The sequence below is a fragment of the Streptomyces sp. BBFR102 genome (assembly GCF_051397025.1).
GTDB lineage: Bacteria > Actinomycetota > Actinomycetes > Streptomycetales > Streptomycetaceae > Streptomyces.
Genome location: NZ_CP195757.1, coordinates 5,322,065 through 5,436,353, shown reverse-complemented (window position 1 = coordinate 5,436,353; position 114,289 = coordinate 5,322,065). Strand labels below are relative to the sequence as shown.

The 114,289-nt window shown below is 74.0% G+C and carries 91 protein-coding genes, 1 tRNA gene and 1 pseudogene (1 of these 93 only partly in view); 32 read left to right on the top strand and 61 right to left on the bottom strand.

Translation table 11 applies throughout. The features are described from left to right. The 5 genes from ACSLIC_RS24005 to ACSLIC_RS23985 form a co-directional block, all read right to left on the bottom strand. A protein-coding gene (locus tag ACSLIC_RS24005) for a roadblock/LC7 domain-containing protein (protein WP_436739777.1) crosses the window boundary here: on the bottom strand, nt 1-386 show its 5' portion. Its footprint begins 49 nt before the window's first position; the window shows 386 of its 435 coding nt (coding positions 1-386); its start codon is at nt 384-386; its stop codon lies beyond the left edge, outside the window. Between the two features lie 82 nt (nt 387-468). Next, nucleotides 469-2,400 carry a sensor histidine kinase gene (locus tag ACSLIC_RS24000; RefSeq protein ID WP_436739776.1) on the bottom strand — a complete coding sequence of 644 codons (1,932 nt, stop codon included), beginning with the start codon at nt 2,398-2,400 and terminating at the stop codon, nt 469-471. A 916-nt stretch (nt 2,401-3,316) separates the two neighbouring features. Then, a complete protein-coding gene (locus ACSLIC_RS23995) occupies nt 3,317-4,609 on the bottom strand; it encodes an MFS transporter (RefSeq protein WP_436739775.1) in 1,293 nt (430 codons plus the stop codon). A gap of 455 nt (nt 4,610-5,064) precedes the next feature. Then, complete coding sequence (locus ACSLIC_RS23990; RefSeq protein WP_436739774.1) at nt 5,065-6,291, bottom strand: MBL fold metallo-hydrolase; 1,227 nt, start codon at nt 6,289-6,291, stop codon at nt 5,065-5,067. A 164-nt stretch (nt 6,292-6,455) separates the two neighbouring features. After that, nucleotides 6,456-7,244, bottom strand: a complete 789-nt coding sequence (locus tag ACSLIC_RS23985) for an SGNH/GDSL hydrolase family protein (RefSeq protein ID WP_436739773.1) — start codon at nt 7,242-7,244, stop codon at nt 6,456-6,458. Nucleotides 7,245-7,531: 287 nt separating this feature from the next. Here ACSLIC_RS23985 and ACSLIC_RS23980 point away from each other — a divergent pair, with 287 nt between their 5' ends. Beyond that, nucleotides 7,532-8,347, top strand: coding sequence for a tyrosine-protein phosphatase (locus ACSLIC_RS23980; RefSeq protein WP_436739772.1), 816 nt, complete (start codon nt 7,532-7,534; stop codon nt 8,345-8,347). Nucleotides 8,348-8,355: 8 nt separating this feature from the next. Here the strand turns inward: ACSLIC_RS23980 and ACSLIC_RS23975 are convergent, their stop codons facing one another. The 17 genes from ACSLIC_RS23975 to ACSLIC_RS23895 all read right to left on the bottom strand — a co-directional run bounded on the left by ACSLIC_RS23975 (nt 8,356) and on the right by ACSLIC_RS23895 (nt 26,439). Then, entirely contained in the window at nt 8,356-8,541 is a 186-nt protein-coding gene (locus ACSLIC_RS23975; RefSeq protein ID WP_436739771.1) for a DUF6126 family protein, read from the bottom strand. Beyond that, complete coding sequence (locus ACSLIC_RS23970; RefSeq protein WP_436739770.1) at nt 8,538-9,155, bottom strand: helix-turn-helix domain-containing protein; 618 nt, start codon at nt 9,153-9,155, stop codon at nt 8,538-8,540. The genes ACSLIC_RS23975 and ACSLIC_RS23970 overlap by 4 nt, the downstream gene beginning before the upstream one ends. A gap of 56 nt (nt 9,156-9,211) precedes the next feature. Further along, entirely contained in the window at nt 9,212-10,636 is a 1,425-nt protein-coding gene (locus ACSLIC_RS23965) for an aspartate aminotransferase family protein (RefSeq protein WP_436739769.1), read from the bottom strand. 68 nt (nt 10,637-10,704) lie between these two features. Then, entirely contained in the window at nt 10,705-11,727 is a 1,023-nt protein-coding gene (hpnH, locus tag ACSLIC_RS23960; protein ID WP_436739768.1) for an adenosyl-hopene transferase HpnH, read from the bottom strand. Between the two features lie 5 nt (nt 11,728-11,732). Beyond that, nucleotides 11,733-12,401, bottom strand: a complete 669-nt coding sequence (locus tag ACSLIC_RS23955; protein WP_436739767.1) for a phosphorylase family protein — start codon at nt 12,399-12,401, stop codon at nt 11,733-11,735. Then, a complete protein-coding gene (gene shc, locus ACSLIC_RS23950) occupies nt 12,401-14,380 on the bottom strand; it encodes a squalene--hopene cyclase (protein ID WP_436739766.1) in 1,980 nt (659 codons plus the stop codon). Before shc ends, ACSLIC_RS23955 begins: the two co-directional genes overlap by 1 nt. 197 nt (nt 14,381-14,577) lie before the next feature. Next, nucleotides 14,578-15,636 (bottom strand): polyprenyl synthetase family protein, encoded by a 1,059-nt coding sequence (locus ACSLIC_RS23945; protein ID WP_436740466.1) that lies wholly within the window; start codon nt 15,634-15,636, stop codon nt 14,578-14,580. An 81-nt stretch (nt 15,637-15,717) separates the two neighbouring features. Next, entirely contained in the window at nt 15,718-17,097 is a 1,380-nt protein-coding gene (hpnE, locus tag ACSLIC_RS23940) for a hydroxysqualene dehydroxylase HpnE (RefSeq protein WP_436739765.1), read from the bottom strand. After that, nucleotides 17,094-18,044, bottom strand: coding sequence for a presqualene diphosphate synthase HpnD (hpnD, locus tag ACSLIC_RS23935; protein WP_436739764.1), 951 nt, complete (start codon nt 18,042-18,044; stop codon nt 17,094-17,096). Before hpnD ends, hpnE begins: the two co-directional genes overlap by 4 nt. Further along, nucleotides 18,041-18,952 carry a squalene synthase HpnC gene (hpnC, locus tag ACSLIC_RS23930; protein ID WP_436739763.1) on the bottom strand — a complete coding sequence of 304 codons (912 nt, stop codon included), beginning with the start codon at nt 18,950-18,952 and terminating at the stop codon, nt 18,041-18,043. The genes hpnD and hpnC overlap by 4 nt, the downstream gene beginning before the upstream one ends. Before the next feature lie 397 nt (nt 18,953-19,349). After that, on the bottom strand, nt 19,350-20,147 hold the full coding sequence (locus ACSLIC_RS23925; RefSeq protein WP_436739762.1) for an ABC transporter ATP-binding protein: 798 nt from the start codon (nt 20,145-20,147) through the stop codon (nt 19,350-19,352). Further along, complete coding sequence (locus ACSLIC_RS23920; protein ID WP_436739761.1) at nt 20,134-21,072, bottom strand: ABC transporter permease; 939 nt, start codon at nt 21,070-21,072, stop codon at nt 20,134-20,136. Before ACSLIC_RS23920 ends, ACSLIC_RS23925 begins: the two co-directional genes overlap by 14 nt. A 116-nt stretch (nt 21,073-21,188) precedes the next feature. After that, nucleotides 21,189-22,034, bottom strand: a complete 846-nt coding sequence (locus ACSLIC_RS23915) for a glycosyltransferase family 2 protein (protein ID WP_436740465.1) — start codon at nt 22,032-22,034, stop codon at nt 21,189-21,191. A 47-nt stretch (nt 22,035-22,081) separates the two neighbouring features. Then, nucleotides 22,082-22,861: a CDP-alcohol phosphatidyltransferase family protein gene (locus tag ACSLIC_RS23910; protein ID WP_436739760.1), complete on the bottom strand. Its 780-nt coding sequence runs from the start codon at nt 22,859-22,861 to the stop codon at nt 22,082-22,084. After that, on the bottom strand, nt 22,839-23,900 hold the full coding sequence (locus ACSLIC_RS23905; RefSeq protein ID WP_436739759.1) for an iron-containing alcohol dehydrogenase family protein: 1,062 nt from the start codon (nt 23,898-23,900) through the stop codon (nt 22,839-22,841). The genes ACSLIC_RS23910 and ACSLIC_RS23905 overlap by 23 nt, the downstream gene beginning before the upstream one ends. After that, nucleotides 23,888-24,640 (bottom strand): sugar phosphate nucleotidyltransferase, encoded by a 753-nt coding sequence (locus ACSLIC_RS23900; protein ID WP_436739758.1) that lies wholly within the window; start codon nt 24,638-24,640, stop codon nt 23,888-23,890. The genes ACSLIC_RS23905 and ACSLIC_RS23900 overlap by 13 nt, the downstream gene beginning before the upstream one ends. Beyond that, nucleotides 24,637-26,439, bottom strand: coding sequence for a DUF5941 domain-containing protein (locus ACSLIC_RS23895; protein WP_436740464.1), 1,803 nt, complete (start codon nt 26,437-26,439; stop codon nt 24,637-24,639). The genes ACSLIC_RS23900 and ACSLIC_RS23895 overlap by 4 nt, the downstream gene beginning before the upstream one ends. Nucleotides 26,440-26,989: 550 nt before the next feature. Between ACSLIC_RS23895 and ACSLIC_RS23890 the strand changes: the two genes are divergently transcribed. Together ACSLIC_RS23890 and idi are read left to right on the top strand one after the other, a co-directional pair. Further along, entirely contained in the window at nt 26,990-27,928 is a 939-nt protein-coding gene (locus ACSLIC_RS23890) for a cation diffusion facilitator family transporter (protein WP_436739757.1), read from the top strand. A gap of 313 nt (nt 27,929-28,241) precedes the next feature. Then, nucleotides 28,242-28,838, top strand: coding sequence for an isopentenyl-diphosphate Delta-isomerase (gene idi, locus ACSLIC_RS23885; RefSeq protein WP_436739756.1), 597 nt, complete (start codon nt 28,242-28,244; stop codon nt 28,836-28,838). Between the two features lie 3 nt (nt 28,839-28,841). Here idi and ACSLIC_RS23880 read toward each other — a convergent pair whose 3' ends face one another. Then, nucleotides 28,842-29,381, bottom strand: coding sequence for an ATP-binding protein (locus ACSLIC_RS23880; protein ID WP_436740463.1), 540 nt, complete (start codon nt 29,379-29,381; stop codon nt 28,842-28,844). A gap of 517 nt (nt 29,382-29,898) precedes the next feature. On the opposite strand from ACSLIC_RS23880, the gene ACSLIC_RS23875 reads away from it, so the two are divergent. From ACSLIC_RS23875 to ACSLIC_RS23865, 3 genes are all read left to right on the top strand, one after another. After that, nucleotides 29,899-30,669 carry an enoyl-CoA hydratase/isomerase family protein gene (locus ACSLIC_RS23875; protein WP_436739755.1) on the top strand — a complete coding sequence of 257 codons (771 nt, stop codon included), beginning with the start codon at nt 29,899-29,901 and terminating at the stop codon, nt 30,667-30,669. Nucleotides 30,670-30,740: 71 nt separating this feature from the next. Continuing rightward, nucleotides 30,741-31,604, top strand: coding sequence for an SCO6745 family protein (locus ACSLIC_RS23870; RefSeq protein WP_436739754.1), 864 nt, complete (start codon nt 30,741-30,743; stop codon nt 31,602-31,604). 136 nt (nt 31,605-31,740) lie between these two features. Next, the gene (locus ACSLIC_RS23865) at nt 31,741-34,173 is read left to right on the top strand and encodes a Tex family protein (RefSeq protein WP_436739753.1); all 2,433 of its coding nucleotides are present in this window, start codon (nt 31,741-31,743) and stop codon (nt 34,171-34,173) included. 537 nt (nt 34,174-34,710) lie between these two features. Here the strand turns inward: ACSLIC_RS23865 and ACSLIC_RS23860 are convergent. Then, nucleotides 34,711-36,348, bottom strand: a complete 1,638-nt coding sequence (locus ACSLIC_RS23860) for an ABC-F family ATP-binding cassette domain-containing protein (protein WP_436739752.1) — start codon at nt 36,346-36,348, stop codon at nt 34,711-34,713. Nucleotides 36,349-36,474: 126 nt separating this feature from the next. Further along, a pseudogene (locus tag ACSLIC_RS23855) lies at nt 36,475-36,744 on the bottom strand (AAA family ATPase); the annotation flags it as partial. Nucleotides 36,745-36,840: 96 nt separating this feature from the next. On the opposite strand from ACSLIC_RS23855, the gene ACSLIC_RS23850 reads away from it, so the two are divergent. After that, nucleotides 36,841-37,788 carry an NAD(P)/FAD-dependent oxidoreductase gene (locus ACSLIC_RS23850; protein WP_436739751.1) on the top strand — a complete coding sequence of 316 codons (948 nt, stop codon included), beginning with the start codon at nt 36,841-36,843 and terminating at the stop codon, nt 37,786-37,788. Between the two features lie 406 nt (nt 37,789-38,194). Here the strand turns inward: ACSLIC_RS23850 and ACSLIC_RS23845 are convergent, their stop codons facing one another. Beyond that, a complete protein-coding gene (locus tag ACSLIC_RS23845; protein ID WP_436739750.1) occupies nt 38,195-39,970 on the bottom strand; it encodes a BCCT family transporter in 1,776 nt (591 codons plus the stop codon). Between the two features lie 398 nt (nt 39,971-40,368). Between ACSLIC_RS23845 and ACSLIC_RS23840 the strand changes: the two genes are divergently transcribed. Continuing rightward, nucleotides 40,369-41,106 (top strand): MerR family transcriptional regulator, encoded by a 738-nt coding sequence (locus ACSLIC_RS23840; RefSeq protein WP_436739749.1) that lies wholly within the window; start codon nt 40,369-40,371, stop codon nt 41,104-41,106. A gap of 72 nt (nt 41,107-41,178) precedes the next feature. Here the strand turns inward: ACSLIC_RS23840 and ACSLIC_RS23835 are convergent, their stop codons facing one another. From ACSLIC_RS23835 to ACSLIC_RS23820, 4 genes are read right to left on the bottom strand one after another with little or no spacing between them, the layout of a single operon-like run. Next, the gene (locus ACSLIC_RS23835; protein ID WP_436739748.1) at nt 41,179-43,359 is read right to left on the bottom strand and encodes a 3-hydroxyacyl-CoA dehydrogenase NAD-binding domain-containing protein; all 2,181 of its coding nucleotides are present in this window, start codon (nt 43,357-43,359) and stop codon (nt 41,179-41,181) included. A gap of 48 nt (nt 43,360-43,407) precedes the next feature. Continuing rightward, a complete protein-coding gene (locus tag ACSLIC_RS23830) occupies nt 43,408-44,622 on the bottom strand; it encodes an acetyl-CoA C-acetyltransferase (RefSeq protein ID WP_436739747.1) in 1,215 nt (404 codons plus the stop codon). Between the two features lie 38 nt (nt 44,623-44,660). Continuing rightward, nucleotides 44,661-45,803 (bottom strand): acyl-CoA dehydrogenase family protein, encoded by a 1,143-nt coding sequence (locus ACSLIC_RS23825; protein ID WP_436739746.1) that lies wholly within the window; start codon nt 45,801-45,803, stop codon nt 44,661-44,663. Nucleotides 45,804-45,841: 38 nt separating this feature from the next. After that, nucleotides 45,842-46,957: a CaiB/BaiF CoA transferase family protein gene (locus ACSLIC_RS23820; protein ID WP_436739745.1), complete on the bottom strand. Its 1,116-nt coding sequence runs from the start codon at nt 46,955-46,957 to the stop codon at nt 45,842-45,844. Nucleotides 46,958-47,415: 458 nt separating this feature from the next. Here ACSLIC_RS23820 and ACSLIC_RS23815 point away from each other — a divergent pair, with 458 nt between their 5' ends. Beyond that, on the top strand, nt 47,416-47,868 hold the full coding sequence (locus ACSLIC_RS23815) for a DUF523 domain-containing protein (protein WP_436740462.1): 453 nt from the start codon (nt 47,416-47,418) through the stop codon (nt 47,866-47,868). A gap of 48 nt (nt 47,869-47,916) precedes the next feature. On the opposite strand, the gene ACSLIC_RS23810 is transcribed toward ACSLIC_RS23815, so the two are convergent. Next, a complete protein-coding gene (locus tag ACSLIC_RS23810; protein ID WP_436739744.1) occupies nt 47,917-48,624 on the bottom strand; it encodes an endonuclease V in 708 nt (235 codons plus the stop codon). Between the two features lie 61 nt (nt 48,625-48,685). Here ACSLIC_RS23810 and ACSLIC_RS23805 point away from each other — a divergent pair, with 61 nt between their 5' ends. From ACSLIC_RS23805 to ACSLIC_RS23780, 6 genes are all read left to right on the top strand, one after another. Then, nucleotides 48,686-49,174, top strand: coding sequence for an NUDIX domain-containing protein (locus ACSLIC_RS23805; RefSeq protein ID WP_436739743.1), 489 nt, complete (start codon nt 48,686-48,688; stop codon nt 49,172-49,174). A 142-nt stretch (nt 49,175-49,316) separates the two neighbouring features. Beyond that, nucleotides 49,317-50,711, top strand: coding sequence for an NADP-dependent succinic semialdehyde dehydrogenase (locus tag ACSLIC_RS23800; protein ID WP_436739742.1), 1,395 nt, complete (start codon nt 49,317-49,319; stop codon nt 50,709-50,711). A gap of 583 nt (nt 50,712-51,294) precedes the next feature. Beyond that, a complete protein-coding gene (locus ACSLIC_RS23795) occupies nt 51,295-51,756 on the top strand; it encodes a hypothetical protein (protein ID WP_436739741.1) in 462 nt (153 codons plus the stop codon). Between the two features lie 96 nt (nt 51,757-51,852). Next, complete coding sequence (gene secD, locus ACSLIC_RS23790) at nt 51,853-54,153, top strand: protein translocase subunit SecD (RefSeq protein WP_436739740.1); 2,301 nt, start codon at nt 51,853-51,855, stop codon at nt 54,151-54,153. Nucleotides 54,154-54,317: 164 nt separating this feature from the next. Further along, nucleotides 54,318-54,734, top strand: coding sequence for an SsgA family sporulation/cell division regulator (locus ACSLIC_RS23785; RefSeq protein WP_436739739.1), 417 nt, complete (start codon nt 54,318-54,320; stop codon nt 54,732-54,734). A 587-nt stretch (nt 54,735-55,321) separates the two neighbouring features. Next, nucleotides 55,322-56,299 (top strand): acyl-ACP desaturase, encoded by a 978-nt coding sequence (locus ACSLIC_RS23780; RefSeq protein WP_436739738.1) that lies wholly within the window; start codon nt 55,322-55,324, stop codon nt 56,297-56,299. A 79-nt stretch (nt 56,300-56,378) separates the two neighbouring features. On the opposite strand, the gene ACSLIC_RS23775 is transcribed toward ACSLIC_RS23780, so the two are convergent. The 4 genes from ACSLIC_RS23775 to ACSLIC_RS23760 all read right to left on the bottom strand — a co-directional run bounded on the left by ACSLIC_RS23775 (nt 56,379) and on the right by ACSLIC_RS23760 (nt 59,588). After that, nucleotides 56,379-56,624: a WhiB family transcriptional regulator gene (locus tag ACSLIC_RS23775; RefSeq protein ID WP_436739737.1), complete on the bottom strand. Its 246-nt coding sequence runs from the start codon at nt 56,622-56,624 to the stop codon at nt 56,379-56,381. A 67-nt stretch (nt 56,625-56,691) separates the two neighbouring features. Next, nucleotides 56,692-57,495 (bottom strand): VOC family protein, encoded by an 804-nt coding sequence (locus ACSLIC_RS23770; RefSeq protein WP_436739736.1) that lies wholly within the window; start codon nt 57,493-57,495, stop codon nt 56,692-56,694. 123 nt (nt 57,496-57,618) lie between these two features. Continuing rightward, complete coding sequence (locus ACSLIC_RS23765) at nt 57,619-58,278, bottom strand: LuxR C-terminal-related transcriptional regulator (RefSeq protein WP_436739735.1); 660 nt, start codon at nt 58,276-58,278, stop codon at nt 57,619-57,621. Continuing rightward, on the bottom strand, nt 58,266-59,588 hold the full coding sequence (locus tag ACSLIC_RS23760; protein ID WP_436739734.1) for a sensor histidine kinase: 1,323 nt from the start codon (nt 59,586-59,588) through the stop codon (nt 58,266-58,268). The genes ACSLIC_RS23765 and ACSLIC_RS23760 overlap by 13 nt, the downstream gene beginning before the upstream one ends. A 268-nt stretch (nt 59,589-59,856) precedes the next feature. Here ACSLIC_RS23760 and ACSLIC_RS23755 point away from each other — a divergent pair, with 268 nt between their 5' ends. The 3 genes from ACSLIC_RS23755 (at nt 59,857) to ACSLIC_RS23745 (ending at nt 63,877) form a co-directional block, all read left to right on the top strand. Beyond that, complete coding sequence (locus ACSLIC_RS23755; protein WP_436739733.1) at nt 59,857-61,074, top strand: glycosyltransferase 87 family protein; 1,218 nt, start codon at nt 59,857-59,859, stop codon at nt 61,072-61,074. 62 nt (nt 61,075-61,136) lie between these two features. Further along, entirely contained in the window at nt 61,137-62,285 is a 1,149-nt protein-coding gene (locus ACSLIC_RS23750; protein WP_436740461.1) for a glycosyltransferase family 4 protein, read from the top strand. A 359-nt stretch (nt 62,286-62,644) separates the two neighbouring features. Beyond that, nucleotides 62,645-63,877, top strand: coding sequence for a glycoside hydrolase family 64 protein (locus ACSLIC_RS23745; RefSeq protein WP_436739732.1), 1,233 nt, complete (start codon nt 62,645-62,647; stop codon nt 63,875-63,877). A 28-nt stretch (nt 63,878-63,905) separates the two neighbouring features. On the opposite strand, the gene ACSLIC_RS23740 is transcribed toward ACSLIC_RS23745, so the two are convergent. Both ACSLIC_RS23740 and ACSLIC_RS23735 read right to left on the bottom strand, forming a co-directional pair. Then, the gene (locus ACSLIC_RS23740; protein WP_436739731.1) at nt 63,906-64,955 is read right to left on the bottom strand and encodes a LacI family DNA-binding transcriptional regulator; all 1,050 of its coding nucleotides are present in this window, start codon (nt 64,953-64,955) and stop codon (nt 63,906-63,908) included. A 78-nt stretch (nt 64,956-65,033) separates the two neighbouring features. After that, entirely contained in the window at nt 65,034-66,128 is a 1,095-nt protein-coding gene (locus ACSLIC_RS23735) for a multicopper oxidase domain-containing protein (RefSeq protein WP_436739730.1), read from the bottom strand. A gap of 349 nt (nt 66,129-66,477) precedes the next feature. Between ACSLIC_RS23735 and ACSLIC_RS23730 the strand changes: the two genes are divergently transcribed. The 3 genes from ACSLIC_RS23730 to ACSLIC_RS23720 all read left to right on the top strand — a co-directional run bounded on the left by ACSLIC_RS23730 (nt 66,478) and on the right by ACSLIC_RS23720 (nt 71,548). After that, nucleotides 66,478-68,877 carry a ThuA domain-containing protein gene (locus ACSLIC_RS23730; protein WP_436740460.1) on the top strand — a complete coding sequence of 800 codons (2,400 nt, stop codon included), beginning with the start codon at nt 66,478-66,480 and terminating at the stop codon, nt 68,875-68,877. Then, entirely contained in the window at nt 68,877-71,093 is a 2,217-nt protein-coding gene (locus ACSLIC_RS23725; protein ID WP_436739729.1) for an OmpL47-type beta-barrel domain-containing protein, read from the top strand. The genes ACSLIC_RS23730 and ACSLIC_RS23725 overlap by 1 nt, the downstream gene beginning before the upstream one ends. Nucleotides 71,094-71,272: 179 nt before the next feature. After that, nucleotides 71,273-71,548 (top strand): type B 50S ribosomal protein L31, encoded by a 276-nt coding sequence (locus ACSLIC_RS23720; protein WP_436739728.1) that lies wholly within the window; start codon nt 71,273-71,275, stop codon nt 71,546-71,548. A gap of 31 nt (nt 71,549-71,579) precedes the next feature. On the opposite strand, the gene ligD is transcribed toward ACSLIC_RS23720, so the two are convergent. Further along, nucleotides 71,580-72,617, bottom strand: a complete 1,038-nt coding sequence (ligD, locus tag ACSLIC_RS23715; protein ID WP_436739727.1) for a non-homologous end-joining DNA ligase — start codon at nt 72,615-72,617, stop codon at nt 71,580-71,582. Nucleotides 72,618-72,670: 53 nt separating this feature from the next. On the opposite strand from ligD, the gene ACSLIC_RS23710 reads away from it, so the two are divergent. Then, a complete protein-coding gene (locus ACSLIC_RS23710; RefSeq protein ID WP_436739726.1) occupies nt 72,671-73,738 on the top strand; it encodes an ATP-dependent DNA ligase in 1,068 nt (355 codons plus the stop codon). 23 nt (nt 73,739-73,761) lie between these two features. Here the strand turns inward: ACSLIC_RS23710 and ACSLIC_RS23705 are convergent, their stop codons facing one another. Both ACSLIC_RS23705 and ACSLIC_RS23700 read right to left on the bottom strand, forming a co-directional pair. After that, a complete protein-coding gene (locus ACSLIC_RS23705; RefSeq protein WP_436739725.1) occupies nt 73,762-74,817 on the bottom strand; it encodes an enoyl-CoA hydratase/isomerase family protein in 1,056 nt (351 codons plus the stop codon). A 194-nt stretch (nt 74,818-75,011) separates the two neighbouring features. Next, entirely contained in the window at nt 75,012-77,672 is a 2,661-nt protein-coding gene (locus tag ACSLIC_RS23700) for an ATP-binding protein (RefSeq protein ID WP_436739724.1), read from the bottom strand. A 265-nt stretch (nt 77,673-77,937) separates the two neighbouring features. Here ACSLIC_RS23700 and ACSLIC_RS23695 point away from each other — a divergent pair, with 265 nt between their 5' ends. Then, nucleotides 77,938-78,840 carry a DUF2510 domain-containing protein gene (locus ACSLIC_RS23695; protein ID WP_436739723.1) on the top strand — a complete coding sequence of 301 codons (903 nt, stop codon included), beginning with the start codon at nt 77,938-77,940 and terminating at the stop codon, nt 78,838-78,840. Between the two features lie 144 nt (nt 78,841-78,984). Here ACSLIC_RS23695 and ACSLIC_RS23690 read toward each other — a convergent pair whose 3' ends face one another. Further along, the gene (locus tag ACSLIC_RS23690; protein WP_436739722.1) at nt 78,985-79,653 is read right to left on the bottom strand and encodes a TetR/AcrR family transcriptional regulator; all 669 of its coding nucleotides are present in this window, start codon (nt 79,651-79,653) and stop codon (nt 78,985-78,987) included. Nucleotides 79,654-79,850: 197 nt separating this feature from the next. Between ACSLIC_RS23690 and ACSLIC_RS23685 the strand changes: the two genes are divergently transcribed. The 8 genes from ACSLIC_RS23685 (at nt 79,851) to ACSLIC_RS23650 (ending at nt 88,404) form a co-directional block, all read left to right on the top strand. Beyond that, a complete protein-coding gene (locus ACSLIC_RS23685) occupies nt 79,851-80,636 on the top strand; it encodes a phosphatase PAP2 family protein (RefSeq protein ID WP_436739721.1) in 786 nt (261 codons plus the stop codon). Beyond that, complete coding sequence (locus ACSLIC_RS23680; protein ID WP_436739720.1) at nt 80,633-81,577, top strand: DMT family transporter; 945 nt, start codon at nt 80,633-80,635, stop codon at nt 81,575-81,577. Before ACSLIC_RS23685 ends, ACSLIC_RS23680 begins: the two co-directional genes overlap by 4 nt. 260 nt (nt 81,578-81,837) lie before the next feature. Next, nucleotides 81,838-83,136: a VWA domain-containing protein gene (locus tag ACSLIC_RS23675; RefSeq protein WP_436739719.1), complete on the top strand. Its 1,299-nt coding sequence runs from the start codon at nt 81,838-81,840 to the stop codon at nt 83,134-83,136. After that, nucleotides 83,136-84,047, top strand: a complete 912-nt coding sequence (locus ACSLIC_RS23670) for a hypothetical protein (protein ID WP_436739718.1) — start codon at nt 83,136-83,138, stop codon at nt 84,045-84,047. The genes ACSLIC_RS23675 and ACSLIC_RS23670 overlap by 1 nt, the downstream gene beginning before the upstream one ends. Before the next feature lie 209 nt (nt 84,048-84,256). Beyond that, a complete protein-coding gene (locus ACSLIC_RS23665; protein ID WP_436739717.1) occupies nt 84,257-86,071 on the top strand; it encodes an AMP-dependent synthetase/ligase in 1,815 nt (604 codons plus the stop codon). A gap of 62 nt (nt 86,072-86,133) precedes the next feature. Beyond that, nucleotides 86,134-86,640, top strand: coding sequence for a GNAT family N-acetyltransferase (locus ACSLIC_RS23660; protein WP_436739716.1), 507 nt, complete (start codon nt 86,134-86,136; stop codon nt 86,638-86,640). Nucleotides 86,641-86,958: 318 nt separating this feature from the next. Beyond that, nucleotides 86,959-87,513 (top strand): DoxX family protein, encoded by a 555-nt coding sequence (locus tag ACSLIC_RS23655; RefSeq protein ID WP_436739715.1) that lies wholly within the window; start codon nt 86,959-86,961, stop codon nt 87,511-87,513. A 75-nt stretch (nt 87,514-87,588) separates the two neighbouring features. After that, nucleotides 87,589-88,404: an N-formylglutamate amidohydrolase gene (locus ACSLIC_RS23650; protein WP_436739714.1), complete on the top strand. Its 816-nt coding sequence runs from the start codon at nt 87,589-87,591 to the stop codon at nt 88,402-88,404. Between the two features lie 72 nt (nt 88,405-88,476). Here the strand turns inward: ACSLIC_RS23650 and rbsD are convergent, their stop codons facing one another. From rbsD to ACSLIC_RS23625, 5 genes are read right to left on the bottom strand one after another with little or no spacing between them, the layout of a single operon-like run. Continuing rightward, complete coding sequence (rbsD, locus tag ACSLIC_RS23645; protein WP_436739713.1) at nt 88,477-88,866, bottom strand: D-ribose pyranase; 390 nt, start codon at nt 88,864-88,866, stop codon at nt 88,477-88,479. After that, on the bottom strand, nt 88,863-89,780 hold the full coding sequence (locus ACSLIC_RS23640; RefSeq protein ID WP_436740459.1) for a ribokinase: 918 nt from the start codon (nt 89,778-89,780) through the stop codon (nt 88,863-88,865). Before ACSLIC_RS23640 ends, rbsD begins: the two co-directional genes overlap by 4 nt. A 32-nt stretch (nt 89,781-89,812) precedes the next feature. Further along, entirely contained in the window at nt 89,813-91,774 is a 1,962-nt protein-coding gene (locus ACSLIC_RS23635; RefSeq protein WP_436739712.1) for an ABC transporter permease/substrate-binding protein, read from the bottom strand. After that, nucleotides 91,764-93,302, bottom strand: coding sequence for a sugar ABC transporter ATP-binding protein (locus ACSLIC_RS23630; RefSeq protein WP_436739711.1), 1,539 nt, complete (start codon nt 93,300-93,302; stop codon nt 91,764-91,766). Before ACSLIC_RS23630 ends, ACSLIC_RS23635 begins: the two co-directional genes overlap by 11 nt. Continuing rightward, complete coding sequence (locus ACSLIC_RS23625; RefSeq protein ID WP_436739710.1) at nt 93,299-94,333, bottom strand: LacI family DNA-binding transcriptional regulator; 1,035 nt, start codon at nt 94,331-94,333, stop codon at nt 93,299-93,301. Before ACSLIC_RS23625 ends, ACSLIC_RS23630 begins: the two co-directional genes overlap by 4 nt. Nucleotides 94,334-94,562: 229 nt before the next feature. On the opposite strand from ACSLIC_RS23625, the gene ACSLIC_RS23620 reads away from it, so the two are divergent. Then, entirely contained in the window at nt 94,563-94,814 is a 252-nt protein-coding gene (locus ACSLIC_RS23620) for a hypothetical protein (protein WP_436739709.1), read from the top strand. A 388-nt stretch (nt 94,815-95,202) separates the two neighbouring features. Here the strand turns inward: ACSLIC_RS23620 and ACSLIC_RS23615 are convergent. The 15 genes from ACSLIC_RS23615 to ACSLIC_RS23545 form a co-directional block, all read right to left on the bottom strand. Beyond that, nucleotides 95,203-95,290, bottom strand: a tRNA-Leu gene (locus ACSLIC_RS23615). 196 nt (nt 95,291-95,486) lie between these two features. Continuing rightward, nucleotides 95,487-96,551, bottom strand: a complete 1,065-nt coding sequence (locus ACSLIC_RS23610; RefSeq protein WP_436739708.1) for a sugar phosphate isomerase/epimerase family protein — start codon at nt 96,549-96,551, stop codon at nt 95,487-95,489. Continuing rightward, nucleotides 96,548-97,981 carry a nucleotide pyrophosphatase/phosphodiesterase family protein gene (locus ACSLIC_RS23605; RefSeq protein ID WP_436739707.1) on the bottom strand — a complete coding sequence of 478 codons (1,434 nt, stop codon included), beginning with the start codon at nt 97,979-97,981 and terminating at the stop codon, nt 96,548-96,550. The genes ACSLIC_RS23610 and ACSLIC_RS23605 overlap by 4 nt, the downstream gene beginning before the upstream one ends. After that, nucleotides 97,978-99,153 (bottom strand): metabolite traffic protein EboE, encoded by a 1,176-nt coding sequence (gene eboE / locus ACSLIC_RS23600; RefSeq protein ID WP_436739706.1) that lies wholly within the window; start codon nt 99,151-99,153, stop codon nt 97,978-97,980. The genes ACSLIC_RS23605 and eboE overlap by 4 nt, the downstream gene beginning before the upstream one ends. Before the next feature lie 4 nt (nt 99,154-99,157). Further along, nucleotides 99,158-100,030, bottom strand: coding sequence for a TatD family hydrolase (locus ACSLIC_RS23595; RefSeq protein ID WP_436739705.1), 873 nt, complete (start codon nt 100,028-100,030; stop codon nt 99,158-99,160). Beyond that, nucleotides 100,030-100,707, bottom strand: coding sequence for an EboA domain-containing protein (locus ACSLIC_RS23590; protein WP_436739704.1), 678 nt, complete (start codon nt 100,705-100,707; stop codon nt 100,030-100,032). The genes ACSLIC_RS23595 and ACSLIC_RS23590 overlap by 1 nt, the downstream gene beginning before the upstream one ends. Further along, entirely contained in the window at nt 100,704-101,648 is a 945-nt protein-coding gene (locus tag ACSLIC_RS23585) for a sugar phosphate isomerase/epimerase family protein (protein ID WP_436739703.1), read from the bottom strand. Before ACSLIC_RS23585 ends, ACSLIC_RS23590 begins: the two co-directional genes overlap by 4 nt. Then, on the bottom strand, nt 101,645-102,601 hold the full coding sequence (locus ACSLIC_RS23580) for an SCO3242 family prenyltransferase (RefSeq protein ID WP_436739702.1): 957 nt from the start codon (nt 102,599-102,601) through the stop codon (nt 101,645-101,647). Before ACSLIC_RS23580 ends, ACSLIC_RS23585 begins: the two co-directional genes overlap by 4 nt. Next, nucleotides 102,598-103,806: an inositol-3-phosphate synthase gene (locus ACSLIC_RS23575; protein ID WP_436739701.1), complete on the bottom strand. Its 1,209-nt coding sequence runs from the start codon at nt 103,804-103,806 to the stop codon at nt 102,598-102,600. Before ACSLIC_RS23575 ends, ACSLIC_RS23580 begins: the two co-directional genes overlap by 4 nt. A 292-nt stretch (nt 103,807-104,098) precedes the next feature. Continuing rightward, complete coding sequence (locus ACSLIC_RS23570; protein ID WP_436739700.1) at nt 104,099-107,821, bottom strand: ThuA domain-containing protein; 3,723 nt, start codon at nt 107,819-107,821, stop codon at nt 104,099-104,101. Nucleotides 107,822-108,064: 243 nt separating this feature from the next. Beyond that, complete coding sequence (locus ACSLIC_RS23565) at nt 108,065-109,069, bottom strand: sugar phosphate isomerase/epimerase family protein (protein WP_436739699.1); 1,005 nt, start codon at nt 109,067-109,069, stop codon at nt 108,065-108,067. 1 nt (nt 109,070) lies between these two features. Next, nucleotides 109,071-110,300 carry a Gfo/Idh/MocA family protein gene (locus ACSLIC_RS23560; RefSeq protein ID WP_436739698.1) on the bottom strand — a complete coding sequence of 410 codons (1,230 nt, stop codon included), beginning with the start codon at nt 110,298-110,300 and terminating at the stop codon, nt 109,071-109,073. 106 nt (nt 110,301-110,406) lie between these two features. Beyond that, nucleotides 110,407-111,453, bottom strand: a complete 1,047-nt coding sequence (locus tag ACSLIC_RS23555) for a substrate-binding domain-containing protein (RefSeq protein WP_436739697.1) — start codon at nt 111,451-111,453, stop codon at nt 110,407-110,409. A gap of 63 nt (nt 111,454-111,516) precedes the next feature. Next, nucleotides 111,517-112,563, bottom strand: coding sequence for an ABC transporter permease (locus ACSLIC_RS23550; protein WP_436739696.1), 1,047 nt, complete (start codon nt 112,561-112,563; stop codon nt 111,517-111,519). Next, a complete protein-coding gene (locus tag ACSLIC_RS23545; protein ID WP_436739695.1) occupies nt 112,560-114,083 on the bottom strand; it encodes a sugar ABC transporter ATP-binding protein in 1,524 nt (507 codons plus the stop codon). Before ACSLIC_RS23545 ends, ACSLIC_RS23550 begins: the two co-directional genes overlap by 4 nt. Between the last annotated feature and the right edge of the window lie 206 nt (nt 114,084-114,289).

The window sequence follows — 114,289 nt, the reverse complement described above, 5'->3', positions numbered from 1 at the left end:
ATCAGGTACGGCCGGACGCTCTTGACCAGCATCGCCATCTCGTAGCCGAGGACGGCGGCGTCCGCCTCGCGTCCGGCCAGCACGGTCAGGCAGGTGCCGGAGCCGGCGGTGGAGACGAAGAGGAGGCTGGTGTCGAGTTCGACGACGACCTGCCGTACGTCGCCGCCGTCGCCGAAGCGCGCTCCGGCGCTGCGGCCGAGCGAGTAGAGCCCCGAGGCGAGGGCGGCGAGGTGGTCGGCGCTGTCCGGGTCGAGGCCGTGCAGGGACTTGACCAGACCGTCGGCGGAGAGCAGCACGGCACTGTGGGTGTGCGGGACCCGCTGGACCAGTCCGCTCAACAGCCAGTCGAGGTCGGAGGCATGGCCGGTCGGCGCATCGCTCGCCATGGTGGATCGACTCCTTGCATACATGGGGGTACCTGTGGGGCTACGGGAACGTGGGGACTCGGGTACGGGCCTCGGGGCCGCCTCACCCGGGCCGGTGGGCGGAGCCGGGGTCCGGCCCGGGGTGGGCGGGCCGCTCGTCCTGGGACTCGGCGAGGCCGGTGCCCCGCCGGAAGGCCGCCATCAGCCCGGGGTCGTGGCCGACGTGGGGCAGTTCGGCGGTGCGGGCTACGGGGCCCTCGCGCAGCTGCGGGGCGAGGTGCTCCTGGGCACGGCGGCGGGGCAGGGTGGGCCGCTCGGCCGGCTGGTCCTGGAGGGCGCCGCCGAGGACGAGGGGGGAGGCGGCGTTGGCCTCGACGGTGTCCCGGTGCTCGGGCCGGATGCCCGGGCGGGCCTCGGCCGGGGTCGCCCGCCGCTCCTGGGTGTCGCGGACCGGCAGGGCGCGGGGGCCGGGCACGGCGGCAGGCGCGGGCTGCCCGCTCTCCGGCGGCGCGGCGTGCTGCGCCCGGGAGGCCGCCCGCCGACGGGTGGTGCGGGTCGGCAGGGGCGGCGGGGCGCCGTCGGCGGGGGCCGGGCGCGGCGGGGGGGCCTCGTCCTGGGCGGCGGGGGAAAGCCGGCTGGGAGCATGGGACGCGGCGGCGGGCGCGGGCCCGGCGTCAGCGGCGGGCGGGAGCGGCGCCGGGGCGGGCGGCTGCTCGGCCACCGGTCCGGGTGCCGGTACGTCAGGGGCGGGCGCCTGGGCGGCCGTCGCCGTGCCGGTGAGGGCGGCCGGGGCGGTGGCGCCGGTGAGGGACTCGGGTTCGGGCTGGGCGTCGGGCACCGTGCCGAGCAGGGTGGCGGGCAGCACCAGGACGGCCTGGGTGCCGCCGTAGATGTTGGGCTGGAGGCGGACGGCGATGCCGTGGCGCCGGGCGAGGGTGGCGACCACGTACAGGCCGATGCGGCCGTCCTGGAGGAGGCTGGCGACGTTGACCTGGTCGGGGTCGGCGAGCAGGGCGTTCATCCGGCGCTGCTCGTCGCCGGGCATGCCCAGACCCCGGTCCTCGACCTCGACGGCGACACCGGCGGCGACCCGGCTGGCGCGCAGCAGGACCTGGGTGTGCGGGGCGGAGAACACCGTGGCGTTCTCGACCAGTTCGGCGAGGAGGTGGATGGTGTCGGCGACGGCGTGACCGCGGACGTCTCCGTCGATCGGCGGCACCAGCTTGACCCGGGAGTACTGCTCGACCTCGGCGATGGCGGAGCGCAGCACCTCGGTCATCGTGACGGGCCTGCTCCACTGGCGGCGGGACATCGCACCGCCGAGGACGGCGAGGTTCTCGGCGTGGCGGCGGATGCGGGTGGAGAGGTGGTCGACGTGGAAGAGGCCCTTGAGCAGGTCGGGGTCCTCGACCTGGTTCTCCAGTTCGTCCAGGAGCTGGATCTCGCGGTGGACGAGGGACTGGAGGCGCCGGGCGAGGTTGACGAAGACCTCGACCTTCTGTTCGCTGCCCGTCTGACTGGAGAGCTGGGCGGCCTGGACCACTGCCTGGACGGCCATCCGGTGGGAGCGGTGGAGTTCTTCGCCGAGCAGGTCGAAGCCGTCCCCGCGCGGGGCGAGGGGACGGTGTTCGGCGGCGGGCTGCTCGCCCCGGCGCAGGGCGTCGACGACGTCACGCAGTTCGGTCTGGTTGCGGGCGCTGGTGCGGCGGAGCTGCGCGGCCCGGTCCAGGATGTTCCGCGCGGTGCGGTCGGCTGCCACGGCGGCGACGGCGATCCCGGTGAGTGCCACGGCCGCCGCCCCGGCGAGGATCGCCCAGAGCAGGTGCGGAGCGGTTCCGGAGCTGCCGACGGAACGCAGCGCGAACAGCACCGCGGCGGCGCCGCTGAGGGAGACCGCGACGGCCGGCAGGACCGCGATCCGCAGCAGCTGACGCCGTATGTGCGCCTCGGGGAGCTGCTGGGCGGCCTTGCCGTGCCGGCCGCCGCCCTCACGGCGATCCGCCCGGGGGGCGGCCGGTGCGCGTAGTTGTGACATCGACGTCCTCGGAAGAAACCCCCCGGTCCGGCGTGGGGCGGGGGTGCGGTAGCGGGGCTCCTGGTGGGGCGCGGCCCCGGGGTGCGCGATGCGTGGCGGGCATGCGGCGCCGGTCCGCGAGGGCAGCGCGGACACCCTGGTGCGGGCTCCGCGCTACCTGACGGACACACACCGTAGTCATCAAAGCATCCCGCGCGCTGGGCAGTTGACCAGTTCGACGGCCATCACCCCACCCCCGGAGGACAGTTCGCACACCAGCCCGAAATCCACAGGGGCGCAGGGGTTCGAACGCGCGCGAGGGTCGGCGCGAAAGGACGGCACAGGCACCGGACGACGGACGCGGCCGCCCCCGGAGGGCTACGCCCCGAGCACATGCCCGATCACGGACGGCGGAGGCGCGGACGCCGCACGCGGGTGCCCCGCGCTGGAGCGGCGCACGCCACGACACGCACGCCTCCCGCACGCCAAGAGGGTCGACCGACAAGGGAATTCAGGCATGGCCGAGGTCGCCCGTCCTCCTACGGGCAGGAGCCCGACTCCCGGCGTCGTCGCCCGAGCCGCCGCACCGCGTGCGGTCGGCCACCCGGTCCAGACGCCCGGCCTCTTCGAGGGACACCTCGTCGGCTCGCCGACGGAGGACGGGCGGCGGAGGACGGGCGGCGGCTACGCCGGCTCGTCGGCCTCGGCGAGCACACCGAGCGCGGGGGCAGGCGGCGGCTCCTGGTCCACATCTGCACCCCTTACCGTGGAGTTCGGCGCATCTGGCCGCACGGCGTACCGGTCCAGGCCCGTGCGAGGGAATGGGAGCGAACTCCCGCAGGGCGAAGGACCGGTGGGCCGCACCCGGGTGCAGGCGGACGACCACGTCGCGGTGCCCCGCTCCGTGTCGGGCACCGGGCGAGCCTCGGCGAAGGGCTCACTCGTCGGCGACCCCGCCCTGCGACGACTCCGCAGCGCCTCCTTCCGTGCCGTTTCCGGCGGGCGGGTGCCAGGTGAGAATCCAGCCGGCGGTAAGCGTTGCCGCGACACCGGCCAGGGCGATGGCGCCGCCCGTTCCGACGCCCGCGGCCACCGCGCCGAAGCAGACCGGCCCGACGCCCTGCACCGTCATGGTGCCGGAGCCGAGCAGACCGAACGCCTGGCCCCGGCCCTCCTGCGGCAGGGCCTCCAGGAACGGCCGTTGGAGGCCGAGACCGTAGGCGAACCCGGAGCCGCAGAGCAGCAGCAGACAGGACGAGACGCCCACTCCGGGCTCGGCGGCGAAGCCGACCAGCGGCAGCCCCATCAGCGCGATCAACGGGGCCACCAGCCGCTCCCGGGTGGACGGCCGCAGGACTCGGCCCACCAGCAGGTCACCGACGAGCATGCCGACCGGCAGGCAGCCCATCAGCACCGCGTACCAGCCGGGCGCGAAGTGGCGTCCACCCGCGTAGGCGACGATCAGTCCTTCCGCGCCCGCGACGAACGCGCACGGCAGCCACTGGGCCAGCATCAGCCGTCGCACCGTCCCCACGCGCAGCAGCAGACCGGCACCTTGCAGGCTCGCCCGGACCGCCCCGCGATCGCCCCGGCCTCCAGGCGCGCCGCGGGACCCACCCGGCCGCAGCCGGGGCAGCCGGAAGCGGACAGCGAGCGCGCAGCAGAGGTAGAGGGCCGCACTGACCGCGAGCGCCCGTCGTGGGCCGAGTGCCGCGACGGCCGCACCTCCCAGCGCCAGGCCGGACAATTGCGCGCCGGCACCGGCGAGGTTGTTCAGTGACCGGCCCAGCACATAGGCGTCGCCCTCCAGCGCCTGGGCGACCAGCCGACTCGACGCGCCGTGGAACACCGGTGTGGCGAGAGAGACCAGCGCCACGACACCGAGACTCGCCGCGACCGGCATCCGCACCACGGCGATCAGCAGGGCGGCGGCACACGTCAAGGCGTAACCGCCGGTGATGAGCGCGCGGGGCGGCAGACGGTCGGCCAGGGAGCCCAGCAGCAGCGAGCCGAACAGCTGCGGGACGAAGCCGATGCCGAAGGCCACCGCGCTCAGCAGCGCGGAGCCGGTGGCCGAGAAGACCAGCACCGAGAACGTGGTGATCCTCAGCGCGTCCGCCGTGATCGCGACGGTACGGGTGGAGAAGAGCAGCCGGAATCGCGGCTCGGCCAGCACCTCCCGGTAGGTGGCACGGTGGTTGCCCTGCGCGGGCTCGGCGGTTGGGGTCATGACGCACGAGCCTCGCCGTGCGTCCACGCCACCCACCAATGATTCGCCGCTGGACGAATCGGAGCGGTCCCCGGCGATAGCACGGCCGGGTGCTGCGCTTCGAAGTCTGTGCCGCGGACCTGCTGCGCAGCCGCTTCGCGCTGTCGCCCGCCATGGACCTGTGCTTCCTGCTGGGCTCGCTCGCAGGCAGGGACAGGCACGTCGTCCAGGACAGACCGCACCCCGGCCGCCCTCTCGGGCCTGCACACGATGGCGAGCCCAAGCGGCCGGCGCATCACGGTGTTCAGAGGTCTGCCCAGACTTTCGCCGGAGTGCGGTCGCCCGTGGGTCTCGGGCCAGGGCGGCGGGGCCTGCCACGGTGGCGCGCGGCTCGGCCGCGCCAGGCGCGGCCGGTGGGCGGCGCCCCTCGTCACACGCCCGCGCCGAGCGGCTCGGTCACGCGCCTGGGCGCGGCCTCAGCTCTCGGGGGCCGCCAGGTCCAGCGCCTGGCGCTGCTCGCCGGCCGGCGGCCAGGTGGTCCAGCCGCCCCGGGGCGGCTTCGCCGCGACCGCGCGCCACCAGGGGGCGGCGGCGGGCGCCCGCGCGGGGACGACCGGCTCGCCCGGGAGCGGGGTGATGATCCGCTGGCCCTCGCGGTGGGCGGCCAGCAGGGTGCGCTCGGCCGGTTCCTCCCACGGGTGCAGGGCGAGGTTGAAGGTGCCCCAGTGGATCGGGAGCAGGACGCCGTGCGGCGAGCCGCCCTGGAGGTCGAGGTGGGCGCGCAGCCCCTCGTCGGGCGTCATGTGGATGTCAGGCCAGGGACCCGGGTCGCGCGCCCCGCCCCGGCTGTGCGGCAGGAACTCGCTGTACGCGCCGATCTGGATCATGGTCGCGTCGAACGGGCCGTGCTGGGCGCCGATGTCCTGGAAGCCGGGGAAGTAACCGGTGTCGCCGCTGTGGAAGACCCGGTGGTCGCTGCCCCGGACCGACCAGGAGGCCCACAGTGTGTGCTGCTGGTTGCGCAGGCCCCGCCCGCAGAAGTGCCGGGCCGGGGTGGCGGTCAGGGTGACCCCGGCGACCTGGGTGGCCTCGCCCCAGTCCAACTCGCGCAGCCGGTCGGCGGGCACGCCCCACCGCTCCAGGTGGGCGCCGACCCCCAGGGGCACCAGGAAGACGGTGCCGGTGCGGACCAGCGCCCGGATGGCGGGCATGTCCAGGTGGTCGTAGTGGTCGTGGGAGATGACCACGGCGTCGACCACCTCCAGGGCGCGCAGCGGCACCGGCGCCGGGTGGAGGCGGCGCGGTCCGGCGAAGGCGAACGGGGAGCAGCGCTCACCCCACACCGGGTCGAAGAGCAGCCGGGCCCCGTCGATCTCGACGAGGACGCCCGAGTGGCCCATCCAGGTGAGCCGCAGCCCTTCGTCGGACCGACGGGCGAGATCCGCCACGGTGGTCGGGTGCAGCGGGATCGGGGCCGCCGGGGCGCGGCGGGCCCGGGCCTCCTTGCTCAGGTAGGCGCGGAGCAGGTCGCGCGGGGTCGCGGCGGACTCGGTGGCCGGGCCGCCGTCAGGGTTGCGGAACGAGCCGTCCGCGAAGTTCGGCGAGCTGAGGATGCGCCGTCGGCGCTCCCCCGAGGGATCACCGCCGAACGAGGCCGGCCGCAGGGCGCGGACCACGGGGTTCGGCGTACGGATACCGGTCACGGTGCCTCCAGAGCTGCGGTCGGGTGCTCCATTGTCGGGCGGGAACGGCCGCCCCGGCGATTCGGCCCCGGTCGGGGCACCACGCCGGGAGGCGGCGACCATGACCGGGCGGAACGGTTTGAGGGCCGGCCGGGATCGTTCCCGTCCGGCCCTCAAACCGTGGCTCAGAGCGGCAGCAGGTCGGGCCGCTTGGCGCTGACGTGGTCCCCGGAGGAGACGCCCCGCAGCCGGCGGCCGATCCACGGCACCAGGTACTCGCGGGCCCACTGGATGTCGTCGCGGCGCCCGTCGAGCGAGGTGCGCGGCGGCTGGGCGGGCCACTCCTGCTCGGGGTCGGCGGGGACGTCGAGCCCGAGGATCTGCCCGGCGCGCAGCGCCACCCGGGTGTGCCCCTCGGCGGAGAGGTGCAGCCGGTCGGTGTCCCAGGCCCGCCGGTCCTGCACGGAGCGCAGCGACCAGAGGTCCAGGACGGGGCAGCCGTAGCGGTCGGCGATGGCGCGCACGTGGCCGTTGTACGTGGCGACCTTGCCGCGCAGGTGCTTGAGGACCGGCACCCCACGGGTGTCGAAGCCGGTGGTCAGCACGACCGTGCCGACGTCGGAGGTGAGGGCGGTGACCGCCTTCTCGAACCGCTCCGCGAGGTCGTCGGGGTCGGCGCCGGGGCGGATCACGTCGTTGCCGCCGGCGCAGAAGGTCACCAGGTCGGGCGCGAGTTCGCGGGCCCTGGGCACCTGGTCGGCGACGATCTGGTCGAGCAGCTTGCCGCGCACCGCGAGGTTGGCGTACCGGAAGGCGTGTTCGGGCTGCCGGTCGGCGAGTAGAACGGCCAGTCGGTCCGCCCAGCCCACGAACGCACCGTCGGGGCCAGGGTCCCCGACCCCTTCCGTGAAGCTGTCGCCGACCGCCGCGTACGAGGTGAAATCTGGAGGAAGGGAAGTCGTCTCTGCTGTCACGGGCACATCATTCACTTCGTGAAGTGAGTTACGCCACCGTAGGAAGGGGTTGACGCGGGTGACAAACGCCACCGGTCAAAGTTGTCCCAAGGCGGAATAGATGCAGGGGCCACTCACGTGGCTCGCACCCTGTCCCCCGAGTCCTCCCCGTGCGCCCCGTGGATGCCGCCCGGCGCCCCTCGTGCGCACGTACGCGCGCGCTCAGGCGTTCCCGAGTGCGAACACCTGTCGTATCGTCGAGGCGCGCCCGCCCGCACCCGAGCGGCGGCCGACCGGGAGGAGCCCACGTGACGCAGCAGTCCCCGTCGACGAGGTCGGAGTCGATGCCGGAGCCGGAGCTGACCGGGGTGCGCAACTTCCGTGACGTCGGCGGCCTGCCGACGGGCGACGGGCGCCGGGTGCGCACCGGGCAGCTCTTCCGCAGCGGCCATCTGGCCCACGCCACCGAGGCCGACACGGGTTTCCTCAGCGGACTCGGGCTGCACACCGTCTTCGACTTCCGCAACAGCGCGGACCAGGCCCTGGACGGCCTCGACGTCGAGCTGCCCGGGGTGCGCAACGTGAACATCCCGCTGAGCGACCCGGCCGACGGCGCGGGATTCTGGAAGATGGTCCGCGAGGGCGGCCTCCCGCAGCTCCGCTCGCTGCTCGGCGACGGCAAGGCCGAGCTGCGGATGACCACCTCGTACCGCGAGATGATCACCGGGCGCACCGCCGAGCACGGCCTGGTGCTGCGCGCCCTCGCCGAGGAGAGCGTCCCGGCGCTCATGCACTGCGCGGCGGGCAAGGACCGCGCCGGGCTGTCGGTGGCGGTGACCCTGCTGGCGCTCGGCGTGGACCGTGAGGCCATCGAGGCGGACTACCTGGAGTCCAACGCCCAGCACCGCCGCTACCGCATACGCCGGGCCTCCGACTCCCCCGACGCGCTCTCGCCCGAGGTGATGGGGCTGCTCAGCCCGCTCTTCGAGGCTCGCGCGGAGTACCTCGCGGCGGCCTTCGAGACCATCGACGCCACCTGGGGCGGCACCGAGCGGTACCTGACGGAGGGGCTGCGCCTCACCCCCGAGCTCCGCGACCGGCTGCGCGGCCGCCTGCTGGACTGAGCCGGGGCTCACTGCGCCTTGCTGCCCACCTCGAAGAGCAGGTAGATGAAGCCGGCCAGGAGGTGGCCGACCACCACGTAGACCAGGAGCCTGATCCACAGGCTCGGCGGCAGCCGCTCCTCCATGTCCCGGGGGCCCCGGGCGGGAGTCTCGTCGGCGGTGGCGGTGGTCTCGGGGTCGGGTCGCTCGCTCATGCGGCGCCTTTCGGGTTCGGGCGTCCCGGGCCGAGGCACGGGGCGCCCGGGCTCTGGAGCAGGGTGTGGACGAAGAGGAGCTCGGCGCCGTCGGCGTCGGCGGCGCCGATCCGGTGCGGGGTGAGCGAGTCGAAGTGGGCCCCGTCGCCGGGGTGCAGCAGGTGCTCGCTGTCGCCGAGCCGCAGTCGCAGCCGCCCGCACAGGACGTGCAGCCACTCCTCGCCGGGGTGGACCCGCACCATGTCGCTCTGCGTGCCGTACGGCACGCGCACGCGCAGCGCCTGCATGGCGCGGCCGGAGCCCCCGGCGGGCCAGTACGTCCAGCCGGCGGCGGGTGCGGGTTCGGCCTCGGCACCCCGGATGACGGCGTGCCGGTCACCCCCCGTCTCGCCGAGCAGCGCGGAGACGGTCGTACCGTAGACACGGGCCAGCGCGAGCAGCATCGGCAGCGAGGGCTGGCGCTGCCCGGTCTCCAGCCGGGAGAGGTGCGCGGCCGACAGTCCGGCGGCGCGGGCCGCCGTCTCCAGGGTGTGGCCGGCGCGGCGCCGCAGTTCACGCAGGTGGGGAGCGACGGCGGGGAGGTCGCCGGGGCCGTCCGGAGGGTCGGTGCTCATATCTCGATTGAGCCAGAAACATGCCCCAGGGGCAAGTTTCTTACCTAAGAGGCAAATCAGCGGTGGGTCACCGCCTGCCGGACCAGGGTCCGGCCGAACTCCCACAGCAGCCCGCCCTCGTGCGCCTCGTCCATGACCTGCGTGAACGCGTCGACGAAGCGGTCCACGTCGGCCTCGTCCACCACCAGCGGCGGGATCAGCTTGATGACCTCGAGGTGGTCGCCGGAGACCTGGGTCAGGATGCGGTGCCGGTGCAGCAGCGGAGCCACCACCATCTGCGCGAAGAGCCCCTTGCGGGCCGCCTGGAGCATCGCCCACCGGCTGCGCAGCCGCAGCGACTCGGGCCGCCCGAACTCGATGCCGATCATCAGCCCGCGCCCGCGCACCTCGTGGAGGAGCTCGTAGCGCGGGACGAGGGCGGCGAGGCGCGAGCGCAGCCGCTCCCCCACCCGCCGGACGTGGGCCACCGTGCCCTCGCGCTCCATGACGGCGAGGACGGCCAGCCCGGCGGCCATCGCCTGGGCGTTGGCGCCGAAGCTCGCCGAGTGGACGAGGACGCGGTCCATCGAGGAGTACACCTTGGCGAACACCTCGTCGGTGCCGAGCGTGGCGCCCACCGGCACGTACCCGCCGGACAGCGCCTTCGCCAGGCAGACCAGGTCGGGTTCGACCCCCGGCTCGTGCTGGTGCGCGTGGAAGTCGCCGGTGCGGCCGAGGCCGGTCTGCACCTCGTCGGCGATGAGCAGCGCCTTGTGCCGGTGGAGGAGCTCCTGGGCCGCGCGCAGGTAGCCGGGCGGGGCGGCGTGCACGCCCTTGCCCTGGATGGGCTCGACGATCAGGGCGGCCACGTCGCCGGCCCGCAGCTCGCGGCGGAGCGCGTCGAGGTCGCCGAGGGGGACGGCGGTGTCGGGGAGCAGCGGCCCGAAACCGTCGCGGAAGGAGCGCTCCCCGTTGACCGAGAGGGCCCCGGTGGTCAGACCGTGGAAGGAGTGCGCGCAGTGCAGGACGCGCGGCCGGCCGGTGGCGCGGCGGGCGAACTTCAGCGCGGTCTCCACGGCCTCGGTGCCGCTGCTGCAGAAGAAGGCCCGGTGCAGGTGCGGGGTGTGCGCGAGGAGTCGCTCGGCGAGCAGGCCGGGCAGGGGCGGGCAGTCGAAGCGGGTGAGGTCGGCCAGGGAGAGGTCGAGGACGTCGTGCAGAGCCTGGCGGACCACCGGGTGGTGGCGGCCCAGGCCCATCACGCCGAACCCGGCGAGCATGTCGAGGTGGTCGTTGCCCTCGGCGTCCCAGAAGTGGGCGCCCTCGGCCCGCTCGTAGACCTTGTCGAAGCCCAGGGTGCGGAGCATGCGGGGCAGCTGCGGGTTGAGGTGGCGGGCGTGCAGCGCGTACCGCTCGCCGCCACGCTCGGCGAGGAGCCGCCGCAGGTCGAAGCCGGGCACGGACTCGGCGCCGGTCGCCGGTGCGCCGCCGTCGACGGTGGTCATGGGTGGGTCCCCCTCTCGGTGGACGCGCGCGGGGCCGGGCGGCGGGTGCCGCCCGGCCCCGGCGGGCGTCAGGCGCGGTTGCTGGTGACGGTGTCGCGGGCGGCGCGCAGCGACTCCTTGAGGGAGCCCATGGTCGCGAGGACGGCCGTCGGTTCGTAGCCGCAGTGCGCCATGCAGTTGGCGCAGCGGGGGTCCTTGCCCCGGCCGTACTTGTCCCAGTCGGTCTCCTCGATGAGCTGGCGGTACGTGGGGACGTACCCGTCGCTCATCAGGTAGCAGGGCCGCTGCCAGCCGAAGAGGGAGTAGTTGGGGATGGCCCAGGCGGTGCAGGCGAAGTCCGCCTTGCCCTCCAGGAAGTCCAGGAAGAGCGGGGAGTGGTTGAGCCGCCAGCGGCGGCGGTTGCCGTCCGCGAACGCCTTGCGGAACAGCTCGCGGGTCTGCTCGACGCCGAGGAAGTGCTCCTGGTCGGGCGCCTTCTCGTAGGCGTAGGCGGGCGAGAGCATCATCTCGTCGACCTGGAGGTCGTCGTTGAGGTAGTCGAGCACCTCGATGATGGTCTGCGGGGTGTCGGTGTTGAAGAAGGTCGAGTTGGTGGTGACGCGGAAGCCGCGGCGCTTGGCCTCCTTGATCGCCGCCACGGCCTCGTCGAAGACGCCCTCCTTCGCCACGGACTCGTCGTGCCGCTCGCGCAGCCCGTCGATGTGCACGGCGAACGCGAAGTACGGGGAGGGGGTGAACTTGTCCATCTTCTTACGCATCAGCATGGCGTTGGTGCAGAGGAAGACGTACTTGCGTTTGGCGACGAGCTGGTTCACGATCTCGTCGATCTGCGGGTGCATCAGGGGCTCACCGCCGGCGATGGACACCATCGGGGCCCCTGACTCCAGGACCGCGCCGACGGCCTGGGCCACCGGCATGCGCTGCTTGAGCACTCCGGCGGGGTGCTGGATCTTTCCGCACCCCTCACAGGCGAGGTTGCAGGCGAACAGGGGCTCCAATTCGACGATCAGCGGGAACTTCTCCCGCCTGCGCAGCTTCTGTTCGGCGAGATACGTCGCCACCTTGATGGTCTGGCGGAGCGGCATGGCCATCTGGCTCACCTCCGGGGGAGCAGCGAGGAACGGTGCCATTCGTAGAAAGCGGGGATCACGGCACGGAGTACACGGAAAGCCGATATTCCACCGCGTACCGTTCCGATCCGGACCAGCTCGTGCTCTGGAGCGTCCACGACCACCCGGACGGCCGCAACCGGGCGCGGTCCGGCGCGCCGGGCGGCGTACAGGGTGGCGGCGGACTCCATGTCGACGGCGACGGCCCCCTGCGACCGGAGCCGGGCCCGCTCAGGACCGCGCACCACATGGTCGCAGCCGGTGAGCGGGCCGGTGTGGACGGTACGTCCGGGGACCGCGCGGGCCACGGCGGCGGCCAGTACGCCGGCCTCGGCGCAACGGGTGACACCGCGCGGGTCGCGGACCTCGTCGGCGACGACCAGGTCACCGGGGTGCATGCCCGCGCCGAGGCCCGCACAGAACCCGGTGGCGACCACCCCGGCCCGGGCCAGCGCGGGGTCGCGCAGCACCTCGGCGACGGCCCGTCCGGCCGCCTCGGGCCCCATGCCGGTGCGGAGTACCCGGGTCGGGGTGTCGGCGGGGGCACGGATGCCGGTGCGCAGGGCGAGCCGTTCGATGGTGAGGGCGCAGGCGATGACCAGGGGCGCGGGGTCGGCCGCCGGGCCCTGCGGGGGCCCGGCGGCGGGCTGCGTCATCAGGCACCCTCGGGTGCTGCTCCGCGGGTGTACCGGCCCAGTGCCGTCAGGGGGAAGACCTGCCGGTACAGGTGGTAGTTGATGGAGAAGTCCCAGGGGAACCCGGTGCCGGTGTAGTAGGGCTCGTCCCAGCTGCCGTCCTCGCGCTGGGTGTCGGCGAGGAAGGTGACCCCGCGCCGGGCGACCCTGCTCTCCCGCTCCCCCGCCGCGAGGAGCGCCATCAGGGCCCAGCCGGTCTGGGAGGCAGTGGAGGCGCCGCGGGCCATCCGGCCCTGCTCGCGGTAGGAGCGCAGGTCCTCGCCCCAGCCGCCGTCGTCGTTCTGCACCGACTCCAGCCAGGCCACGGCGCGGCGGATCGCCGGGTGGGTGGCGGGCAGCCCGGCGTCGACCAGGGCGGGGACGGCCGAGCCGGTGCCGTAGAGGTAGTTGACGCCCCAGCGGCCGAACCAGGCGCCGCTCGGTTCCTGCTCGGCGAGGAGCCAGTCGACGGCGCGGCGGGTGCGCGGGTCGGCGGCGAGTCCCTCGGCGGCCAGCATCTCCACGACGTGGGCGGTGACGTCGGCCGAGGGCGGGTCGACGACCTCGCCGAAGTCGCAGAAGGGCAGCCGGTTGGGGAGCGAGCTGGTGTTGTCGACGTCGAAGGCACCCCAGGCGCCGTTCTTCGACTGCATACCGAGGTTCCAGCGCACGCCCAGCGAGATGGCGCGCTCCAGCCGCGCGGTGTCGGGGTGGCGGACCCGGCGCAGGGCGAGCACCACCTCGGCGGTGTCGTCGATGTCCGGGTAGTTGTCGTTGTGGAACTCGAAGGCCCAGCCGCCGGGGGCCAGGTGCGGGCGGCGCACCGACCAGTCGCCGGGCCTCTCGATCTGCTCGTCGAGCATCCAGTCGGCGGCGCGGACCAGCTGCGGGTGGTCGGCGGGGACGCCGGCGTCGGCGAGGGCGATGGTGGCGAGGCAGGTGTCCCAGACGGGTGACTGGCACGCCTCGACCATCCGGGAGCCGTCCTCGCGGGTGAGCGTGAAGCGGTCCAGGGACTCCAGGCCGGCCCGCATGACGGGGTGGCCGAGGTCGTAGCCGAGCAGGTGCAGGGCGATCATCGAGTAGACGGCCGGCGGCTGGATGCCGCCCCAGCTGCCGTCGTTCTCCTGCCGCTCGACGATCCACCGTCCGGCCGCGGCCATGGCGGCCTTGCGCAGAGTGCGGGGGGCGACCTTGCGGTAGGCGCGCAGCGCCCGGTCCAGCCGCTGGAAGGCGCCGTTCCAACTGGCCAGGGGGGAGAGGCGGGGACGGGGCGCCGGGTTCGCCGGGTCGGCGTGCAGTTCGTCCAGCGGGAACGGGGCCGGGCGGACCGGGCGCTTGGCGGACACGATGGTGAGCGGCACGATGGTCTGCCGGGCCCAGCAGCCGAAGTCGTAGATGTTCAGCGGGACCCACGGCGGCAGGAAGAGCACCTCGGGCGGCACCTCCGGCAGCCGGTCCCAGGGCCACCAGCCGAAGAGGGCGAGCCAGATCCGGGTGAAGACGCGGGCCTCGGCGATGCCGCCCTGGGAGCGGACCCAGTGGGCGGCGCGTGTCATGTGCGGGGCGTCGGGGCTGTCCCCGGCGAGCCGCAGTGCGACGTAGGCCTCGACGGTGGTGGAGAGGTCGGGCGGGCCGCCGTAGAAGGTGGCCCAGGTGCCGTCCTCCCGCTGTTCGCCGCGGATGAAGAGGGCGGCGGCGCGGGTGGTGGCCTCGTCGCGGATGCCGAGGAACTGGCGGAGCAGCAGGTCCTCGGCATCCATCGTGACGTTGGTGTCGAGGTCCCCCTTCCACCAGCCCTCGGGGTTCTGGAGCCCGAGGAGGTGGTCGGCGGCGCGGGCCCTGGCCCGTTCCGCGGCGGCCTCCACGGCGCCCGCGTCCGGGGCGGCGGGTTCGGTGATGGTCGCGGTGGTGGGGCGGGAGGGCGCGGTCCCGGCCGGTCCGTTGGTCGTCGCTGTCATGGCGTCCCCTTGGTGCAGTGGTCGGTCTGCGTGTGCTCGGGGTGTGCCGCCGGCGGCCCGCGCCGTCTCAGGGCGCGGGCCGCCGACAGCGCGTCATATGCGACGGGTGGCGGGGGTGCTGCCGGTGACCGGAGGCAGGGGAAGGGCGCGCGAGGCCGGGCGGGCGTCGCGCGTCACGGGTGTCCTGGCGATGGTGATCATCTCTTCCGTACGACGACGAAGTCGGCGAGGGCGGTGAGCTGCTCGCGTACGTGGCCGGGCATATCGACGCCGGAGAGGGCCTCGATGGCGACCGCGTGCTGGCGGCGGGCCTCGGCCTCGGTCCAGGCGCGGCCGCCGGCCTCCTCGATCAGGGCGGCGCGGGCGGCGAACTCGTCCTCCGAGAAGTTCTCGAAGTCGTTGGCCTTGGCGTCGGCGGCGAGCAGCGAGCCGAGGCGCTCGGCGGCGGGCCCCTCGGCGGCGAGGGCGGCGACGACGGGCAGCGACTTCTTGCGCTGCCTCAGGTCGCTCCAGGTCTGCTTGCCGGTGGATTCCGGGTCGCCCCAGATGCCGAGGAGGTCGTCGACGGCCTGGAAGGCGAGGCCGAGGTGGTAGCCGTACCGCTCCAGGGCGTCGGCGGTGCGGTCGTCGGCACCGCCGAGGACCGCACCGATGGAGACGGCGCAGGCGAGCAGGGCGCCGGTCTTGTTGCCCTCCATCTCCAGGCACTCCTCGACGCTGACGCGCTCGCGGTGCTCGTAGGAGATGTCCTGGGCCTGGCCGTCGATGAGGGCGCGGCTGGCGGTGGTCAGGCGGCGGGCGGCGCGCCCGGCCTCCAGCGTGCCGAGTTCCAGCAGGATCTCGTTGGCGAGCGCGAAGAGCGCGTCGCCGACGAGGATGGCCTGGGCCGGGCCGTGCACCTTCCACACGGTGTCGCGGTGGCGGCGCTGCTCGTCGCCGTCCATCAGGTCGTCGTGCAGGAGCGAGAAGTTGTGGACCAACTCCACGGCGACCGCGCCGGGGACGCCGGCCTCGGGCGCCGCGCCGGCCGCCTCGGCGGACAGCAGCGCGAGAGCGGGCCGGACGGCCTTGCCGCCGTCGCCCTCGGCGGGGCGGCCCGCCGCGTCGATCCAGCCGAAGTGGTAGGCGGCGACGGTGTCCATGGGCGGGGCGAGACGCTCGATGGCGGCCTTCAGCACGGGCATGGCGAGGGTACGGCCACGCTCCAGCAGGGCGGCCACGTCCGTGGTGTCACGGTCCGCGTCGGCCGTGGGCACAGTCGGCACAGTTGCTCCTTTGTTTCCGGGACGGAAGGGCTGAGGGTCAGGGGCGCGGCGGGTCGGCCCGAGGGGGCCGGTTCACGCGGCCTCCTCGAAGACCGGGGCGGGCCGGGGCCGGCCGAGCGCGCCGAGGGCGTCCGAGGCGGCGTTCAGTCCGCTGCGTACGGCGCCCTCCATGGTGGCGGGCCAGCCGGTGGCGGTCCACGCCCCGGCGAGGTGCAGTCCGGACAGGCGGGTCGTCGGGCCGGGCCGCAGGGCGCCCACACCGGGACTGGGAGCGAACGTGGCGGTGCGTTCGCGGGTGACGAAGAAGTCCTGGACGCGCGCGGTGCGGGCGGCGGGCAGCAGCCGCTCCAGTTCCGGCAGGTAGCGGGCGCGCAGGTCGGCGACCGGGGTGTCGATCTCGGCCTGGGCGGTCGACTGGGAGAGCGCGAGGTACTGGCCGCGGTCGAGCCCGGAGGCCGCGGTGCGGTCGAACACCCACTGCACGGGCCCGTCGAGGGCGGTGAAGAAGGGGCGCCGGACGACCTTGCGGTCGTAGAGGACGTGGATGTTGATGATGGGGGCGGTACCGATCCGGGTGAGCCTGCCCGGGTCGTCGAGGGCGCCGCCGGGAAGCAGGGCGTGGGTCTCGGCCGGGGGGACGGCGAGGACGACGGTGTCCGCGGTGAGGGTCTCGTCGCCGGTCTCCACCCGCCAGCGGGCGTTCGCGTCGCCGCCCGGGACGACGGCGCGCACCCGGGAGCGCAGCACGGTGCGGACACCGGCCTTGTCGAGGGTGGTGAGGGTGCGGGTGTGGTGCAGTTCGCCGAGTGGGACGTGGGCCCAGCCGATGTCGGCGGCGCCGGGGTCGGAGAGCAGTCCGGTGCGGAAGACCTTGGCGGCCAGGGCGAGGGAGGCGTCGTCGGCGGTGGCGTTCAGGGTGGCGACGCCGACGAGGTCCCAGAGCGCGGCGACGGCGCGCGGGCTCTGTCCGTGGCGCCGCAGCCAGCTGCCGAAGTCCTGCCGGTCGAGGGCGGGGTCGGCGGGGTCGAGGCGGCGCAGGGCGAGCGCGGCGCGGCCGACGGCGGCCTTCTCGGCGAGGCTCAGGTGCGGGTAGCGGGCGAGGCTCGGGCCGAGGTGGAGGGGGACGGGCAGGGCGTTGCGCCGCAGCCGGCCCAGGCGCCCGCGGCCGGCGTCGAGGACGGGAACGTCGAGGCGGTCCTGGACGGGGGCGAGTGCGGCGGCGTCGACCCGGCCCAGGAGCCAGCGGTAGGCGGTGCAGCAGCGCAGGTAGACGTGCTGGCCGTTGTCGACGGTGAGGTCGCCGCGCTGGAAGGAGAAGGCGAGCCCACCGAGGCGGGGGCGGCCTTCGAGGAGGGTGACGCGCAGCCCGGCGTCGGCGAGGGCGAGGGCGGCGGCGGTGCCGGCGAGGCCGCCGCCGACGACGACGGCCTCCTGGGCGGCGGCGGTGCTCATGAGCGCCTCCGTCCGGCCTGTCGGCCGATCTGCCGGGCGTCGAACCCGGAGAGGCCGCGCACGGCCACGTACGCCTTCTCGTGGCCGGGGAGCGAGACCCGGCCGCGCAGGACGGCCAGCGGGTCGCGCTCGATCCGGTCGAGCAGGCGCCGGTAGATCCCGGCCATGGCGGCGACGCAGGCACCGCTGCGGCGGTCGAGCATCGGCAGCAGCCGGTACCCCTCGGCGAACAGGGCGCGGGCCCGGCGGACCTCGAAGTGGACCAGTCCGGGGAAGTCCGACCCGGCGGGCGGGCGGGGCCCGTCGAAGCCCTCGGAGCAGCCGAACTCGGCGAGGTCGTCGGCGGGCAGGTAGGTCCGGCCGTTGCCGGCGTCCTCGCGGACGTCGCGGAGGATGTTGGTGAGCTGGAGGGCGAGGCCGAGGGTGTCGGCGTACTCGGCGGCCTTGTCGGCCTGCGGGGCGCCGGGTGCGGTGCCGAAGATGCCGAGCGAGAGCCGGCCGATGGCTCCGGCGACGCAGCGGCAGTACAGCTTGAGGTCGTCCCAGGTCTCGTAGGTGACGCCCTTGACGTCCATGAGGACGCCGTCGATCAGCTCGTCCAGGCCGCCGAGCGGGATGGGGAAGCGGCGGGCGGCGTCGGCGAGGGCTACGGCGACGGGGTCGGTGTCGTCCTCGTCGACCTTGCCGTCGCGGATGCGGTCGAGGATGTCACGGGTGGCGCCGAGCCGGTCGGCCTTGACCGCGGGCGCCAGCGTGCCGTCGCCGATGTCGTCCACCCGCCGCGAGAACGCGTAGAGCGCGGACATCGCGCGGCGCTCGGCGAGCGGCAGCAGCCGGATGCCGTACGCGAAGTTGCGGGCCTCGGACCCGGTGACGGTCTCGCAGTAGCTGTACGCGGCGAGGACCGGTGCGGGCAGGGAGATGCTGTCCTCCACGGTCGGGCTCACCTCTCTCCTCGCAGGGCCGCTCCCACCTCGCGCAGGAGCCTGGGCTTGGTGGGCCTCGGCGGGCCGGGCAGGACGTCGTACCCGGCGTCCGTGACCGCGGCCAGGGCGGCGCGGCCGCCGCCGACGAACCCGGCGAGCAGCAGCCGCAGCCGGCCGTGCACGCTCGTGATCAGGGGGCCGCCCTCGGCCAGCAGCTCCCCGGCGCGTGACGCCTCGTAGGCGATCAGGGCGCGCAGGGAGGCGGAGGCGGTGGGGGCGGCGAGGTCGGTCTCCTGGACGCGGAAGCGTTTCAGGTCCTCGGCGGGCAGGTAGATCCGGTCGCGGCCGAGGTCCTCGGCGACGTCCTGGAGGTGTTCGACGATCTGCAGGCCGGTGCAGACGGCGTCCGAGCGGCGGACCCGCTCGGGGCTCAGGGTGCCGGTGAGACCGAGGACGAGGTGGCCGACCGGGTTGGCGGAGAGCTCGCAGTACGCGGCCAGGTCGTCCCAGGTCTCGTACCGCGTGACCAGCTGGTCCTGGCGGTTGGCCTGGATCAGGGCGTGGAACGGTTCGGGGGTGAGGCCGTGCTCGCGGACCACCGGGCGCAGGGCGGCGACCAGCGGGTGGGCGGGGCCGGGTCCTGTGGTGGCGAAGACCCGGGCGAGGTCGGCCTCCAGGGCGTCCAGCAGGGTGAGGCGGTCGTCGGCCGCGCTCCCCTCGACGCCGAGCAGACGGGCGTCGGCGCCGCCGGGGGCCAGGTCGCCGTCGCCGATGTCGTCGACGAGGCGGGCATAGCCGTAGACGGCCATCAGGCCGCGGCGCCAGGCGCGGGGGACGAAGAAGGGGGCCACGGGGAAGTTCTCCGCGGCGGCCTTGTCGAGGGTGGCGCGTGCCGGGGCGCCGTGCCGCGCCGTGCCCGGTGCGGTCATCGTCGACTGCTCCGCGCCAGAACGGCACAAGCCGCGTGGAGCCGGAGATCACCCGTAGCCATTGCCGTCACATCTCCCGTTCTACACTGCCGACCCAAAACATCCCTTTTCGGACACGCCGTCCGCCATGGCGGTGATCGTCACCTGTTCGACTCGGGACACCTGTGCCATATCGCCGCAACTGGCGCGAATCAGCACCGGTACAGCTTACGCGGCATGCGCGCCCGTGGTGCGCCGGGGTGTTCGACAGGTCACAGCGCGCCCCCCGACAGGCCAACTCCCGGTCCGTCCGCCGAGTTCCCGCGGCCCGGAACCGGTGTGTCCGTACGCAGGGCCCCGGCCCGCCCCGACGCAGGGGGCGGGCCGGGGCCCTGGTGCAGGCCGCGAGCGGGCTCCGCTACTTGCCGGTGAACTTGTCGTACTCCTTGAGGACGTCGGCCGTCGGGCCGTCCATCCGCAGCTCACCGTGTTCCAGCCAGATCACCCGGTCGCAGGTGTCCCGGATGGACTTGTTGTTGTGGCTGACCAGGAAGACCGTGCCGGCCTCCTTGCGCAGTTCCCTGATGCGCGCCTCGGAGCGCTTCTGGAACTTCTTGTCGCCGGTGGCCAGCGCCTCGTCGATCATGAGGACGTCGTGGTCCTTGGCGGCGGCGATGGAGAACCGCAGCCGGGCCGCCATGCCCGAGGAGTAGGTGCGCATCGGCAGGGTGATGAAATCGCCCTTCTCGTTGATGCCGGAGAAATCGACGATGCCCTGGTAGCGCTCCCTGATCTGCTCACGGGTCATGCCCATCGCGAGGCCGCCGAGCATCACGTTCCGCTCGCCGGTCAGGTCGTTCATCAGGGCGGCGTTGACGCCGAGCAGCGAGGGCTGGCCGTCGGTGTAGACCTTGCCGCTCTCCGCGGGGAGCAGGCCGGCGACCGCCTTGAGCAACGTCGACTTGCCCGAGCCGTTGGAGCCGATCAGCCCGATCGCCTCGCCCCGGTAGGCGGTGAAGCTGACGCCCCGCACGGCGTGCACCTTGCGCACGCCGCGCTCCTCACCGCGCTTGAGGATGCGGCTGAGCGCGGCGGTGGCGCTGCCCTTGCCGCCCTTGGTGCCGTTGACCCGGTAGACGATGTGCAGGTCGTCCGCGATCACCGTGGGGGTGCGGGCGCCGCCCCGGGCGCCCTGGTCCACGTCAGCCTCGGCCATAGCGCTCCTCCGACTTCCAGAAGTAGACGAATCCGGCGACGCCCGCGACCAGCGCCCAGCCCAGCGCGATGGCCCAGACGTGCTCGGGCAGGTACGCGGCGGTGTAGTCGTCGATCAGGGCGAAGCGGACCAGGTCCATGTAGATGGCGGCGGGGTTCCACTGGAGGAGGTCCGTCAGCCACAGCGGCAGGTTCTTGTCGGCCAGCATCGCCGGGATCGAGAACATCACGCCGGAGGCGTACATCCAGGTACGCATGACGAACGGCATGAGCTGGGCGAGGTCGGGGGTCCTGCTGCCCAGGCGGGCGAAGATCAGCGCGAGACCGGTGTTGAAGACGAACTGGAGCGTCAGCGCCGGCAGGACCAGCAGCCACGACCAGGTGGGGTACGAACCGAAGCCCATGACGATCGCGAAGAGCACGATCATCGAGAAGAGCAGCTGCTGGAGCTGCTGGAGGGAGAAGGAGATCGGCAGCGAGGCCCGGGGGAAGTGCAGGGCGCGGACCAGGCCGAGGTTGCCCGAGATGGAGCGCACCCCCGACATGACCGAGCTCTGCGTGAAGGTGAAGACGAAGACGCCGGTCACCAGGAAGGGCACGTACACGTGCTCCGGGATGCCCCGCCTGGCGCCCAGCAGCAGGCCGAAGATGAAGAAGTAGACCGCCGCGTTCAGCAGCGGTGTCACCACCTGCCACAGCTGGCCGAGCTTCGCCTGGCTGTACTGGGCGGTGAGCTTGGCCTGCGAGAAGGCGACGATGAAGTGGCGGCGGCCCCAGAGCTGCTTGACGTAGGCGAGCAGGCCGGGCCGTGCCCCGCTGACCGACAGGCCGTACTTCTCCGCGAGCTGGGCCGGGGAGAGCCCGTCGTCGGGGGAGGGCGGAGCAGCACTCACCGCGACACCACCGTCCTGCGTTGTCTCACTCACAAGGGGAAACTTTCGTCTTCGGGATACACCGGCGGACCCCCTGGCAGCACCGGGCGGCACGGGGCGGTCCGCGGTCGGGGACCGGTACGGGCCGAATGGTCTCAGACCCGAGCTTGTCAGATGACGGGAGGTCGGCCCAGCCGGGTGAGCCGCCACACGGTGCGCCACCTCATGGGCCGCCGGGGCCCCGCGGAGGAGGTCCAGCCCTCCTTGAACCCGCCGAACCACGCCTTCAGCGCGGGCCCCGAGGGCCGGCGCAGCAGGGTCAGCAGCAGCCAGACCCCGAGGTAGACCGGGACCAGCGGGAGGGGCAGGTTGCGGCGGGCCAGCCAGACCCGGTTGCGGGCCACCATGCGGTGGTAGACCGCGTGCCGGGAGGGGGCCGTCGTCGGGTGGTACAGCACCATGTCGGAGCGGTAGTCGATCTGCCAGCCGGCGTTCAGTGCGCGCCAGGCGAGGTCGGTCTCCTCGTGGGCGTAGAAGAAGTCGGCGGGCAGCAGGCCCGCGTCGGCGAAGACGCGGGTGCGGACCGCGTTGGCGCCGCCGAGGAAGGTCGTCACCCGCGAGGAACGCATCGGGTCCGAGGCGCGGAGCCGGGGGACGTGGCGCCGCTGGGTCTCCCCCGTGTCGGGGTCGGCGATGCGGAAGGAGACGATGCCCAGCTCCGGGTCGGCGGTGAACGCCTCCCGGCACAGCTCGACGGTGTCGGTGTGGGCGAGCAGCCCGTCGTCGTCCAGGAAGAGCAGGATGTCGACGTCGCGTCCGGCGGGGCCGAACATCTCGATGCCGACGTTCCGCCCGCCGGGGATGCCGAGGTTCTCGGGCAGCTCGGTGGTGCGGACGCCCTCGGGGACCTCCGGCACCGGCGAGCCGTTGCCGACCACGGCGATCTGGACCGGGTCGCCGTCCTGCTCGGCGACCGAGTCGATGAGCGCGCGCAGTTCCTCGGGCCGGTTGCCCATGGTGATGATGACGGCGCCGACCGTCGGGGAGGAGCTGTCCACGGCGGTCACCTCAGCCTGCTGGAGACGAGGATGGACACCAGGTGCAGCAGGGTCTGCAACAGGGCGATGCCGGCCAGGACCGCGATGCCCAGGCGGGTGAAGAAGAGGTCGCCCCGGATCTGGTCGGCCACCGCCAGGACGATGATCAGCAGCGACGCCTCGATGCCGAGGACCAGGCGGTGGAACTTGAGCGCGGCCGCGGCCTTGCGGGCGAACGCCACCTTCGAGGAGCGCGGCTCGGAGGCCGCCTCCTTGACCGGCGGCAGCCCGCCCTGGTGCCGGGCGACGCCGACCAGGTCCGTCTCGGCCTTGATCAGGATCGCGCCGAGCGCCGCCAGGGTGCCGAGGAAGGCCCAGAGCCAGTCGATCCGGCCGCTGCCCCACAGGTCGGCGCCGCGCAGGCCGAGGCCGACCAGGACCGCGGCGTCGCACAGGTAGGCGCCGACGCGGTCCAGGTAGACACCGCCGAGGGAGAACTGCTTCTTCCAGCGGGCGACCTCGCCGTCCACGCAGTCCAGCAGCAGGTACAGCTGGACCATCAGGGCGCCGAGGACGGCGCCCCAGATGCCCGGCACCAGCAGCGCCGGGCAGGCCAGCACGCCGAAGACCGTCATCAGGTAGGTCAGCTGGTTGGGCGTGATGCGGGTGGGCACCACGTACCGGTCGACCCGCAGCGAGATCTCCCGCATGTACAGGCGTCCCGCCCAGTGCTCACCGCTGCGTCGGTCCTTCACCCCGGCGGGGTGCACGACCGGGCGGAGTTCAGCTACCGATGGCCTTGGCATAGTCGGCGTAAGCGTCCTTGATCTGGTCGGTGGAGAGGTTGAGGTGCTCCAGGATCGTGTACCGGCCCGGCCGGGTCTGCGGAGCGAACTCCACGACCTGGACGAACTCGTCCACGGTGAAGCCGATGTCCGCCGGCACCACGGGCAGTCCGTGCCGCCTGAGGACCTCGGCCATCTGCGCCGACTCCGCGAGGGCACCGCGCAGGTGCATCGCGAAGGCCGCCCCCATCCCGCACTGCTCGCCGTGACTGGCGGCGCGCTTGGGGAAGAGCAGGTCGAAGGCGTGGTTGATCTCGTGGCAGGCGCCGGAGGCGGGGCGGCTGTCGCCCGCCACCGACATGGAGATGCCGGTGAGCACCAGCCCTTCGGCCAGGACCTGGAGGAAGCCGTCCTCGCCGACGTCCCCCGGGTGGCGGAGCACCGCCTCGCCGGCCTGGCGGGCCATGGCGGCCGCCAGGCCGTCGATGTCCTCGCCGCGGACCTGGGCCGACAGCTCCCAGTCCGCGACGGCGGAGATGTTCGACAGGGCGTCCCCGATACCCGAGCGCACGAACCGCGCCGGGGCCTCACGGATGACGTCCAGGTCGATGACGACGCCGATGGGGTTGGGTACCCCGTACGATCCCCGGCCCGCGTCGTTGTCGAGGGTGGCGACCGGCGAGCAGAGGCCGTCGTGCGACAGGTTGGTCGCGACGGCGACCAACGGCAGGCCGATCCGGGCCGCGGCGAACTTGGCGCAGTCGATGATCTTGCCTCCGCCGAGGCCCACGACGGCGTCGTAGCGGCCCGACTTCATGGCGTCGGCCAGCTTGACCGCGTCGTCGAGGGTGCCACCGCCGACCTCGTACCAGCTCGCCCCGGGCAGAGCCGGGGAGAGCCGCTCCCGGAGCCGGGCGCCCGAGCCTCCGCTGATCGCTATCGCGAGCTTGCCGGAGGAGGAGATCCGCTGGTCGGCGAGGACCGAGGCGAGATCGTGGAGCGCACCGCGCCGGATGTCGACGACGAGGGGCGAGGGGATCAGGCGCGTCAGTACCGGCACGCGATCTCCCTGCCCTTGGCGAGGTCGTCGTGGTTGTCGATCTCGACCCAGGTGACCTCGCCGATGGGCGCCACGTCGATCTTGAAGCCGCGGTTGACGAGCTCCTGGTAGCCGTCCTCGTAGTACAGCTGCGGGTCGCGCTCGAAGGTGGTGCGCAGCGCGTCGGCCAGCTCCTCGGCCGCCTCGCCCTCGATGAGGGTGACGCCGATGTACTCGCCGGTGGCCTCGGCCGGGTCCATCAGCTTGGTGATGCGCTGGACGCCCTTGTCGGGGTCGACGACGACCTTCATCTCCTCGTCGGCGAGGTTCTTCACCGTGTCGAGGGCGAGGATGATCTTCCGGCCCTCACCGCGCGCGGCGAGCAGCGTCCTCTCGACGGAGACCGGGTGGACGGTGTCCCCGTTGGCGAGGATCACGCCGCCCTTGAGGGCGTCCCGGCCGCACCACAGGGAGTAGGCGTTGTTCCACTCCTCGGCCTTGTCGTTGTCGATCAGCGTGATCTTCAGGCCGTACTTGGCCTCCAGCGCGGCCTTGCGCTCGTAGACGGCCTCCTTGCGGTAGCCGACGATGACGCCGACCTCCTCCAGACCGATCTCGGCGAAGTTGCCGAGGGTGAGGTCGAGGACGGTCAGGCTCTCCTCGTCCCCCTCGGGCCCCACCGGCACCAGGGCCTTGGGCAGGGTGTCGGTGTAGGGACGCAGGCGCCGTCCGGCGCCGGCCGCCAGCACAAGGCCGATCATGCGGGTTCTCCTTCATCGTGTACGGCGGGTGCTCCTGCGGAGACCCAGAAGCGGATGCTCTCGGCGAGCACCACGAGTGCCACGACCACGGCGAGGACCGTGAGCGCGACGGTGAAACCTGAGGGGGCCAGCAACGCGGCGGCCGTCACGAGGAGGACGCGGCCCTCGTGCCCGCCGGTTGCACGGACCAGAGCGCGGGGCGGCGCGCCGCTGCCGCCGCGGATGCGGTAGACCGTGTCGTAGTGATGGTAGGCGACCGCCGCGACCAGCCCGAAGGCCGCCGGAAGGGCCCCGGAGTCGTCGGCGCGGGCCGCCAGCAGCAGGATCACGCCGTACTCGGCGGCCCGGAAGAAGGGCGGCACCAGCCAGTCCAGGGCTCCGGTGAGTGGCCGGGAGACGGCGAGCGAGGAGCAGAGCACGTAGGCGACGGCGCCGAGCAGCGGGCCCACCGAACCGGCCGGGGTGAGGGCGGTCACCGCGACGAGGATCACGCCGCCGAGGGCCGCCGCGGCCGGTGCGGGGAGCTTGGCGAAGGAGCGCAGGCGCGGGGCGAGCGCTTCGGCGAGCGGGCCGCTGTCGGCGAGGTCGGCGAGGGCCTGGGCGGCCCGGTCGGTGCGCCGGGCCTTGCGGGTCAGCGAGCGCAGCAGGCGGCCGGCGGTGGTGTAGCAGGCGGCCAGCGCGCAGCCGATGAGCAGGACGGCGAAGGTGATCCGGGGCGTGGTGACGGCGGTGAGGACCGCGATCAGCGCCCAGCGCTCCCCGATGGGCAGCACGATCATGCGGCGCAGCCAGACGGTCCAGCCGACGCTGTCGAGGCGGCCGGAGAGGGCGGCGGTGGGGCTGGTGTTGGCCTCGGCGTCGTGGTTGGCCTCGTTGAAGGAGAAGTCCACGACGTGCCGGCAGGTCTGGAGCACCATCGCGCCGAGCGCCAGCGCCCACACGTCGTCCCCGCCGCGCGCCGCGCCGAGGGCGAGCCCGGCGTAGTACGCGTACTCCTTGGCCCGGTCGAAGGTGGCGTCGAGCCACGCACCGAGGGTGGAGTACTGGAGGGAGTAGCGGGCGAGCTGGCCGTCGGTGCAGTCCAGCACGAAGGAGAGGAGGAGCAGCAGCCCGGCCGCGACGAAACCGCCCCGGGTGCCGGTGGCCGCGCAGCCGGCCGCGATCAGCGCGGTGAGCAGCGAGGCAGTGGTCACCTGGTTGGGGGTGAGGCCGCGCCGGGCGCACCAGCGGGCGAGGTAGCGCGAGTACGGGCTGATGCAGTACGTCGTGAAGAAGCCGTCGCGGGACTTGACTGCGGTGCGCAGCCGGATCGCCTCGTCGTCGACGGCGGCGACGGCCTGTCGGGCCTCGCTGCGCTCCTGCGGGGCGAGCGGCACGCGGGCGACCAGGGTGCCGAGCTCGGGCCGGTGGACGGCGACGCCCTCGGCCTGAAGGGCGCCGGCCAGCCGGTCGGGCAGCCCGGTGCCGGTGCGCGGCGCGGTGTCGGCGCCGCCGGGCGCGGCGGCCTCGGCCTCCAGGGCGCGGGTGAGCGCGGTGCGGGAGGCGTCCTGCACGGCGACGGCGCCGGGGACGGCGCCGGCCGGGAAGCGGGGATCGGTCAGGCCCAGGCGCAGGGCGTGCTGGTGGCCGACGAAGCCGGCGTCGACCAGGGCGACGCGGCCCGTGAGGGGCAGGGTACGGAGCAGGGCGGCTGCCTCGGCGGCGTCGGACGCGGTCCGCACGTCGAAGCCCAGCGTCCGCAGTTCGCCCTCGATCGGCGACCCGGGGACCGGCTGACCGGTGACGATGGCGGTCGACAGACGAACTCACTCCTTGGGTGCCGGTGCGGTCCGCTCCGGACAGCTCGGGTGCCTGGAACAACGGCCTGGCGGCACGTCGGTGAGGCTATCGGACGGCGGGGAGCCCGCGTTCACCGCCCGTTCGGTACCTGTTCGCATCCCGGGCGGGGGCGCGCAGGGCGGGTGCGACCGGGCGCACGCGGCTTCCCCGAAGCGGGGGGCGCGGCGCGGGGCCGCCGCCATCATGGTCGATCAACTGCCCGGCCGACAAACCGCCTCCCGCCTTCCGTCGCTGGTCGCGGCGCATGGCCCCGCTTCGGTGGCGTTCGCCCGTTCTCTCCGCACACCGTCCGGAAGGCACGATTCCGCCAGGCGGCGGAACGGGCGCCCCGAACGGGCCACCCAGGGGCCCCAAGAGGCTTCCGAGGCGCTGACCTGCACCTCGTTTCCGCAGGTCAAGGGGAACGACAACGGTATTCAGCGCCGTGTTGCCGGATACCCCCCACCCGTAGTTCACTGTGGTCGGCCGAGGCCATCGACAAGACACCGACGAGGCTTAAGGACATGTCTCATGGGGGCTGGGCACGATCACGGGCACACACACGGTCCCACCACCGGCACGGCCGCGGCGGCCCACCGGGGCAGGCTGCGGATCGCGCTGGGCATCACCCTCTTCGTGATGGTGGCGGAGATCGCCGGCGGCCTGCTGGCGGACTCGCTGGCGCTGATCGCCGACGCCGCCCACATGGCGACCGACGCGCTGGGGCTCGGCATGGCGCTGCTCGCCATCCACTTCGCCAACCGCCCGCCGAGCGAGAAGCGCACCTTCGGCTTCGCCCGCGCGGAGATACTGGCCGCCCTCGCCAACTGCCTGCTGCTGCTCGGCGTCGGCGGCTACGTCGTCTACGAGGCGGTGGAGCGGTTCTTCTTCGCCCCCGCCACGACCTCGGGACCGCTGGCGCTGGCCTTCGGCGCGGTGGGGCTGCTGGCCAACCTGGTCTCGCTCTCCTTGCTGATGCGCGGCCAGCGGGAGAGCCTCAACGTGCGCGGCGCCTTCCTGGAGGTGGCCGCCGACGCGCTGGGCTCGGTGGCCGTCATCCTTGCCGCCCTGGTCATCATGGCCACCGGCTGGCACGCGGCCGACCCGGTCGCCTCACTGCTGATCGGCGCGATGATCGTGCCGCGCACCCTGCGGCTGCTGCGGGAGACGCTCGACATCCTGCTGGAGGCGGCGCCCAAGGGCGTCGACATGGCGGCGGTGCGGCGCCACATGGAGGAGCTGCCGGGCGTGGTCGGTGTGCACGACCTGCACGCCTGGACCATCACCTCGGGCATGCCGGTCCTCTCCGCGCACGTGGTCGTCGAGGCGGACCAGTTGGACGCCGCCGCCCACGAGAAGCTGCTGCACGAGCTCCAGGAATGCCTGGGCGGCCACTTCGACGTGGAGCACTGCACCTTCCAGCTGGAGCCCTCGGGCCACGCGCCGCACGAGGCGGGACTCTGCCACTGAGCCGCCTCCGCCCGGCCGGGGATGTCACAGGATCGTCACAGGTCTCCCGGCGGGAGGCCGGGGCGCCTGCTCGGGCCCTGGGTGCGCCGGAGCCATCCGCCGCTCCCCCACGGCCCAGGGGAAGCGGTCCGGCCGGGGATACAGCCTTCCGGGCCGCCCCGCCCCCGCTCCTGACCGGGGGGTACGGACCGCGTGCCCGCCACCGCGGAGCGGACGGGTGGCGTCCGTTCCGGGCACGCTGGGCACGGCAGGTGCCCAGCGTGCCGGATTTGTGCGGCAGACTGGTCGTTCAGGACCGAAGCGAAGGATGGGTATGCCGATCACACCTGCCACCGCGGTGAGCCGCTCGTCGGACGACTCCCCGGAGGCCGTCATTCTGCTCGAACTGGTCGACGAGGACGGCAACACCATCGGCACGGCGGAGAAGCTCTCCGCCCACCAGGCGCCCGGCCGTCTGCACCGGGCCTTCTCCGTCTTCCTCTTCGACGGGCGAGGCCGGCTGCTGCTCCAGCAGCGAGCCCTGGGCAAGTACCACTCCCCCGGCGTCTGGTCCAACACCTGCTGCGGCCACCCCTACCCGGGCGAGGCACCGTTCGCCGCCGCCGCCCGGCGCACCTTCGAGGAGCTGGGGGTCTCCCCCGCGCTGCTGGGCGAGGCCGGCACGGTCCGCTACAACCACCCGGACCCCGCCTCGGGCCTGGTGGAGCAGGAGTACAACCACCTCTTCGTCGGGCTGGTCCGCGATCCGCTGCGGCCCGACCCGGAGGAGGTCGGCGACACCGTCTTCGTCACCCCGGACGAACTGGCCGAGCGGCACCAGGCCGGGCCCTTCTCGGCCTGGTTCATGACCGTCCTGGACGCGGCGCGCCCGGCGATCCGCGAGCTGACCGGGGAAGCCGCCGGCTGGTGAGACTCAGGCCCCGGGGGCCGGGAGCACCGGTGGGCCGCCCACTCCCGGGGCCAGCGGCAGCGCCGCCCAGATGATCTTCCCGCCGGTCGCGGTGTGCTCGACGTCGCAGACGCCGCCCGCCTCCGCGGTGATCTCCCGCACCAGGAGCAGGCCCCGGCCGCCGGTCCGCCCGTGGTCGGCGACGAGCGCGGTCGGGCGGTACGGGTGGCTGTCCTCGACCGCGACCCGCACCCAGGCGGCACCGACGGCCACCTCGACGCCGACGGTGGGCGACAGCAGGGCCGCGTGCCGTACGACGTTGGTGACCAGTTCGGAGACGATGAGCAGCAGCCCCTGCACCAGGTCCGGGGGTGCGGGAACGTCCTGGCGGCGCAGCAGGTCCCGTACGGCGTGCCGGGCGCGGGGCACCGCGGCGTCCTCGGCGTCGGCGGTGAAGCGCCAGACGCCCTCGTACGGCAGCCGCCCCGGAGGCACGGCCGCGGCGGGTGGTGCGGCGGGTCTCGAAAGGGGTCTCGACGGTCCGCCTCGTGCGCCGTCATCCATGTTCCGGTCCCCGTCCTCGGTCTGTCCGGCGTCCTGGGTCTCGGTGGCTTCCACAGTCCGAGTGTTGGGAACGCCCGACTCCGGGCCCGGTACCTGACCGCAAAATGCTGCACATCGAGCGGATGTGACCGACCGACGGCGTTTCGTGTGCCGATTCGACCGGTCTTCCTACGCCGCGTCGCTCCGGCCCCGCTCAGCGCGGTCCGCCAGGTCGGAGACGACACCGCGCCCGCCCGGTCCGGTGGAGATCAGCGACAGCCCCCTCGAAGAGCAGTCGACGTGAGGATGGCGACGCCGACATGGACCAGACCGACGGCTCCGGCCACCACCAGCACCCCGCCGAGGAAGGCGAGCCGGCCGAAGCCCCGGCCGGCTCGCGCCGCTCGCGGCGGCCAGGACCGGGAACCCCGTTCTCGTGCCGGGCCATACGGGGCGCCTCCTCGCATCCGGGCGGTCCTCCGTCTCCGAGCCCAGGCCGCACGCGGGGGCCGCGCCCGGCGCGGATAACATCCGGGCCATGGAGCCGCAGCTGACTCACACCCTCGCCGGGGGCGTCGCCACGGTCGTCATCGACCACCCGGCCAAGCGCAACGCCATGACCGCGGCGATGTGGCGGGCGCTGCCTCCGCTCCTCGACCGGCTCGCGGCCGATCCGTCGGTGCGGGCCCTGGTGCTGACCGGGGCCGGGGAGACCTTCTGCGCCGGGGCGGACATCTCCTCCCTGGGCGCCTCGGCCGCCGAGGGCGGCGACGCGCCGCAGCGGCTCGCGGTGCTGGCGGAGGAGGCACTTGCCGCCTTCCCCCGGCCGACGCTGGCGGCGGTGCGCGGGTACTGCGTGGGCGGCGGCGTCCAGCTGGCGGCTGCCTGCGACCTGCGCTTCGCCGAGGAGGGCAGCCGGTTCGCGGTGACCCCGGCCAAGCTGGGCATCGTCTACGCCGCCTCGTCCACCGCGCGGCTGGCCACCCTGACCGGGCCCGCCACCGCCAAGTACCTGCTCTTCTCGGGCGAGCTGATCGACACCGGCCGGGCACTGCGGTGCGGCCTGGTGGACGAGGTACTCCCGGCCGGTGGACTGGGCGCGCGGGTGGCGGAGTTCACCTCGGTCCTGGCCGCCCGTTCGCCGCTGACCCAGGCGGCGGCCAAGGAGTTCGCGGCGGGCCGTACGGACCGGATCGCCCACTGGGAGGACGAGGCCCGGCGCAGCACCGACGCGGCCGAGGGGGTCGCCGCCTTCCTGGAGCGCCGTACGCCCCGCTTCACCTGGACCCCGGCGGCGGCGCGGGAGTAGACCCGGCCCCGGCGCCGACGGGCGGTGTCGCCCTCTTCCTCCCAAACCGACCGGTCGGTAACGTCTGCCTCATGAGCACTCCTCCCGCCCGCGCCGGACGCCGCTGCCACCACGCGGTCAACCCGTTCCACTCCGCCGTCTACTTCTCCCCCGAGCTGCGCGAGGAGCTGGCCGCGATCGGCGTCACCGACGCCGACGCCGCCTACTTCGCCTTCCGGTCGGCCGCGCTCGGCGCCGTGGGCCCCGGCGCGGTGACCGCCGCCTTCTACAACTTCCGCCACGACCTGGTCGCCCGCCACCTGCCCGCCGTCTGGGAAGTGGCCACCCCCGCGCAGGTCCTCGACGCCCGACTGCGCGCGGCCGACCGCACCCTGCGGCGGCTGCTCGGCGAGGAGGCGCTCGCCGCGCCCGGCCTGGCCGAGGCCGCCGAACTCGCCCTCCGCGCCGCCGAGGGGTGCACCCGACCCGGCCGCCCGCTCTACGCCGCCCACGCCGACCTGCCGGTCCCCGCCGAGCCGCACCTCGCCTACTGGCACGCCGCCACCCTGCTCCGCGAGCACCGGGGCGACGGGCACCTGGCCGCGCTGCTCGACGCGGAACTCGACCCGCTGGAGGCGCTGGTCAGCCACACCGCGACCGGCTTCGGCATGGCGCCCAAGTGGGTGCTGGCCACGCGCGGCTGGACGCGGGAGGACTGGGACGCGGCGAGCGCGCGGCTGGTCGCGCGCGGCATCCTCGACCGGGAGGGCTCCCTCACCGGGCAGGGCTCGGCACTGCGGGCCGAACTGGAGGAGCGCACCGACCGGTTGGACGCCGGGCCGTACGAGCACCTGGGCGCCGAGGGCACCCGGCGGCTGACCGAGCTGGCCAAGGACCTGCTCGGGCGGATCTTCGCGGCCGGGGCGTTCCCGGACGGCATGCTGGGGCGCGGCTGACCCCGCCCGGCGCACCGCGTCGGCCCCGCGTACGGAGCCTCGGGGGTGACACGGCCGGGTGGACGGGTGTGCGGGCCCGGCGGGCGGGGCTGCCACAATTGCGGCGCACCCTCAGTGAGAAGGCGGTACGGAGATCGTGACCACACCCAGCACCGGGTCCATCGAGAGCAGGATCGCCGAGCAGCTCGGCGTGCGGGAGCGGCAGGTGAGGGCAGCCGTCGAGCTTCTGGACGGCGGCGCCACGGTGCCGTTCATCGCGCGCTACCGCAAGGAAGCGACCGAGATGCTGGACGACGCCCAGCTGCGCACCCTCGAAGAGCGGCTGCGCTACCTGCGGGAACTGGAGGAGCGGCGCGCCGCCGTCCTCGAATCGGTCGCCGAGCAGGGCAAGCTGACCGATGAGCTGCGGGCGGCGATCGAGGCGGCCGAGACCAAGGCACGGCTGGAGGACGTCTACCTTCCGTTCAAGCCGAAGCGGCGCACCAAGGCGCAGATCGCCAGGGAGGCGGGGCTGGAGCCCCTGGCGGACGGCCTGTTGGGCGACCCTTCGGCGGAACCGCTGGCGGCGGCGGCCCCGTTCGCCGATCCGGAGAAGGGGGTGGCCGACGCACAGGCCGCGCTGGACGGCGCCCGGGCGATCCTGGCCGAGCGGTTCTCGGAGGACGCGGACCTCATCGGCACCCTGCGCGAGCGGATGTGGGGGCGCGGCCGGCTGGCGGCCAAGGTCCGCGAGGGGCAGGAGGAGGCGGGGGCGAAGTTCTCCGACTACTTCGACTTCGCCGAGCCGTTCACCGAACTCCCCTCGCACCGCGTGCTGGCGATGCTGCGCGGCGAGAAGGAGGGCGTCCTGGAGCTGGCGCTGGAGCCGGAGGAGCCGCAGGCCGACCCGGCGGCGCCCTCCTCGTACGAAGTGGAGGTGGCGGCCCGGTTCGGGATCGCCGACCGGGGTCGTCCCGGGGACAAGTGGCTGCTGGACACGGCCCGCTGGGCCTGGCGGACGCGGATCACGGTGCATCTCGGCATCGACGTGCGCAGCCGGCTGCGCACGGCCGCCGAGGACGAGGCGGTGCGGGTCTTCGCGGCCAACCTGCGGGACCTGCTGCTCGCCGCGCCCGCCGGGACCCGGGCCACGCTGGGCCTGGACCCGGGGTTCAGGACCGGAGTGAAGGTGGCCGTGGTGGACGCCACCGGCAAGGTGGTGGCGACCGACACCATCTACCCGCACGTGCCGCGCAACCAGTGGGACGGGGCCCTGGCGAAGCTGGCCGCGCTCGCCGAGGCGCACCAGGTCGAGCTGGTCGCCATCGGCAACGGCACCGCCTCGCGGGAGACGGACAAGCTGGCCGGGGAGCTGATCGCGGCCCACCCGGAGCTGAAGCTGACCAAGGTGATGGTCTCCGAGGCGGGCGCCTCGGTCTACTCGGCCTCGGAGTTCGCCTCGCAGGAGCTGCCGGAGCTGGACGTGTCGCTGCGCGGCGCGGTCTCGATCGCCCGGCGGCTCCAGGACCCGCTGGCCGAGCTGGTGAAGATCGACCCGAAGTCGATCGGGGTCGGCCAGTACCAGCACGACCTCTCCGAGGTGAAGCTCTCCCGGTCGCTGGACGCGGTCGTCGAGGACTGTGTCAACGGCGTCGGGGTGGACGTCAACACGGCCTCGGCGCCCCTGCTGGCCCGGGTCTCGGGGATCGGCTCGGGCCTCGCCGAGAACATCGTGGCGCACCGGGACGGCAACGGCCCGTTCACCTCCCGCAAGGCGCTCAAGGACGTCTCCCGGCTGGGCCCGAAGGCGTACGAGCAGTGCGCGGGCTTCCTGCGCATCCGGGGCGGGGACGATCCGCTGGACGCCTCGGCGGTGCACCCGGAGGCGTACCCGGTGGTGCGGCGGATGGCGAAGGCGGCGGGCGGCGCCGACGTGCTGATCGGGTCGGCGGCGACGCTGCGGTCGCTGAACGCCCAGGAGTTCGTGGACGAGAAGTTCGGTCTGCCGACGGTGACGGACATCCTGCGGGAGCTGGAGAAGCCGGGCCGCGACCCGCGTCCCGCCTTCCGGACTGCCACGTTCCGGGACGGCGTGGAGAAGCTCTCCGATCTGGAGGCCGGCATGGTGCTGGAGGGCGTGGTCACCAATGTGGCCGCGTTCGGCGCCTTCGTGGACGTCGGTGTCCACCAGGACGGCCTGGTGCACGTGTCGGCGATGTCGCGGAACTTCGTGAAGGACCCGCGCGAGGTGGTCAAGCCGGGCGACATCGTGAAGGTCAAGGTCATGGAGGTGGACGCGGCGCGCAAGCGCATCTCGCTCACCCTGCGGCTGGACGACGAGCCGGGCGCGGGCGGCGGCCGTGAGCGGCGCGGCGGCGAGGGCCGCTCCGGCGAGGGCCGCTCCGGCGGTGGCCGTCCGGCGCCGAGCCAGGGCGGTGGCCGACAGGGCGAGCGGCGCGGCGGCGCGCGCGCCCCGCAGCAGCGGCAGGGGCGTGGCGGCGGCCGGGGCCCGTCGGCTCCGCCGCCGGCCAACGACGCGATGGCCGACGCGCTGCGGCGAGCGGGGCTGGTCGACCCGAAGCGGCGCTGAGCCCCCGCCCACTCCCCTGCCCGCCCCTGGTCCGGACGTCCCGGGGCGGGCAGGTCCGCACCCACCCGCCCACTTCACCGCGTCCGCGCCCGCAGTGCCTCGGGGACCCTCCCCGCCTGAACGGGCTGGAGCCCTGCCCGTGCACCCTTCGGCCTCGTCATGGCCGGTTTCGCCGAGCGAGGAGCCGTCGGCGGAACGCCAGTTGAAGCGGAAGCGCATCTTCCCGGCCCCGCGCGACCCGCCCGGCGGGGCCCCTCGACACGGTCCCCACGAAGGGCCGGGGCCTGTACGACATCCACGCCCCGGCCGCTGCTGAGCGACGCCGTTCTGCTCGCCGCCCTCCTGGCCACCGGTAGTCCTGCGGGCCCACGTCCGGCTGGCGCAGCGCCTGATGCTCCCCGTCGGCGTCATCGCCGGATTCCTCGGCGGCGCCCGGCTCCGAAAGGCCCGGGCTGCTGCTGCCGTGGCTGCTCGGCCGGGCGCCGGGGCGGCACGCGGGGAAACGGGCGCCTGGCCCCGCGCTCCCCTGCTCCGGGGTCAGACCTCGGTGACCCGTCCGTCGGCCACCACGAGGCGGCGGGAGACGCGTACCGCCTCCAGCATCCGCCGGTCGTGGGTGACCAGCAGCAGTGTCCCGGTGAACGCCTCCAGTGCGGACTCCAACTGCTCGATGGCGGGCAGGTCGAGGTGGTTGGTGGGCTCGTCCAGGACCAGGAGGTTGACGCCCTTGCCCTGGAGCAGGGCGAGCGCCGCCCGGGTCCGCTCCCCCGGTGAGAGGGTCGCCGCCGGGCGCAGCACGTGGTGGGCCTTGAGGCCGAACTTGGCCAGCAGGGTCCGCGCCTCCGCGGGGTCCATGTCGTCGGCCGCCTCCCGGAACGCCTCCAGGAGCGGTTCGGGGCCGTCGAAGAGGCGCCGCGCCTGGTCGACCTCGCCGGTCAGCACTCCGGGGCCGAGGGCGGCCGACCCCTCGTCGACCGGGACGCGGCCGAGCAGGGCGGCGAGCAGCGTGGACTTGCCGGAGCCGTTGGCGCCGGTGATGGCGATCCGATCGGCCCAGTCGACGCTGAGCGAGACCGGGCCGAGCTGGAAGCCTCCCCGGCGGAGCACCGCGTCGCGCAGGGTGGCGACGACCGCGCCCGAGCGGGGCGCGGCGGCGATCTCCATCCGCAGCTCCCACTCCTTGCGCGGCTCCTCGACCTCCTCCAGCCGTTCGATCATCCGCTGCGTCTGGCGGGCCTTGGCGGCCTGCTTCTCGCTCGCCTCGCTGCGGAGGTTGCGGCTCATCTTGTCGTTGTCCCCGGCCTTGCGGCGGGCGTTCTTCGTGCCCTTGTCCATCCAGGCCCGCTGGGTGCGCCCGCGCTCCTCCAGGGCCGCCTTCTTCCCCGCGTACTCCTCGTACTCCTCACGGTCGTGCCGCCGGGCGGTGGCCCGCTCCTCCAGGTACGCCGCGTAGCCGCCGCCGAAGAGGCGGACGCGCTGCTGGGCCAGGTCGAGTTCGAGGATCTTGGTGGTGGTGCGGGTGAGGAACTCGCGGTCGTGGCTGACGACGACGGTCCCGGCGCGCAGCCCGGTGACGAACGCCTCCAGCCGGTCCAGGCCGTCGAGGTCGAGGTCGTTGGTGGGCTCGTCCAGCAGGAAGACGTCGTAACGGGAGAGGAGCAGCGAGGCGAGCGAGGCGCGGGCCGCCTGTCCGCCGGAGAGCGCGGTCATGGGGTGGTCGAGGCCGGTGGTCAGGCCGAGCGTGGCGGCCGTCTCCTCGGCCCGTTCGTCGAGGTCGGCACCGCCCAGCGCGAGCCACCGCTCAAGGCCCGTCGCGTACGCGTCGTCCGCGCCGTCCGCCCCCGCGACCAGCGCCTCGGTGGCGGCGTCCAACTCCCGCTGGGCCCGGGCCACGCCGGTGCGGCGGGCCAGGAAGTCCCGTACGGACTCGCCGGGGCGCCGGTCGGGTTCCTGCGGGAGGTGGCCGACGGTGGCGCTGGGCGGGGTACGGCCGACGGTGCCCCGGGCCGGGGCGTCGAGTCCGGCGAGGAGGCGCAGCAGGCTGGATTTGCCGGCGCCGTTGGCACCGACCAGCCCGATCACGTCGCCCGGGGCCACGACGAGGTCGAGCCCTTCGAAGAGGGTGCGGTCACCGTGGTGGGCGCTGAGGTCCTTGGCGACGAGAGTGGCAGTCACAGGTCGCGAGCATAGCGCCGTGAGCAGGGAGGTTGCGCCGCGCGTCTCCTCGCCCCGAGGCAGGCCGGGCGGAGGACGGGCGGCCGGCAGCGGCCCCCGGGAGCGCCCGGCTCAGATCAGCCGGAACAGGTCGACCGGCCCGAACACGCGCGTCGGCGCGGTGAACTTCGACAGCAGGATCTCCCCGTACGCGGCGCCCTCCACCCGGCCGCCGACCTCCCGGGCCAGTGCCGGCTCGGCCGTCCCCGGCGGGCCGAGCAGCAGCGAGTGCCGGCCGGCCAGCAGGGTGGCCCAGAGAGTCCGTACCGCCTCGGCCCGCTCGTGGAAGCGCTCCGGCAGCTCCCCGCAGATCGCCCGCAGCCGTTGCGCCGTCCGCTGCTCCTGGTGTGCCGCCATCCCCGGCTCCTCCCCTCGACCGGCCGCCATGGTCACGCAGGCCGGCCGCCGGCCCCGCCCTGCCCCTGCGGGTGGCCGCTCCGCTACCGTCCGGCCATGAACGGCGAAACGATCGTGGTGGGCGGCGGAGTCATCGGGCTGACCTCGGCGGTGGTGCTCGCGGAAGCGGGCCACCGGGTCCGCCTGTGGAGCCCCGAGGAGCCGGGGGCGACGACCTCGGCGGTGGCGGGCGGCCTGTGGTGGCCGTACCGCATCGAACCGGAGGAGCGCGTCGGCGCCTGGTCGCTGCGCACCCTGGAGGTCTGCACGGGGCTGCTGGACCGGCCCGAGGAGACCGGCGCCCGTCTGGTGTCCGGGGTGCACGCGGCGACGGAACTCGGCGGTCTCGGCGCGTGGGCGGCCGGGGTGGACGGGCTGCGGGCGGCGACCGAGGCCGAGTACGCGCCGGGCGACGGGTTGTGGGCGCGGGTGCCGGTGCTCGACATGCCGACGCATCTGACCTGGCTGCTGCGGCGGCTGGAGGCGGCCGGGGGCCGGGTCGAGCGGCGGGCCGCCGACTCACTCACCGAGGCCGCCGCCGAGGCCCGGGTGGTGGTCAACTGCACCGGACTGGGTGCGGCACGGCTGGTGCCCGACGCGGGGATGCGGCCGGTGCGCGGGCAGTTGGTCGTGGTGGAGAACCCGGGGGTGGACACGTGGTTCGCCCGTACCGGCACGGGCGCCGAGTCGACGTACTTCATCCCGCAGCCGGGCCGGCTGCTGCTCGGCGGGACCGCCGAGGCCGGGGCGGACTCGCTGGAGCCGGACCAGGAGACGGCGCGGGCGATCGTGGCACGGTGCGCCCGGCTGCGCCCGGAGATCGCCGGGGCACGGGTGCTCGGCCACCGGGTCGGTCTGCGCCCCGAGCGGGTCGGCGGGGTGCGGCTGGAGCGCGAGGAACTGCCCGGCGGCGGCGTGCTGGTGCACAACTACGGGCACGGCGGGGCCGGGGTGACCGTGGCGTGGGGCTGCGCCGACGAGGTGGCGGGCCTGGTGGACGCTTAGGGCCTGTCCTGCGGATCTTCGGGGAACAGCCTGCGGCGTCCGGTGCGTGCTCTGGCGTGCGCCCGGATCTCCTTCGTACTGGACGTACTCGGGTGATCGGGGCGTACGGCGAGAGTACGTGCCAGGCGTCGCAGGCCACGAAGATCCGCCGGACAGGCCCTGGCGGTGTCCGACAGGTCCGGTGCGGTGTCGGCGGTGCCCGGTGCGTGATCGCGGTCTGCCGGGCGAAGATCCTCGTAGCGGTGCTGCCCGGGCCCTTGTCCGGTGCGGCGAGAGTGCGTGCCGGGCGCCCGGGTGCCGTGAGGGACGCGTCAAAGACCCAGGGCGGACGTACGTTCCGGCCGCGCGACGCCTGTGCCCGCCGCGCCTCGGAAGGCGGGGCGGGCACAGGCCAGGTGGTGCGGGGTCAGGACTTGACGTGGATGCGCTCTCCGCCGTCCCCGTCGTCCTCGGGGCCGGTGATGCCGACCGGGTCACCGGCGCTCCCGGGCCCCTGGCCGGGGCCGATGCGGATCTCGAAGTCGCCGGCGTACTTCTGGTGGCCGGCGACGACGGCCATCTCCACGGCCTCGTTGCCCATCACGCCGCGCACGATGAGCGGGTCGCGGCGCAGGTCGCGCATGAGGGCCACGCACATGCCGGTCATCACCAGGACGAACGGCGCGGCGACCAGGATGGTGAGGTTCTGCAACCCGGTCAGCGCGTCGTCCTCACCGCCGCCGATCAGCAGCATGATGGCGGCGACGGCTCCGGTGACGACACCCCAGAAGATGACGACGAACCGGCTCGGCTCCAGGCGGCCCTTCTGCGAGAGGGTGCCCATCACGATGGAGGCCGCGTCGGCGCCGGAGACGAAGAAGATGCCGACCAGGACCATCACCAGGACGCTGGTGACGGTGGCGATCGGGTACTCGGCGAGGACGCCGAAGAGCTGCGCCTCCTGGGAGGCGCCGGAGGCGAGCCTGCCCTCCTCCGACAGGCTCATCGCGCTGGTGCCGAAGACGGCGAACCAGACGAGGCTGACGGTGCTGGGCACCAGGATGACGCCGCCGATGAACTGGCGGATGGTGCGGCCCCGACTGATCCGGGCGATGAACATGCCGACGAAGGGCGTCCAGGAGATCCACCAGGCCCAGTAGAAGACCGTCCAGGAGCCCAGCCAGTCGCCGACCTCGTCGCCGGCCGCGGCCTCGGTGCGGCCGATGAGCTGCGGGAGGTCCTGGAGGTAGCCGCCGATGGAGGTCGGCAGCATGTCGAGCATGATGACGGTCGGCCCGGCGATGAAGACGAAGAGCGCGAGCAGCAGGGCCAGCACCATGTTGATGTTGGAGAGCCACTGGATGCCGCGTTCGACGCCGGAGACGGCGGAGGCGACGAACGCCACGGTCAGCACGGCGATGATGACGACCAGCAGACCGGTCCCGGCGGCCGAGAGCCAGTCCAGTTCCTCGATGCCGCTGCCGATCTGGAGGGCGCCGAGGCCGAGCGAGGCGGCGGAGCCGAAGAGGGTCGCGAAGATGGCGATGATGTCGATGACGCGGCCCCAGACGCCCCGGGCCCGCTTCTCGCCGATGAGCGGCTCGAAGACCGCGCTGATGGTCTGGCGTCGGCGCCGCCGGAAGGTGCTGTAGGCGATGGCGAGGCCGACCACGGCGTAGATCGCCCACGGGTGGAGCGTCCAGTGGAAGAGGGTGGTCGCCATCGCGGTCTGCATGGCCTCGCCGGCGTCGGCCGGGTCGGTGCCGGGCGGCGGGTCGGCGAAGTGGGCGAGGGGCTCGCTGACGCCGAAGAACATCAGGCCGATGCCCATGCCCGCGCTGAACATCATGGCGATCCAGGAGACGGTCCGGAACTCCGGCCTCTCCCCCTCGGCGCCCAGGGTGATCTTTCCGTAACGGCTCATCGCCAGCCACAGGGCGAAGACGACGAAGCCGGTGGCCGCCAGCATGAAGGCCCAGCCGCCGTTGTGGATGAGCCAGTTGAGCATCGTGCTGGCGATGGACTCCAGGGCGTCGGTGGCGAGCGCGCCCCACAGGACGAAGGCCAGGGTGAGGGCCGCGGTGACACCGAACACGACGCGGTCGGTGGTGGGCCCGCTGCGTTCGGCGGGGCCACCGGGCGGGGTGTCAGGCGCGAGCTTCGGACCGTCACCGGCCCCTGGTGTGTGCTTTTCGCGCGTCACGGGCGGCACCTTTCGGGGTGGACGCGGATGGGGGGACGAAGGGACATGTGTCCGCTGACGCCTACCACAGAGCGGCCCCCGGACCGGCCGGTGAGGGCCGGTGTCGGACGGTTCCCGCCATCAGGCGGTACATCCGGGCTGCCGGGCGGGGGGACCGGGCGGGGCGGGCCCACGGGGGCCCCAGCGCTTCGCCCCTGCCCCGCCCGCGCACCCTGCACCCGTCGGAGGCGGGATGGCGCGCCGGCGCCGGAGCCCGTCCGCGCCACCCCGACCGCAAGACCGGACATGTCCGCTTCCTCCGTGCGGGTGGGTGCGGTCAAGCCCCCTCCGTACACCGTGGCCACTTTCACCACACCGGTGAGACAGCAATACTGTTGCACTCCAGAGGAGGCGCTGACATGACGACGGAGACCGGCGAGCCGACGCTCACGATCGACGAGCTGGCCGCCCGGACGGGGGTCACCGTCCGCACCATCCGCTTCTACTCCACGCGCGGTCTGCTGCCGCCCCCGGCCATCGGCCCGCGCCGGGTGGGCCACTACGGCCCGGCGCACCTGGCGCGCCTCGCGCTGATCGAGGACCTCCAGCACCAGGGGCTGACCCTGGCCGCGATCGAGCGGTACCTGGAGCGGCTCCCCGAGGACCTGAGCGACCAGGACCTCGCGCTCCACCGGGCGCTGGTGGCCGCCTGGGTTCCGGACAGTGCGGAGGAGAGCTCGCGGGCGGAGCTGGAGCGCCGGGCCGGCCGGCCGCTCACCGGGCAGGAGGTGGCGCGGCTCACCGCCATGGGCGCGCTGGCGGGCACTGCCGACCCGGACGCCTTCCTCATCGATCCGGGGATGCTCCGGCTCGGGCTGCGACTGCTCGACGTGCCCCTCGCGCACGAGGCGATCCTCGCGGCCCGGGCCATCCTGATGGAGCACACGCGCTCGGCCGCGGCGGAGCTGTCGCGGCTCTTCAGGGACGAGGTGTGGGAGAACGCCGAGGCGTCGGGCGATCCCGGTGAGGTGGAGCGGATCAAGTCGCTCTCGGCCCACATGCAGCCACTGGTGGTGCAGGCCCTGGTGACGACGTTCCAGCGCTCGCTCCGCGACGAGCTGCGGAGCTGGCTGCCGGCGGGCACGGACCAGAAGTAGGACAGCCGCACGACGGTGCCCCCGTCCCGCCGACGGCCGGCGGGACGGGGGCACCGGGTGCGCAGGGGCGGGTCAGTCGGTGAACCGTTCGCCCTTCGCGGCCTTGTCGACCAGCAGCGCCGGAGGCGTGAACCGGTCGCCGTAGGCGGCGGCCAGTTCCTCGGCGCGGGCCACGAAGCCGGGCAGGCCGCCCTCGTAGCCGTTGATGTACTGGAGGATGCCGCCGGTCCAGGCGGGGAAGCCGATGCCCATGATGGAGCCGATGTTGGCGTCGGCGACCGAGGTGAGGACGCCTTCCGCGACGAGGCGGACGGTGTCCAGGGCCTCCGAGAAGAGCATCCGCTCCTGCATGTCCCGGAACGGGATGGTGGTGCCCGGCCGGGTGAAGTGCTCGCGCAGGCCCGGCCAGAGTCCGGCGCGGGAGCCGTCCTCGGCGTAGTCGTAGAAGCCGGCGCCGCCGCTGCGGCCGGTGCGGCCGAACTCGTCCACCATCCGGTCCACGACCGCGTCGGCGGGGTGGCCGGGCCAGGTGCCGCCGGCCTCCTCGACCGCCTTCTTGGTCTCCTCGCGGATCTTGCGGGGCAGGGTGAGGGTCAACTCGTCGACCAGGGAGAGGACCTTGGCCGGATAGCCGGCCTGGGCTGCGGCCTGCTCCACGGAGACCGGGTCGAGCCCCTCGCCGACCATGGCGACGCCCTCGTTGAGGAAGTGGCCGATGACCCGGGAGGTGAAGAAGCCCCGGGAGTCGTTGACCACGATCGGGGTCTTCCTGATCTGCCGGACCAGGTCGAAGGCGCGGGCCAGCGCCGCCTCGCCGGTCCGTTCGCCCTTGATGATCTCCACCAGCGGCATCTTGTCCACCGGCGAGAAGAAGTGCAGGCCGATGAAGTCCTCCTGCCGCTCCACCCCCTCGGCCAGCGTGGTGATGGGCAGGGTGGAGGTGTTGGAGCAGAGCAGCGCGTCGGGGGCGACGACGTCCTGGATCTCCTGGAACACCTTGTGCTTGAGCGAGGTGTCCTCGAAGACCGCCTCGATCACCGCGTCGCACCCGGCGAGGTCGGCGGCCTCGGCGGTCGGCGTGATCCGGGCGAGCACCTCGTCCGCCTTCTCCCTGGTGGTACGGCCCCGGGAGACGGCCTTGTCGCACAGCTTCTCGGAGTACGCCTTGCCCTTCGCGGCGGCCTCGGGGGTCACGTCCTTGAGGACGACCTCGATCCCGGCGCGGGCGCAGGAGTAGGCGATGCCGGCGCCCATCATCCCGGCGCCGAGGACGGCGGCCTTGCGAACGGTGGAGCGCTCCACGGACCGGGGCCGGTTGGCGCCGGAGTTGACGGCCTGGAGGTCGAAGAAGAACGCCTGGATCATGTTCTTGGCGATCTGTCCGGTGACCAGCTCGGTGAAGTAGCGGGCCTCGATGACCTGGGCCGTCTCGAAGTCGACCTGGGAGCCCTCGACGGCGGCCGCCAGGATGTTGCGCGGGGCCGGGTAGGGGGCGCCGGAGGTCTGCTTCTTGAGGTTGGCCGGGAACGCCGGGAGGTTGGCGGCGAACTTGGGGTGGGCCGGGGTACCGCCGGGGATGCGGTAGCCCTTGACGTCCCAGGGCTGGACCGACTCGGGGTTCGCGTCGATGAAGGCGCGGGCGTCCGCCAGCATCTGCTCGGGCGTCTCGGCGACGGCGTGCACGAGGCCGTTGTCGAGGGCGCGGCGCGGGCTGTACTGGGTGCCCTGGAGAAGGAGCTTGAGCAGCGCGTCGGTGACGCCGAGCAGCCGCACGGTGCGGGTGACGCCGCCGCCGGCGGGGAGCAGGCCGAGGGTGACCTCGGGCAGGCCGATCTTGGAACCGGGGGCGTCCAGGGCGATGCGGTGGTGGCAGGCGAGGGCGATCTCGTAGCCGCCGCCGAGGGCCGCGCCGTTGATGGCGGCGACGACCGGCTTGCCGAGCGTCTCGATGCGGCGCAGGGCCTTCTTGACGGCGAGGCCGCGCTCGAAGACCTCCTGGGCCTGGTCGGGCGTGGCCTGGATCATGTCCTTGAGGTCGCCGCCGGCGAAGAAGGTCTTCTTCGCGGAGGTGACGATGATGCCGCGGACGGTGTCCTTCTCGGCCTCCGCGCGGTCGGCGATCTCGCCGATCGAGCGGATGAAGGCCGCGTTCATGGTGTTGGCGGACTGGGCCGGGTCGTCGAGGTGGAGCGTGACGACGCCGGTGTCGTCCTGCTCCCAGCGGATGGTCGACGCGGTGGTGGACTCACTCATGTGTGGCTGCTCCGTGTGGGCGGGCGGAAGGGCAAGGGCGCGGGCGGGTCAGAGGCGTTCGACGATGGTGGCGACGCCCATGCCGCCGCCGACGCAGAGGGTGGCGAGGCCGTACCGCTTGTCCTGGCGCTCCAGTTCGTCGATGAGGGTGCCGAGGATCATCGCGCCGGTGGCGCCGAGGGGGTGGCCGAGCGCGATGGCGCCGCCGTTGACGTTGACCTTGTCCAGGCTGAGCCCCATGTCCTTGACGAAGCGCAGGACCACACCGGCGAACGCCTCGTTGATCTCGACGAGGTCGATGTCGTCGATGGTCAGCCCGGCCTTGGCGAGCGCCTTGCGGGTGGCGGGGGCGGGGCCGGTGAGCATGATGGTCGGCTCGGAGCCGGAGACGGCGGCGGAGACGATCCGGGCGCGCGGGGTCAGGCCGTACCGCTCGCCGGTCTCGCGGTTGCCGACGGCGACCAGGGAGGCCCCGTCGACGATGCCCGAGGAGTTGCCCGCGTGGTGGACGTGGTCGATCTTCTCGACCCAGTGGTACTTCTGGAGCGCCACGGCGTCGAAGCCGCCGAGGTCGCCGATGCCCGCGAAGGACGGCTTGAGGGCGGCGAGGGAGTCGGCGGTGGTGCCGGGCCGCAGGTGCTCGTCGTGGTCGAGGACGGTGAGGCCGTTGCGGTCGCGGACGGGCACGACCGAGCGGGCGAACCGGCCCTCCTTCCAGGCGGTGGCGGCGCGCTCCTGGGAGAGGGCGGCGTACGCGTCGACGTCGCGGCGGCTGAACCCCTCGATGGTGGCGATGAGGTCGGCGCCGATGCCCTGGGGGGCGAAGCCGGTCTGGAAGCTGGTCATCGGGTCCATCGCCCAGGCGCCGCCGTCGGAGCCCATGGAGACGCGGGACATCGACTCGACGCCGCCGGCGAGGACCAGGTCCTCCCAGCCGGAGCGGACCTTGGCGGCGGCGAGGTTGACCGCTTCCAGTCCCGAGGCGCAGAAGCGGTTCTCCTGGACGCCCGCGACGGTGTCCGGAAGTCCGGCGGCGATGGCCGCGATCCGGGCGATGTCGGAGCCCTGGTCGCCGATGGGGCTGACCACGCCGAGGACGATGTCGTCCACGGCCGCCGGGTCGAGGCCGGGGAAACGGGCGCGGATCTCGTGGATGAGGCCGACGACGAGGTCGATCGGCTTGGTGCCGTGCAGGGAGCCGTTGGCCTTGCCGCGACCGCGCGGGGTGCGGATCGCGTCGTAGACGTACGCTTCGGTGGTCAAGACTTGAGCCTTTCGGGGAGTGCGGAGCGGCGGGCCGGTCAGCCCAGCAGGGAGCGGCCGATGATCTCCTTCATGATCTCGGTCGTCCCGCCGTAGATGGTCTGGATGCGACCGTCGGTGAAGGCCTTGGCGACGGGGTACTCGTTCATGTAGCCGTATCCGCCGTGGAGTTGGAGACAACGGTCGGCGGTGCGCTTCTGGAGTTCGGTGGCCCACCATTTGGCCATCGAGGCGTGCACCGCGTCGAGCTTCCCCTCGGCGTGGTCGGTGATGCAGCGGTCGAGGAAGGCGCGGGTGACGGCGCACTCGGTGGCCATCTCGGCGATCTCGAAGCGGATGTGCTGGAGGCGGGAGAGCGGGCGGCCGAAGGCTTCGCGCTCCTTGACGTAGGCGGAGGTGATCTCCACCAGGTGCTCGGCGGCGGCGATGGCGGCGACCGCGATGGCCATGCGCTCCTGGGCCAGGTTGGTCATCAGGTGGATGAAGGCGCCGTCGCGTTCGCCGAGCAGGTTCTCCTTGGGGACGCGGACGTCGTGGAAGAAGAGTTCGGCGGTGTCCTGGGACTTCTGGCCGATCTTGTCGAGGTTGCGGCCACGCTCGAACCCCTCGGCGCCGCGCTCGACCACCAGCAGGGACAGGCCGTGCGCGCCGCCCTCGGGGGTGGTCCTGGCGGCGACCACGACGAGGTCCGCGAGGATACCGTTGGAGATGAAGGTCTTGGCGCCGTTGAGCAGGAAGTGGTCGCCCTTGTCCTCGGCGGTGGTGCGGATGGCCTGGAGGTCGGAACCCGCGCCGGGCTCGGTCATGGCGAGGGCGGTGATGGTCTCGCCCGAGCAGAAGCCGGGGAGCCAGCGGCGCTTCTGCTCCTCGGTGGCGAGGCCGGTGAGGTACGGGCCGACGATGTCGTTGTGCAGGCCGATGGCGAGGCCGGGGACGCCGGCCCGGGCGAACTCCTCGCCGAGGACCGCGCTGTGGCGGAAGTCGGGGTTGCCCCCGCCGCCGTACTCCTCGTCGACGGCGAGGCCCAGCAGTCCGTGGCGGCCGGCGGCGAGCCAGACGGCACGGCTGGTGATGCCGTCCTGCTCCCACTGCTCGTAATGGGGCACCACCTCCTTGGCGAGGAAGGTGCGGACGGTGTCGCGGAACGCCTCGTGCTCGGCGGTGTAGATCTGCCGTTCCATGCTCGGTGCCTCCTGGGGCGCGGGTCGGTGCCGGTACGTCAGCGGGCGCCCGAGCCCCAGTCGCGGGCCACCTCGGCGGTGTCGGCGCCGGGGAGCGCGGGGCCGGTGCGGACGGCGGTCGGAGTGGCGGAGAAACGGGGTGCCGGGGCGGGCTGGACGCGGCCCTCGTGGGTGGTGAACGTCCCGCGGGCGGCGAGGTGCGGGTGGTCCGCGGCCTCGGCGAGGGAGAGGACGGGGGCGACGCAGGCGTCGGTGCCGGCGAAGAGCTCGGTCCACTCCGCTCGGGTACGGGTGGCGAAACGGGCGGCGACCGCCTCGCGCAGCTCGTCCCAGCGGGCCGGGTCGAACTGGTCCGGGGCCGCCTCCGAAAGGCCCAGGACGCGGGCGAACTCGGCGTAGAACCGGGGCTCCAGGGCGCCGACGGCCATGTGGCCGCCGTCGGCGGTGGTGTAGCAGCCGTAGAAGGGGGCGCCGCCGTCCAGGAGGTTGCTGCGGCGGCGGTCCTGCCAGACGCCCGCGCCGAACATGGCGTGGATCATCGTGGTCAGGTGGGCGGTGCCGTCCACGATGGCGGCGTCGACCACCTGGCCGGTGCCGTGGGCGCGGGCGTGGTGGAGGGCGGCGAGGACGCCGGTGACGAGGTAGAGGGAGCCACCCGCGTAGTCGCCGACCAGGTTGGCGGGGACGGCCGGGGGCGCGTCGGGCTCACCGACCAGGCCCAGGGTGCCGGTGACGGCGATGTAGCCGATGTCGTGTCCGGCGCGGTCGGCGAGGGGGCCGTCCTGGCCCCAGCCGGTCATCCGGCCGTAGACCAGGGCGGGGTTGCGCTCCAGGCAGGCGTCGGGGCCGACGCCCAGGCGTTCGGCGACGCCCGGGCGGTACCCCTCGATCAGGATGTCGGCGCGCTCCACCAGGTCCAGGACCCGGGCGGCGCCGTCCTCGGCCTTGAGGTCGACCAGGACGGAGCGCTTGTTGCGGTTGGTGAGGTCCAGGGCGGGGTCGATACCGAGGCCGGCGCCGCCGGGCCGGTCGACGCGGACCACGTCGGCGCCGAGGTCGGCGAGGAGCATCCCGGCGAACGGGCCCGGGCCGATACCGGCCAGTTCCACCACCCGGACGCCGTGCAGGGGGCCCGTCGTTGCCGTGTCCGTCATGTCTTCCTCGCTCCGTCGCGCGCCGACCTTGTGACACAACTGATGTAACAGCGCTGATGTTATGGACGGCGGGCCCGGGCCACAAGCCCCCCGGAAAGCAAGCGCTCAGCTCACTACCGGAGCTGCCCGGATGGCCTCAGGCGCCGGCCGGCTGCCTTGGGACTCGGGCCCGTCTCGGCCGTACCCCTTGTTCGCGGATGGCCTCAGGCGCCGGCCGGGCTCCGGTGCGGTGTTCCGGGCGCCTCCGCCTGCCGGTTCAGGACCGGCCCTCGGACGCCGGGCGGGCCGGGTGGGACGCGGAGCTGCCCGCGCCTGCGGATTCACGACGGCCTCGCCCGCCGGGCGGCCCCAGGAGGGTGGCGGGCGATCCGTCTCCGCTGTCGGTGCAGGACGGCCGCAGGTGCCGGCCGGGCTGTCGGATGGCGGGGTTCTACGCTGGGACGGTGACTGATGACCGGGTGGATTCTCCTGTGCTGGTGAGTGCGTGTCTGCGGGGTGTGCCCTGCCGTTTCGACGGGCGGGACAAGGCTGTGGGCGGGCTGGACCGGGTGTTGGCGGGGCGGCGGGTGGTGGAGTTCTGCCCGGAGCAGGCGGGCGGGCTGCCGACGCCGCGGGCCGCGGCGGAGCTGGTCGGGGGTGACGGGCACGCGGTGCTCGACGGCCGGGCCCGGGTGGTGGACGCCGGCGGCGCGGATGTCACCGAGGCGTTTCGCGAAGGCGCCCGCCGGGCCTTGGCCGCCGCACGGCGGGCCGGTTGCACGGAGGCCGTGCTGATGCCGCGCAGCCCCTCGTGCGGGCGGGGCGAGGTGTACGACGGGGAGTTCCGGGGCGTGCTGGTGCCCGGGGACGGAGTGACGGCGGCGCTGCTGGAGCGGAACGGGATCGCGGTGCGGCGGGCGCCCGGGATCTGAGCCGGACCGGGACTCCGCTGCGCCGCTCTCCCCCGCCCACGACCTCCGTCAGTCGCCCGCGGCCGCCTTCAGCGCCGACCGGCAGAGGGCGTCGGCCCGGCGGGTGGTCTCCGGGAGCCGGTAGGCCGGGGCGAGGCTCAGGGTGTGGGCGACGGCCCGGCCCAGGGGGACGCCGTGCCCGGCCGAGACGTAGACCGGCTTGACCCCTGTGCGGGTGCGCACGGCGCAGCCGACCTCCTCGGTGCCGTCGGTGAGCGGCGTCCGGTCGCCACGCCGGTCGCCGGGCGGCTCGTAGGCGAAGGTGAACGGGTTCTTGGCGACGCCGATGCTCGGCAGCCCGGTCAGCACGCCGAGGTGGCTGGCGAGGCCGAAGCGGCGCGGATGGGCCACGCCGTAGCCGTCGCAGACGACCAGACCCGGCGGAGCGTCGAGGGCGGCCAGCGCGGCGAGCACGGCGGGCAGTTCGCGGAAGGCGAGGAGCCCGGGGACGTACGGGAAGGGGACCGGGCCGACGGCCGTGGCCTCCTCGACCTCTTCCAGGGTGGCCGCGTCCAGGACGACGGCGGCCGCGGCGACCAGGCCGCGCGCCTCGTCGTAGGCCACGTCGACACCGGTGGCGTTGCCGGCGCCCACCTCGGGGCCGGGGCCGGTCAGGTCGACGCGGGTGCGCAGGGATTCCTGCACGGCCAGGGCCTCGGCCTCGGTGGCGGGCCAGTCGGCGGGGACGGTGACGGCGGCGGGGGCGGGTCGGGCCATGGGCGGTGAGGCTACGCGGTGCGGACGGGCGCGGTGGCGGCGGGTCGGCCAGACTGGGCGGATGGGAGGACGGCGCAGCGCGGGTCTGCTGCTGTACCGGCGGGTACCGGACGGCATCGAGGTCATGCTCGGGCACATGGGCGGGCCCTACTGGGCGCGCCAGGACACCGGCGCGTGGACGGTGCCGAAGGGCGAGTACGGCGAGGACGAGGACGCCTGGCACGCGGCGCGGCGGGAGTTCCGCGAGGAGCTGGGCCTGGCACCGCCCGACGGGCCGGTGCGGGAGCTGGGCGAGGTGCGGCAGAGCGGGGGCAAGACGGTGACGGCCTGGGCGGTGGAGGCCGACCTCGATCCGGAGGCGGTGGTGCCGGGCACGTTCACCATGGAGTGGCCGCGCGGCTCGGGCCGTACCCGCGCGTTCCCGGAGCTGGACCGGGTGGCGTGGTGGCCGCCGGAGCGGGCCCGGGCGCTGCTGGTGGTGGCGCAGCGGGTCTTCGTGGAGCGGCTGGTGGCGGGGCTCGCCGAGGAGGAGGGCGCGGCCGGGGTGTAGGCGGGGGAGGCGTGGGCACGGGGCCGGGCGGGGTCGCGGTGCGCGGCCCCGCGTCCGTTTGCGGGGTCCGTGGGCGGGCGGCAGGTTGGTAAGGACGTACGCCGCGCCCAGATCGCGGCGTACCGGAGCGGGAGGTGTGGGCATGGCGATCGCGACGGTGAATCCGGCGACCGGGGAGACCCTGCGGACGTTCGAGGCGCTGACGTCCGAGGAGATCCGGAAGCGGCTGGCGCGGGCCGAGAAGGCGTACCGGGAGCACCGGCTGACCTCTTTCGCCGACCGGTCGCGGCTGCTGCACCGGGCGGCGGACCTGCTGGAGGAGGACATCCCGGAGATCGCCCGGACCATGACCCTGGAGATGGGCAAGACGGTGGCCTCCGCGCGGGCGGAGGCGGCCAAGTGCGTGAAGGCGATGCGCTGGTACGCCGACCGGGCCGAGTCGCTGCTCGCCGACGAGCACCCGGACCGGGCCGACGTGGCGGACTCGGGCGCGGCCCGGGCCCGGGTGGTGTACCGGCCGCTGGGTCCGGTGCTGGCGGTGATGCCGTGGAACTTCCCGCTGTGGCAGGTGGTCCGCTTCGCGGCGCCCGCGCTGATGGCCGGCAACGTGGGGCTGCTGAAGCACGCCTCGAACGTGCCGCAGACCGCGCTCTACCTGGAGGCGCTGTTCCGCAGGGCCGGATACCCGGAGGGCTGTTTCCAGACGCTGCTGATCGGCTCCCGCGCGGTGGAGGCGGTCCTGCGTGACCCGAGGGTGGTGGCGGCGACGCTGACCGGCAGTGAGCCGGCCGGGCGGGCGGTGGCCTCGGTGGCGGGCGACGAGATCAAGAAGACGGTGCTGGAACTGGGCGGCAGCGACCCGTACCTGGTGCTGCCCTCGGCCGACGTCGAACGCGCGGCGAAGACCGCGGTGACGGCGCGGGTGCAGAACAACGGCCAGTCCTGCATCGCCGCCAAGCGGTTCATCGTGCACACCGAGGTGTACGACGCGTTCACCCGGCGGTTCGCGGAGGCGATGCGGGCGCTGAGGGTGGGCGACCCGATGGACGAGACCACCGAGGTGGGACCGCTCTCCAGCGAGCAGGGCCGCAGCGACCTGGCCGAGCTGGTGGACGACGCGGTGGAGCGCGGCGCGGCGGTGCTGTGCGGCGGCGGCCGTCCCGAGGGGTACGAGGACCGGGGCTGGTTCTACGCGCCGACGGTGCTGGCCGGGGTGGACGCGACGATGCGCATCCACCGCGAGGAGGCGTTCGGGCCGGTGGCGACGGTGTACCGGGCGGGCAGCCTGGACGAGGCGGTCGCGCTGGCCAACGACTCGTCGTTCGGCCTGAGTTCCAACGTCTGGACCCGCGACCGGCACGACATCGACCGCTGTGTGCGGGACCTCGAGGCCGGCGGCGTCTTCGTCAACGGCATGACCGCCTCGCACCCCGGGCTCCCCTTCGGCGGTATCAAGCGCTCCGGGTACGGCCGGGAGCTGGCCGCCGAGGGCATCCGCGAGTTCTGCAACGTCACGACGGTGTGGGAGGCGGACTGACGCCGGGCCGCACGACGTGAAGGGGCGCCCCCGTCCGCCGTGGACGGGGGCGCCCACCCTTTTTCGCGCGGTGCCGTAGAAGCCCCCCTCCCCCGGCAGCGGAGAGCGGCGTCGTCAGCACCGGGAGGGCGTCGGCGGCGGTCGCGGTCGGGGGGAGCGGGGCGTCGCGGCGGGCGTCGGTCCACCGGGTGCGCCGCCTCCCCGGTAGTCGGAGGCATCGCGCGGGAGACGGGCGACCTCGCCGGTACCGGTGAGGACCCGGACCACCTGCACCGGGATGCCGACGACGCCGAGGGGCCGGGGCGACCTCCGGAGGTGCGGACGGGCCGCCGCCTCGGACCCGGCCTGCTCCTCGTCCACCCGGCGCGGGCCCACGGCGGGGCGTCGGGGACGGCGGCGCACCGGTCGGAAGCCACCGCGTCCGGCGCGGTCACCTCCGTGGGGACCGGCTCACCCGGCGCCGCCCCGCCCCGGCACTGACATGGTTCAGCCCTGGTGGCCCGGCTCCGCCGGGACGGGACTGGGGAGGTCTCGGGTCGACTAGGGTGAGCGTTTCGGTCGAGCGGGAGACGGGGAGGCGCACATGGCGGAACGGTCCGCGCGCCGCCGCTTCCCGGCCCCCGCGCCCCCGGCCTCCCGGATCGTGCTGGCGCTGGTCTGCGCCGTCTGGACGGCGGTCCTCTCCGTGGCGGGCGCCGCTGCCGCCCTCCCGGGCCAAGGCCCGGGCACCGGAGCGGCGTCCGTCGCCGTACCCGAGCGGGTCCTGCCCGCACCCGCCGTGCACACGCAGGCGTGGATACGCGTGCACGCCCCGGCGCGTGCGCGAGCCGACGGGTACGCCGGGGCCGCCGAGCTGGCCCCCGCCGCGCCGCCCCGCCCCGGCGAGGCGCTCCTCCCGGCCCTCGTGGCGGCGCCGTCCGTCGGCCCAGTACAGGAGATCGCCTCGGGCCGCCTGCCGGCCCGGCCGGACCACCAGCGGGCCCCGCCCGGTACGGCCCCCGGGCCCTGGTCGGCCCGGGGCCCGCCGCCCGCGCGGAGCAGTTGACGACGCGGCTCGCGCCGACGCCCCGTACCCCTTCGGTACGGCGGTCCACCGGCCGCGCGCCGCCCTGCCGTTGACCGAGCCGTCCGTGGAGCCTCCATGTCCCGACGTGCCACGGCCTGGCGCGCGCTGATCGCGTTCGCCGTCGTCGCCGTGTCCCTCTTCCTCGCCCTGACCACCCCCGCCCGCCTCGGCCTCGACCTGAGCGGTGGCACCCGTATCGTCCTGCAGGCCCAGGAGGCGCAGGGCCGCACTCCCGATGCCGAGTCGACCGACCGCGCCCTGGAGGTACTGCGGCAGCGGGTCGACGCGCTCGGCGTCGCCGAACCGCAGCTGGTCCGCTCCGGCTCCGACCGCATCGTGGTGGAACTCCCCGGGGTCCAGGACCCCCGGGAGGCCTCCGAGGTGATCGGCCGGACCGCCCAGCTCACCTTCCACCCCGTCCAGGGCGAGACCAAGGCCGCGGCGCCGCAGGCGGACGACGGCTCCCGGGCGCTCGCCGACCCGGACCGGCCCGACGCCTTCCTGGAACTGGGCCCGACGGCCCTCACCGGGGAGGGCATCAGCGACGCCCGCCCGGACTTCGACGCCGCCTCGGGCGAGGGGTGGGCGGTCGCGCTCTCCTTCGAGAAGAAGGCGGCCGGCGCCTGGACGAAGCTCACCGGCGAAGCCGCCTGCGCCGCGCCCGGCGATCCGGCGCGCCGGGTGGCGATCGTGCTGGACGACCGGATCGTCTCGGCGCCCGGCATGCGCGAGACGGTGCCCTGCGGCACCGGGATCACCGGCGGCTCCACCCAGATCACCGGCGGCTTCGACGCCGAGGGCGCCCGCGAGCTGGCCGCGCTGGTCAAGGGCGGGGCGCTGCCGCTGCCGGTGGAGGTCGTCGAGCAGTCGACCGTCGGCCCCTCGCTCGGCGCGGACGCCATCCGCGCGGGCGCCTGGGCGGCCCTGATCGGCCTGGCCTGCACGGCCGTCTTCATCACCGTCGTCTACCGCCTCCTCGGCCTGCTCGCGACGATCGCGCTCTCCCTGTACGGACTGATCTCGTACGCCGCGATCGTGGCGCTCGGGGCGACGCTGACGATGCCCGGCATCGCCGGGTTCGTCCTGGCCGTCGGGATGGCGGTCGACGCCAACGTGCTCGTCTTCGAGCGGGCCAGGGAGGAGTACGGCCAGGCGTCCCGCCGCCCGAAGGATCTGCGGCGGCCACTGGCACGCGGCTTCTCCAAGGCGTGGAGCGCGGTCCTGGACTCCAACGTGACCACGCTCATCGCGGCCGGACTGCTCTTCGCGCTGGCGACCGGCCCCGTGAAGGGGTTCGGGGTGACGCTGGCCGTCGGTGTGCTCGCCTCGATGGTCTCGGCGCTGGTCATCACCCGGGTCCTCGCCGACTGGGCGCTGGGCCGGGGCCTGGTGCGGCGGCGGCCCCGGGCGACCGGGATGGCCGGGAAGGGGCGGCTGCGGAACCGGCTGGAGCAGCGCCCGCCGAGGCTGATGCGCTCCGGCGGCCGCTGGCTGCTCCTCTCCGGCGGGCTGCTGCTGGTGGCGCTGGCCGGTGTCGGAGTGCGCGGGCTGGAGCTGGGCGTGGAGTTCACCGGCGGCCGTCAGACCCAGTACGCCACCGAACGCCCGGTGGACGCCGAGACCGCGCGGAGCGCCGTGAGCGAGGCGGGCTTCCCCGACGCGGTGGTGCAGCGCGCCGACCAGGACGGCGCCTCGCTGGTGACGGTGCGCACCGGGCCACTGGACGACGCCGAGGAACGGCGGGTGCGGGCGGCGCTGGCGGAGCACGGCGGCGAGGTCACCGTCGAGCGGGACGACCTGGTCGGCCCGAGTCTCGGGACGGAGCTGCGGGACAAGGCCGTGCTGGCGCTGGCGGTGGCGGTCGGGGCGCAGCTGCTCTATCTGACCGTGCGGTTCCGGGGGACGCTGGCGCTGGCCGCGGTGGTCGCGATGGCGCAGGACGTGCTGCTGGTGGTGGGGCTCTTCGCCTGGCTGGGCAGGCCGGTGGACAGCGTCTTCCTGGCCGCGCTGCTGACCGTGGTCGGCTACTCGGTCAACGACACCGTGGTCGTCTTCGACCGGCTGCGGGAGCTGCGCCGGCTCCGCCCGGGGGCGCCCTGGGAGACGCTGGGCGACCTCGCGGTCGGCCAGACGCTGCCGCGTACCGTCAACACCGGTCTGGGCGCGGTCTTCGTCCTGCTGGCGCTGGCCCTGTCGGGCGGCGGCACTCTGACCGACTTCGCGGTGGCCCTCCTCGCCGGCATCGTGGTGGGCATCGCCTCCACCATCTTCACCGCGATGCCACTGGCGGTACGGCTGGAGGGGCGCCGCCACCCCTCGGCCGCGCCCGAACGGCCGCGCAAGCCGGTCCGGGAGGGAACGGGGGCCGTGGTCTGACGCGAGGCCGTCCCGGTGGCGCGGGCGGACGCCTCGCCCTGCCACCGGGACGCCCGATGTGACATACCTCACGTCGCCCCGGGTGCACGGACTCACCGGTTCCACCGTCTAGCGGGCTGCCGGGGCCTGACCGCCCCGGCGGTCTGAGGACCCAGGGGGGCACCATGGAGACCGTCATCCAGCAGTCCGTCGAGGCGCAGTTGCTCGCCGCCGCGCCGCGCATGGCGACCATCCCGGCGCGACTGCGGTACGACCGCACCGAACCGTTCGCCGTCACCATGACCTTCCCCGCGCGTTCGACGCTGGAAGGGGTCGAGGTGACCTGGTCGTTCGCCCGGGACCTGCTCACCGCGGGGCTGACCGGCGAGGCCGGGGTGGGCGACGTGCGGCTGCGGCCGCACGGCGAGGACCAGGTGGTGATGGAGTTCCACGCGCCGGAGGGCACCGCCGTGGTGCGGGTGCGCGCCGAGGAGCTGCGCCGGTTCGCGGCACGCACGATCGCCCTGGTGCCGCCGGGCCGCGAGTACCTCCACCTCGATCTCGACCGGGACCTCGCCCTGCTCATCCGCGACACGCGCTGACCGGGCGGCCCCTCCCCGCCGGGGCGCCGGCCCGCGCCCCGGCGGGGAGGGGCCGTTGACGCTCCCTCGCGCACCCGCACCGTCGTGTGCACTCCTGTCGCCGTCGGCCGGAGGGGACGTTGCGCGTCCGAGGTCCTGGACACCGCCCGCACACCCCCTGCTTGGGCGCGGCTCGTGCCGTGTGCGGCCTCGGCGAGCCGTCCGCTCGTCCGGCCTGCCCGCGCGAGGTTCCCCCGGCCCTGACGGCCGCCGGGGCGCGCCCTGCCGGCCGCAGCGGCCCGCGCCGCCCTCCGTGCCGCCGTCCTCGCGCCCCCGTCGCACGACGACGCGCCAGCAACCGCGAGGCCCCCTGTGCCGACCGCCCTGCCCACCCGCGCCGGCCCCGGTTTCCCCGCCCGAGGACACCGGGGGCCTCGACGGCCTCCCGCTCGCCCTCGACGCGGACCGCACCCCTGTTCGGCTGAGAACAGACGTTTGCGCGACCCCGCTTTCGGGCGCTCTTTACCGCGGGCTTAACCTACGGGTTCGTAACCTACGTTCCCGTAAGTTGCATCATCGCAAGAACTCCCCGTCCCCAGGAGTCCCGCATGACCGTCACCACACCCCACCTCGCCGCGTCCGGCGGATGGACCGACGCCCAGTTGCTGCAAGCGCTGGAGGAGGTCGTGGAGAAGGAGCTCAACCGTCACCTCAAGGTGGCCAAGGACTGGATGCCGCACGACTACGTGCCCTGGGCCGAGGGCCGCAACTTCCCCGGCTTCTTCGAGGACGGCGAAGCGTGGGACAAGGAGCAGTCGAAGGTGACGCCGATCGGCCGCACCGCGCTGATCGTCAACCTCCTCACGGAGGACAATCTGCCCAGCTACCACCACGAGATCGCCTCACTTTTCGGCCGCGACGGCGCCTGGGGCACCTGGGTGCACCGCTGGACCGCCGAGGAGGGCCGGCACGGCATCGTGATGCGGGACTACCTGCTGACCTCGCGGGCGGTCGACCCGGACGAGCTGGAGCGGTTCCGGATGGTCCACATGAGCGAGGGGTTCGAGTCCGACAACCGGCACTCGATGCTCCACTCGGTGGCCTACGTCGCCTTCCAGGAGCTGGCCACCCGCATCTCGCACCGCAACACCGGCCACCAGTCGGGCGACCCGGTCTGCGACCGGATGCTGGCCCGGATCGCCACCGACGAGAACCTGCACATGGTCTTCTACCGGAACCTGCTCGGCGCCGCCTTCGAGCTGGCGCCCGACCTGACCATGCAGGCCGTCCGCGACGTGGTGGTCAACTTCCGGATGCCCGGCCACGGCATGCCCGGCTTCGAGCGGGCGGCGGCGCAGATGGCCATAGGCGAGGTGTACAACCTGCGCATCCACCACGACGACGTGATCCAGCCCGTGCTGCGGTTCCTGAAGGTCATGCAGATCGACGGACTGGGCCCGGAGGGGGCGCGGGCCCAGGAGGAGCTGGGGCTGTACATGGGCGGGCTGGACGCCGAGGCCGGCAAGTTCGACGAGCGGCTCGCCGCCCGCAAGGCGCGGATGCTGTCGCGCGCCGCGAAGAGCTGAGCCGAGGCCGCGAGAGAGCCCCCGCCCGTACGGCGCAGGCCGGTACGGGCGGGGCGGGCGGCGAAGGGGCGGCAGGAGGTCAGGGTCTGTCGCGCCGCAGCCGTTCGCGTTCCTTCTCGGAGAGCCCGCCCCACACTCCGAAGCGCTCGTCGTGGGCGAGGGCGTAGGCGAGGCAGGCCGCCCGCATGTCGCACGCCTCGCAGATGAACTTGGCCTCACGCACCGAGCTGCCCGGCTCGGGGAAGAAGAACTCTGATCCGGTCTGTGCGCACAGCGCCTGCTCCTGCCAGGCGAGATCGTGCGCGGCCGTACTGTCGATCCGCATGGAGCGATGATGGCGGGCGTGGAAAAACGTCTCATCAACGTCTGATCAACGCCGCCTCCCCAGCGCCTCACATGTCGGGCCGGGACTCCGGCCCAAGCGGCTTCAGCACGGCGAACCGGGCGCCCCACGGGTCCCCCAGCTTGGCGAGCCTGCCCACCCCCTCCAGGTCCGTCGGCTCCATTCGTACGCTGCCCCCCTGCTCGCGTGCACGGCGGCACACCGCGTCGGGGTCGTCGACGGCGAAATACGGCAGCCAGTGCGCGGCGGAACCGCGCTCGATGCGCTCGGCGAGGCCGACGGCACCGCCGAACATGCGGTCCTCCCCCTCGCCGGCGGGGCCCAGCGTGGTGTAGCTGCCGTCCGGGGCCGGGACCTCGTAGACGTTCCAGCCGTAGACCGCGCGGTAGAAGTCGACGGCGTCCTCGACGGTCGGCCCGTAGTGCTCCACCCAGCACAGGGTGTTGTCCTCGCCGACCACGCCGAGGCCCTCGGTGGCACCCGGCTGCCAGGCGCCGAAGGCGGCGCCGGAGCGGTCGGTGAAGAGCGCGAGGCGGCCCTGGTCGTAGACGGCCATGGGCCGGAAGCCGACGTGCCCGCCCGCTGCCCGGACCGCCTCGGCGGTGGCGTCGGCGTCGGAGGTGCGGAAGTACACGGTCCAGGAGGGTGACGCCTGCTCGACGGAGATGTGCATGGCGCCGGCGACGACCCGGCCGTCCAGCTCGAAGAAGCCGTAGCCGCTCGTCTCCGGCCGCTCGAAGGGGCGGAAGGTCCAGCCGAACAGGGCGCTGTAGAAGTAGGTCGCCGCGCCGGGGTCGGGGGTGCCGAGGTCGAGCCAGTTCGGCGATCCGTCGGCATAGCGGGTGGTGAGCATGGGTGAGCTCCTTCGTCGGGCCCCTCCGTCGTCACCGGGCCCCTCGCGTGGTCCTGGTCCGAGTCTGGCACCGGGGTGCCCGGGGCGCCGCCCGGAAGGCGCCGAACGGGAGGGGGCGCCTGCTCAGTCCCGCTCGCCGCGCAGGTGGGCCAGGACGGCGAGGACCCGGCGGTTGCCCTCCGCCGGGTCGAGGTCCAGCTTCATGAAGATGTTGCCGGCGTGCTTCACCACGGACGCCTCGGTGATGTTCAGCCGGTGGGCGATCGACTGGTTGGTGCGTCCCTCGGCCATGACGGCGAGCACCTCCCGCTCGCGGGGCGTGAGGCGGTTCAGGGGGCGGGCCGCCGCCTGCTGCGCCAGCAGGACCCGGACCACCTCGGGGTCGATGACCGTCTGCCCTGCGGCGACCCGCCGCAGGCTGTCCATGAACTCGCAGACCTCGCCCACCCGGTCCTTCAGGAGATAGCCGAGTCCCCCGGTGCCCGGCTCGCCGCCGAGCAGCTGGGCGGCGTACGCCGTCGCGACGTACTGGGAGAGGACGAGGACGGGCAGCCGGTCGTGGCGGGAGCGCAGGTCCAGGGCGGCGCGCAGACCCTCGTCGCGGAAGCCGGGCGGCATGCGGACGTCGGTGATGACGATGTCGGGCCGGTGTTCGTCGACGGCGCGGGCCAGGGCCGGTGCGTCGCCGACGGCGGCCACCACCCGGTGGCCGCTCCGGTCGAGGAGTTCGACCAGGCCGGCCCGGAGCAGGACGGCGTCTTCGGCGAGTACTACACGGAGCACGGGACCTCCACCCGGAGCTGAGTCGGGCCGCCGGCCGGACTGGAGACCGACAGCCGGCCCCGCAGGATCGCGAGGCGGTCCGCGAGCCCCGTCAGGCCGGTGCCCGCGGCGGGATCGGCGCCGCCCCTGCCGTCGTCGGTGATCAGCAGGACGAGCCGGTCCCCCGCCATCCTGCCCTCTATCGCGATCTCCGTGGCACCGCTGTGCTTCGCCGCGTTGGCCAGCGCCTCCGTCACCGTGAAGTACGCCGTCGTCTCCACCAGGTCGGGCAGCCGGTGCGGCAGGTCGATGGAGACGGCGACCGGGACGGGGACCCGCTCGACGATCTCCGCCACGGCGGCGGCGAGCCCGTGGTCGGTGAGCACCTGGGGATGGATGCCCCGGACCAGGTCCCGGAGCTGGCCCAGGGCGCGCAGCGCCTCCCCCCTGCCTCGCGCCACCAGAGCGGCGGCCGGGGAGTCGGTGCCGGCCAGTTCCATCTCGGCGAGCCCCAACGTCATGGTGAGGGCCACCAGTTGCTGCTGGGCTCCGTCGTGCAGGTCGCGTTCGATCCGGCGCCGCTCGGCCTCGAAGGCGTCGGCGAGCCGGACCCGGGAGCGGGTCAGTTCGAGGACGCGCCGGGTCATCCCGTCCTCGCGCGGGGCCAGCAGGACCCGGGCCGTCCGTACCTGCGCCGCGGTCAGCCATCCGGCGGCGTACGCGGCCAGAGCCAGCCCGGCGGCGCCGAGCGCGGTGAACGGCAGGGCGGAGAGGGGGCCCGGTACGGTCTCGCCCGGGATCACCATGACGGTCTCCGGTGCCAGCGCCCAGACCACCACGGGGGTCGGCACCAGGATCGCCGAGAGGGCGGTCAGCGCCAGCACGCCGGCTCCGGCGCAGGTGAAGACGGCCGAGGAGAGTACGGCGTAGCCCAGTTCGCGCCAGGTGGCGCGCTCACCGAACCGGTGGCGCAGCCGCCGCCGACGGCCCCCCGCGGCGGGCGGTCCGTGCGGGTCGGCGAGCCGGGCGGGCTCCACCAGCCGCAGCCGGCGCCGTTCCAGGGCCGCCACCGGGATGCCCAGCAGCGGAACGGCCGCCAGGATCAGCAGGCCGACACCCACCGCCGAAAGCACGACACCCAGCGAGACCGCCACGACCAGGACCAGCAGCACCACCGCGCCGAACAGCACCCCGCCCAGCAGATGGAGCCAACAACGCAGCGGCCAGGCCGACAGCAGGAAACGCACCGGCCGGCCGAGCGCCTCGCGGACGGCGGACCGCGACCCCGGCGAACCGTACGCCCCGTCAGGTCGCCAGGCTGTGGCGCTCATTCGCCCCCCTCCCCGATTCCCCCGTGTGCGCGTGCGCGCGCTCACCGCGCTCCGGATCGTGATCGTGATCGCCAAGGACTCTAGCCAGGCGGGCGGCGCCTGTCGGTAGGGGAAACCCGACCCCGGACTGTCGACCTGGCTGTCATGACCCCGCCGTCCTTCCCGACTGCAATGAACGGGTGCCGAATCGACGGGGGGAACAGTGACGACCGCATCCGTGAAACGGGTCGCAGGATGGGCGGGGGCAGCCGTGTGGGCGGCAGGGTTCGTGGCCTTCTCCGCCCTGGCGCCGCACCGGCTGTGGGGCGCGTGCGCCGCTGTGGGGTACCTGGGTGCCGCGCTCGCCGTCGGCCTGCTGCGCGGACCGCGTGCCCGCCTGGTCGCCCTCTGCTCCGCCCTGGCCGGCGCGGTGGCGGTGCCGTTCGGGTACCTGCTGCTCACCGGCGAGGCGCAGAGCGAGGTCGGGGTGATCCAGCGGTCGGCCGCGCTGTTGCTGCACAGCGGGACGCCGTACCTGGCGGACCCCCAGGCCCTCACCGACTACAACCCGTACCTGCCCGGCATGGCACTCTTCGGGATGCCGGCCGCCCTGCTCGGCGAGGGCAGCCCCGCCGCGCGGCTCCTGGGCGACGCCCGGCTGTGGTGCGCGGTGGTGCTGGTGGTCTGCCTGGTCGGCGGGCGGGCGGTGGTGCGGCGCAGGGCGCGGGGCCGGGTGGCCGTGCCAGGCGGGTCCGCCGGCCTGCTGGTGCTGATCGCCTCGCCGCTGGTGGCGTTCCCGCTCTGTGTCAGTGGTGTGGACCTCCCGCTCGCCGGGCTGTGCTGGCTGGGGCTCGCGCTCGCCGCGCGCGGACGGGCCGGCGCGGCAGGTCTCGCGCTGGCCGCCGCCTGCGCCCTGAAGTGGACGGCGCTGCCCGCCGTCGCGGTCGCCGTCGCGCTGCTCGCCGGTACGCGCGGGGGCAGGCAGGCCCTGCGGTGTGCGTTCGCCTGGTCGGCGGGGGTCGTGGCCCTGGTCCTGCCCGCCGCCCTGGTCTCGCCCGGGCCGATGGCCGAGCAGGTCCTCGCCTTCCCCACCGGGCGCGCCGACGTGGCGACCCCGGCGGCCAGCCCGCTCCCCGGCCGCCTGCTCGCGGAGCTGGGCCCGGCCGGCTGGTACACGGCCGTGCTGCTGCTGGTCTGCGGCGGCGCGGCGGTGGCCGTCTCGCTCGTCGTACGCCCTCCGGCCGGTTGCGTCGCGGCCTCCGACCGGCTCGCGACGGGCCTGTGCGTGGCCTTCCTCCTCGCTCCGGCGGGACGGTTCGGCTACTTCGCCCTGCCGCTCCTGCTGGTCGTCTGGTCCCGCCTCGCCACCGGAGGGCTTCCCGGCCTCCGGTCCCTCCTGACGCCGCTCCGGCGGGGCAGGCCGGTCGCTCCGCGTCCGGCGGCCCTGCCTCGGGCCGCCCCCTCGACACGCCCGCGTACCGCCGCCCTGCCAGGCAGCCACCGGTGAGCGCACCGCCGGCCCGTCCGGCACGCCCCCTTCCGCAGACTCCCTTGACGAAAGCAGCAACCATGGGCACCACCCTCGTCGTCACCAACGACTTCCCGCCGCGTCAGGGCGGCATAGAGACCTTCGTCCACGCCATGGCCACCCGGGTGCCGGGGAACGACGTGGTCGTGCACACCTCGTCCGAACCGGGCGCGGCCGCCTTCGACGCCACGTTGCCGTTCCCGGTCTCGCGCGACCCGAGCCGCACGCTGCTGCCCACCCGACGCGCCACCGAGCGGGTTCTCGCGCTGGTGCGCGAACACGGCGTGGACCGGGTCTGGTTCGGGGCGGCGGCGCCGCTGGCGGCGATGGCGCCCGCGCTGCGCCGGGCCGGGGTCGAACGGATCGTCGCGACGACGCACGGCCACGAGATCTGGTGGGCTCGGGTGCCCGGGGCCCGGCGCCTGCTGCGGCGGGTGGGGGAGAGCGCCGACACCGTCACCTACCTCGGCGGCTACACCCGCGACCGGATCGCGCCGGCGCTGGGGCCCCGGGCCCGGCTGAGCCGGCTGGTGCCCGGGGTCGACGCGGGCGCCTTCCGTCCGGACCCGGCGGGCGAGCGGGGCGGCGCGGTGCGGGAGTGGTACGGGCTGCGCGGCCGCAAGGTGGTCCTCAGCGTGGCGCGGCTGGTGCCGCGCAAGGGGCAGGACACGCTCGTGCGGGCCCTGCCGCTGATCCGGCGCGCGGTACCGCAGGCGGCCCTGCTCCTGGTGGGCCAGGGTCCGGACGAGGGACGGCTGCGGCGGCTCGCCCGTGCCTGTCCGGCGGGCTCGGTGGTCTTCGCGGGCGGCGTCGGACACGACCGGACGCCCGATTTCTACGCGGCCGCCGACGTGTTCGCGATGCCCTGCCGCACGCGCCGCGCCGGTCTGGAGGCGGAGGGGCTGGGAATCGTCTATCTGGAGGCGGCGGCCAGCGGTCTGCCGGTGGTCGCCGGGGACTCCGGCGGGGCCCCGGACGCGGTGCTCGACGGCCGCACCGGCACCCTCGTCGACGGCCGGGACACCGGCGCGGTCGCGGAGGCGGTGGTACGGATGCTGACCACCTCGCAGGGCGCGGCCATGGGCGGGGAGGGGCGGCGCTGGGTGGAGCGGTGCTGGACGTGGGACGCCTCGGCCGAGCACCTGACTCGCCTGCTCACGCCGGGACTCGACCCCGCCGGGGCCTCGTGAGCCGCCCCCGGGGCCGACGCCGGGCGAGTCGGTGGCGGCCGGGCCCGGCGGGGCGCGGGCACCCCCTGGACCCCGGCTGCGGACGGCCGGGCCGGCGGGGGCCGCACCCGCCCGCCCGGCCGGGCGCGGCCCCCGCCCGAGGCGTGCCTCGACTCCCGCGGACAGCACCGGCGCCATGCCTCCCACAACCCCGGCGCGACGGCTACTTTCAGCCGTTCAGAAAATTTGAGAGCGCTCTCAAGCCGTTCCCTTGACGCGCCCATTCCGCCCCGCGACAGTGGGGGCCAGCCGCAGCTCCCCCTCCCACTCCCCCACGGCCCTGCGGCACACCCCCACACGCACAGAGCCAGGAGGCTTCCGTGATCTCACGCAGAGTTTTCCTCACCGGCGTCGCGGGCGCGGCCGGCGCCGCCGCCGCCCTCGGCGTCCCGCAGCTCTCCGCCGCGGCCACCCGGTCCGGGACCGCGGCACCCAGTACCTGTGAACTGGCGCTGGAGAACACCTCGTTGCCCGGCCGGGTCAACGCCTACGTGACCGGGCGCGAGCTGGCCACGGACCGCTGGATCATCCTCCGCGCCGACGGCGGCGTCCTCCGCCCGGACTCTCCGGCCGAGCCCAACACCCCGCTGCCCGCCGACTGCGCGATCCCGCTGCCGTCGGCCGGCTCAGGCCCGCTGGTGCTGACGCTGCCACAGATGTACGGCTCCCGGGTGTACTTCGTCCGCGACGACACCCTGGACTTCTACCTCAACCCGGGCCCCTCCCTGGTGGAGCCCGCCTTCGCCTCGCCGGACGACCCCAACTACGGGCGCATCTGGTCGTTCTGCGAGTTCACCTTCAACACCACGCAGCTCTACTCGAACATCAGCTACGTCGACCTGGTCACCGCGCTGCCGATCGGCATCACCCTGGAGGGCGACGGGACGCACCACGTCGCGCCGATGCCCGACGGCGCCGTGGACCGGATCGCCGCCGACCTGGAGGCGCAGGCCCGGGCCGACGGGCAGCCCTGGGACCAGCTGGTCATCCGCGGCGACGACGGCAAGGTGCTGCGGGTGGTCTCGCCGCAGGCCGTCATGGCGCCCTGGTTCGGGGAGCCCGACCGGATGCCGTTCAAGGACGTCTGGGAGCCGTACATCGACCAGGTCTGGGAGAAGTACCGGAACGAGGACCTGAGGATCGACCTCCAGGGCGGCCGGGGCGTGTTCACCGGACGGGTCCAGGGCGACGTGCTGGCCTTCGACGGCGGCCACGCGTTCCCCCGGCCCGTCTCGCGGGACATCTTCACCTGCGACCACGGCCCGTTCACCAACGACCCGAACGACTCGGACGAGAAGAAGGGGCTGCTGGCCCGGCTCGCCGCCGGATTCAACCGCAGCACCCTGCTGACCCACCCGGACCAGCCGGGCGGCGGCGCGGACGACTACTACCTCGGCCCCGTCACCAACCACTGGTCACGCGTGGTCCACGCCAACTCTCCCATCGGGTACGCCTTCCCGTACGACGACGTGCGCCCGGACGGCGAGCCCGACGTGTCCGGCGCGGCGCACGACGACAACCCGGTGCGCTTCACCGTGCGGGTCGGCGCCTGACACCGACGCCCACCCGGCGCCCCGGCGCTCACGCGCTGGCGCGCCGGACCAGGGTGGTCGGCAGGACGACCCCGTCCCACGTCGTCCCGTCCGGACGGGACACCCCGCCGTCGCCGGAGTCCAGCAGGCCGCGTGCCATCAGCCGGCCCATCTCCTCGATGTCCTGACGGACCGTGGTCAGTGCCGGGTCGGTGTGCTGCGCGACGGTGCGCAGGTCGTCGAAGCCGACCACCGCGACGTCCTCGGGCACCCGGCGCCCGGCGTCGCGCAGCGTCCTCAGCGCCCCCGAGGCGGTCAGGTCGGAGGCGGCGAAGACCGCGTCGAGGTCGGGCCGCCGCTCCAGCAGGGCGCTCATCGCCTGGGCGCCGCCCTCGGGGGTGAAGTCACCGGGGGCCAGCAGGTCGGGGGCGGCGTCGAGGCCCGACCCGGCCGCCTCGGTGACGTCCCGCCAGCCGTCGAGCCGGTCGACCGCCGAGGTCTGGTCGAGCGGTCCGCTGATGTGCGCGATCCGGCGCCGCCCGAGCGAGGCCAGGTGGCGGACGGCGGCACGCGCCCCGCCCCGGTTGTCGCAGTCCACGTACGGGGTGGCGGCCGGGTCGCCGGGCCGGCCCCCGAAGACGGCGGGCAGCCCCGCGCGGCGGACCAGCCCGGGCAGCGGATCGTCGAGGTGGAGGGAGAAGACCAGGGCGCCGTCGACGTGGCCGCCGGCCAGGTAGCGGCCGACGCGCTCGCAGTCCTCGTCACCCCTGGTCAGCATGAGGACCAACTGGGCGTCGCGGGCGGTCAGTTCCTCGCTTATGCCCCGCAGCTGGAGGGCGAAGAACGGGTCGGTGAAGACCCTGGTCTCCGGCTCGGCTATGACGACCGCGACGGCGTCGTGGCGCCGGGTCACCAGAGCGCGGGCGGCACGGTTGGGGACGTAGCCCAGTTCGTCCACCGCCCGGCGGACCCGTGCGGCGAGCTGCTCCGTGACGCCCGCGCCGCCGTTGACCACGCGGGAGACGGTCGCCCGGGACACCCCCGCCCGGGCCGCGACGGCCTCCAGGGTCGGGCGGGGGGCGGCGGGCGGTACGGGCACGGCGGGCGCTCCTGCAAGGCGGCGGACGGGCGTGGTTCGCCGGTCAGCGTACGCCGCACCCCCAGGAGGGGGTCCAGGTCAGTGGTGCGCATGGCCCCCGTCGCCCGTCCGGCTCCCCGTGCCGGGCCGGGCCCCTCCCGTCTCCTCTGCGGCCTTCTTCTCCTCGACGGCGCCCTCGGGCGACTTCTTCGGGGCCGTGTGGTGAGGTGCGTCGGGGTCGTAGCCGGGGATGGTGCCGTCGGCCTTGGCGATGAGGAAGAGGCCGGCCATGCCCATGTCGGAGTGGCTCTGGACGTGGCAGTGGTACATCCAGGCGCCCGCGCCGACGCCCTCGCCGGCGACGAACTGGAAGCCGAAGGAGTCGGCCGGGCCGGTGATCTTGTTGTCGATGACCGGGCTGGGGTCGTCGGGGCCGGTCAGCAGACCGGTGCGGTTGTCCGCCCAGCGGTGCCCGTGCAGGTGGAAGGTGTGGTAGAACTCGCCGTGCGTGATCGACAGGACCTCGATCCGGTCGCCCACCGTGGCCTCGAAGTCGGGGCTCTCGCCGCCGGGCCTGTTGTTGACCGTCATGTCGTTGAAGACGATCTGGAAGGTCCTGTCGGGCAGGATGTCGCCCTCGCGCCGGACGATGAGCCCGCCGTAGAGCCCCTGCCGCAGCCCGCCGGTGCCGTGGTCGGTGCCGACGACGTGGTCGTGGTAGTTCCAGTAACCGGCGCTGCCTGGCCGCCAGGTGCCGTCCTTGCGGCGGCCGGGGGCGTGGGTGCGCCAGGTGTAGGTGCGGCTGCCGCCGGGCTCGACGTGGCTGTTGCTGGCGCGGGTGCCGTCGCTGCTGATCTCGTAGTCGACGCCGTGCGCGTGGAGGCTGGCGTCCACGTCGAGGAGGTTGTGGAACTCGATGTGGAGGGTGTCGCCCTCGTTGAGTTCGATGAGCGGGCCGGGGATGGAGGGCTTGCCCTTCTCCAGGCCGTAGCCCGTCATGCCGTCGGCCATCTTCTCGCAGTACATGGTGAGGTGCCTGACCTCGCCGCCCGCCGGTGCGGTCCTCGGCGGGGTGTCCGCCGCCGCCGAGGACTGCGACATCGATGTCAGACCACCCGCGGCGAGGACCGCCCCGCCCGCCAGGAGGCCGCGGTGGAAGCCACGCCTGCCGATGGACCCTTTCGCCTCACTCATCGTGTGAACTCCTCGGGAATGTGGGGGTGTTGAGCGGGCCGACGGCGCGTCCGGGGCTCCGACGACGGCCACACGGTATCGGCGCCGGCTTTGTTTATCCACGCTCAGGACAAAGTTCGACAGATTGCGGTGATAGACCTTGGCGACTCACGAAAAGAGGTCTAGCTTCGTCCGCGCTGTTTCCTGTGACCGACGAGGGGTGGGTGAACACATGCGGTTGCTACCGCATCGGCGACCCGGCGCACCAGGCGGGACACCGGGGCCACGGGGCTCCGGAGCACGGGCCGGCAGAGCCGCCGTCGGCCGAACCGCGGCCGCGGCCGTGGTCTCGGGCGCGCTGCTGACCGGCATGGCCTCCGGCGGGACGGCCAGCGCGCGGCCGTTCCCCGACGAGCCGGCCGGGACGACGATGTCGCTGCCGTCCCCGCCGGGCGGTGCGGAGACCCGGGTCCTGGTGTTCCACGGCTCCGCCGGCGCCGAGGCGCCCAACGTGGACGCGGGCATCGAGGCGATCGAGAGGATCGGCGGCACCGGCCCGGCCGAGGAGCGCTTCACCACCGAAGCCAGTGCGAACGCCTCGGTCTTCACCGACGAGCACAAGCTCGGCCGCTACCACGCCATCGTCTTCCTCACCGGTGGCGGGGACGTCCTCGACGCGGAGCAGGAGGCGGGCCTGGAGGCGTACGTCGAGGCGGGCGGCGGCTTCCTCGGCATCCACGACGCGGCCCGCACCGAGCCGTACTCCACGTGGTTCGGCGAGCTGGTCGGCGCGCGGCCCACCGCGGGCAGCGGCGCCAAGACGCAGCGGGCCACCGTGGAGGTCGGCGACCGCGTCCACCCGGCGACCAAGAACCTGCCGCTGGAGTGGAAGCGCCCCGACAAGTGGCTGAACTGGAAGGAGAACCCCTCCGGGAAGGTCCACACGGTCGCCCGGGTCCGGGAGGCCACCTACAGCCCGGGGGAGGGGGCGGGCGGCGCCGACCACCCGGTCTCCTGGTGCCGCGACTACGACGGCGGCCGTTCCTTCTACACCGCGATGGGCGGCACCGCCGAGAGCTTCGCCGAGGCCGACTTCCGCGACCACCTGCGCGGCGCCCTGCTGTGGACCGCGCGCCTCACCCAGGCCGACTGCAAGGCGTCCATCGACGCCAACTACCGGGCCGAGCGGCTCACCGAGCCCAACCAGCCGGGCCAGAACGACCAGATCGGCGAGCCGCACGGCCTGGTCACCGCCGAGGACGGACGGGTCTTCTACATCGGCCGCGGCGGCACCGACTCCTCGCAGCCGGTCGTCACCGACTGGGACGACCCCGACGTCGGCAAGGGGCAGGGCCAGGTCCACGTCTGGGACCCGGAGACCGGCGAGGTGAGCCTCGCCGCCTCGCTGACCGTCTTCGGCAACAAGGGCGGAGGCGAGGAACTGGTCAAGAACGAGGAGGGGCTGCTCGGCATCGAGCTGGACCCGGCCTTCGAGAAGAACGGCTGGGTCTACCTGCACTACAGCCCGCACTCGGAGATCGATCGGGACAAGCACGTCGGCGAGCGGCGCGTCTCGCGCTTCACCTTCGACGAGTCCACCGGCGAGCTGGACCTCGGCTCCGAGAAGGTGCTGCTGGACTGGCCGGTCCAGATCCACAGCTGCTGCCACGCGGGCGGCGGCATGGCCTGGGACTCGAAGGGCAACCTGTACATCGCCACCGGTGACACCAACTCCAGCCAGTTCACCGACGGTTACTCGGGCAACAACCCGGAGCCGAACTTCAAGGGCCTCTCCTTCGCCGACGCCCGCCGCACCTCGGGCAACACCAACAACCTCAACGGCAAGATCCTGCGCATCCATCCCGAGGACGACGGGACGTACACCCTGCCCGAAGGCAACCTCTTCACCGGTGACGAGCCGGACGAGGGCGGCGGCAAGACGCGCGGCGAGATCTACGTGATGGGCGTGCGCAACCCGGCCCGGATCGCCGTCGACGAGAAGACCGACACCCTCTACGCGGGCTGGGTCGGCCCGGACGCCGGTTCGCCCTCCACCACGTGGGGCCCGGCCAAGTACGACACCTTCGCCGCCATCACCGGCCCGGGAAACCACGGGTGGCCGTACTGCATGGGCAACAAGCAGCCCTACCGGGACCGCAACCTGCCCGACCCCGCCAAGCCGCTCGGCTGGTACGACTGCGACGCCCCGAAGAACGAGTCGCCGAACAACGACGGCCTGGTCAACCTGCCGCCGGTGACGGGCAACACCATCTGGTACTCGCCCGACGGCGGCGGCCCCGACTTCCCGCGCGACGAGAACGGGGTGCCCTCCTACGACGAGGCCGAGCAGTTCTTCCGGCTGCCCTGGCTCAGGGGCGGCGGGCAGGCCGCGATGAACGGCCCCGTCTACCGCTTCGACGCCGACAGCGAATCGGACGTCAAATGGCCCGCGTACTGGGACGGCAAGTGGTTCGTCGGCGACCTCTACGACGCCGACCAGCCGCGGCACGCCGTGCTCACCGACCCGAAGACGGTCGGCAAGGGCGGACTGCCGGTGCACGCCGAGTCGTTGAAGAAGATCGTGCCCGTCGGGGAGAACGGCATCAGGAACCTCATGGACTGGAAGTTCGGTCCGGACGGCGCCCTGTACGTCCTCGACTACGGACGCGGCTTCTTCACCTCGGACGACAAGTCGGCGCTGTGGCGCGTGACCTACACCGGCGGCGGGCCCACCCCGGCCGCCGGTGACCTGGCCGGGAAGGGGAAGTGATGAGAAGGACACGGCGGGGCGGACCCCCGCGCGCGGGCACCGCGCTGATCGCGGCGCTGCTGATGCTGCTGGGACTGACCGCCCCCGCCGCCGCCGGTGAGCTGGGCGGCAAAGACCCGAAGGCGGCGGCGCAGACGCTCACCTGGACAGCCGGCAACGACATCGACACGTACCTGTCGGCACCCGCCACCGCGGCCCCCGGGCCGACCACGATCGTCTTCGAGAACAGCGAGGCGACCGGCAACACCACGTCGATGCCGCACACGCTGACGTTCGACACCGGCAACCCCGACTACAACGACGACGTCCAGCTCAACATCCTCGCCAACCCCTCCGACGCCAACGGCGGCAAGCACACCGCCGAGGTGGTGCTCACCCCGGGCACCTACCGCTACCACTGCACCATCCCCGGCCACGGGCAGATGCAGGGGACCCTCGTGGTCAGCGAGGACGGCGGCGAGGACGACACCACCGCCCCCGAGGTCAACGCCTCCGTCGACGGCCAGCGAAACGCCGACGGCGACTACGTCGGCAGCGCCACCGTCTCGCTGGCCGCCACCGACGAGGGCTCCGGCGTCGACGCGGTCGAGTTCGCCCGGGGCGCCGACGGCGCCTGGGAGCCGTACGGGGAGCCGGTCGTGGTGAGCGAGGTCGGCGACCACGTGATCCGCTACCGGGCCACGGACAAGGCCGGCAACCAGTCGCAGGAGAAGACCGCCGAGTTCACGGTGGCCAGCCCGCCGACCGACGACACCGACCCGCCCGAGACCTCGGCGACCGCCACCGGGGACCAGGACGCGGACGGCGCGTACATCGGCATGGCCACGGTCACCGTGACCGCCTCCGACACCGGTTCGGGCGTCAACACCATCGAGTACGCGCTCGGGGCGGACGGCGCCTGGCAGCCGTACACCGCGCCGGTGATGGTGCACGACGTGGGCGAGCACCGGTTCCGCTACCGGGCCACCGACAAGGCGGGCAACCGCTCCGAGCCGCAGACCGCCGAGTTCACCGTGGTGGAGCAGCCCGCCGAGGACACCACCGCGCCCGAGGTGTCGGCCGCCCTCTCCGGCGACCGCAACTCCGCCGGGGCCTACCTGGGCAGTGCCACGGTGACGGTGCGGGCGACCGACGAGGAGTCGGGTGTCGACAGGGCCGAGTACTCGCTCGACGGCGGCCCCTACCTCGCCTACGCGGACCCGGTGGTCGTCGACCGGGTGGGCCGGCACACCGTCGTCTACCGGGCGAGCGACAAGGCGGGCAACACCTCCGAGGCGCGCCAGGTGTCGTTCTCGGTGATCGGCGGCGACGTCCCGGCCCCGCCGTGCGCGGAGTTCGACGAGCGGGAGACCGTCTTCGTCGGCGACCAGGACAGCGGTGTCCCCAACCGGATCACCGACAACCGCTGCCGGATCAACGAGCGGATCGAGGACGAGCGCGAGTGGTCCTCCCGCGCGCTCTTCCTCAAGCACGTCGAGACGGTCCTGACCGCGCTCGGCAAGGAAGGCGTCGTCGACGACCGGGAGACCGGGCAGATCCGGGAAGCCGCGGAGGCCTCCGGCATCGGCGAGCCCGGCCAGACCGAGGGCTACCGCAAGCTCTTCGACGGCACCGAGGAGTCCTTCGCCCAGTGGGAACAGGCCGGCGGCGGCGCCTTCCTCCTGAACGAGGACGGGTCCATGACCAGTTCCACCGAGGTCGAGGGCATGGGCATGCTGTGGTTCCCGGAGCGCAAGTACGACGACTTCTCGCTGAAGCTCCAGTGGCGGGACGACGCTCCGGAGGGCGGCAACGCCAACGCGGGCGTCTTCGCCCGCTTCCCGCACCCCTACGACCACCCGGAGGAGTCCCGCCCGGAGTGGGTGGCCGTCAAGTACGGCCATGAGCTGCAGATCCTGGACCGCCCCGACGGCGACATCTACAAGTCCGGTTCGGTCTACGGCTTCGACCGGGTCGGCCTCGGCGGCGCCGGGGTGACCCCGAAGGGCACCTGGAACGACTACGAGATCAAGGTGACCGGGCAGCACTACGAGATCTACCGCAACGGCACCCTGGTCAACGAGTTCGACAACACCGGCGGGCAGTCCTTCGACCCGCCGCGCGACGACGACCCGGGCACCGACGGCCGGCGCTACGCCTCCGGCTACCTCGGCCTCCAGGTCCACGGCGTCACCGACGTCATCTCGTACCGCGACATCCGCATCAAGGAGCTGTGAGCGGGGACCGCCCCGGACGCGGGGGCCGTCGGCGTACGGCGCCGGCGGCCCCCGCCGCCGTAAGGGCGGCTCCCCCGACGGGCGGTGTGCGCTGGCGGGGGCCGGGCCGGGCCCTCACGCTGGAGAGGGTGGGCACCGGGCCTCCGGTGCCCGTACGGCCGAATCCGAGGAGCGCCGGTATGAAGCAGAACGATCCCGCGTACGGTCCTGTCGTCTTCCGTGACAAGTCGGCCGGGTACGCGTTCCTGACCCGGTCGACGGCGACCAGCGACCGGACGATCGACTGGGACGACGGCAACACCTATCCGGTGATCGACGTGGAGATCTCCTCGGAGAGCCACCCCTTCTACACCGGCAAGGCGCGCACGGTGGACTCCGAGGGCCGCGTCGCCCAGTTCGAGCGCCGCTACGGCAAGGCCGACGGGACGGCGCCGCAGGGGCCGGGGGCGGCGTAGAGGCCGGGGCGGCGTAGGAGGTACGGCCCCCTCAGTCTCCGGAGCCGCCGGGCTCGTCGCGGTCGTGGCGGGCCCTGCTCGGCTGCACGCGGCGGGGCTCGCCGGGCATCTTGGGGTGGACCGGCGGGTAGGGCAGGTCCTCCAGGCCGTGGTCGCGGGCGTCCCGGGCGGCCAGTTCCAGGAGCGCGTCGAGGCGGTAGGCGTGGTCGTCGATGTCGGCGTGCACGTCACCGAGGGCGGCGTAGCGGTCCCGCATGGTGAGCAGGTCGAAGTCGCGGGGGTCGGCGTCGTCCAGCTCGTCCCAGCGCAGCGGCGCGGAGACCGGGGCGTGGGGCCTGCCGCGCACGGAGTAGGCGCCGGCGATGGTGCGGTCGCGGGCGGTCTGGTTGTAGTCGACGAAGATGCGCTCGCCGCGCTCCTCCTTCCACCAGGCCGTGGTGACCCGCTCCGGCATGCGGCGCTCGATCTCGCGGGCCAGCGCGATGGCGGCCCTGCGCACCTCCACGAAGGGCTCGACCGGCTCGATCGGGATGAAGACGTGCAGGCCCCGTCCGCCGGAGGTCTTGGGCCAGCCGCGCAGGCCGTACTCGTCCAGGATCGCGTGGAGGGTCCGGGCGGCGGCGACGGCGTCGTGGAAGTCCGTGCCGGGCTGCGGGTCGAGGTCGATGCGCAGTTCGTCGGGGTGCTCGGTGTCGGGGGCGCGCACGGGCCAGGGGTGGAAGGTGAGGCAGCCGAGGTTGACGGCCCACAGGACGGCGGCCGGGGAGTCGGGGCAGACCTCGTCGGCGTGGCGGCCACTGGGGAAGGAGATGCGGGCGGTCTCCAGCCAGCCGGGCCTGTTCTTCGGCGCGCGCTTCTGGTAGAAGGACTCGCCGTCCACGCCGTCGGGGAAGCGCTGGAGGGTGGTGGGCCGGTGGCGCAGGGCGCGGGTGACGCCGCCCTGGACGGCGAGGAAGTACTCGGCCACGTCCAGCTTGGTGAAGCCGCGCTCGGGGAACCACACCTTGCCCGGGTTGGAGAGGCGCACGGTGTGCCCGCCGACCTCCAGTCGCACCGCTTCCGATCCCATGCGGACACCGTAGGCCGCCAGCGGATATGCCGCATATCGGGCAGACTCGGGGTATGGACCTGCCGGTGATGCCCCCCGTGAAACCGATGCTCGCCAAATCCGTGGCGCGGATTCCGCCGGGCATGCAGTACGAGGCGAAGTGGGACGGTTTCCGGGCGCTGGCCTTCCGGGACGGACCGGAGCTGGAGCTGGGCAGCCGCACCGGCAAGACGCTCACCCGGTACTTCCCCGAGCTGGTGGCGGCGCTGCTGGAGCGGCTGCCGCGGCGGTGCGTGGTGGACGGCGAGATCGTGATGGCGCGGGACGGGCGGCTCGACTTCGAGCTGCTCTCCGAGCGCATCCACCCGGCCGCCTCCCGGGTACGGATGCTGGCCGAGAGGAACCCCGCCTCCTTCGTCGCCTTCGACCTGCTGGCCCTCGGCGACGAGAACCTGACCGCCCGCCCGCTGACCGAGCGGCGGGCCCTGCTGGAGGAGGAACTGGACGAGGCGGGCCCGCCGTTGCACGTGGCTCCGGCGACCCGCGACCCGGAGCTGGCCGAGCGGTGGTTCGAGCAGTTCGAGGGGGCCGGGCTCGACGGGGTGGTGGCCAAGCCGCTGAACCTCGGGTACCGCCCGAACGAGCGGGTCATGTACAAGATCAAGCACGGCCGCACCGCCGACTGCGTGGTGGCCGGCTACCGCACCCACCGGGGCGGCACCGGCGTCGGCTCGCTGCTGCTCGGCCTCTACGACGACGCGGGCACCCTCCAGCACGTCGGCGTCTGCGCCGCGTTCACCGCGCGGCGGCGCACCGAGCTGGTCGCCGAACTGGAGCCGCTGCGCCTGGACTCGGTGGCCGACCACCCCTGGGCGGCATGGGGCGAGGCGGCTGCCCACGAGGAGGCCCGGCTGCCCGGCGCGCCGAGCCGTTGGTCGGGGACGAAGGACCTGTCGTGGGTGCCGCTGCGCCCGGTCCGGGTCTGCGAGGTCGGCTACGACCACATGGAGGGCACCCGCTTCCGGCACACCACCCAGTTCAAGCGGTGGCGGCCGGACCGCACCCCGGAGAGCTGCACGTACGCGCAGCTCTCGGAGCCGGTCCGGTACGACCTGGGGGCGGTGCTCGGCGAGTTCGGCTGACCCGGGGCCCGCCGCCCGCCCCGTCAGGCCAGGCCCAGTTCCCTGCCTGCGCCGAGCGGCACGAAGGCGGCGGCCACCGCCTCGTCGGTGACGGCGTCCAGGGTCGCGGGCAGCCACTTCGGCGCCCGGTCCTTGTCGACCACCTGGGCGCGGACGCCCTCGGCGAGGTCGGGCCAGGTCAGCGCGTGGGCGGAGACCCGGTACTCCTGGTCGAGGACCGCTTCGAGACTGGTCAGCGCACGGGCCCTGCGGACGGCCGCCAGGGCCGTCTTCAGGGCGAGCGGGGAGCGGCCGCGGACCATCTCGACGGTCTCCTTGGCGGCCGGTTCGCCCAGCTCCTGGAGCCGTTCCCACGCCTCCTCGACGGTGGGCGCGGACCAGCAGGCGTCGATCCAGCCGCGCTGGGCGGCGAGTTCGCCCTCCGGGGCCGGGTGCGCCAGGCGGGCGACGGTCGCCGTGGGCTCCTCGCCGGCCGGGGCCTGGGCCAGCGCCTCGACGAGGGCCGGGAGTTCAACGGAGGGCACGTAGTGGTCGGCGAGCCCGCAGAGCAGCGCGTCGCCGGCGCCGACGGGTCGGCCGGTGAGGGCGAGGTGGGTGCCGAGTTCGCCGGGGGCGCGGGAGAGCAGGTAGGTGCCGCCGACGTCCGGTACGAACCCGATCCCGGTCTCCGGCATGGCCACCAGCGACCGCTCCGTGACGACCCGGACGCTGCCGTGGGCGGAGATGCCGACCCCGCCGCCCATGACGATGCCGTCCATCAGTGCGACGTAGGGCTTCGGGTAGCGGGCGATCCGGGCGTTGAGCGTGTACTCCTCGCGCCAGAAGGCGAGCGGGGCGTCCAGTTCGCCGCGCAGGACGTCCTCGCGGATGGCCCGGACGTCACCGCCCGCGCACAGCCCCCGCTCTCCCGCGCCGTCCACGACGACGGTGGTGACGGCCGGATCGTGCTCCCAGGCGTCCAGCGCCTCGGCGATCCGCTCCACCATGGCGTGGTTGAGGGCGTTGAGGGCACGCGGCCGGTTCAGGGTGATCCGCCCGACCCGGCCCTCGGCCCGAACGCGTACCGCTTCCTCGGTCATCGCCGTCCCCTCTCCCGCTCAACAATGATCGACTCCACCCTAGGCGTTCGGCTCGCCGGGCAGAAGTGCCGGTCAGGGGGTGCACCGGCGAAGGGGTTCCGTCCCTGCCCGGCCCCGGGGAGGCACGCTCGCGCCCACGGGCCGGGGGCTCGTGGCGGGCGGCCGGGGTGCTCCGGCGGGTGGGGTACCCGGGCTCACCTCAGCCCCCGCCCCTCCCGCAACACCTCTCTCGCCCTCGCCGCCAACGTGTCCGCCCCGCAGGCCCTCGCCAGCGTCAGACCCCGCGTCAGCTCCCCCGCGTCCCGCGCCGCGATCCCGTAGGCCACCCGCGCCTCCGCATGCTCGTACGCGCACGGCGACGACTCCAGGTAGGTCACCGCCCTGGCCAGCAGACTGGTCGCCCGGTGGCCCGTCTCCAGCGCGGCGGCGCACCGCAGGGACTCCCCTATGGCGGTGTCGGTGCCGAAGCGTTCGGCGTGGCGGCGGGCGTCGGCGGTCAGTTCGGCGGCGCGGCGGAGGTCGTGCGGGGCGATGGCGTGGGCGAGGAGGAGCTGCCGGGGCGCGAGGACCGTGTTGTGGCGGACGGTCTCGGCGGCGGCGCGGACGGCGGACTCCAGCTCCTCGACCGCCTCCTTGGTGCGGCCCTGGGCGAGGAGGAGCCGGCCGCGGACCGACTGGGCGTCGGGCAGGATCAGGGTGGACGGGTAGGGCGGGCCGAAGTGGTAGCGGTCGGCGATCTCCTGGGCCTTGCCCAGGTGGCCGCGGCAGAGCAGCGTGTCGATGAGCATGCAGGCGGCGTCCCAGTGCATGGGCAGCTCCTCGCCGACCCGGTCGGCGAGCCGGAGGCTCTCACGCAGGAAGCCCTCGGCCTCGACCAGCCGGCCGCGCCTGCGGTGGACGTAGCCGACGAAGGCGTGGGCGATGGCGAGGTGTCCGCCGCTCCAGCCGGAGATCTCGTAGATCCGCAGGGCCTCCCCGAAGAGTGCCTCAGCGCGGTCGAGGCGGTCGGCGAAGAGGTAGCTGCCGCCGAGCATGATGAGGAGTTCGAAGCTCCACTCGGTGTCGGTCCAGCCGAGTCCGGGGGCGAGGCGGCCGTTGACGAGGGCGCGGTCGCAGAGTTCCACGACGAGTTCGACGTTCTCGCCGCGGGTCATGGCGTCGAAGGCGCGGAGGATGAGCAGGGCCCGCTCGGAGTTGTCGCGTCCGGTGAGGGGCTGGGCGATCTCGCGCAGCACACGGGAGCGTTCGCGGGCGTCGGCCTCGCCGGTGTGGATGCCCTCCCACATGAAGTGGTTGGCCTGGAGCCGCATCCGGTCGGGCCCGGGCTCCAGCCGGGCGGCCTCGCGGCCGATGGTCTGCACGGCCTCGCGGACGTGGCCGAGGTGGACGAGAGCCTGGGAGAGGCGGCAGACGGCGTCGACGCGGGTGCTGGGTTCGAGGCCGTCCATGGCGAGGGCGGCGCGCAGGTGGGCGACGGTGCCGTTGGGTGAGGTGAGCAGGGCGGCGCAGCCGAGTTCGTAGAGGACGGTGGCGTGCTTCTCGGGCAGCGGGGGTTCGGCGAGCGCCCGTTCCAGGCAGCGGTGGGCGGCCTCTGGGGCACCGACGGCGAGGTGTTCGCGGGCGGCGCGGCGCAGCTGGTCGACGATCTCCGGGTCGTCGTCGGGGTGCACCTCCACCAGGTGGCGGGAGGCTTCGGCGGCGCTGCGGCCGGAGCGGGTGACGGCCCAGGCGGCCTGGCCGTGCAGGGCGGTGCGGGCACCGGCCGGTACGGAGCGGTAGACGGCGGTGGCGATGAGCGGGTGGACGAATTCGAGGGCGTCGTCGTCGCCGGTGAGGATGCGGGCCTCGCGCAGCAGGCCGGCGCAGCGGGCCGCGTCCTCCTTGCCGAGGCCGGTGAGTTCGGCGGCGAGCCGCAGGGTGATGTTGGTGCCGAGGACGGCGGCGGCCCAGGCGAGCCTGGTGGCGTCGGCGCCGAGTCCTTCGAGAGTGGCGACCAGGCCGCGGCCACGCGCCTTGGCGTTGAGTTCGCGCAGGGCAGCGGCGGTCGACTCGACCGGTTCCATTCCGGCGGCGCGGACCTTGGCGAGGAGTTCGACGGTCTCGTACGGATTTCCGCCGGTGACGGCCCAGACCTCGCGGCAGAACGGGTCGTCGGCACCCTCGCCGAGCGTGGCGCGGGTCAGTCCGGCGGTGGCGTCGGGGGTGAAGGCGGTGAGGGTGGCGAGGCTGGTGCCGGGGCGCGCGGCCCGGCCGACGGCGGCCAGGTGGCGGGCGCTCTCGCCGGTCGCCTCGTCGTCCCGGTGGGCGACGACGAGCAGGACGGGCAGGTCGTCGAGGCGCTGGGCGAAGGCGGCGAGCCAGCGCAGGGACTCCTGGTCGGCCCAGTGGGCGTCGTCGATGACGAGGATGAGCGGCCAGTGCAGCATGACGAGGCGGCTGACGGCGGCGACCAGTCCGTCGACGACGCCCTGCGGGTCGGCCTGGCGGGCGCCGGGCCGGGCGATGCCGAGGGCGGGGCCGGCGATGTCGTACCAGTCGCCGAGGTACTCGCGGGCCTCCACGGGGCTGAGGGAGACCAGGGCGGGCTGGAGGAGTTGGCGGACCACGTGGAAGGGGACGGAGGTGACGGTCTCGCCGCCGCGCGCCGTCCAGACGGTGCAGCGGCCGGCGGCGATCCGCCGGACCTCGCCGAGCACGGCGGTCTTGCCGATGCCCGCCTCGCCGGTGAAGACGAGCAGGCCGCCGGTGTCGTGCCCCTCGCAGAGTCCGTCGACCGCGGCGGTGACGGCGGCGAGTTCCGCGTCCCGTTCCCAGAGCGGTCCGGACGGTACGGCCTGGGTGTGTTCACGTGCCATGCCGCTCCTCCCCCCGTCAGATCGCGGTCCGACGCCCGGACCTGGCTGCGCTGCGGCTCCGAGCGTAGCCAACGAGGCCCTCACGCGGCGCACACTCCGTGCTTTCCCTGGCGCGCGGGGTGAGAATCCCGCGGCGACAAGGGGGAAGATACGTCCGATTGCGGGCGCCGGGTGGGGCGGAGCGGGGAAAGCGGCGCCGGGGTGCGCGAGTTCGGGCCCGCCCCCTCTCATGACTCCCTCACTCCGGGCTCCTACTGTGGCGCCCATGACACAGGTGACTCCCCCCGGCTGGTATCCCGATCCCGGCCACGCAGGCGACGGCCCCCGCCAGGAACGCTGGTGGGACGGCGGGCGGTGGACCGACGGGCTCCGCCCGACGGGCGGGCCCGCGGCATCCGGCCCCCAGACCGCGCCCGGCTGGGGCGGCCCACCCCCCTGGGGCCACGGGCAGCCGTACGCCCCGCCGCCGAAGTCGCGGCGGACCGCGCGGACCGTGGTCGCGGCGGTGGTGGGCCTGGTGGTGCTCGCCGGGATCGGCGGCGGCGTGTACGCGCTGGCCCAGGACGGCGGGGACGACCGGGCCCCGGCGGCCCAGGACGGCGCGGGCGAGCGCCGGGCGCCCGGCCGGGGCGCGGCGGACGCGGCGACCGACGGGGCGAGCGGGATCAGCCTGCCGGTGCTGGACGGGTGGACCGGGACGTCCGGGGAGGCGGGGGCGCAGGTGACGACGCGCCCGTACGCCTGCCCGGGGAACCGGGAGCTGGCCTGCGTGCGCAGCGGCGCCTTCTCGATGCCGGCCCAGGCGGTGGGGCTGAAGGAGAAGACGCCGCGCGCCACGGCGGAGGCGGACATCGAGGCCAACGCCGAGGAGGCGTACGGGGGCGGGACGTACGGGGAGATCACCTCGCACGAGGAGGTGGCGGCGAAGGCGGTGACGGTGGCCGGCGGGCGCGGGTACCTGGTGCGCTGGAAGGTGGAGACCACCTCGGGGACCGACGGGTACGTGCAGTCGCTGGCCTTCCCCTCGCCGGCCTCGCCCGAGCTGATGGTGCTCGTCCGCTTCGGTCTGGACGACCACCCGAAGGCCCCGAAGCCGACCGTGCTGGACCAGATACCCCGGGCGATACAGAAGGCGGAACTGGGGACGGGGCCCGGTAAGGAGGTCTGAGCCGTCCGGGCGGGGCAGGGTGCCGGGCGGGGCTCCCTCCACTCGGAGGAGCCCCCCACCCGGTCCTGCGGCGCGCCGCGCCCGTCCCCACGGAGCGGCGCCTTCGGGCCGTCGGTCCTCATCCGCGAGGACGGCGGCCCCGTCTCATCCCGCGCCGGGCCGCGCACCGACGGCCGGGGCGGCCTCAGCGGGGGCGGCGAGGCCCAGCGCGGGCAGGACACAGACGTCGACGAAGCGCTGAAGGTACGCGGTGTCCTCGGCCGGGTGGGGCCTGCGGCCCTCCAGCACGGGCCGGACCCGCAGGACGCCGAAGATCTGTGCGGCGACGAACTCCCGGGCGGGGTGCCCGGCGGTGATCTCCCCGCGCTCCTCGGCCCGGTCCAGCATGGTGTCGACCATGCCGACCTCGGGCTGGATGAGCGCGTCACGCAGCGCCTGCCGAAGGTCCTCGTCATGGAGGACGGCGTGGGCGAGCGCCTGCACCAGGAGGCTGTCCCGGTCGCCGCGCTCGGCCCCGGCGCGCGCGGCCTCGCGGAGATCCCCGGCGAGTGAGCCGGTGTCGATCCCGGAGAACCGGACGCAGCGCTGGGCACGCAGGGCGGCGGCGACGAGCTGGGGCTTGCTGCCCCACTGCCGGTACAGGGTGGATTTGCCGCACCGGGTGCGGGCGGCCACCCCCTCCATGGACAGGGCCTCGTAGCCGCTTTCACGGAGCAGGTCGAGGGTGGCCTCGTACAGCTCGCGCTCGCGCTCAGGGCTGATCTTGGAGCGGGGGGAGGAGAGCCCGCTGCGCTCTTCACTCTGCGACGTCATACGCCAACCCTCTCGCCTCGCGGTGGCGGGCGGCCGCCGGACGGCCCGGGAAGATCCTTTTCCGGCCACACAGCCCATCGATACGCCAGTGTACCGATACGACGCCGTATCGGTACACTGGCGTATCGATCCGGCCGCCGATCCGACCGCATCCGCCGACCGCACCACATCCGCATCTTCAGCAAAGGGGCCGGGGCATGAAAGCCCGTTCCGCGCCTGCCGCGGGGGACCGGCCGGACCTCGCGTCCCGGCCTCCGCTCGTCCGCGAACTCCTCCTCGTCGCGGGGCTCTTCCTCGTCTACAAGTGCGGCCGCCTGCTCGCCGCGGGTGAGAGCGCCACAGCCTTCCGCCACGCCGACGGCGTCTGGCACGCGGAACGCGCGCTGAGCCTGCCCGACGAGGGCGCCGTGCAGAACCTGCTGCTGCACTCCGACACCCTGGTGCGGATCGCCAACACGTATTACGCCACCGTCCACTTCCCGGCGACCGCGCTCTTCCTGGTCTGGCTGTACTGGCGCAGGCCGCGCCACTACCTGTGGTCCCGGCGGGTCCTCGCGGTGGTGACGGGCGCAGCCCTCGTCCTGCATCTGCTGGTCCCGCTCGCGCCGCCCCGCATGCTGGAGGCGGCCGGGCTGGTCGACACCGGCCAGGTCTACGGCCCGACGGTGTACGGCGCGGCGCCGGAGGCCGATCCCCTGGCCAACCAGTTCGCGGCGATGCCCTCGCTGCACTTCGGCTGGGCACTGATGGTCGCCGTCGGCCTGATCGCCGCCACCCGCTCCCGGTGGCGGTACCTGTGGCTGCTCCACCCCGCCCTGACCCTGCTCGTGGTGGTCGGCACCGCCAACCACTACTGGCTGGACGCGTTGGCCGCCACCGGGCTGCTCGCCGCCGCCCTGGCCGCCGTGCGGCTCGCACAGACGGACACCGCCCGGGACCACCGCCCGCTCGCGCACGCCCTGCTGCCGGACGGCCGGCGATGACCGCCGACCTGGCCGTCGCGGTCGTCGTCTCCCTGGTGTCCGCCCTCGCCTACGCGGCGGCGGCGGTGGCCCAGGAACGCCTCGCCGCCCGCGCCGCGCCGAACGCCTCCCGGGGCGGCCTGGTCCGGCTGCTGGCGTCCGGCGCCTGGTGGGGCACGGTCGGCCTCAACGCCACCGGGGCCCTGCTGCACGTCGTCGCGCTGCGGTTCGGCCCGCTCACCCTGGTCCAGCCGCTGGGCGCGCTCACCCTGGTCGTGGCGGTCCCGCTCGGGGCGCGGTACGCGGGCCGCCGGGTGGCCCGGCTCGAATGGCGCGGGGCGCTGCTCACCCTCGGCGGCCTCGGCCTGCTGATGTTCGCGGCCTCCGGACCCGCCCCCGAGGACAGCCTCACCCTGACCGAGGCGCTGGCGGTCGGCGCCACGACGCTGCTGCTGATCGGCGCGCTGGGCCGCCCGGGCCGGGGCCCGGGGCTGCGCCACGCCACGGCCTCGGGGATCGCCTCCGGCATCGCCTCGGCGCTCACCCAGACGGTCACCGTCGCCCTGGCCGCGCCGGGCGGGGCGGCGCAGCCGCTCCAGACGGTCCTGGTCGCCCTGCTCGTCGCCGCCTTCGCCTCGGCGGGGCTGCTCCTGGCGCAGACCGCCTACCGCTCCGGGCTCGGCGCACCCCTGGCGGTCGTCACCCTGACCAACCCGCTCGCCGCCTCGGTCGTCGGCCTGACCCTCCTCGGCGAACGGCTCCACGGCGGGGCGGCGGGGATACTGCCCGCCCTGGCGGGGGCGCTGGTCGCGGGGCGGGGCGTGGTGGCGCTGAGCCGGGCGGCGGCACGGGGTGCGGACGAGGACCGGGGCCCGGCGGGTGCGCGGGAATGCGCCGCAGGCGGGCGCGGGGAGGCCGGGACCGCACTCCTGGGCAGGGGCAGCGGCCCGGAGTCGGCGTAGCCCGGCGAGGCACCGCAGGTCACGCCGCCGCGCCGAGTGAAGACCCCGGTCGGCATCAGGCCGGGTCCCCCGCCGCGCCGCCATCGGGCCAGAAGCACGGTGGCGGCCGACGCCGGCGCGGCGGGTCCGCCCGTCTCGGCCGGGCGGCCAGGACGTGCGGGGCACGTCCCCGAAAGCTCCGGCACCCGTGCGCCTCGCCCCAACCCTGACCTCCTGGACACGTTTTGGGGGTCCGTCACCTTCTTCAATAAGATCCGCCGATGATCACAACAAGACGGGCAGCGGTTGTGGTGGCCGCGCTGATGACGGTGCTGGCGGGGACTCTCCCCGCCGCGTCGACAGCGGCCGCGGCCACCACCGCCGACGGGCCCACCGCACGTCCCGCGCCCAAGGTCGAGCTGGTGCTCGACGTGAGCGGTTCCATGAAGACCCGCGACATCGACGGGCAGTCCCGCATGTCGGCCGCGAAGCAGGCGTTCAACGACGTCATCGACGCCGTGCCCGAGCAGGTCGAACTCGGCATCCGCACGCTGGGCGCCGACTACCCGGGCGAGGACAAGGCGCGCGGCTGCAAGGACACCCGGCAGCTCTACCCGGTGGGGCCGATCGACCGTACCGAGGCCAAGACGGCGGTCGCGACGCTCAGCCCGACCGGCTGGACCCCGATAGGTCCGGCGCTGCTCGGCGCCGCCGACGACCTGGACGGCGACGACGGCGGCAGCCGCCGCATCGTGCTGATCAGCGACGGCGAGGACACCTGCGGCCCGCTCGACCCGTGCGAGGTGGCGCGGGAGATCGCGGCCAAGGGCGTCGACCTCGTCATCGACACCCTCGGCCTGGTGCCCAACGCCAAGATCCGCCAGCAGCTGTCCTGCATCGCGGAGGCGACCGGCGGCACGTACACCGCCGTGCAGCACAAGGAGGACCTCTCCGACAAGGTGAAACAGCTGGTGGACCGCGCGGCCGACCCGGTGGTCACGCCGGTGCCGGTCGAGGGCGCCGCGGCCTGCGCCGACGCGCCGAAGGTCGAGCCGGGCCTGTACACCGACCGCCAGCCGCTGGGCACCCACCGCTGGTACCGGGTGGACGTGCTGCCCGGCCAGGAGCTGCGCGCCTCGGTGAGTGTGGCGGCCGACCGCCCGCTCGCCGACGACTACGGCGTGCTGCTGCGCGCGGTGACCGCGCACGGGCGGGAGCTGGTGCGCGGCGCGGAGGCCGGCAGCGGCCGGACCGACGTGATCTCCTCCGGCCTGCGCCACCCGGAGCGGGAACTGGAGGACGCCGACGCCGACAAGCCGGTCGCGACGCCGGTCTGCCTGGAGGTCAGCAACTCCTTCGCCCCGGCCTCCGCCAAGGCCGCCGACGCCTCGTCGCCGGGCATGCCGCTGGAACTGACGGTCGACGTGGTCGACGGTCCGTCCGACGCCTCGGACACCGCCGCCTTCGGGCTGGGCCGCGGCTGGTGGCTGCTGGGTGCGCTGGTGCTCGCCGGGTTCCTCGGCGGTCTGGTCTTCGGCTGGCTCTCGCGCTGGCGCTTCGCCGTCTGGAGGACCCACTGATGCGTACCCCACTTCGCGGCAGGTCACAGGCCGCGCCGGCCCGGCGCCGGCCCTGGCGCGTCGTCGCGGGGGCCGCCCTCGCCGCGGCGGCTCTGTTCACCGCCGCGCCGCCGGCCCTCGCCGACGCCTCGCCCTCGGCCTCCGCCTCGCAGGACGAGGAGGCAGAGGCCGGTCCGACCGAGGCCGGAACCGCGTTCCGCACGGCCGTACGGCTCGCGCAGGGGCAGCGCGGCACCGCCTCCGCGTCGACCGGCGACTACCTGTACTGGGTCTTCCCGGCCGACACCGGGCAGCGCCCGACGGTGGAGGCGACCGTGTCGCTCCCCGCCGAGCAGGCCCGGCAGGGCGCCTCCACCTGGCGGATCGACGTCTACGACGGGCTGCGCCGCCGCCAGGCGTGCGCCTACGGGCTCCAGGAGCGGCGGGCCGGTGAGGACGCCGCCGAGGTACGGCTCTCCTGCACGCTGCGTACGGTGCGGGCGTTCTCGGAGCCGTGGGCCAACGACCCGCTGCCCGGCGCGTACTACGTCCGGCTGACGGTCTCGCGGCTCGCCGCGGACGACCTGGGTCGGCCGTTCCGGGCCGAGATCGGTGTCGACTCCCAGGAGACCGGCGGCTCCACCGCGGTCGGCGGGAAGCTCTCCGAGCCGCTGCTGCCGGGCATCTCGGCCGCGTCCGCCACCTCCGGCGAGGAGCCGGGCGAGCAGGACACGGCCGACGAGGAGGGCACCGGGCAGGCGCCGCGTCCGGCGGCGCTCGCCGAGCCGGAGGGCGGCTGGTCCTCCGGCTGGTGGACCGACCGGTGGCTGTGGACGGGCGCGGGCGCCGTGCTGGCCGCCCTCGCGGGCATCTTCGGCTACACCCTGACCCGCGGTGGCGGACGCCCCGACCGGGTACCGCCCGGCGTCTGACGGGCCGACGGCTCCGCGCGTCTCCCGGCCGCAGGACGCGCGGAGCCGCCCGGCGCACGGTGGTGGACTCCCCCGTCACCCCTGGCCAGGGCGTGCGGGGCGCTGTAGGTTGCCGAGCCGGCCGCCCGTCGGGCACGGGCCCGAGGCGGTCCGCCGGGCCGCGCGCGAGTGCGGTACGGGGCCCGGCGAGAGGAACGGAGGCGTACCCGGTGCGGGAAGTGAGTGCGGAGCGCCTGATCGCCCCGCCGGTCTCCGGCCTCGCCGACTCGGTCTTCCACACGGCCGACGCCCATCCCGACCGCCCCCAGCTGGCCCTCGAACCCGAGGAGGCGGGCGGCCCCTGGCGGACCGTCACGGCGGCCCGGTTCCGCGACGAGGTGCTGTTACTGGCCCGGGGGCTGCTGGCCGAGGGGGTGCGGCCGGGCGACCGGGTGGTGCTGATGTCGCGCACCCGCCCCGAATGGACGCTGCTGGCGTACGCCCTGTGGACGCTGGGTGCCGAGGTGGTGCCGGTCTACCCCACCTCCTCCATCGAGCAGGTCCGCTGGGTCCTCGCCGACGCGGGCGTCCGGGCGGCGGTGGTGGAGCACAGCGGGCAGGCGATGACGGTCGCGGCCGCCTGCGCCGACCCCGGCGGCCTGCTCGGGCTGTGGCAGCTCGACCTGGGGTGCACGGCCGAACTCGCGGAACGCGGCGCCGAGGTGCCGGAGGAGGAGGTGCGGTGGCTGCGGGCGGCGGTCCGCCCGGAGGCGACCGCCGTGATCTGCTACACCTCGGGCACCACCGGCACCGCCAAGGGCTGCGTGATCAGCCACGCCAACCTGGCCGCCGAGTGCGACACCCTCATCGCGGGCTGGGGCCATCTGCTGGCGACCAGCGGCGAGCAGCCCTCGGTCCTCGCCTTCCTGCCGCTGGCCCACTGCTACGGCCTGATGGTGGCCGTCACCTGCGTGCGCGGGGGCTACCTCCTCGCCCACCAGCCGGAGATGGCCCCCGCGGTGCTGCTCCCCGCCCTGGCCTCGTTCCGGCCCACCTTCCTCTTCGCCGTCCCCTACGTCTTCGAGCGGCTCTTCGACGAGGCGTGCCGGGAGGCCGAGGCCGCCGGGCACGGGGTGCTCTTCGAGAAGGCCCGGGCGGCCGCCGTCGCGCACGCCGAGGCGCGGGAGGAGCGCGCGGCGGGCACCGGGCACGGCCCTGGGCCGGTCACCCGGCTCCGGCACTCGGCGTACGAGCGCCCCGTCTACGCCAAGGTGCGGGCGGTGTTCGGCGGCCGGGTGCGCACCGCGGTCTCGGGTGGCTCGCCGCTCCGCCGCGAACTGGGCCTGTTCTTCCAGGGCGCGGGGGTGACGGTGTACGACGGCTACGGGCTGACCGAGACCACGGCCGCGGTGACCGCGCAGCCCCCGGGCCGGGTCCGTTTCGGCACCGTGGGCCGCCCGCTGCCGGGTTCGGCCGTGCGGATCGCCGACGACGGCGAGGTGTGGGTGCGCGGGGACACCGTCTTCCAGGGGTATCTGCACGATCCACCGGGGCCCGACGGCGGCTGGCTGGCCACCGGGGACACCGGCCGCCTCGACCCGGACGGCTATCTGGTGATCACCGGCCGCAAGAAGGACGTCATCATCACGAGCGGCGGCAAGAGCGTCTCCCCGCAGCTGCTGGAGGAGCAGTTGCGCCGCCATCCGCTGATCGCGCAGTGCCTCGTGGTCGGCGACAACCGGCCCTACGTGGCGGCGCTGCTCACCGTCGACCAGGAGGCGCTGGCCCACTGGCAGCGGCTGCGCGGGGCCTCCGGCCGGGGCGTCCCGGCACCGGCGGACGACGCGGAGCTGCGGGCCCAGCTCCAGCGGGCGGTGAACCAGGCCAACACCCTGGTGTCGCGGGCGGAGTCCATCCGCGCCTTCGAGATCCTCCCGGTCGACTTCACCCGCCAGGAGGGGCTGATGACCCCCTCGTTCAAACTCCGCCGCAGCGCGGTCGCGGACACCTACGCGGAGGTCATCGAGGCGCTGTACGCGCGCTGAGGGCGGCAGGGGCCGCCCCCTTTCGCGTTGCCTCACGCCGCTTCGCACCGGATCATGCGCGGATGCGTATCCGAGCGGTGCACCACGGCGAACTGACGGCCCTCCAGGACATCGAGCGGGCCGCCGGGGTGTGGTTCCGGGAGGCCGGCATGGCGGAGATCGCCGACGACGAGCCGCCGCCGGTGGAGGAGCTGGCCCGGTACGCGCGGTCGGGGCTCGCCTGGGTGGCGGCCGACGGGGCCGGCCGTCCCGTCGCGTACCTGATCGCGGACCGGGTGGACGGGAACCTCCACGTCGAGCAGGTGTCGGTGCATCCCGGGAGCGCGCGCCGGGGCGTCGGCCGGTCCCTGCTGGAGCACGCCGCCGGCCGGGCCAGGAGCGAGGGGGCGCCGGCGCTGACACTCACCACCTTCACCGAGGTGCCGTGGAACGCGCCGTACTACGCGCGCTGCGGATTCCGGGTCCTGGCCGAGCGTGAACTGACGCCCGGACTGCGGGAGATCCGGCGGATCGAGGCGGCGCACGGCCTGGACCGGTGGCCCCGCTGCTGCATGCGCCGGGAGGTGTGAGCACGGCCGCGGCGGGGAGACCGAGGCGAGGCGGAGGCCGACGTGGCGCCAGGCGCCGTCGGGGCGGCCAAGGAGCCCGCCCATGGAGCTGGGGTCCAGGGCGGTGCCGGGCGCCACGAGCCCGCACACGCGGCAGCACCAGTGCGGCCCACGCTCTGGCGCGCCGGCCGCTGTCCGGCCCCGACCGGCGACCGGTGCGTCCACGGAACCTTCTCTTGAACTCTCAAGCATCCGTTATGCTCAGCCCGCGTCTTGCTTGATCTTTCAAGCAAGACCGCTGTGTCCGCCTGCCCCCACACCACGCGGGAGTACCCCTCCATGACGGCCCCCAGCACCTCTCCCACCCGTCCGCCCGAGGCCGGCGCCCCGGCCGGAACCGGCCCGAGCCCGGCCGGTCTCGACGCCGGGCTGCTGCTGCTCCGGATCGCGGTCGGCGCGATCATGGCCGCGCACGGCACGCAGAAGCTGTTCGGCTGGTTCGGCGGCGGCGGGATCGAGGGGACCGCCCGGTTCTTCACCTCGGTCGGCTACCCGGCCGGGGAAGCGATGGCCACCGTCGCCGCGCTCACCGAGACCTTCGGGGGCCTGGCCCTGATCCTCGGCCTACTCACCCCGCTGGCCGCCGCCGCGGTCACCGGAACCATGCTCAACGCCCTCGCGGTCAAGGCGAACGGCGGCTTCTTCGCCCCGGACGGCGTCGAGTACGAACTGCTCCTCGTCGCCGCCGCGGCCGCCCTCGCGCTCACCGGCCCCGGCCGCCTCGCCGCCGACCGCGCCCTGCCGCCGCTGCGCGAGCACCGCACCACGCACGGGGTCGGCGCCCTGGCCCTCGCCGTGATCACCGCCGGCGTCGTCCTGCTGCTGCGCGGCTGACCTGCCCGGACCGCCCGGGGCCGCACCCGCGGTCCCGGGCGGTCACCAGCGCGCCCGGACTGCCCGGCACCCGTCATGGGGTACACCCACCTCATGACCCCGACACCGGCTCCCGCCCCGTACCGGCTCCTCCCCGGCGCCGAGGACTCCCCCGTCCTGCTCCACGTACCGCACTCCTCGCGCGCCGTGCCGCCCGAGGTGCGGCGCGAGCTGCTGCTGGACGACGCTGCGCTCGTGCGCGAGCTGGACCTGATGACGGACGCGCACACCGCCGAGCTGGCGGCCCTGGCCACGGCGCTGGCACCCCGCACCCCGTGGCGGTTCGTCAACGGCCTCTCCCGGCTCGTCGTCGACCCCGAGCGGTTCCCCGACGACCGCGAGGCGATGGCCTCCTCCGGCATGGGCACGGTCTACACCCGCACCGCCCACCGCGCCCCGCTGCGCCCGGACGGCTTCGACCCGGCACCGCTGCTCGACCGCTACTTCCACCCGTACGCCGAGGCGATGGCCGAGGCCGTGCAGGACCGGCTCGACGCCACCGGCCGCGCGGTCATCCTCGACGTGCACTCCTACCCCGCCCAGGCCCTCCCCTACGAGCTGCCGCCGACCGCGCCGCGCCCGCCGGTCTGCCTGGGCACCGACGCCTTCCACACCCCGCCCGCGCTGACGGCCCACGCCCGGACGGCGTTCGGGGACACGAGCGAGCGGGACTCCCCGTTCGCGGGGGCGTACGTGCCGCTCCGCTTCCACGGCACCGACACCCGCGTGACCGCGCTCATGCTGGAACTGCGGCGCGACACGTACCTCACCGAGCCCGCCGGGCCCACCCACGCGGGCCTCACCACGCTCGCCAAGTCCCTCGCCGACCTGGTCGACCGGGTCTCCCGCTGAGCGGGGCCCGTAACGCCGCGCGTCCCGCACCCCCGGGGAGGGATGCGGGACGCGTGGGCGGAGCAGGGCCGGTCAGAAGAAGACCCCGCACCGCAGGGAGACGTTGGCGTACGGCGTCGCCTCGCCGGTGCGGACCACCAGGCGGGCCCGGGCGGTGCGGGCCTTCAGCTCCTCGTGGCTGACGTAGTCCAGCCGGGGCAGCCGCTCCGCGAGCAGCCCGGCGGTGCCGGGCGCGGCGGTGCGCACCTCCTCGGCGGCCGTCGCGCCCTCCACCACCAGCTCCGCCAGGAGTCCGTCCAGGACCTCGGCGAAGGAGGGCACCCCGGCCCGGAAGGCCAGGTCGACCACGCGCGGGCCGGGCGGTATCGGCATGCCCGCGTCGCAGACGAGGACCTCGTCACCGTGGCCGAGTTCGGCCAGCGCGCCGGCGAGGTGCCGGTTGAGGATGCCGGAGCGCTTCACGGGGCAGCCACCTCCTCGGCGGTCGGGTACGACGCCTGGGCGCCGGGCCGGGTGACGGCGGCGGCGCCGACCCGCACCGCGTACCGGGCCGCCTCCACCAGGCTCTCGCCGAGGCCGAGCCGCCACGCGAGGGCGGCCGTGAAGGCGTCGCCCGCACCGGTGGTGTCGACCGCCTCGACCTTGAGGCTCGGCACCCGCACGCCGTCCGGGTCACCGGCCGCGGCGACCAGCGCGCCGTCCGCTCCGAGGGTGACGACCACCGAGCGCGGGCCGAGGGCCAGCAGCCCCCGCGCCCACTCCTCGGGCGCCTCGCCCGCCTCCTCGCCCAGGATGAAGCGGGCCTCGTGCTCGTTGACCACCAGCGGGTCGCAGGCGGCCAGCACCTCGGCGGGCAGCGGCGCGGGCGGCGACGGGTTGAGCACCAGCCGCCCCCCGGCGGGCAGGGTCGCCGCCAGCTCCGCCACCGTCTCCAGCGGGATCTCCAGCTGGGTGGAGACCACCCGGGCCCCCGCGACGAGGGACTCGGCGGCCCGCACGTCGGCCGGGGTGAGCCGGGCGTTGGCCCCCGGGGAGACGACGATGCTGTTGTCGCCCGAGGGGTCCACGGTGATCAGCGCGACGCCGGTGGGCGCCCCGCCGACCAGTACCCCGGCGGTGTCGGTACCGGCCGCGCGCTGCGCGTCGAGCAGCAGCCGGCCGTGGGCGTCGTCGCCGACCCGCGCCAGCAGCGCCGTACGGGCACCGAGGCGGGCGGCGGCGACGGCCTGGTTGCCGCCCTTGCCGCCGGGGTGGACGGCGAGGTCGGAGCCGAGCACCGTCTCACCGGGGGCCGGCCTGCGCTCGACGCCGATCACCAGGTCGGCGTTGGCCGAACCGACGACCAGCAGGTCGTGGCCCGCGTGCTCTTCCTGCACGATGGATTCCCGCTTCCTCAACTCGGCCTTCCTCAGGAGAAGTCGGCGATGTTCTTCGCGGTGATGACCTTGACCGGCACCATCACCTGGGCCTCGGTCTTCTCCCCGCGCGCGGCCTTGACCGCGTTCTGCACGGCGGCCTTGCCGAGTTCGGCGGGCTGCTGGGCGACGGAGGCGAACAGGGTGCCCGCCTCGATCGCCTTCAGTCCGTCCGGGGTCCCGTCGAAGCCGACCACGGCGACATCCTTGCCCGCCTTGGCGCCGAGCGCCTTGACCGCGCCGAGGGCCATCTCGTCGTTCTCGGCGAAGACGCCGTCGATGTCCGCGTTGCCCTGGAGCAGGTTGGTCATGACGTCCAGGCCCTTGGAGCGGTCGAAGTCGGCGGGCTGCTTGGCGACCACCTTGATGCCGGGGAACTCCTTGAGCCCCTCGGCGAAGCCCGCGCCGCGCTCACGGCTGGCGGAGGTGCCGGGCGTGCCCTGGAGGACGACGATCTTGCCCTTGCCGCCCAGTTCCTCGGCGAGCGAGCGGGCCGCGAGCTTGCCGCCCTCGACGTTGTCGGAGGCGACGAACGCGGCCGTGTCGGCCTTGTTGACCCCGCGGTCGGCGGCGATCACCGGGATGTCCGCCTTGTTGGCGCCGCGCACGGCGGGGCCGACGGCGTCGGAGTCGACCGGGTTGACGATCACCGCGGCCATGCCGGAGCTGGTGAAGTTCTGGAGCTGGTTGGCCTGCTGGGAGGCGTCGTTCTGGGCGTCGGTGACGGTCAGTTCGACTCCGGCGGCCTTCGCCTCGGCCTGGGCTCCCTCCTTCATCTGGACGAAGAAGGGGTTGTTGAGGGTGGAGAGCGACATGCCGACCTTGGTGGTGGTCGAGGACGAGCCCGGGTTGAGCACGGAGACGGCGGCGACGACGGCGGCCACCACGAGGGCCGCTACACCGATCTTGGCCGCGCTCTTCTTCTTCCCGCCCGATCCCGGCGCCCCCGGTGCTCCGGCGGCGCCCGCCGTGGAGCCGGTGCGGCGGCGCAGCGTGTCGAGGAGGACGGCGAGCGCGATGACGACGCCGATGACGACCTGCTGCCAGAAGGCGGAGACCGACAGGAGGTTCAGGCCGTTGCGGAGCACGGCGAGGATCAGCGCGCCGATGAGGGTGCCCGACGCCTTGCCGACACCGCCGGCGAGGCTGGCGCCGCCGATGACGACGGCGGCGATGGCGTCCAGCTCGTATCCCTGGGCGGCCTGCGGCTGCGCGGAGGAGAGGCGGGAGGCGAGGACGACACCGGCGACGGCCGCGAAGAGGCCGGAGAGGGCGTAGATGACGAGCTTCTGGCGCTTGACGCGGATGCCGGAGAGGCGGGCCGCCTCCTCGTTGCCGCCGATCGCGTACATCGAGCGGCCGATGTAGGTGCGGCGCAGCACGACGGCGGTGATCAGACCCATCGCGATCATGACCAGCACGGGCACCGGCAGCCAGCCGCCGAGGGTGTCACCGAGCTTGGAGACCGAGTCGGGGAAGGCGATCGGGCTGCCCTGCGAGATCACCAGGGACAGACCGCGCCCGATGGAGAGCATGGCCAGCGTCGCGATGAACGGCGGGAGTTTGCCGTACGAGATGAGCGCGCCGTTGACCAGGCCGCAGGCGAGGCCGGTCGCGGCGGCGAGCAGCACCGCGATCACCACGGGGACGCCTTCGCTGGTGGCGAGCCAGGCCAGCACGGTGGCGGAGAGGGCGGCGACCGAGCCGACCGAGAGGTCGATGCCGGCCGAGACGATGACGAAGGTGACGCCGAAGGCGAGGATCGCGGTGACCGCGGCCTGGACGCCGACGTTGAGCAGGTTGTCGGTGGTCAGGAAGTCGCCGGAGAGCACCGACATCGCGATGACCAGGACCACGAGCGCGCTGAGCGCGCCGTTGTCGAGCAGGAGCCGGCGCAGTGCCGAGGCGGAACCGCCGCCGCTGCCCGTGTTGTTCTTGACGGTGTCAGTGGCCACGGGGGGCCTCCACTTCCTTCACTGCGGGGTCGTTCGAGGGGGGTGTGGTGACGGCGAGGGCCATCACCGCGTCCTGGGTGGCGGCGTCGCCGGTGAGTTCACCGGCGACGCGGCCCTGGGCCATGACCAGGACGCGGTCGCTCATGCCGAGGACCTCGGGCAGGTCGCTGGAGATCATCAGCACGGCGTGCCCGGAGGCGGTCAGCTCGTTCATGAGCTGGTAGATCTCGACCTTGGCGCCCACGTCGATGCCTCGGGTGGGCTCGTCGAGGATGAGCACCTTGGTGTCGGCCAGCAGCCACTTGCCGATGACGACCTTCTGCTGGTTGCCGCCGGAGAGGGTCCGCACGTGCTGGCCGAGGCCGGCCATCCGCACGCCGAGCTGCTCGGCGATCCGGGCGGCGGCGGTGCGCTGGCCCTTGAGGTCGACCAGGCCGCCGCGTGAGGCGGACCTGAGGGTGACCAGGCCGAGGTTCTCCTGCACGGAGGCGTCGAGCACCAGGCCCTGGCCCTTGCGGTCCTCGGGGACCAGGCCGAGCCCGGCCGCCATCGCCGCGTTGACGTCGTGGCGGGGCAGCTCGCGGCCGAGCACCTCGACGCTGCCCCGGTCGTAGGGGTCGGCGCCGAAGACGGCGCGGGCCACCTCGGTGCGCCCGGCGCCGACCAGCCCGGCGAGGCCGACGATCTCACCCGCGCGGACCTCGAAGCAGACGTCCTGGAAGACGCCGTCGCGGGTGAGGCCGCGCACGGTCAGCAAGGGCTCGCCCTGCTCCGGGTGCTCGCGCGGGTACTGCTGGTCGATGCTGCGGCCGACCATCAGGCGGACCAGCTCGTCCTCGGGGGTGGAGGCGGGGACCTGCTCGACGGAGCGGCCGTCGCGCAGCACGGTGACGCGGTCGCCGAGGGCGGCGATCTCGTCCAGGTGGTGGGTGATGAAGACGATCCCGACGCCGTCGGCACGCAGCTGCCGCACGATGGCGAAGAGCTTCTCCACCTCCTCGGAGGTGAGCACGGCGGTCGGCTCGTCCATGATCAGGACGCGCGCGTCGAGGCTGAGCGCCTTGGCGATCTCCACCATCTGGAGGCGGGCGATGCCGAGGTCGCGGACGCGGGCGCGCGGGGAGACCTGGACACCGACGCGGCCGAGCAGCTCCTCGGCGTCCGCCTCCATCTTCTTGCGGTCGATGAGGCCGAACCGGCGCGGCTGGCGGCCGAGGAAGATGTTCTCGGCGACCGTCAGGTCCGGCACCAGGTTGAACTCCTGGTAGATCGTGGCGATCCCCAGGCGCTCGGCGTCCTGGGCGCTCTGGATGCGCACCTCGCGGCCCTCGGCGTAGATGGTGCCGCTGTCGGGGCGGTAGGCGCCGGAGAGCATCTTGATCAGCGTGCTCTTGCCGGCCCCGTTCTCGCCGAGCAGCACGTGCACCTCGCCGCGACACAGGTCGAAGTCGACCGAGTCGAGGGCGACCACGCCGGGGAAGGTCTTGCGGATGTTCTCGATGCGCAGCAACTCGTCCGGGTTGCTCACAGCTTGCTCCTTGCGTCGCGGGGGTCGGGTGCCGTCGTGGCGGGCTCGCCGCAGGAACGGCGGACGACGAGGCGGGAGGGGAGGGTGACCGACTGCGGGGGCCTGCCCTCGATGAGGTCGGTCAGGGCGTGCACGGCGGCCCTGCCGAGGGCTGCGGTGGGCTGGGCGATCGCGGTGATCGGCGGCCCGGTGTGCACGAACCAGGGGATGTCGTCGAAGGCCGCGAGCCCGATGTCGTCCGGGACGGCGAGGCCCCGGGCACGGATCGCGTCGAGCGCGCCGAGCGCCATCAGGTTGTCGGCGGCGAAGACCACGTCGGGCGGCTCGGGCAGGGCGAGGAACCCCTCGGTGACCCGCCGCCCGCTGTCCGCCTGGAAGTCGCCCTGGACGACCAGCTCGGCGGGGAGCGGGATGCCGTGGGCGTGCAGCGCCTCGCGGAACGCCTCGACGCGCTCGTGCCCGGTGGTGGTCGCGGCGGGCCCGGCGATGATCGCGAGCCTGCGGTGGCCGAGGCCGTGCAGGTGGGCGACGAGGTCGCGGATGGCGCCGGTGCCGTCGGCCCGGACCACGGGGACGTCAAGGCCGGGCATCCACCGGTCGACGAAGACCATCGGGGTGGGGCCCTCGGCGGTCTGCCGCATCAGCGGGGAGCTGCCGTCGGCCGGCGAGACGAGGAGTCCGTCGATCCGCCGGTCGAGCAGGGTCCGCACGTGGTGGTCCTGGAGTTCGGGCCGCTCGTCGGCGTTGCCGATGACGACGCTGTAGCCGAGCGCCCGCGCCTCCTCCTCCACCGAACGGGCCAGCTCGGTGAAGTAGGGGTTGAGCACGTCGCTGATGACCAGGCCGAGGGTGCGCGTCTGGTCGGTGCGCAGCGACCGGGCGAGGGCGTTGGGCCGGTACCCGAGCCCGTCCACGGCGGCCATCACCCGCGCACGGGCGCTTTCACTCACCGACGGGTGCCCGTTCAGCACCCGGGAGACCGTGGCGACGGAAAGCCCCGCGGCCGCGGCGACATCCTTGATGCCCGCCATGTCCGGACCACCTCCTTGTGGCTCCGTCCACCGTGGTGACCGCCAGCACGGAGCTGAAGGACCACGGGGCCATGGAAACGATTACAAGGAGGATTGGAATCGATTACAGAGCGGAAGACAAGGGGGTTCGGGTGTGAGAAATCAGATTGTGATGAGCGCGCTCAGATGAGCGAAGACGGTCTGCTCGCCGGAGGCCGAGAGCACCTCCCCCACCACACCCGTGCACCGCGTGGAGCCCTCCCGCCAGCATCCGGACCAGCCCGCCGGCCCGTTCGGCCCCGTGGAGGTACTGCCCGCGGTGGCCCGCGTCGGCACCTTCCGCTCCACCTCGGTCGCCCCGGACCTCGACCCGGTGCTGCACCGCTCCACCCTCACCGTCGCCTGGTTCCAGCCCCACCCGCAGGCCCCCTCGGGCGAGGACGCCGACCCGTCGCCGCTCGGCATCGCCCGGGAGGAACTGGCCCAGGACTACGAACTCTGACAACCGGGTTCGGGCGCGCCGGGCTCCGCGCCACGCACACGAGAGGGGAGCCGGGCCCGGCCACCGGACCGAGCGCCTCCCGCCGCCCTCATCACCCTGACGAGGCTTCACCTCTCCCCCACCCCAACGGGCCGTCACGCGCCGGCCGCACAAGGGATTTGGAGAGGAACTCGCCAGCCGGGCCACACCCCGGCAGTCCGCTTCGCGGCCTTCGCGCCGCCCCGGTACGCCACCGCCCGGGCGGCGGACCCCGTCCACCGCCCACCCCCCGGGGGCGCTTCCGGAACCGGCGCCGGAGTGGGACATGCGGGCCGTCACTGAACGTGGAGCCGCACAGCCATCCGCACGCGTACAACAAGAGAACCCCGCACTAGTGCGGGGTTCTCCTTGGTGTCCGAGGGGGGACTTGAACCCCCACGCCCGATAAAGGGCACTAGCACCTCAAGCTAGCGCGTCTGCCATTCCGCCACCCGGACAAGGTGTCTGTCGTTGCGGGGTGTTTCCCGCGCTGACAGAGAAAACTCTACCAGGGGTTTGGAGTGCTCTTCACCTGCATATCGGGTGGTCAGGGGAAGGGCGGCACGCAGGGTGAGCGGGGCGGCGCGGAGCGTGCCGGGCAGGTGGGGAAAGGGCCCCCACGGCCTCTTTCCCCACCCACCCGGCACGGGTCGGTCAGCGCTTCTTCCCGCGAAGGGAGTGCAGGTGGGCGCTGGAGCGGCGGGCGAAGCGGAGGGAGTCGGCGGGGTTGTCGTGCTCGGTCTGCCAGTGGTGGGCGTGGCGGTGGCCGCGCAGGCCGGTGACGGTGGAGATGAAGTGCTGGTAGTCGATGTCGCCGTCACCGACGTCGGTCATGCGGTAGCCGTCGGTGGTCGTCTCGTCGTGCTCGCCGTCCTTGACGTGGAAGAGCGGGTAGCGGTGGGGCTGCTTGAGGACGTAGGCGAGCGGGTCGAGCGGGTCCGGGGTGCCGTCGGCGCGCTGGGAGAAGCGGAACTGGGCGCAGTAGGCCCAGTAGATGTCCATCTCCAGGTGGACCAGGTCGGGGTCGGTCTCGGCGAGCAGGACGTCGTAGAGGCGGACGTCGGGCCGGTCGGAGGCGAAGGAGAACTCCTCGGCGTGGTTGTGCTGGTAGAACTTCAGGCCGCGCTTCTTCGCCTCGGCGCCGTAGTGGTTGAACTCCTCGGCGCAGCGCTTCCAGCCGTCGACGGTGTCGCCGTGGCGCCAGGGTCCTGAGGCGGTGCCGATGTGCGGCAGGCCCAGTTCGGCGGCCTCGTCGAGGACCTTGTCGAGGTTCTGGGCGAAGCTGTAGGCGTCCGGGTCGGAGTCGTCGTAGTAGTTGACGTGGCTGCCGATGGGCGTCAGGCCGTGGTCGCGGGCGAGGCGCTTGAGTTCGCGCAGGGTGAGGGGGCCGGCCTCGCCCTGGGTGTAGCCGGCGAACTCGATCTCGTCGTAGCCGTAGAGGGCGAGTTCCTTGAAGACGGTGGCGAAGCCGAGGGTGGCGACCTTGTCGCGGAGGCTGTAGAGCTGGATGCCGAGGCGGCCGGGGGGCAGCACGGGCCCGCCCTCGCCCTGGGCGGCCGGGGCGGTGCCGGCGGCGAGGGCCGGGGAGGTGGCGGCCGCGGCGGCGAGCAGGGCGGCGGCGCCGGTGCCGGCTGCGACGCCGAGCATGTCGCGGCGGCTGAGGCGCCGGCTCAGCTCGGGGTCGGTCACGTCGCGGAGGTGGCGGGGTGTGCGGCTCATGTGCGGTCCTCCCGGGTGGGGGCGGTGTCGGGTGCCGAGGTGGTGGTGAGTCCGGCCAGGCGCAGCAGGAGCGCCTTGACGTCGGTGGCCGCCACGGGGCCTTCGGTGGCTCCGGGACGGGAGCTGAGGAGGAGCGGGCCGTCCGCCTCGTCGGCGGGGAGCCTGCCGTGGCTGCCGCGGATGGGCGAGGCGTCGAGCGGGACGACGGCCATCCGGTAGCGCATGCCGAGCTTCTTGCGGGCGACGGCGGCGCCCGCGCGGAGCTTGACGTAGGGGTCGTGCGGGTCCATGAAGAGTTCGACGGGGTCGTAGCCCGGTTTGCGGTGGATCTCGACCAGCTGGGCGAAGTCGGGGGCGCGGGCGTCGTCGAGCCAGTAGTAGTACGTGAACCAGGCGTCCGGTCCGGCCACGGCGACGAACTCGCCGGAGCGCGGGTGGTTCAGGCCCTGCTCCTTCTTGCCCTCCTCGTCCAGCAGGGTCTCCACACCGGGGACGTCCGCGAGCAGGGTGCGGACGGTGTCGAGGTCCTCGGGACGCCTGACGTAGACGTGGGCGAGCTGGTGGTCGGCGACGGCGAAGGCACGGGAGGCCATCGTGTCGAGGTACTCCATGCCGTCCTGGGTGTGCACCTCCAGCAGCCCGGCCTCGCGCAGGACGCGGTTGAGGTGGACGGGGCGGCTGACGGAGGTGATGCCGTACTCGGAGAGGACCACGACGGTGCGGCCGGCGGCCTCGGCCTCGTCCAGCAACGGGCCGACGGCCTCGTCGAGTTCACGGGCGGCGGCGTGCGAGCGGGGGTCGTCGGGGCCGTACCGCTGGAGGTCGTAGTCGAGGTGGGGCAGGTAGGCGAGGGTGAGGTCGGGGTCGCGGGTGGCCAGGACGTGGCGGGTGGCGTCGATGATCCACTGGGAGGAGACGAGGCCGGCGCCGGGGCCCCAGAAGTGGAAGAGGGGGAAGGTGCCCAGTTTCGCGGTGAGTTCGTCGTGCAGCTCGGGCGGGCGGGTGTAGCAGTCGGGTTCCTTGCGGCCGTCGGCGTAGTAGACGGGGCGCGGGGTGACGGTCCAGTCGGTGTCGGCGCCCATCGCGTACCACCAGCAGATGTTGGCGACGGTGTAGCCGGGGTGGGCGCGGCGGGCGGCGTCCCAGAGGCGGTCGCCGCTGACCAGGCCGTTGTGCTGGCGCCACAGGAGGACGTCGCCGAGTTCGCGGAAGTACCAGCCGTTGCCGACGATGCCGTGGTCGGCGGGGAGGGTGCCGGTGAGGAAGGTCGACTGGGCGGAGCAGGTGACGGCGGGCAGGACGGTGCCGAGCGGGGAGCGGCTGCCGCGCGCGCCGAGGGCGGCGAGGCGCGGCATGTGCTCCAGCAGGCGCGGGGTGAGGCCGACGACGTCGAGGACGAGGAGCGGCCGGGGCCGGTCGGTGGTGGTCACGGCAGCTCCTTGAGGCCCAGGTCGATGAGGAGGTCGCGGGCGAGGGTGAGTTCGGCGGCGATGCCCTCGGTGAGGCGGGCCCGGGCCTTGGGGCGCAGCGCGGGCGGCAGGGCCTGCCAGGTGTACGTCTCGACCTCCAGGTGGTGGGTGCGCGGCGCGGGGCCGCCGACGAGGCCGGCGAGGGTCTCGCGGAGCACCGGGAGGGTGGAGGTGAGGGGCGGTTCGGGGTCGGCGTGGAGCGGGATGTGGAAGTGGGAGCGCCACGGCCCGGTGTCGGGGAGGCCGCCGGCCAGGGCCTCGCCGAGGTCGTCGGTGCCGCGCAGTCCGGCCTCGGTGCTGGTGCGGGTCTGGTGGAGGAAGCGGGGTTCGTCGAAGGCGGCGAGGGCCTCGCGGACGTCGGCCCGGTGGGGTTCCCCGGCGTGCAGGGCGGCGGAGAGCTGGGCCTTGACGACACGGACGCCGCCCGCCTCCAGGGTGCCGAGCGCGCGGGCGGGGTTCTCGAAGGAGGTGGCGAGGTGGCAGGTGTCGAGGCAGACGCCGATGCGGTGGGCGGTGGCCCCGCCGAGCGGGGCGAGGGCGGCCACGGCGTCGGCGGTGGTCTCGACGGTGCAGCCGGGCTCGGGTTCCAGGCCGACGCGGATGGAGCGCCCCGTCAGGTCGGCGAGGGCGTCGAGCCGTTCGGCGAGGGTGGTGAGGGCACCGAGGGCCGAGCGGTGGCGTCCGCTGTCGTAGCCGGTGCGCCAGGCGAAGGGCAGGGTGGAGACGGAGCCCTCGGTGACGTCGTCGGGGAGCAGGGAGGCGAGGAGGCGGGCGAGGTCGGTGGTGTGGGTGAGGCGGGTGCGTTCGGTCCAGTCGGGCCGGTAGACGCGGTACTTGACCTCGGCGTCGCCGAACCCCTCGTACGGGAAGCCGTTGAGGGTGACGACTTCGAGGCCGCGCCGGTCGAGGTCGCCGCGGAGGGTGCGCAGGGCGGCGGGGTCGGCGACGAGGGCGGCGGCCGCGTCGCGGGCGAGCCAGAGGCCGATGCCGAGGCGGTCGCGGCCCAAGCGTCTGCGGACGGGTTCGCAGTGGTCGCGGAGCTGGGCGCGGACGCCGTCGAGGGTCTCGGCGGGGTGGACGTTGGTGCAGTAGGCGAGGTGGACGGTGGAGCCGTCGGGGTGGCGGAAGCGCATCGGTTCACTCCCCCGCCGTGCGGGGGGCGCCCCGCCGGATGCTGTTGCCCTCGTGCTCGGCGGGGCCGGTGGGGGCGGGCACGGCCAGGTCGCCGAGGCGGCCGCTGAGTCCGTAGAAGGCGACGGGGTTGCGCCACAGGACCTGGTCGACGGTGTCCTCGTCGAAGCCGGCGGCGAGCAGGGCGTCACCGACGGCGCGGGTCTTCAGCGGGTCGCTCCTGCCCCAGTCGGCGGCGGAGTTGACGAGGACCTTCTCGGGGCCGTACTCGGTGAGGACGGCGACCATGCGGTGCTCGTCCATCTTGGTGTCGGGGTAGATGGAGAAGCCGAGCCAGGCGCCCGCGGCCTTGGCCTCCTTGACGGTGGTCTCGTTGAGGTGGTCGACGAGGACGCGTTCGACGTCGAGCGCGGACTCACGGACGACGTCGAGGGTGCGGCGCAGCCCGCTGAGCTTGTCCCGGTGCGGGGTGTGGACCATGGCGGGCAGTCCGTGGTCGGCGGCGAGCTGGAGCTGGGCGGTGAGGGCGGCGTCCTCGGCCGGGGTCATCGAGTCGTAGCCGATCTCGCCGACGGCGACCACGTTGTCCTTGAGGAGGTAGCGGGGCAGGAGGTCGAGGACCGGGGTGCAGCGCGGGTCGTTGGCCTCCTTGGGGTTGAGCGCGAGGGTGCAGCGGTGGGCGATGCCGTACTGGGCGGCGCGGAAGGGCTCCCAGCCGAGCAGTGCGTCGAAGTAGTCGCGGAAGCTCTCCGGGCAGGTGCGGGGCTGGCCGAGCCAGAAGGCGGGTTCGACGAGGGCGCGCACCCCGGCGTCGTACATGGCCCGGTAGTCGTCGGTGGTACGGGAACTCATGTGGATGTGCGGGTCGAAGATGCGCATCAGTTCTCCTCGGCGCGGCCACCGGCGCGCTGGGTGGTGGTACGGCCGGTGGGGGCGGCCTCGGTGAGCGTGCGGGCGACGGTGAGGTCCGCGGGGACGGCGCGGCCCGCGGCGGCGCGTTCGGCGGCGAAGTCGGCGAGCATCCGGTCGAGTTCGCCGTCGCCCGCGGCGCGTTCGGCGAGCCGGGCGACGGCGGTCAGGGGGACGCCGGTGAACAGGCACTTGAGAACGGCGTGCCGCCAGGCGTGCGCGTCCAGGTGGCGGGCTGCGTACGGGCCGACGGCGGCGGCGACGATGCCGGTGTCGTTGGCGCGCAGGGCGTCCTCGACCAGGCCGACGGCGCCTGGGCCGTCCACGGTGAGGGCGAGCGCGTCGAGCACGGCGCGGCGTTCGGCTCCGCTGCCCTCCTGGTAGAGGCGGGTGAGGGTGGCGGTGTCGGCTCCGGCGGCGTGCAGCAGCAGGACGCGGGCGGTGTCGGCGTGGGCGGCGCCGACCCGGCGTCCGGCCTCGGCGAAGCGGCGCTCCCAGGCGGGCGGCGGTCCGGCGGTGCTCCCCCCTGCGGCCTCGGCGAGGGCGGTGTCGAGCCAGGAGCGGGCGTCGGCGTCGAGCTGGCCGGCGAGGGTGCGGCGGATCGCGTCCGGGCCGGGCTGCGGAGGGGCGGAGGTGGGGTGGTTCACGCGGGCGCCTCCTGTCGCGGTGTGGTGCGGGTCGGGGGTGCGGACGGCCTCGTGCGGGGCCCCGCCGGGGCGAGGGCGGCGCCGGCCTCGCGCGCCGCGCGCCGCAGGAAGGGCAGGGCGTGGGCGGCCTGGGCTGGTCCGGCGTGCGAGTGGCGGGGCAGTTCGACGACGGTGAGCCCCTGGTAGCCGGTGGCGGCGAGCGCGGCGAGGACCGGGGGGAAGTCGATCTCTCCCTCGCCGAACGGCAGGTGCTCGTGGACGCCGCGCCGCATGTCCTCGATCTGGACGTGCCGCAGCCAGGGCGCCGCCTCGCGTACGCAGGCGGCGGGCGGCTCGGGCTCCAGGCACTGGCAGTGGCCGACGTCCAGGGTCAGGCCCAGTTCGCCGGGGTCGCCGAGGGCGGTGCGCAGGCGGTGGAAGTCGGCCAGGGTGGCGACCAGGTGGCCGGGTTCGGGTTCCAGGGCGAGGGGGACGCCGGTGGACCGGGACGCCTCCAGGACCGGGGCGAGGGCGTCGGGCAGCGCGGCCCACGCCTCCTCGGCGGTGGCACCGGGCGGCGCGGCCCCGGTGAAGCAGTGCAGGGCGTGCGCGCCGAGGTCGGCGGCGACCTGGGCGGCGGTGGTGAGCAGGCCGGTGCGCCGGGCCCGCCGGCCGGGGTCGGGGTCGAGCAGGCCCGGGCCGTGCTTCTCGCGCGGGTCCAGGACGTACCGGGCGCCCGTCTCTACGGTCACCGCGAGGCCCAGTTCCGCGAGGCGCCCGGCGACGCGGGCGGTGCGGGCGGCGAGGTGGGGGGCGAGCGGGTCGTGGTGCATGTGGTCGAGGGTCAGTCCCACACCGTCGTAGCCGAGGTCGGCGAGGAGGCCGAGGGCGTCGTCCAGGCGCAGGTCGGTGAGGCCGTTGGTGCCGTAGCCCAGGCGCAGCGGGGCGGGGGCGGAGGTCATGTGGCGCTCACCTTCTTCGCGGCGAGGCGGGCCAGTGGCACCAGCGCGACGGTGGCCAGCGCCCCGCCGAGGGCTCCGGCGCGGGCGGTGAGGGCCGCCTGGAGGGGGATCATGGCGCGGATGCCGCCGCCGACGGCCCGCTGGGTGAGCGGCGGCGAGGGGTTGAGTGCGGCGTGCAGGTAGGGCACGGCGGCCGTGGTGGCGTACAGGGCGGCGAGGCCGACCCGGGCGGCGGTCCTGGCGGTACGTGGACCCGGCGGACCGGGGGCGGCTGCTTCCCGCCGGTCCGCCGGGGGTCGGGTGGGCGCGCCGCGCCGGAGCCCCGCCACGGTGGCGGCGGTGGCCGCGGTGGTGGCGAGGGCGCCGAGCGGGGCGCGGGTGGAGCCGCCGCGGGTCTCGTGGCGTGACACCGATGTCACGGCGTAGGTGTGCGCGCCGAGCAGGGCGGCGGCGGGCAGCGCGGTGCGGGCAGCGGCGCCGGTTCGGGCGGTCGCGGTGGCGCCGAGGAGCACGTCGAGGGCGCGGGCGGCGGCCATCCCGGCGGGGCCCGCCGGCGTACCGGCCAGTCTCAGGTCGTAGAGCCAGACCGTGCCGGCCAGGGCCGAGGCGGTGGCGAGGGCGGGGCGTCCGGCGGCGGCGGCGAGGCCGAGGCCGGCGGCGGTCAGCCCGGTGGCCGCGGTGAGGGCGGCGGCCGGACTGATCCGGCCCGAGGGCAGCGGGCGGTGTGGGCGTTCGGCGCGGTCCTCCTCTCGGTCGGCCCAGTCGTTGAGGACCATCCCCGCCTCGTAGAGGCAGAGCGAGGAGCCGGCGGCGAGCAGGGTGCGGCCTCCGGGGCGCGCCCCGGAGGCGGCGGCGCCGGCGAGGGCGTCGCCGGGGACGCTGAACGCCGCCGAGACGCGCAGGAGTTCGGCCCAGGCGGCGAGGCGGCAGCCCGGGGTGCGGGGCTGGTTCACGCGGCGACTCCCAGGCGGCGGGCGAAGCCGAGGAGGAGCTGGTACTGCTCGGCGAGTCCGGCCGGGACCAGGGTGGTGGTGCCGTCCGGGGCCTGGGCGGGGTCCGGGTCCTTGAAGTAGAAGGCGAGTTCGCCGAGGGGGCCGCCGACGCCGGCCTCGTGGGCGCGGGCCAGCAGCCGGGCCAGGTCAAGGACGAGGGGGGCGGCGAGGGCGGAGTCGCAGCCCTGCCAGATGGTCTGGAGGACCATGCGGGTGCCGAGGAAGCCGTCGAAGGCGATGTGGTCCCAGGCGGTCTTCCAGTCGCCGAGGGCGGGGACGTCGTCGATGTGCACCTCGCCCTCGGGGAGGGCGGGCAGGGTGTCGGCGAGGACGCGTTCCTTCCCGGCGTTCTTGGCGGCGGCCGCCGCCGGGTCGGCCAGGGCCGCGCCGTCGCCGCCGCCGAGCAGGTTGGAGCCGGACCAGGCGCGCACCGCCAGCGCCCGATCGCGGAACATCGGGCCGAGCACGGAGCGCAGCAGGGTCTGCCCGGTCTTGCCGTCCCGCCCGGCGTACGGCAGGCCCGAGGCGCGCGCCTGCTCGGCGAGGGCGGGGTGGTGGATGCCGGTGGAGGGCGTGAAGTTGGCGTACGGGCAGCCGGCCCGCAGGGCGGCGGCGGCGTACAGGGAGCTGGCGGGGAGGGCGCCGCCGTCGGGGGCGGGCTCGGTGGAGGCAACGTTGATCACGACGACGCGGGCGAGGCCGTGCTCCTCGCGGAAGGCGAGGAGGTCGGCGGCGAAGGCGGCGACCAGCTCGTCCGCGGAGCGGGGGTCCCCGGGCTGCGGGCCGCCCGGGCGGATGGCGCGGTCGGCGGCCTCCAGTTCGGCACGGACGGCGGCGGGCAGTCCGTGCGGCAGGACGCCGCCCTCGGCGAGGGCCTCGGCCCGCTTGGGCAGCGGGCAGTCGGCGGTGTCGTGGCCGCCGAAGACCAGGGAGGAGAGCGGGGCCAGGCCCGCTCCGGCGAAGGGCCGGGTCTCGGTGACGAGCCCGGTCGGCGGGTGGAGTCCGGAGACCGTGGCGGCGCAGCCGGCCACGGCGGTGGTGGCCACGGAGCCTCTGGCGCCGATCAGCCAGACGCCGGTCCGGCGTCCGGCGGGCTCCTGCCCCGCGGTGGCCTCGGGGGTGGACGTGGGGGCGGGGGTGTGGGTGGGGAACGACTCGGTGGACACAGGCAGCCTCCTGTTACCAGCGAACAGCAGTGATCCGATGGGTCGGTGCGTGCGAGGCCGGGACACGGCGGTCGTCCGCCGCCGGGCGGGCCGGGGCCTTCACGAGGCCCGGAGGGGGGTGAGTATCCGGAACGGGAAGCGGAACCGGAAGGAGGGCCGGGGCCCTGTGGTGGGACCTGGGCCCCGGTCGGGGGACGGGCGGCGGTGGCCGCCCGTCCCCCGGGCCGAGTGGGCGGGTGCCGGAAGGGGTGGGACGGCGGGCGGAGGTCCGGCGTCCGCCGCCCGCCGTCGCTCAGTCGCCCTGGGCGGGCAGTTCCTTCAGCCGGATGTCCCGGAAGGACACCTGGTCGTCGTCCCCGTGGTTCTGGAGGCCGATGTACCCGTCGGTCAGGGAGCGGGCCGGGTCCTCGTTGGTGAAGTCGTTGATCTCGACCCCGTTGAGGAAGACCTGGAGGCGTTCGCCCTGGACCTTGATCTCGTAGCTGTTCCACTCCCCCGGCGGCTTGAGGGCCTTGTCGCGGGCCTCGATGTCGGCGGACTGGAAGGTGTAGACGGCGCCGGTGGTGCGGTCGGGTTCGTCGGTGGCGTCGATCTGCACCTCGTAGCCGTTGTCCACGGCCGACCAGGGGTCGTCGGAGGCGGGGAAGCCCACGAAGACCCCGGAGTTGTCGTCACCCTCCATCTTCCAGTCGAGCTTGAGGGAGTAGGAGGACAGCTCCTGGGCCTCGTACCAGAGCAGGCCCATGCCGCCGGTGGTGGTCAGTTCGCCGCCCGCGACGGTGAACTCGCCCGGTCCGGCCTGCTTCCAGCCGTCGAGGCTCTTGCCGTCGAAGATCGGCTCGTAGCCGTCCTCCTCGCCGCCGTCCTTCGGGGAGCAGTCGGCGTCGGCCAGGCCGGTGGCGTACTTCAGGCCGCCGGCCAGGTGGGTGCGGAAGTCGGCCTCGGCGAAGGACTCGGTGGTGTGGCCGCCGCCGGTGTAGAAGGAGCGGCCTCCCTCGTAGGTCTGGCACCAGGCGATGGGGTGGTCGCCGTCCATGGTGCCGCCCTCGTAGCTGGACTCGTCCAGGGTGGCGAGGACGCGGGCCTGCTCACGGGGGTTGGTTCCGTAGTTGTACCACTCGTCGGTGCGCTCCCAGGTCTGGCCGAGGTGCGCGGTGGCGGGGTGGTCGTGGTCCTCGACCTCGACGGTGGCTTCCTGGATGTGCGGGTGGGAGTCGAAGTAGGCGCCGACCAGGCCGCCGTAGAACTCCCACGCGTACTCGGTGTCGGCGGCCGCGTGGACGCCGACGTAGCCGCCGCCGTTCGCTACGTACTCCTCGAACGCCTTCTGCTGGTCGCCGTCGAGGACGTCGCCGGTGGTGGAGAGGAAGGTGACGGCGTCGTACCCGGCGAGCTTCTCCGGAGTGAACTGGCCGGGGTCCTCGGTGGCGTCGACCTCGATGCCGTTCTCCGCGCCGATCTCCTTCATGGCCTCGATGCCGGCCGGGATGGAGTCGTGGCGGAAGCCGGCGGTCTTGGAGAAGACCAGGAGCTTCTTGTCGGCGCCGACCGGGGCGGCTCCGTCGATGACGAAGTCGTCCACGTCGTAGAGGGCACCGTCGCCCTCGCCCTTGAAGACGAGGAAGAGTTCGGTGGTGTCCGGGCCGACGTCGGTCAGCTCGGCTTCGACGTCCTCGAAGGTCTCCCAGCCGCCGGTGACCGGGACGGTCGCGGTGCCGTGCAGGGTGCCGGTGGGCGATCCGCTGCGGACCTCCAGGGTGCCGCCGCTGCCGCCGGAGGAGATGCGGGCGGTGAACTTGTCGGCGCCCGAGAGGTTGTACGGCTTGAAGGAGATCCAGTCGCCGTCGTGGATGTCACCGACGGTCTTGCCCCCGTGGGCGGTGGACTTGTTCTGCGGGGCCACGCCCTCGAAGCCGCCGTAGTGCTCGGCCTGGCGGTGGCGGGGCTGGAGCTGGATCTGGTCGGAGCCGGTCAGCGCGGGCTGGCCCTCCGCCCCGGTGTCGGTGTACGAGGCGTCGACGACGCCGAAGATGTTGGCGTTGGGGTCGTGCTCGCCGTCGGCGGGGACGTTGAGGGTGCCCTCGCAGCCTTCTGCCGAGGTGATGGGGTGGCCGTGGTTGTCGTGGCCGAGGATGTAGCGGACGGTGACCTTGGAGCAGTCGATCTCCTCGTCCTCGGGGTCGGTCACCTCCACCTTGAAGGAGACCGTGTCACCGAACTCGAAGAGCGTGCCGTCCTTCGGCTGCTGGAGGGTGACGGTCGGCGCGGTGTTGCCGACGGTGACCTGGACCGAGGCGGTGCCCTTGAGGCCGGCCGGGTCGGAGGCGGTCAGCGTCACCGAGTGGACGCCGTTCTCCTCGAAGGTGTGGGTGGGGTTCTCCTCGTCGCTGGTGGCTCCGTCCCCGAAGTCCCAGCTGTAGGTGAGCGGGTCGCCGTCGGCGTCCGTGGTCCCCTCGGAGGAGAAGGCGACCTCCAGCGGGCCCTGGCCCGAGGTCTTGTCGGCCTTGGCGACGGCGACCGGGGCGTAACCGTCGGTGGCGTTCTCGATACGGTAGACGGCCGAGTTGGCGTCGCCGCCGAAGTAGCCGGTGCCGTAGTCGAGGACGTACAGGGCGCCGTCCGGGCCGAACTCCATGTCCATGACCTGGGTGCCGGACCACGGGAAGTCGTTGATGGCCTCGACGGTGCCGTCCTCGCCCTGCTCGATCCGCTTGATCCACTGGCGGCCGAACTCTCCGGCGAAGAAGTCCCCGTCGAACTCCTCGGGGAACTTCACCGGCGAGTCGAGAGAGGCGTCGTAGCGGTAGACCGGGCCGCCCATCGGCGACTCGGAGCCGTTGCCGAACTCCGGGACGCTGTCGCCGTCGTACGGAATCCAGGCGGCCTGGGCCGGCGGCAGGTCGGTGAGGCCGGTGTTGTGCCGCGAGGTGTTCTTCGGCGCGGCGCAGTCGAAGGGCTCGCCGGACGCCTTGGTCTCGAAGTCGTACGCGTTGAACGGCTCGTTGTCGCCGGTGCAGTACGGCCAGCCGAAGTTGCCGGCCTCGGTGACGCGGGCGAACTCGACCTGTCCGGCCGGGCCGCGGTCCGGGTCGGCGGAGCCGGCGTCGGGGCCGTAGTCGCCGACGTAGACGATGCCGGTGGCCTTGTCGACGCTCATCCGGAACGGGTTGCGGAAGCCCATCGCGTAGATCTCGGGACGGGTCTTCTCGGTGCCGGGGGCGAAGAGGTTGCCCTCGGGGACGTCGTACGAGCCGTCGTCCTTGACCTTGATGCGGAGGATCTTGCCGCGCAGGTCGTTGGTGTTGCCGGAGCTGCGGCGGGCGTCGAAGGCCGGGTTGCGGGTCTCCCGGTCGTCGATGGGGGTGTAGCCGTCGGAGGCGAACGGGTTGGTGTCGTCGCCGGTCGACAGGTACAGGTTGCCGTCCGCGTCGAAGGCGATGTCGCCGCCGACGTGGCAGCACAGGCCGCGCGAGGCGGGAACGTCCAGGATCTTCCGCTCACTGCCCTTGTCGAGCGTGCCGTCCTCGGAGAGGACGAACCGCGAGAGGCGGTTGACGCCGTCGAAGGGCTCGAAGTCGGCGGCGGTGCCGTTCTCGGGGGCGTCGCCGGACGGGGTGTCGAGCTGGGGGGCGTAGTACAGGTAGATGAAGCGGTTCTCCTCGAAGCCGGGGTCGATCCCGACTCCCTGGAGCCCCTCCTCGTCGTGGCTGTACACGTCGAGGGTGCCGGCGACCTTGGTGGTGCCGCCCGCGTCGGTGAGGCGCAGGTCGCCCTCGCGGGCGGTGTGCAGGACGCCGCCGTCGGGCAGGACGGCCATGGTCATCGGCTCGCCGGTCTCCTCCACGCCCTTGGCGAGGGTGACCTGCTGGAAGGTGGGGGCGGCCGCCGGGCCGTTCACCGCGTCCGGGTCGGCGGCGCTCGCGGGGAGCGCGGCCAGGCCCAGTGAGGCGCTGGTGAGGAGGGCGCCGGTGAGAAGCGCCACCGCCTGGCGGAGTCTTGGACGTTTCCTGTGCACGGAGTTCCTCCGGGAAGACGTCGTGCGGGTGGGGGTGCTGCCGGGGTGCGCCGTCACCCCGGGGAGCCGTACTGGTCTCGCTCTGGACCGTAGCGACCTTTGTTCCCGCCCGAAACCCCTTGCACAGCAGGGAAGTTGGACTTCTGCCCGGCGCAGGACAAAGGGGTGTGCGGGCAGCCCTGACCGGCCCGCCGGCAGCGCCGCCGGGCCGGTCGGGTGGCCGCCGCCGTCAGCCGGTGCCGGTCAGCCGCGGCCGCCGAAAGCCGCGTCGAAGGACGCCCTCGGCGGGTCCCAGTCGAGTTTGCGCAGGGTGGCCAGCGCCTCGGGGGCGCCGGTCAGCCGGTCCATCCCGGCGTCCTCCCACTCCACCGAGACCGGCCCTTCGTAGCCGATCGAGCGGAGCATCCGGAAGACGTCCTCCCAGGGCACGTCGCCGTGGCCGGCCGAGACGAAGTCCCAGCCGCGCCGCGGGTCGCCCCACGGCAGGTGGGAGCCGAGCCTCCCGTTGCGCCCGTCGAGGCGTTTACGGGCCTCCTTGCAGTCCACGTGGTAGATCCGGTCACGGAAGTCCCACAGGAACCCGACCGGGTCGAGGTCCTGCCAGACGAAGTGGCTCGGGTCGAAGTTGAGCCCGAAGGCGGGCCGGTGCCCGACCGCCTCCAGGGCCCGGCGCGTGGTCCAGTAGTCGTACGCGATCTCGCCCGGGTGGACCTCGTGGGCGAACCGGACGCCCTCGGCGTCGAAGACGTCGAGGATCGGGTTCCAGCGGTCGGCGAAGTCCTGGTAGCCGCGGTCGATCATGGCGTCGGGGACCGGCGGGAACATCGCCACCAGGTGCCAGATGGCCGAGCCGGTGAAGCCGATGACGGTGTCGACGCCGAAGGCGGCGGCGGCCCGCGCGGTGTCCTTGATCTCGGCGGCGGCCCGCTGCCGGACCCCTTCGGGCTCACCGTCGCCCCAGACGCGGGCGGGCAGGATGTTCCGGTGCCGCTCGTCGATGATGGCGTCGCAGACCGCCTGGCCTACCAGGTGGTAGGAGATGGCCCGGCACTTCAGCCCGTACGTGTCGAGCAGCTGGTGGCGCCCGGCGACGTAAGCAGGGTCGGCCAGCGCCTTGTCGACCTCGAAGTGGTCGCCCCAGCAGGCCAGTTCCAGTCCGTCGTAGCCGAATTCGCGGGCCAGGCGGCAGACCTCCTCCAGGGGGAGGTCCGCCCACTGCCCGGTGAAGAGGGTGAATTCGCGCGGCATGTCAGGACGCCTCCAGGTCCGGTACGGGGGTGTAGACGGCGTTCTCGGCGGCACTCTCCTCGACGGCGGCCAGCACCCGCTGGACACGGAGCCCGTCGGCGAACGAGGGGGCGGGGCTGGTGCCCGCCGCGACCGCGTGCACCAGGTCGCGGGCCTGGTGCACGAAGGTGTGGTCGTAGCCGAGGCCGTGGCCGGGCGGCCACCAGCCCTCCAGGTACGGGTGTTCCGGCTCGGTCACCAGGATGCGGCGGAAGCCGCTGGTGGCGGCGGGCTCGGTCTGGTCGTGGAAGGAGAGTTCGTTGAGCCGCTCCAGGTCGAAGGCGAGCGAGCCGAGTTCGCCGTTCAGCTCGACCTGGAGGGAGTTCTTGCGGCCGGTGGCGTACCGGGTCGCCTCGAAGGTACCGAGCGCCCCCGAGGTGAACCGGGCGGTGAAGACCGCCGCGTCGTCCACCGTGACGGGCCCGCTCCGGGCGGCGTCCGCGCCGCCCGGAGCGGAGGAGGCGCCGAGCAGCGGCCGCTCCTTGACGAAGGTCTCGGTGAGCGCCGAGACCCCGGCGACCGCCTCGCCGGTGAGGTACTGCGCGAGGTCGACGGCGTGCGCGCCGAGGTCGCCGAGCGCGCCGGAGCCCGCGCGCTCCTTGCGCAGCCGCCAGGTCAGCGGGGAGGCCGGGTCGACCAGCCAGTCCTGGAGGTAGCGGACCCGCACGTGGCGCAGCCTGCCGATACGCCCCTCGGCCACCAGCGAACGGGCGTACGCGGCGGCCGGCACGCGCCGGTAGTTGAAGCCGACCATGGCGACCTGGCCGCGCTCGGCGGCCCGGTCGGCCGCGGCCACCATCGCCTCGGCCTCCTCGACGGTGTTGGCGAGCGGCTTCTCGCACAGCACGTGCTTGCCCGCCTCCAGGGCGGCGACGGCGATCTGGGCGTGACTGTCACCCGGGGTGCAGATGTCGACCAGCTGGACGTCCTCGCGGGCGATCAGAGCCCGCCAGTCGGTCTCGGCCGCGTCCCAGCCGAGCTTGGCCGCGGCCGTGCGCACCGCCTCGGGGTCGCGTCCGCAGACCGCGGCCAGATGCGGCTGGAGCGGCAGGTCGAAGACGCGTCCGGCGGTCCGCCAGCCCTGGGAGTGGGCCGCGCCCATGAACGCGTAGCCGACCATGCCCACACCGAGGCGCGGGGTCCCGGGCGGGGCCGGGCGGCCTGCGGCCGCCTCCTGCTCCGTCTGTCGCATGCAGTCTTCCTCCTCCTGGGAAAGGGGCGGCCCCGGCCCCCGTGGCGCGCGCCACGGGGGCCTTCGTGCGGGCTGGGGGCCGTCCTGGGTACGCGGTGCTCGCGGCCTACTTGAAGCCGGTCGGCAGGTATTCCTTGACGTTGTCCTTGGTGACGACCGCCGAGTAGAGCGTCAGCGAGGTGGGGATCTCGTGCTCGGCCAGGCCGCTGACGCCCTTGCCCTGGCCCAGCGCACGGGCCAGGTCGATGGCGGAGGCCGCCATGGTCGGCGGGTAGAGCACGGTGGCCTTCAGGACGCTGTCGTCGGCCCGGATGGCCTCCATCGCGGAGAGCGCCCCGGCGCCGCCGACCATCACGAAGTCGTCGCGTCCGGCTTGGTCGATGGCGCGCAGCGCGCCGACGCCCTGGTCGTCGTCGTGGTTCCACATGGCGTCGAAGTTCTTCTGCGCCTGGAGGATCTGGGCCATCTTGGCCTGCCCGGTCTCCACGGTGAACTCGGCCTGCTGGCGGGCGACCTTCTTGATGCCCGGGTAGTTCTTCAGGGCGTCGTCGAAGCCCTGGGTGCGCTGCCGGGTCAGCTCCAGGTTGTCCGGCCCGGAGAGTTCGACGACCTTGGCGTTCTTCTTGTCCTTGAGGAGTTCGCCGATGTAGTGCCCGGCGTTGAGCCCCATGCCGTAATTGTCGCCGCCGACCCAGCATCGGTACGCCTGCGGGTCGGCGAAGACCCGGTCGAGGTTGACGACGGGTATCCCGGCGCGCATCGCCTTCAGCCCGGCCTGGGTCATCGCCTTGCCGTCGGCGGGCAGGATGACCAGGACGTCGACCTTCTTGTTGATCAGCGTGTCGATCTGACCGATCTGGGCGGCGGTGTCGTTGGAGCCCTCGGTGATGTCGAGGGTGACGTCGGAGTACTTCTTGGCGCGTTCACGGGCGTTGACGTTGATGGCGTTGAGCCAGCCGTGGTCGGCCTGGGGGCCGGCGAAGCCGATGGTGACCTTCCTTCCGGGCGTGTCGTCGGCGGCGGCCGCCTGGTCGCCGGTGGAGCCGGCGGCCGACTCCTTCGGCTCGTTGCTGGTGCAGGCGGTGAGGAAGGCGCCGGCGCCCAGGGCGGCGGTGCCGAGGAGCAGTCCTCTGCGGCTGGGGATCTCTGGCATGGTGGGGCCCTTCCGGGATGCGGCTCGTGGGGCGGTGCTCGGCGGGGGCAGGCGCGGAGCGCGCTACGTGGTGTGCCGGGCGGAGCGGCGCTGGACCAGCACGGCGACGACGATGATGGCGCCCTTGGCGATCTGCTGGACGTCGCTCTGGAGGTTGTTGAGCGCGAAGATGTTGGTGATCGTGGTGAAGATCAGGACGCCGAGGACGGAGCCGACGATGGTGCCGCGTCCGCCGGTGAGCAGGGTGCCGCCGATGATCACGGCGGCGATGGCGTCGAGTTCGTAGAGGTTGCCGTTGGTGTTCTGGCCGGAGCCGGAGAGGACCACCAGCAGGAAGGCGGCGATCCCGCAGCACAGGCCGGAGAGCAGGTAGAGGTAGAGGCGCTGGCGGCGGACGTCGATCCCGGCGAGCCGGGCGGCCTCGGCGTTGCCGCCGACGGCGACGGTGCGCCGGCCGAAGGTGGTGCGGTTGAGGAGGAGCCAGCCGACGAGGGTGACCGCGGCGAAGGCCATGACCAGCGGCGGGACGCCCAGGACGTAGGAGCTGCGGGAGCCGAGTTCCAGCACCGGATCGACGGTGACGATCTGGGTGTTGCCGTCGGTGATCAGCAGGGCGAGTCCGCGCGCCGAGACCATCATGGCGAGCGTCGCGATGAACGGCACCATCTGGCCGTACGCGATGAGCACGCCGTTGACCAGGCCGCACCCGAGGCCGACCAGGACGGCGGTGAAGAGGATGCCGGCGAAGCCGAAGTCCTGGGTGGCGACGGTGGTCGCCCAGACCGAGGAGAGGGCGACGATGGCCCCCACCGAGAGGTCGATGCCGCCGGACATGATCACGAAGGTCATGCCGACGGTGACCACGCCGATCACCGAGGACTGGACCAGCACCAGCTGGAGGTTGGTGGTGGCGAGGAACTCGTCGGGGCGGGTGATGCCGCCGACCAGGATCAGGGCGGCGAGCACCCCGAGCAGCGCGAGGGTGCGCAGGTCCGGGCGGAAGAACCGCGTTCCGGCCGGGGCGGCGGGGCCGGGGTCGTCCTTGCCGAGTTCGCGCGGCGGGCCGGCACCGGGCCCGCCCAGCTGATCCGAGGGGGCAGGCTGCGTCATGTCGTCGGGGTCCCTTCCATCACCAGATCCAGTACGCGGTGTTCGTCGAGTTCCGTCGCGGGCGCCTCGTGGACCACCCGCCCCTCGCGGAGCACCAGGACGCGGTCGGCGAGGCCCAGCACTTCGGGGACCTCGCTGGAGACGAGGAGGACGGCGAGGCCGTCGTCGGCGAGCCGGCGGATCACCGCGTACAGCTCGGCGCGAGCGCCCACGTCGACGCCTCGGGTCGGTTCGTCCAGCAGCAGCACCCGGCAGCCGCGCAGCAGCCAGCGGGCGAGGACCGCTTTCTGCTGGTTGCCGCCGGAGAGGGTGCGGACCGGGGTCTCGGGGTTGTCGGGGCGCAGCGACAGTTCGCGGGTGGCGGCGCGGGCCTCGGCGCGTTCGCGGCCCCGGTCGACCCACCCGGCCCGGGAGAAGCGGGAGAGGGCGGAGACGGAGACGTTGCGGGTGACCGACTCCAGCATCAGCAGGCCCTGCGCCTTGCGCTCCTCGGGGGCGAGTCCGAGGCCGGCGCGGACGGCGGCGCGGACGCTGCCGCCGCGCAGCCGGTCGCCGTCGACCGCGACCCGGCCGGTGGCGGGTCTCCGGGCGCCGTAGACGGTCTCCAGGATCTCGGAGCGGCCGGAGCCGACGAGTCCGGCGAGGCCGACGATCTCGCCGGGCCGCACCTGGAGGTCGAGCGGCTCGAACTCGCCGGGCCTGGAGAGGTTCTCGACCGTCAGCACCGGTGCGGTGTCCGCCGGGGCGGGCTGTGCGGGCCGGGGCGGGAAGACGTACTCGACGGTGCGGCCCGTCATGAGGGAGACGATGTCACGCGTGGGGGTGGCGTCCGCCGGCAGCGACCGGGCGACGGCGCGGCCGTCCTTGAGGACGGTGACCCGGTCGCCGATCCGGCGGATCTCCTCCAGCCGGTGGGAGATGTAGACGATGGCGACGCCCTCGGAGGTGAGCGAGGAGACGACTCGGAAGAGGTTGGCGACCTCGTCGGGGTCGAGGGCGGCCGAGGGCTCGTCCATGACGATGAGGCGGACGTCGTGGGAGAGGGCGCGGGCCATCGAGACGATCTGCTGGTGGGCGGCGGAGAGGTCGCCGACCAGGGTGGCGGCGTCGATCTCCGGGTGTCCCAGGCGCCGCAGCAGGGCGCCCGCGCGTGCACGGGCGACGGCGCCCCTGACGATGAACCCGGCGCTGGTCGGCTCGTGGCCGAGGTAGACGTTCTCGGCGACGCTCAGCCCCTCCACCAGGTCGAGTTCCTGGTAGATGGTGGCGATGCCCAGGCGCATCGCGGCGAGGGGCGACTTGAGGGTGACCGGCTCGCCCCGCCAGGTGATGGTGCCTTCGTCGGGCTGGTGGGCTCCGGCGAGCACCTTGATGAGTGTGGACTTCCCGGCGCCGTTCTGGCCGAGGAGGCAGTGGACCTCACCGGCGGCGACCTCCAGGTCCACCCCGTCGAGGGCGCGGACGCCCGGGAAGGACTTGGCGATGCCGGACATGGTGAGCAGGGGCGGTTCTGGTGCCATGGCGGTTCCCCTCGGCGGATGACGGCCGGTGTGCGGGCAGGGCGGACCGCGCGCCGACGGCGCGGTGGTGCGGTGCGTGGGCGGTGCGGAGCTGCTGCGGGTACGGGTGCTGACGGTGCCGGTGGTGCGGAACGGGTCAGGGGCGGGCGGCTGCGGTACGGGAGCTGCTTCGTACGGGGCGGGCGCGGGCACGGCGGTCCCGGGAG

Coding starts and splice junctions, on each gene's coding strand:
- ACSLIC_RS23675 (WP_436739719.1), top strand. CDS start 81,838: ATGATCACAACAAGACGGGCAGCGGTTGTGGTGGCCGCGCTGATGACG.
- ACSLIC_RS23660 (WP_436739716.1), top strand. CDS start 86,134: ATGCGTATCCGAGCGGTGCACCACGGCGAACTGACGGCCCTCCAGGAC.
- ACSLIC_RS23900 (WP_436739758.1), bottom strand. CDS start 24,640: ATGATCGGCCTTGTGCTGGCGGCCGGCGCCGGACGGCGCCTGCGTCCC.
- idi (WP_436739756.1), top strand. CDS start 28,242: ATGCCGATCACACCTGCCACCGCGGTGAGCCGCTCGTCGGACGACTCC.
- ACSLIC_RS23760 (WP_436739734.1), bottom strand. CDS start 59,588: ATGAGCGCCACAGCCTGGCGACCTGACGGGGCGTACGGTTCGCCGGGG.
- ACSLIC_RS23545 (WP_436739695.1), bottom strand. CDS start 114,083: ATGGCACCAGAACCGCCCCTGCTCACCATGTCCGGCATCGCCAAGTCC.
- ACSLIC_RS23695 (WP_436739723.1), top strand. CDS start 77,938: ATGACACAGGTGACTCCCCCCGGCTGGTATCCCGATCCCGGCCACGCA.
- ACSLIC_RS23720 (WP_436739728.1), top strand. CDS start 71,273: ATGAAGCAGAACGATCCCGCGTACGGTCCTGTCGTCTTCCGTGACAAG.
- shc (WP_436739766.1), bottom strand. CDS start 14,380: ATGACAGCGACGACCAACGGACCGGCCGGGACCGCGCCCTCCCGCCCC.
- ACSLIC_RS23840 (WP_436739749.1), top strand. CDS start 40,369: ATGACGACGGAGACCGGCGAGCCGACGCTCACGATCGACGAGCTGGCC.
- ACSLIC_RS23825 (WP_436739746.1), bottom strand. CDS start 45,803: ATGGAACGGCAGATCTACACCGCCGAGCACGAGGCGTTCCGCGACACC.
- ACSLIC_RS23780 (WP_436739738.1), top strand. CDS start 55,322: ATGACCGTCACCACACCCCACCTCGCCGCGTCCGGCGGATGGACCGAC.
- ACSLIC_RS23875 (WP_436739755.1), top strand. CDS start 29,899: ATGGAGCCGCAGCTGACTCACACCCTCGCCGGGGGCGTCGCCACGGTC.
- secD (WP_436739740.1), top strand. CDS start 51,853: ATGTCCCGACGTGCCACGGCCTGGCGCGCGCTGATCGCGTTCGCCGTC.
- ACSLIC_RS23595 (WP_436739705.1), bottom strand. CDS start 100,030: ATGCGCATCTTCGACCCGCACATCCACATGAGTTCCCGTACCACCGAC.
- ACSLIC_RS23705 (WP_436739725.1), bottom strand. CDS start 74,817: ATGACCGAGGAAGCGGTACGCGTTCGGGCCGAGGGCCGGGTCGGGCGG.
- ACSLIC_RS23655 (WP_436739715.1), top strand. CDS start 86,959: ATGACGGCCCCCAGCACCTCTCCCACCCGTCCGCCCGAGGCCGGCGCC.
- hpnE (WP_436739765.1), bottom strand. CDS start 17,097: ATGAGCACCGCCGCCGCCCAGGAGGCCGTCGTCGTCGGCGGCGGCCTC.
- ACSLIC_RS23850 (WP_436739751.1), top strand. CDS start 36,841: ATGAACGGCGAAACGATCGTGGTGGGCGGCGGAGTCATCGGGCTGACC.
- ACSLIC_RS23925 (WP_436739762.1), bottom strand. CDS start 20,147: ATGGCCGAGGCTGACGTGGACCAGGGCGCCCGGGGCGGCGCCCGCACC.
- ACSLIC_RS23750 (WP_436740461.1), top strand. CDS start 61,137: ATGGGCACCACCCTCGTCGTCACCAACGACTTCCCGCCGCGTCAGGGC.
- hpnH (WP_436739768.1), bottom strand. CDS start 11,727: ATGGCCATGCCGCTCCGCCAGACCATCAAGGTGGCGACGTATCTCGCC.
- ACSLIC_RS23775 (WP_436739737.1), bottom strand. CDS start 56,624: ATGCGGATCGACAGTACGGCCGCGCACGATCTCGCCTGGCAGGAGCAG.
- eboE (WP_436739706.1), bottom strand. CDS start 99,153: ATGCGCTTCCGCCACCCCGACGGCTCCACCGTCCACCTCGCCTACTGC.
- ACSLIC_RS23725 (WP_436739729.1), top strand. CDS start 68,877: ATGAGAAGGACACGGCGGGGCGGACCCCCGCGCGCGGGCACCGCGCTG.
- ACSLIC_RS23965 (WP_436739769.1), bottom strand. CDS start 10,636: ATGACCACCGTCGACGGCGGCGCACCGGCGACCGGCGCCGAGTCCGTG.
- ACSLIC_RS23565 (WP_436739699.1), bottom strand. CDS start 109,069: ATGCCGCGCGAATTCACCCTCTTCACCGGGCAGTGGGCGGACCTCCCC.
- ACSLIC_RS24000 (WP_436739776.1), bottom strand. CDS start 2,400: ATGTCACAACTACGCGCACCGGCCGCCCCCCGGGCGGATCGCCGTGAG.
- ACSLIC_RS23680 (WP_436739720.1), top strand. CDS start 80,633: ATGACCGCCGACCTGGCCGTCGCGGTCGTCGTCTCCCTGGTGTCCGCC.
- ACSLIC_RS23670 (WP_436739718.1), top strand. CDS start 83,136: ATGCGTACCCCACTTCGCGGCAGGTCACAGGCCGCGCCGGCCCGGCGC.
- ACSLIC_RS23710 (WP_436739726.1), top strand. CDS start 72,671: ATGGACCTGCCGGTGATGCCCCCCGTGAAACCGATGCTCGCCAAATCC.
- ACSLIC_RS23770 (WP_436739736.1), bottom strand. CDS start 57,495: ATGCTCACCACCCGCTATGCCGACGGATCGCCGAACTGGCTCGACCTC.
- ACSLIC_RS23805 (WP_436739743.1), top strand. CDS start 48,686: ATGGGAGGACGGCGCAGCGCGGGTCTGCTGCTGTACCGGCGGGTACCG.
- ACSLIC_RS23890 (WP_436739757.1), top strand. CDS start 26,990: ATGGGGGCTGGGCACGATCACGGGCACACACACGGTCCCACCACCGGC.
- ACSLIC_RS23650 (WP_436739714.1), top strand. CDS start 87,589: ATGGGGTACACCCACCTCATGACCCCGACACCGGCTCCCGCCCCGTAC.
- ACSLIC_RS23555 (WP_436739697.1), bottom strand. CDS start 111,453: ATGCCAGAGATCCCCAGCCGCAGAGGACTGCTCCTCGGCACCGCCGCC.
- ACSLIC_RS23800 (WP_436739742.1), top strand. CDS start 49,317: ATGGCGATCGCGACGGTGAATCCGGCGACCGGGGAGACCCTGCGGACG.
- ligD (WP_436739727.1), bottom strand. CDS start 72,617: ATGGGATCGGAAGCGGTGCGACTGGAGGTCGGCGGGCACACCGTGCGC.
- ACSLIC_RS23735 (WP_436739730.1), bottom strand. CDS start 66,128: ATGAGTGAGGCGAAAGGGTCCATCGGCAGGCGTGGCTTCCACCGCGGC.
- ACSLIC_RS23870 (WP_436739754.1), top strand. CDS start 30,741: ATGAGCACTCCTCCCGCCCGCGCCGGACGCCGCTGCCACCACGCGGTC.
- ACSLIC_RS23550 (WP_436739696.1), bottom strand. CDS start 112,563: ATGACGCAGCCTGCCCCCTCGGATCAGCTGGGCGGGCCCGGTGCCGGC.
- ACSLIC_RS23970 (WP_436739770.1), bottom strand. CDS start 9,155: ATGAGCACCGACCCTCCGGACGGCCCCGGCGACCTCCCCGCCGTCGCT.
- ACSLIC_RS23690 (WP_436739722.1), bottom strand. CDS start 79,653: ATGACGTCGCAGAGTGAAGAGCGCAGCGGGCTCTCCTCCCCCCGCTCC.
- ACSLIC_RS23700 (WP_436739724.1), bottom strand. CDS start 77,672: ATGGCACGTGAACACACCCAGGCCGTACCGTCCGGACCGCTCTGGGAA.
- ACSLIC_RS23730 (WP_436740460.1), top strand. CDS start 66,478: ATGGCCTCCGGCGGGACGGCCAGCGCGCGGCCGTTCCCCGACGAGCCG.
- ACSLIC_RS23560 (WP_436739698.1), bottom strand. CDS start 110,300: ATGCGACAGACGGAGCAGGAGGCGGCCGCAGGCCGCCCGGCCCCGCCC.
- ACSLIC_RS23810 (WP_436739744.1), bottom strand. CDS start 48,624: ATGGCCCGACCCGCCCCCGCCGCCGTCACCGTCCCCGCCGACTGGCCC.
- ACSLIC_RS23685 (WP_436739721.1), top strand. CDS start 79,851: ATGAAAGCCCGTTCCGCGCCTGCCGCGGGGGACCGGCCGGACCTCGCG.
- hpnC (WP_436739763.1), bottom strand. CDS start 18,952: ATGACCGCACCGGGCACGGCGCGGCACGGCGCCCCGGCACGCGCCACC.
- ACSLIC_RS23835 (WP_436739748.1), bottom strand. CDS start 43,359: ATGAGTGAGTCCACCACCGCGTCGACCATCCGCTGGGAGCAGGACGAC.
- ACSLIC_RS23785 (WP_436739739.1), top strand. CDS start 54,318: ATGGAGACCGTCATCCAGCAGTCCGTCGAGGCGCAGTTGCTCGCCGCC.
- ACSLIC_RS23995 (WP_436739775.1), bottom strand. CDS start 4,609: ATGACCCCAACCGCCGAGCCCGCGCAGGGCAACCACCGTGCCACCTAC.
- ACSLIC_RS23610 (WP_436739708.1), bottom strand. CDS start 96,551: ATGAGCCGCACACCCCGCCACCTCCGCGACGTGACCGACCCCGAGCTG.
- ACSLIC_RS23915 (WP_436740465.1), bottom strand. CDS start 22,034: ATGGGCAACCGGCCCGAGGAACTGCGCGCGCTCATCGACTCGGTCGCC.
- ACSLIC_RS23975 (WP_436739771.1), bottom strand. CDS start 8,541: ATGAGCGAGCGACCCGACCCCGAGACCACCGCCACCGCCGACGAGACT.
- ACSLIC_RS23820 (WP_436739745.1), bottom strand. CDS start 46,957: ATGACGGACACGGCAACGACGGGCCCCCTGCACGGCGTCCGGGTGGTG.
- ACSLIC_RS23910 (WP_436739760.1), bottom strand. CDS start 22,861: ATGCCAAGGCCATCGGTAGCTGAACTCCGCCCGGTCGTGCACCCCGCC.
- ACSLIC_RS23625 (WP_436739710.1), bottom strand. CDS start 94,333: ATGGCGGGCATCAAGGATGTCGCCGCGGCCGCGGGGCTTTCCGTCGCC.
- ACSLIC_RS23585 (WP_436739703.1), bottom strand. CDS start 101,648: ATGACCTCCGCCCCCGCCCCGCTGCGCCTGGGCTACGGCACCAACGGC.
- ACSLIC_RS23955 (WP_436739767.1), bottom strand. CDS start 12,401: ATGACGCAGCCCGCCGCCGGGCCCCCGCAGGGCCCGGCGGCCGACCCC.
- ACSLIC_RS23795 (WP_436739741.1), top strand. CDS start 51,295: ATGGCGGAACGGTCCGCGCGCCGCCGCTTCCCGGCCCCCGCGCCCCCG.
- ACSLIC_RS23880 (WP_436740463.1), bottom strand. CDS start 29,381: ATGGATGACGGCGCACGAGGCGGACCGTCGAGACCCCTTTCGAGACCC.